Here is a 114,836-nt window from a genome sequence, read left to right as displayed (position 1 = left end):
CTCCGCGCTGCGCACCGGTGTCCCGATCGTGCCGCTCTCCGTCGTCGGCGCCGAGGAGATCTACCCGCTGGTCGGCAACATCCCGGCCCTCGCCAAGGTCCTCGGCGTCCCCTACCTGCCGATCACGCCCTTCTTCCCGCTCCTCGGCCCGCTGGGTCTCATCCCGCTCCCGTCGAAGTGGCTCATCGAGTTCGGCGAGCCGATCCGCACCGATGCGTACGACGCGACAGAGGCCGACGACCCCATGCTGGTCTTCAACGTCACCGACCAGGTGCGCGAGACGATCCAGCAGACCCTCTACCGCCTCCTGGGCGAGCGCGCCTCCGTCTTCGGCTGACCCACCCCCGCCGAGACGTCAGTTTCTGACCGCGAGAAGTCAGTTCCTGATCGCGAGAGGTCAGAATCTGGCGTCGAATGGACCATTCGGTCCCAGAAATCGACCTCTCGGCGTCAGAAACTGACGCTTCGGCGAGGGGGTCAGGGCTTGAGGAGGCCGGTGGCGCCGGCGAGCACGTCGCCGACCAAGCCGGTGACGCCGGTGACCAGGCCGGTGACGGGGCCCGTCACGGTGCCGGTGTCGGGCTCAGGCGCGGGATCCTCGGAGGGAGCCTCGTCGGAGGGCGTCGGGGTCGGCAGGATGCTCCCGATCTCGTCCGGGGCCTCGGAGGGCTTCTCCGTGCCGCCCTTCTCGCCCTTGGGATCGGTCACCGAGCCGGGGCCGATCTTGTCGGGGTCGATGGAGGGCAGGTCGAGGGCGTTGTCGTCCTGGGTGAGCGGCGGCAGCGCCTCGGCCTCGACGACGGTGTCGGCGGGAAGCAGCCCGTCGATGTCGGAGGTGAGGCTGGAGACCAGCGTCGCCGGGAGCTCGGTGATGCCGCCCCCACAGGTGGGGCAGAGCTGCGCAGCGGCCTGGTCGATCAGCACGAGCGTCTGGGCGGCGTCCGAGACCGCGGGCTCCGCCCGCTCCGGGACCTTCGGGCCGAGTGCGGCGAGCTCCTCGACGCCATCGGCCGCGAACGTACGCAGCTGGGCGAGCGACTCGTTGTCCTGGGACTGCTCGAAGTCGCTGATCAGCAGGTCGGAGCCACGGGCAGCCTGACGCGAGAAGGTCTCGAGCGTGGAGGTCACCTGCTCGGGGTCGCTCATCGGCGCGTCGGCGACCAGCGACTCGGCCTCGCGGAGGCGAGTGCCGGCGTCCTCGAGGATCCGGATGCCCCGGGCCTGGGTGCTGACGGTGAAGCCGGCGGAGACGTTCTCGACGGCACGCTTGACCGGGTAGAGCGAGTCTCCGGGAAGGGCGGTCTGGGACGCGGCCGCGGCGCCCGCGGTGCCCCCGACGATCGCCATCGCGGCGACGGCGACGGCCAGCTTGCGCTGACGGCGTGGCCGCACCGGGCTGACGGTGAGCTTGCGCTCCAGGGTCTTCTCGGTCTGCGGCGCCGGGACGAGCTCGGTGTCGGCGGCCTCCATGAGGCGCTCTCGAAGCGACACGGAGAAGTCGCGACGAGGCACGGCGGAGTCGCTGAGAGTGGAGAGCGACGAAGCGAAGACTGCCAGATCGCGAAGCTCGTCGGCAGACTGCGAGGTACGCCGATCCGTCGCGGCACAGGCCGCGACCATTCGGTCGAACTCGTCGGCACGCTTTCGCGCCGGGAATGCCGGGCTCATCGGAGGGTTCCTACTCGGTATCGGCAGTGAGGGATTCGTCGAAACAGCTGCGCGCAAGGTGCAGCCATGTCGGACAACGAGTCGCCCCGGCCGCGGGTTACGGCAACCGGTCGAGCATTCAGGGTGGTGCGGAACACAGTCATCAGCGGATCCCGTCAGGCATCTGCTTGGCGAGGTTGCGGATCCCGCGCAGCTGGAGCTGTTTCACGGCTCCGTCGCTGCGACCGAGGATAGCGGCTGTCTCGGCGATCGACAGCCCTTGGAGGAAACGCATGATGATGCAGTCGCGTTGTTCGTCGGGGAGCTTGGTGAGCGCACCGAGCAGCATCTCGTTGGTGACGCCCGCCATCACGATCTTCTCGGGACCGTCGGCCGAGGAGTCGTGCAGACCCATGTCCTCGGTGGTCATCTCCAGGCGCGTACGCCCCGCCTTGAAGTGGTCGGTGGCCAGGTTGCGGGCGATGGTCATCAGCCAGGCACCGAAGTCCTTGCCCTGCCACCGGAAGCCGGTCATCGAGCGCAGCGCTCGGAAGAACGTCTCCGAGGTGAGGTCCTCGGCCACCTGGGTGGAACGGGTCCGGTAGAAGAGGAATCGGTAGACCGCACCGTGGTAGTGGTCGTAGAGGAGGCCGAAGGCGTCCTTGTCGCCCTTGCGGGCGAGCTCGACCAGCGCGATCAGCCGGGTGCGGTCGGCTTCGCTCTCCTCGGAGGATGCGGCGAGCTCGGTGTCGTCCTCGGGCTCGTTGTCGGAGCGGGGCTTGATCTCCTGGGTGCCGCCCGAGCCGCGAGGCTCGGGGTCGGCGAACGGGCCGGTGGTGCCGGCGACGCCCGCGTACGCGGGTTCGTAGCCCTCGTTCATCACGAGCTCGACCGCAGCGCGCAGCGCATCCAAGCGACGACGGACGTCATTGGTGCGGCGCGACATGTGGGTCCCTCCCGAAGACTCCCCCTGAGCGAGAGCAACCTTACGGGTTAGGGCATCCCGATGTCAGGTCCCGAGCCGAACTTCTGTCGGCGTGTGGTGGCAATTTCGTTAACGAGCGGGTGGATGGGAGATCGCGACGGCGCCACGACCTGCGCGAACTCCTACCGTCGTCTCCCGCGGAGCGCGATCGCCGCGGCGATCGCCCCCGTGGCCGCGCCGCCCAGCGCGGCTGTCATCACGCCTGCCCGCGCGGCCTTGCGTCCGGTGCGGTAGTCACGGATCGGCCAGCCCTTCGCACGCGCGTGGGCGCGCAGGCGCGCATCCGGGTTGATCGCACACGGATGCCCGACCAGCGACAGCATGGGCAGGTCGTTGTAGGAGTCGGAGTACGCCGCGCAGCGCGAGAGATCCAGACTCTCCCGGGCGGCGATCGCCTTGACGGCCTCCGCCTTGGCAGGGCCGTGGAGCATCTCGCCGACCAGTGCCCCGGTGTAGACGCCGTCCTCGGTGGCGGCCACCGTGCCGAGGGCGCCGGTCAGCCCGAGCCGGCGGGCGATGACCCGAGCCGCCTCGACGGGCGCCGCGGTCACCAGCCACACGCGCTGCCCCTGGTCGATATGGGTCTGAGCGAGAGCCCGGGTGCCGGGCCAGATCCGGTGGGCCATGCCCTCGTCGAAGATCTCCTCCATCAAGCTCTCGACCTCGTCGGCACGATGACCGCGGATGAACGACAGCGCCGACGAGCGCGCCGACTCCATGTGGGCGGGGTCCTCGACGCCGGCCACGCGGAAGTAGGCCTGCTTGTACGCCGCCGAGGCGATGTCCCGCGTACGGAAGAACTTGCGCCGATGCATGCCGCGGGCCAGATGGAAGATCGTCGCGCCCTGCATGATCGTGTTGTCGACGTCGAAGAACGCCGCCGCCGTGGGGTCTCCACCCGCCGGATAGAGCCAGGCCTCGATCTCCGCGGCCGCGGCCGAGGCCTCGCCGGCGAGCGCCGAGCGGCGTTTGAGGTCTTTTCGCCGCAGCTCGGCGCGGCGGCGGTCGCTGGCGCTGCTCATTTCGCCAACAGTAATGGTCATGGCACCTCCATGGGGCTCAGGTGCCAAGATGGTCGGATGGAACCGCGTGTGACCTTCTACTCCCGTCAGGGCTGCCACCTGTGCGACGAGGCTCGGCTCGTCGTCGAGAAGGTGGTCGGGAACGACTACACCGAGGTCGACATCGACACGGACGAGGAGCTGCGCGAGCGCTTCACGAACGAGGTCCCCGTGACGTACGTCGACGGGAAGCAGCACGACTTCTGGCGGGTCTCCGAGGAGCGGCTGAGGTCAGCGCTGACGCGCTCACCAGAATAACTGTCGATCGGCCCAATACCCTGAACAACCCCCCTCTGCCAACTCCGCAATGACGTGTGCTAGCCAACGGTCTGCGAGTTTGTTCTCGCAGTCACAAACTCCGTATGGTGGCTGAGCCGCAGGGCGATCCCGGGCTAAAAAGCCCCCGTCTGTGGCGCCGGCATTGAAAGAGCAGAGCGTGACGGCACGGAGCACGAATACGGGCGAGGGCAGTGGTGCTCACGACCCCCACCGGGACATCCCCGAGGCGACTGTCGCCCGGCTCCCGGTCTACCTCCGGGCCCTGACCTCGCTCGCCGAGCGCAACATCGCCTCCTGCTCCTCCGAAGAGCTCGCGACGGCGGCCGGCGTGAACTCCGCCAAGCTGCGCAAGGACCTCTCCTACCTGGGCTCCTACGGCACTCGTGGGGTCGGCTACGACGTCGACTACCTGAGCTACCAGATCGCGCGCGAGATCGGCGTGACCCACGACTGGCCGGTCATCATCGTCGGCATCGGAAACCTCGGCCAGGCGCTGGCCAACTTCTCGGGATTCAGCAGCCGCGGCTTCCGCACCGTCGCGCTCCTGGACGCGGCCCCGCAGATGCAGGGGCAGGCCGTCGCCGGGCTCGAGGTCCGTCCGTTCGCCGACCTGGCCGAGATCGTCGCGGCCGAGCAGGTCTCGATCGGGGTCATCTCGGTGCCGGCGACCGCGGCCCAGGACGTCGCCGACGCGATGGTCGGGGCCGGGATCAGCAGCATCCTCAACTTCGCGCCCGCCGTGCTGAGCGTGCCGCCCGGTGTCGACGTACGCAAGGTCGACCTCTCCATCGAGCTGCAGATCCTCGCGTATCACGAGTCGCGCAAGGCTGCGGAGTCTGCTGAAGCGGCCGCCACGGTGGACAATGGTTCCGAGGAAGGGATCACGGCATGAGTGAGCGTCAGCGAGCGAATCATGGGTGCAACATGCCGACGGCTCCGTATCCTTGCTTCTCCTCTACGGAGGTGTCGGCATGAGTGTTCTTGTAGTCGGAATCTCCCATAACTCTGCGCCCGTCTCGATGCTCGAGGCGGCCTCGGTGGACACCGAAGGGCTGCAGAAGCTCCTCACTGACGTGGCTGGTTGTGAACATGTCAGCGAGGCAGCGGTCATCGCGACCTGCAACCGTCTCGAGATCTACACCGAGGTCGAGCGGTTCCACGGCTCCGTCGAGGAACTCTCCCGGCGGATCATCGAGGGCGCGGGTCAGACGCTCGAGACGATGCTGCCCCACCTCTACGTCCACTACGACGACGGCGCGGTGTCTCACCTGTTCAAGGTGGCCGCCGGGCTCGACTCGATGGCTGTGGGTGAGGGGCAGATCCTCGGGCAGGCGCGCGCCGCCCTGCAGCTCGGCCAGGAAATGGGCACTGTCGGGCCGGCGCTCAACAGCCTGTTCCAGCAGGCCCTGCGGGTCGGCAAGCGCTCGCGTGCGGAGACCGACATCGATCGGGCCGCACCGTCCTTGGTGACCGCGTCGCTGAGCCGTGCCGCACGAGCCGTGGGTGACGTACGCGGCAAGCGGGTCGCCGTCGTCGGAGCCGGTGCGATGGCAGGGCTGGCGACCGCGACGGTGTCGCGGATGGAGGCGGCCGACGTCGTCGTGGTCAACCGCACGACGGCCAACGCCGAGCGGCTCGCCAACGAGTACGCCGCCCGCTCGGCGTCGCTCGACGCGCTGACCGCGGAGGTCGCCGCCGCCGACATCGTGATCACCTGCGCGGGCGCCAACGGGCTGCTCGTGCCGGCCGACATGGTCGGCGACCGCAGCGCCCACCCGGTCGCGCTGATCGACCTGGCGCTGCCCCACGACATCGACCCGGGCGCGGCTTCGCTCCCGGGCGTGACCCTGATCGACCTGGCCGCCCTCGCCGACGAGCTGCATGCCTCGCCCGCCGGCAAGGAGGTGCTCGCGGTCCGCGACATCGTCACCCAGGAGGTCGCCGCCTTCCTGAGTGCTCGGCGCCAGTCCGCGGTGACCCCGACGGTCGTCGCCCTGCGAAGCATGGCCACCGGTGTCGTCGACGCCGAGATGGAACGCCTCGACAACAAGCTGCCCGACCTCGACGAGGCGACTCGTGCCGAGGTCCTCCGGACCGTACGCCGCGTGGCCGACAAGCTCCTCCACGAGCCGACCGTCCGGGTCAAGGAGCTCGCCAACGAGTCCGGCGTGGTGTCCTACGCCGCGGCCCTCGCCGAGCTCTTCGCGCTCGACCCCGAGGCCGTCTCCGCGGTGACCCGGGCCGACGTCCCAGGAGACCACTCATGAGAACCCTTCGTCTCGGCACTCGCCGTTCCCAGCTCGCTGTCACCCAGTCGACCCTCGTCGCGGAGCTGCTCCGGGCCCAGGGCCACATCGTCGAGCTGGTCGAGATCGTCTCCGACGGTGACCGCACTCAGGCAACGAACACCCCGCTGACCAGCGCGAACTCGACCGGCGTCTTCGTCAGCGCGCTGCGTGACGCGCTCCACGCCAAGGAGATCGACCTCGCGGTCCACTCGCTCAAGGATCTGCCGACCTACCCCGAGGAGGGCATCGAGCTGGTCGCGGTCCTGCCGCGCGAGGACCCGCGCGACGTGATCGTCGCCCGCGACGGTCTGACGCTCGGTGAGCTCCCGCCCGGATCGCGGGTCGGCACCGGGTCGCCGCGACGGGTCGCCCAGATCAAGGCCCTCGGCCTCGGCCTGGAGCTGGCCGGCATCCGCGGCAACGTGGACACCCGCATCGGCAAGGTCCGGTCGGGCGAGTTCGACGCGGTCGTCCTCGCGCGTGCCGGCCTGGCCCGCATCGACCGGCTCGACGAGGTCACCGAGGTCCTGGACCCGATCCAGGTGCTGCCGGCTCCCGGTCAGGGGGCCCTCGCGGTCGAGTGCCGTGACGGCGACGCCGATGCCGACGTACGCAAGATTCTGACCTCCCTCGACGATTCGCCCACCCGAGCGGCCGTCGAGGCAGAACGCGCGGTGCTCGCCACCCTCGAAGGTGGCTGCGCAGCGCCCATCGGGACCCTCGCCGACGTGGTGGAGGGTGAGGAAGGACCAGAGCTGTGGGTGCGGGCAGTCGCGCTCTCACTCGACGGCTCGCTCTCGGTTCGGCTCTCCGCATCCGGGTCGGTCGACGACGCTGCAGGCGTCGGGCGCCGGCTCGCCGAGGAGATGCTCGCCGAGGGTGCAGCAGACCTGACCGACGATCCCGCGGACCCAGGCCAGGCTGTCATGGACACGGGCGGTTCCCCCCAGACCGCTCCCGAGCAGGACAAGGTGCACAACGCATGACCCGAGCAAAGACCACCGAGCAGAAGGCTGAGCAGAGCTCGGCCACCCCACTGGGCTGGGTGTCCTTCGTCGGCAGCGGTCCCGGTGACCCTGAGCTGCTGACGGTACGGGCGATCGACCTGTTGAAGCAGGCCGATGTCGTCGTGACCGAGGCCCCCGAGCACGCATCACTGGTGCGCGGCGTACTCGGCATCCCCGAGCCGGTCGAGCCGGCCGAGGGTGAGGAGACTGCCGAACCGGTCGGACCCGAGTTCATCGACGGCGGGTTCGGCGTGGACGGCCAGCCGCTGGCCAACGCCGCCCGGGCCAAGGCCGTCGTCAAGCAGGCCAAGCTGGGCAAGCGCGTCGTGCGCCTGATGACCGGAGACCCGTTCCTCTACGCCTCGGGCCCCGAGGAGGCGCAGTCCTGCGCCAAGGCGGGCATCGGCTTCGAGATCGTCCCCGGCGTCTCGTCCGTGTCGGCCGTTCCCGCTTACGCCGGCATCCCGCTGACGACCAAGGACCACCAAGAGGTCGCGGTGGTCACCTGCAACGAGAAGATCGACTGGAGCCAGTACGCCGACAACCGCACCCTGGTTCTCCTCTCCGGTGTCGGCATGATCGGCGACATCGCCAAGGAGCTCGTCGCGGCGGGCCGCTCGGCCAAGACCCCGGTCGCGATCACCCGCGTCGGCACCACGACCGAGCAGTCGACGGTAGAGTCGACGCTGGAGAACATCGCCGTCGACGCTCGTGCCGCACGGATGGCGCCGCCGGCGATCGTGGTGATCGGCAAGGTGGTCAGCTTGCGTGAGACGCTCTCGTGGTTCGAGACGAAGCCGCTGTTCGGCTGGCGCGTGCTGGTGCCCCGCACCAAGGAGCAGGCGCCTGCGCTGTCGCTGAAGTTGAAGGGCTTCGGCGCAGTGCCCGAGGAGGTGCCGACGATCTCCGTCGAGCCGCCGCGCAACCCGCAGCAGATGGACAAGGCCGTACGCGGCCTGGTCGAGGGCCGCTACAACTGGATCGCCTTCACCTCCATCAACGCGGTGCGTGCCGTACGCGAGAAGTTCGACGAGTACGGCCTGGACTGCCGCGCCTTCTCCGGTCTGAAGATCGCCGCCGTCGGTGAGAAGACCGGCCAGGCGCTCGAGGCCTGGGGCCTGCGCCCCGACCTGGTGCCGAACACCGACAACCAGTCGGCTGCTGGCCTCCTGGAGGTATGGCCGGAGTACGACGAGGATCTCGACCCGATCAACCGGGTCTTCCTCCCGCGCGCCGACATCGCCACCGAGAACCTCATCGCCGGCCTGGTCGACCTCGGCTGGGAGTGCGACGACGTGACCGCCTACCGCACCGTCCGGGCGGCCCCGCCGCCCGCGCCGACCCGCGACGCGATCAAGACGGGCAAGTTCGACGCGGTGGTCTTCACCTCCTCGTCCACGGTCCGCAACCTGGTCGGCATCGCGGGCAAGCCGCACACCTCCACGGTGATCGCGGCGATCGGCCCGGCCACCGCCAAGACCGCCGAGGAGCACGGCCTGCGGGTCGACGTGATGTCGCCCGAGCCGTCGATCGAGGCGCTCACCGAGGCGCTCGCCGACTTCGGCGCTGCGCGCCGCGCCGCGCTGGTCGAGCAGGGCCTGCCGGTCACCAAGCCGTCCGACCGGCGTCCCGCCTCGCGCCGTCGTTCGCGCACGAGCTGAAAATGTTTGCCGAGTCGGCTCATCTTGACCGCAGCCTGCGAGCGAAGCGAGCAGCAAGGTCAAGATGAGCCGACTCGGCGTTAATCTGGAGATCTGATGAACATCGAGAAGCCAGTCATCCGTCCCCGCCGGCTGCGCCGTACGCCGATCATGCGCCGGATGGTCGCGGAGACGGCCGTACGCCCCGCCAACCTGATCCTGCCCGCGTTCGTGCGCGAGGGGATCCACGAGCCGGTCCCGGTCTCGACCATGCCCGGCGTGGTCCAGCACAGCCGGGAGTCGCTGCGGAAAGCTGCGGCCGAGGCTGCGTCCGCCGGCATCGGCGGCATCATGCTCTTCGGCGTCCCGGAGACGAAGGACGCCATGGGCTCGGGCGCGCTCGACCCCGACGGCATCCTCAACGTGGCCATCGCCGACGTCGTCTCCGAGGTCGGCGACGCGCTCACGGTGATGAGCGACCTGTGCCTGGACGAGTTCACCGACCACGGTCACTGCGGTGTCCTCGCCAAGGACGGCTCGGTCGACAACGACGCCACCCTGGAGATCTACGCCCAGATGGCGATCGCCCACGCCGAGGCAGGCGTCCACATGGTCGGCCCGTCCGGGATGATGGACGGCCAGGTCGCGGTGACCCGCGACGCGCTCGACAGCGCCGGCTACACCGACGTCTCGATCCTCGCCTACTCCGCGAAGTACGCCTCGGCCTTCTACGGCCCCTTCCGGGAGGCCGTCGACTCCTCACTCAAGGGCGATCGGCGGACCTACCAGCAGGATCCGGCCAATGCGCTCGAGGGCGTCCGCGAGGCGCTCCTTGACGTGTCCGAAGGCGCCGATATCGTGATGGTCAAGCCCGGACTCCCGTATCTCGACGTGCTTCAGCGGGTGCGTGAGTCTGTCGATGTTCCGGTGGCGGCGTACAACATCTCGGGGGAGTACGCGATGGTGGAAGCTGCCGCTGCGAACGGCTGGATCGACCGCGAACCGGCGATCCTGGAGACACTCACCGCCTTCAAGAGGGCGGGTGCGGACGTCATCCTGACCTACTGGGCCACCGAGGCAGCGGGCTGGTTGCGAGGCTGACTTTCTCGTCCGATCAGCCCGAGCAGCTCTGTGACGTGGACCACCTCCTGAGAGTAGACTCGAGATCGTGACCAATCGAGAGTTGGGCAGCCCGAAGCGCACCGGACGGCCGCGCAACAGCGGACGAGATTCGGCGAATCCCCGGGAGGAGATCCTCAAAGAGGCATCCCGGCTCTTCACCGCCCAAGGGGTCGCAGCGACGACGATCAGCCAGATCGCCGAGAGCGTCGGGCTGCGGCAGTCCTCGATGTACTACTACTACAAGTCCAAGGAGGAGATCCTCTCCGCCTTGATGGAGAAGAACCGCGAGTCGCTGACGCTCGCGGAGAAGCTTCTCGAGGAGGACGGCCCGGTTGCTCCGCGGCTCTACGCCTTCCTCTACACCGATGTCCGCCAGCTCTGCACCGCCCCGCTCGACTTCTACGAGTTGGAGATCGCCGCCCTGGCGCAGCCCCAGGTCTTCGAGGGATTCGAGGAGGACGGCGACAAGCTGCGCGCCGCGGCCGCCCGGTTTCTCGAGCTGGGGGTCGGCAGCGGTGAGCTGCGCCGGATCGACCCCGAGGCCACCGCGCTGATGCTGCTCTCGCTCAACGAAGGCGCCCAGCACCGGCTGTGGCACGGCCGCCGTGAAGACGAGAGGGCCAAGGCCAGCAGCCACACCCTCGCCGAGTCGGTCGCCGACTACCACCTCCACTCCCTGCTGACGGACGTCTCTGCTCTCGCTTCGGTCCGCGAAGCCGGCCGCGACTTCGTCACCGAGTACGAGGACGACGAACCAGCCGCCTGATCGGCCCGGTCGCGCAGCTCTGCATGCGGTGGGTCCTCGGTCGGCTCGCGGAGCTGCGAGAGCTGTAACACGTCGTTCGTAGTACTACTCGCCCTATTAGAACGACCGGATAGTGCTACGAACAGCGTGTTACACGTCGGATGAGCGCTCCCAGACATGCGTAGGGCCCCGCCAGCCGGCGGGGCCCTACGTGGTTCCGGGGTCAGTTCGGCTTGATGCCGACGAGGCCGCCGAGGATCTGGGTGATCACCGTGAGCAGGCCGCCGACGACGCCGCCGACGGCGCCGAGGGCCTCGGGGACGGTCTTTCCGGCGAGCTGGCTGACGCAGGTCTGGATCGGGCCACCGAGCTTCCCGAGAAGACCCGGGTATTTCTTGGCGAAGGCGTCGGTGCAGATCTTGAGCAGCTCGTCGGTGGAGGCGGCCAGGTTCTCGACCGGCTTGGTCACCGGCTCCAGCGGCTTCGCGGGATCCACGGTGCCGCCACCGTCGCCGTCGCCGCCACCAGTGCCGCCACCGATGCCACCGCCCGGAGTCTCTCCGGCCGGCGCCTCTTCGGAGGGGCTGGAGGGAGCCTGCGAGGAGCCGCCGCGGGGCCCGGCCTGCTGCTGGCCGCCGGCCCGGAACTCGCGGCCCTTCTGCTTCGTCGGCTTGGGAGCCTCCATCCGCGGGATCGCGTAGTCGACCGGGACCGTGCTGTTCGGGATCGAGGTGAAGTCGCCGGAACGGTAGGCCTCGGCGACACCGAGCACCGTCGTGACGTACGACTGGCTGTGGTTGTAGCGGAAGACCGCTGCCCGCGCGCCCTGGTCGGTGGAGAGGTCGTCGTTGCCGGAGCAGAGGTAGACGGCAGAGGCGAGGGCGGAGTCGTTGATGTCCTGGGGGTTGCGCTTGCCGTCACCGTCGGCGTCCACACCGACCATCGCCCAGGTGGACGGGATGAACTGCATCGGGCCGACCGCGCGGTCGTAGCTGGTGTCGCCGTCGTACTGCCCACCGTCGGTGTCGGTGATCTGGGAGACGTTGCCCTTGCCGTTGAGCGGCACCCCGAAGATGCCGGGGGTGGAGACGCCCTCGGCGCTGAGGCGGTTGTCGTTGGCACGCCCGTGGTTGGACTCGACCCGCCCGATCGCGGCGATCAGCGGCCAGTCGATCTTGCAGGCCGGGTCGGCGGCGTTGATCACCGTGGCGGCTCGCTGATAGGCAGCGAGCGCGGCGGAGGGGATCCCGGCGGTGCTGGCCGTCCCGGGCAGCGACTTGTCGCCCTTGTTGGTCGAGGCGGACACGCTGGCCGGCGCCTCGATCGCCTCGGACGGAACCGAGGTGCCGTCAGGCAGGCTGAAGGCGTCGTCGTAGCTGGCTGGGCCAGAAGCTGTGGCACTCGACTGCGTCAGACCGGTGACGTTGACCGTCCAGGCCGCGCTGAGCAGCGCGAGCGGAACGAGCGCGGTCGCCTTCTGAAGGCGGCTGTAGCGCGTAGCGGACATCGAATCTCCCTTTCAATCCCCGGACCGTGAGCTCCGGGTCTTGCTCCCCATTCGCAACGTTCTCAACGAACCGTCTCACGTCAAAGTTACGCACGTCACGTTTTACTGGCACATTGCGTTCCAGTTAACGAGACGCTGATGAGACCCGAGATGTTGCAGTTCATGACGCTGAACCACGGCGTCCGTTTCCAGCTACGCCGCCACGTCAGCCAGGGTAAGCGAAAATCCACAGCCGTGGAACGATCGACCCACTGTGAGCATCGAGGATCTTCCTGGCGCTCGGCTGTCGACTCGCGGGCGCGTTGGGGCTGCGACGCCTGCCGGCTGAGGCCGAAATGGGGTTTCGGGCCGACCTCAGCGAGAATGCGGGAGTGCCTGACGACATCTCACCCCTGTCCGCAGCGGCATCCGAAGCGCTCTTCGCCCGCGCGAAGGCCGTGACGCCGGGCGGTGTGAACTCGCCCGTCCGCGCCTTCAACGCGGTCGGCGGGACGCCGCGGTTCATCCGGGAGGCGAAGGGAGCGTGGCTGACCGACGTCGATGGGAACGACTATGTCGACCTGATCTGCTCCTGGGGCCCGATGCTGCTGGGCCACGCCCATCCGGAGGTCCAGGCGGCGGTGCTGGAGGCGGTCACGCGGGGCACGTCCTACGGGACGCCGACGACCCCTGAGGTCGAGCTCGCCGAGGAGATCGTGAGCAGGGCACCGGTCGAGAAGGTGCGGTTCGTCAGCAGCGGCACCGAGGCGACGATGAGCGCGATCCGCCTGGCGCGAGGATTCACCGGGCGCGACGTGATCCTGAAGTTCGCCGGCAACTACCACGGTCACGTCGACTCGCTGCTGGCCAGCGCCGGCTCCGGGCTGGTCACCCACGCGATCCCCGGCACCCCGGGCGTACCCGAGAGCAGCACCGAGCTCACCGTCGTGCTGCCCTACAACGACCGTGCCGCGGTCACGGCGGCCTTTGCGGAGTACCAGGGCCGGGTGGCCTGCCTGATCACCGAGGCCTCGCCCGGCAACATGGGCGTCGTCCCGCCGGAGCCCGGCTTCAACCAGTTCCTGAGCGAGACCTGCACGAGCAACGGCGCCCTGTTCATCTCCGACGAGGTGATGACCGGGTTCCGGGCGAGCAACCAGGGCCAGTGGGGCCTGGACGGCAAGCACGAGGGCTGGACGCCCGACCTGGTCACCTTCGGCAAGGTGATGGGCGGTGGCTTCCCGGCAGCGGCGTTCGGCGGCCGCGCCGACGTGATGGCCTCGCTCAGCCCCGACGGGCCGGTCTACCAGGCCGGGACGCTCTCGGGGAACCCGGTCGCGACCACTGCCGGCCTGACCACGCTGCGGCTGGCGACCGACGAGGTCTACGCCCACATCACCGAGGCCGCCGACGTCGTGAAGGCGGCGATCGAGGAGAGCTTCACCAAGGCCGGTCTCCCGCACGTCATCCAGTCCACCGGCACGATGTTCTCGGTCTTCTTCACCGACAGGCCGGTGCGCAACTTCGACGAGGCCAAGACCACCGACGAGACGGCGTACAAGGCCTTCTTCCACGCGATGCTCGACCAGGGCGTCTACCTGCCGCCGAGCGCGTACGAGGCCTGGTTCCTCTCATCTGCGCACGACGAGCGAGCCGTGGCTCAGATCGTCGAGGCGCTTCCGTACGCTGCTGACGTCGCTGCAAAGGCGCAATCGATCACCGGAGGGGAATGAGCATGGAGACCACCGTCCACCTGTTGCGCCACGGCGAGGTGCACAACCCGGAGGGGATCCTCTACGGGCGTCGACCGGGATACAACCTCTCCGAGCTCGGCCTGCAGATGGCTGAGCGGGTCGCCGACCGGATCGCCGGTCAGGACATCACCCACGTCATCTCCAGCCCGCTGGAGCGAGCGCAGCAGACCGCTGGCCCGCTGGCGAAGGCGCTCGGCGTCGACATCTCCCTCGACGAGCGGGTGCTCGAGTCGGAGAACCTCTTCGTCGGCAAGAGCTTCAAGGACGGCCTGGGGCCGCTGAAGGATCCGAAGGTCTGGCCGAAGCTGATCAACCCGTTCAAGCCGTCGTGGGGCGAGCCCTACCTGGAGATCGTGGCCAGGATGATGGCCGCGATCCATGACGCGCGAGACCTGGCCCGGGGCCACGAGGCGGTCATCGTCTCCCACCAGCTGCCGATCTGGACCACCCGTCTGCACGTCGAGGGCCGCAGCTTCCTGCACGACCCGCGCCACCGCCAGTGCGCGCTGTGCTCGCTGACCTCGCTGCACTTCGTCGACGACGAGTTCGTCGCGATCTCCTACAGCGAGCCGGCCGGCGACATGCTGCCGGCGAAGGACAAGTACGCGCCGTTCTCGGCCGGCGACGCGGAAGATGCGGAAGATTAACGAGGCTCTCAGGTTTGTCAGGAACCATCCTGCATGTGCGTAAGAAGTTGGGTGGCCTCCTCCTCACGGTGGTGATGGTGGGGCTGCTGGCCGCGTGCGGGCAGACCGGGACCAACGAGGCCGGCTACATCTCCGGTGACGGCCGCACCCAGGAGATCCCGGTCGCCGATCGTGGCGAGCCTGTCGAGCTCGTCGGTGAGACCCTCGACGGCAAGCCGTTCGACCTCGCCGACACCCGTGGCAAGGTCACGGTGCTCAACGTGTGGTGGACCGGCTGCGGGCCGTGCCGCAAGGAGATGCCGATGCTCCAGGCCGCCTACGAGGAGCTGGGTGACGAGGTCGCCTTCGTCGGGATCAACACCCGTGACGCATCGGCGGCCCAGGGCCAGGCGTTCGAGCGGCACTATGGCGTCGAGTACCCGTCGGTCTACTCGCCCGACGGTGCCGCCGTCCTCGCACTGAAGGGCTCGCTGGCGCCTCGCGCCATCCCGGCGACCGCGATCCTCGACACCGAGGGGCGCGTGGCGGCGCTGATCCGCGGCGAGATCCCCTCCGCGCGCACGCTCGACGAGCTGATCTCCTCTGCGGGGAAGTCCGCATGACCGACTGGTTTGCGAGCACTGCCGGGAGCGGGTCGCTGCTGCTGGCGGTGCCGATCGCGCTGCTGGCCGGCTTCCTCTCGTTCGTCTCGCCGTGCACGCTGCCGATGCTCCCGGGATACCTCTCCTACGCCACCGGCCTGTCCGGCGCCGACCTCGCCTCGGGTGATGTACGCCGCGGCCGGATGCTCGCCGGAGCCCTGCTCTTCGTCGCCGGGTTCTCGGTGGTCTTCGTCCTGCTCGGCATCACGGTGGGCGGGATCGCCTTCAAGCTGCTCGCGTTCCAGGAGACCGGCACCAAGATCCTCGGCGTGCTCTCGATCATCATGGGGATCGCGTTCATGGGTTTCATCCCGCTGCTCCAGCGCGATCTGAAGTTCCACAAGGTGCCTGCCGTCGGCCTGGCTGCCGCGCCGCTCCTCGGATTCCTGTTCGGGCTCGCCTGGACCCCGTGCACCGGGCCGACGCTCGGCGTCATCGCCGGGCTCGCCTGGGATCAGGGCACCGCCGCACGCGGTGGCCTGCTGCTCGCGGTCTACGCCCTCGGGCTCGGCATCCCGTTCGTGCTCGTCGCGGTGATGTGGCGCAAGGCCACGGTCGCGCTGGGCTGGTTCCGCCGGCACACTCGTGCGGTCACGATCATCGGTGGCGTCGTGATGATCCTGATCGGGATCGCCATGCTCACCGGCTGGTGGGACAACGGCATGCAGTGGCTGCAGGTCCAGGTCGTGCAACGCTGGGAGGGCATCGCGCTGTGAGCACTCAGGCAACCGACAAAGGCCGCTCCGACCAGGAGAGTCAGCACGTACGCCGCCCGGGCGAGCTCAACGCCCGCGAGCTGGCGCGCTGGGGCTGGCGTCAGCTGACCTCGATGCGTACGGCACTGATCCTGCTTCTGCTGCTCGCGCTCGCGGCCGTCCCCGGCTCGCTGATCCCGCAGGACGGGGTCGACTCGCTCAAGGCCGACCAGTGGCGCGAGGCGCACACGACGCTCACCCCGATCTACGAGAAGCTCGGCCTCTTCAACGTCTACTCCGCGCCGTGGTTCGCGGCCATCTACCTGCTGCTGATGGTCTCGCTGGTGGGCTGCATCATCCCGCGGTGCCTGGTCTACGCGCGGGCCATGCGGGCTCAGCCGCCGGCGACGCCGGCCAGGCTGACGCGGCTGCCCGACTCCGCGACGTACGTCACCGACGAGGAGCCCGCGGAGGTGCTCGCCGCGGCGCGGAAGCAGCTGCGCGGCTACCGCATCCGGAAGGACGATGACGGCGATTCCGTCTCGGCGGAGAAGGGCTACCTTCGCGAGGCCGGCAACCTGGTCTTCCACATGTCGCTGATCATCGTGCTGGTCGCGTTCGCGACCGGGAGCCTGTTCGGCTACAAGGGCGGCGTGATCGTGCTGGTGGGGGAGGAGTACGGCTTCGCCAACGAGATGTCGCAGTACGACGACTTCAAGCCCGGCTCGCTCTTCGCCCCCGAGGACCTCGACGACTTCTCCTTCAAGATCGACGACTTCAAGGCCGAGTGGCTGGGCACAGGGCCGGGTGCCGGGACGGCTCGCGGGTTCGAGTCGAACATCCGCTACACCGCGGGGACCGACGACGAGAAGAAGTACGACCTCAAAGTCAACCACCCGCTGACCGTCGGTGGGACCGACGTGTTCCTGCTCGCCCACGGCTATGCACCGGTGATCACGGTGCGCGACGGCGAGGGCAACGTCGCCTACTCCGGTCCGACGGTCTTCCTCCCGCAGAGCCAGAACCTGCTCTCCTTCGGCGTCGTGAAGGCGCCGTACGCCTCGCCAGAGGAGATCGGCTTCCAGGGCCTGTTCTACCCGTTCATGGGCACGGTCGACGGTGAACCGGTCAACCTGATGGGCGACATCGGCGACGGGTCGAACGCGATGCTCTCGCTGCAGGGCTTCCGCGGCGACCTCAACCTCGACGCCGGGCCCCAGTCGGTCTACGCGCTCGACACCTCCAAGGCCCACATGATGTCCCCCGACGAGAGCGGGAAGGCGTTCAACCTGCGCCTCGGAGAGACGGCCGAGCTGCCCGACGGGCTGGGCTCGGTCTCGTTCGACGACGTCCAGCAGTGGAACCGGGTGCAGATCTCGAAGTCGCCCGGCAAGGAGTGGGCGCTCCTCGGCGTATCGCTCGCTCTGGTGGGGCTGCTCGGGTCCCTCTTCATCCGTTCGCGACGGGTCTGGGTTCGCGCTCGCCGTGTCGACGGGCGCACACTGGTCGAGGTCGCCGCCCTCGACCGCTCTGGCGGTGGAGACACGGCGTCGGTCGTCACCGACCTGGTCGAGAACCTACGAGGCGCGCGAACACAGGAGGAGAAGGATGTCTGACCACACCTGGGGAGTTCTCAGCAACCAGGCCATCACGGCCGCTGGGGTCGTCTACTTCTTGGCGCTGCTCTGCGCGCTGGTCGAATGGTCGTCCTGGCTCTCGCGCGCCAAGGCCACCGCCGCGACGAAGGAGCTCGTCGGTGCGGGAGCCCCGGCAGACGAGGCGGTCGCGACCGATCCCGCTGATGACGTACGCGAGTATCGGGCCGCTCTCTTCGGCCGGCTGAGCCTGATGCTGACCGCGATCGCGGTGGTTTGTCACCTGGTGGCGCTGGTCGCCCGTGGCATGGCCGCAGATCCCAACCGCGTGCCGTGGGGCAACATGTACGAGTTCACGATCTCGGGCTCGTTCGTGGTGGCCGCTGCGTACGTCGTCCTCTACCGTCGGCTGAAGCTGGCCTGGATGGCGCCGTGGGTGCTCGGGTTCACGGTCGTGGTGCTGATGCTGGCCGTGGTCGGGCTCTACGAGCCGGTCGCGCCGCTGACCGAGGCGCTCAACTCCTACTGGCTCGTCATCCACGTCATCGCCGCGATCATCGCCACCGGCGGGTTCACGCTGGGCGGCATCGCCTCGGCTGCGTACCTGCTCAAGTCGCGCTTCCCCGACGCCACGCTGCTGGCGCGGGTGCCCGAGTTGGAGGCGCTCGACCGGGTCTCCTACCGGATCCACGCGTTCGCGTTCCCGGTGTGGACCTTCGGGGTGCTGATCTCGGGTCCGATCTGGGCGCACGACGCCTGGGGCTCCTACTGGAACTGGGACCCGAAGGAGGTCTGGGCGTTCATCACCTGGGTCGTCTACGCCGGCTACCTGCACGCCCGCGCGACCGCCGGGTGGAAGGGCAAGAAGGCGGCGATCGTGGCGCTGATCGGGCTGGCCACGCTCTGGTTCAACTTCATCGGCATCAACTACTTCTCCTCGACGTCGCAGCATTCGTACGCGGCCCCGGCCGCCCCGGCGGTCGTCGAGCTCATCTCCCAGGGAGCCTCGCAATGAAAGAGTTCTTGATCTACACCGGCCTGCGGCTGCTCTCGCTGGTCGCCACCTTCGGCATCGTGGCGGGCGTCTGGTCGCTGGTCGCGGGCGAGGTCGACATCTTCCTCGCGGTGATCGTGGCGTTCGTGATCAGCGGCGTGCTCTCCTTCTTCGTGCTCGACCCGCAGCGCCGGGCCTTCGCCGAGAAGGTCGAGGCCCGGGCCGCGAAGGCGGTCGAGGCCGCGCGCGCCAAGGAGGACGCCGAGATCGACACCGAGGCCGACGGCGGGACCGACAAGGCCCCCAACGGCGAAGGCGATAGCCACAAGGTCTCCTGACCTGTTAGACAACGGTCATGTCGATCGTTCACAAGGCCACGCTCACCCCGTCGAAGTCCGAGATCTTCGGTGCCTGGCTCGCCGTTCAGCCCTGGTGCGAGGGTGAGCTGACCCGCACGATCGGCTCCTACCGGTTCGACGACCCGGCCGGGCGGGTCGGGATCGAGTGCGTGCTCCTCGAGGTCGGCGACGCCGTCGTCCATCTCCCGGTCTCCTACCGTGAGGCTCCCCTCGAAGGCGCTGATGCCTTCCTGATGGCGACCACCGACCACTCCGCGCTGGGGACGCGCTACGTCTACGACGCCTGCGCCGACCCGGTCGCCGTCCGGACGCTGCTGGCGGCCGCGCTCACCGGCGCGACCCAGGAGCCGATGGACGTCTACGACCAGGGTCGGCTGGTGGAGCGGCGCGACGCCGTCGTCACCGCGGTGGGCAGTGGCTCGTGGTCGCCCGACGCCGTGCCGCACCTCGACGGTGTCACCATCCGCTCCCATGAGGCGGCCCCCCACGTCGAGGCGGGCGGATTCTCGGTCGTCGTGAAGCGTGTCGTCGACGGCTCCGACGCCGAGGGTGAGGAGTCGCTCGAGGTCGTCTGGCCGGGCGGGTCAGGCACCCTGCTGGCGGTCAGCCACCTCTGACTTCGCTTCGCGGGTACGACGGGACGTACCTGTCCGTTACTCGTCGGTAGACCGACTGAAACGTCCCGTCGCGTCGGCGAGCGGGCTGTCTGTGGATTGCCTGTGCGGGCGTAGATGATCAACGGAGCCTCCCGTAAGTCACGAGTCGGAAACATCGGCGTCCTGCACTTGACGCATTCGGACTCGAAGGGGCAGCCTGTCCCGATGTGAGCGTTCACATCTGTGATGTGGCCCACCTGGAGATCGGCCCGTGCGCCGGTCCCCGGCACCCCCGACAGCGGCGCGTTTATGAACCGACGTGGCCGTAGATGAAATGGAGCAGGTAAGTGCGCAAGGTACTCACCACGATCACCGCGGCAGCGCTTGCGCTCGGCCTGGCGGCATGCGGCGGCGACGGCGGCGGCGAGGGCGGCGACAAGGGCACCGTCGGTGTGGCCATGCCGACCAAGTCCTCGGAGCGCTGGATCGCAGACGGCAACAACATCAAGAAGCAGCTCGAGGCCGAGGGCTACAAGGTCGACCTGCAGTACGCCGAGGACGACATCCCCACCCAGGTCTCCCAGGTCGAGAACATGGTCACCAAGGGCGTCGACGTCCTCGTGGTCGCCGCCATCGACGGCACCGCGCTCGGCGAGGTCCTCGAGACCGCTGAGTCGCAGGACATCCCGATCATCAGCTACGACCGCCTCATCCGCGACACCAAGGCCGTCGACTACTACTCGACCTTCGACAACTTCCAGGTCGGTGTGCAGCAGGCCACCTCGCTCGTCGACGGTCTGAAGGCCAAGGGCGCGGGCCCCTACAACGTCGAGCTCTTCGGCGGTTCGCCCGACGACAACAACGCCACCTTCTTCTGGGACGGCGCCATGTCGGTGCTCGAGCCGCTGATCAAGTCCGGCGAGATCGTCATCCCCTCCGGTCAGACGGACTTCAAGCAGGCCGCGATCCTGCGCTGGGACCCCGCCACCGCGCAGAAGCGCATGGAGGACATCCTCACCAAGACGTACGCCTCCAAGAAGGTCCAGGGCGTGCTCTCGCCCTACGACGGCCTCTCGCTCGGCATCATCGCCGCGCTCAAGGGCAACGGCTACGCGACCGCCGACCTCCCGGTCGTGACCGGTCAGGACGCCGAGGTGCAGTCGGTGAAGTCGATCAACGCAGGTGAGCAGTACTCCACGATCTTCAAGGACACCCGCGAGCTCGCCGAGGTGACCGTCGACATGATCGTCGCCGTCGGTGCGGGCGAGAAGCCCGAGGTCAACGACACCGAGACGTACGACAACGGCGAGAAGGTCGTTCCGTCCTACCTCCTCGACCCGGTCGTGGTCACCAAGGACGACGTCACCAAGGTGCTCGTCGACTCCGACTACTACACCGCCGACGAGATCAAGTAGCACCCGTACGCGGCGTGGGCCCGGGTCCCTCCGGACCGGGCCCACGCCGTCATCTGGCCAGATAGCAGGAACCACATGACCTCACCGATCCTGGAGATGCGCGGCATCACCAAGGAGTTCCCGGGCGTCAAGGCGCTCGCCGACGTCAACCTCGTCGTCAACCGCGGTGACATCCACGCGATCTGCGGTGAGAACGGCGCCGGCAAGAGCACCCTGATGAAGGTGCTCAGCGGGGTCTACCCCCACGGCACCTACAGCGGCGACATCGTCTTCGAGGGCGAGACCGCCAAGTTCGGCAACATCCGGCAGAGCGAAGCCGCCGGCATCGTGATCATCCACCAGGAGCTCGCCCTCATCCCCGAGCTCTCGATCGCGGAGAACATCTTCCTCGGCAACGAGACCGCCAAGCGCGGCATCATCGACTGGGGCCGCGCCAACCGCGAGGCGATCGACCTGCTCGCGCGGGTCGGCCTGCGGGAGAACCCGCTGACGCCGGTGAAGAACCTCGGCATCGGCAAGCAGCAGCTGGTCGAGATCGCCAAGGCGCTCTCGAAGAAGGTCAAGCTGCTCATCCTCGACGAGCCGACCGCCGCCCTGAACGACGACGACTCCCAGCACCTTCTCGCGCTCCTGGAGGGGCTGAAGGAGAAGGGGATCACCTCGATCATGATCAGCCACAAGCTGAACGAGATCGAGCAGATCGCCGACGAGATCACAATCATCCGCGACGGCCAGAGCATCGAGACCCTGTCCGTCGCCGACGGTGGCGTGGACGAGGACCGGATCATCCGTGGCATGGTCGGCCGCGACCTCGAGAACCGCTTCCCCGACCACACCCCCTCCATCGGGGAGGTCCTCTTCGAGGTTCGCGACTGGACCGTCATGCATCCGCAGGACAGTCACCGTGAGGTCATCCGCCAGGCCAACCTGTCCGTGCGGGCCGGCGAGATCGTCGGCATCGCCGGGATGATGGGTGCGGGACGTACGGAGCTGGCTCGGTCGATCTTCGGGCGCTCCTACGGCTCCCGGACGACCGGCTCGCTGCTCCTGGACGGTGAGGAGCTGACCCTCAACACGGTCACGGCCGCGATCGATGCCGGCATCGCGTACGTCTCGGAGGACCGCAAGGGCCTCGGGCTCAACCTCATCGACGACATCAAGACCTCGGTCACCGCGGCGGCGCTGAAGAAGCTGCGCTCCGGGCTCGTCGTCGACGAGCACAAGGAGGTCGTGGTCGCCGAGGGCTACCGCAAGAACCTCAACATCAAGGCGCCTTCGATCACCGCCGGTGTCGGCAAGCTCTCCGGCGGCAACCAGCAGAAGGTGGTGCTGTCCAAGTGGATGTACACCGACCCGAAGCTGCTGATCCTCGACGAGCCGACCCGGGGCATCGACGTCGGCGCCAAGTACGAGATCTACGGGATCATCCAGGAGCTCGCCAGCAGCGGTCGCGGCGTCCTGGTGATCTCCTCCGAGCTGCCCGAGCTGCTCGGTCTGTGTGATCGCATCTACACGCTCGCCGAGGGCGTGATCACCCATGAGTTCGACCGCTCAGAGGCCACCCAGGAGTCCCTGATGCGTTATATGACCGCGGACGCGAGGAAGTAGCACCCGATGAATGCCCTGCTCAACACGCTGCGCGGGAACGTCCGCCAGTACGGGATGATCATCGCTCTGGCGGCGATCGTCATCCTCTTCCAGATCACCACCGACGGCGTGCTTCTCAAGCCGCTCAACGTGTCGAACCTGGTCGTCCAGAACGCCCAGATCCTGATCCTGGCCATCGGCATGGTGATCGTGATCGTGGCGCGCCACATCGACCTGTCGGTCGGCTCCGTGGCTGCCTTCGTCGGCGCCGCGTCGGCGATCATGATGACGCAGTACGACTTCCCGTGGTGGCTGGCCGTCTTCCTCGGCCTGCTGATCGGCACCGCGATCGGTGCCTGGCACGGTTTCTGGGTGGCGTACGTCGGGATCCCGGCGTTCATCGTCACGCTGGCCTCGATGCTGCTCTTCCGCGGCCTGACCCTGGTCGTGCTCAAGGGCGCCACCGTCGGTGGTCTGCCCGAGGAGTTCAAGGCGATCGGCAACGGGTTCCTGCCCGAGATCGGGCCGGACACCGGGTTCCACAACCTGACGATGATCATCGCCGTCGCGGCGGTCGCGGTGCTCATCGTCCTCGAGGTGCGGCGCCGGTCCGCGCAGGCGGCGTACAACTTCGACGTCCTGCCCTTCCCGCTCTTCGTGGTGAAGCTGGCGCTGCTGACGATCGTGATCATGTACTTCGCCTACCTGCTCGCCGACGCGCGCGGTCTGCCGATCGTCGGCCTGATCCTCGGCGGCCTGATCGTCGTCTACACGTTCATCATGAACAAGACCGTCTTCGGTCGGCACGTCTACGCGATCGGCGGCAACGTCGACGCGGCCACGATGTCCGGCGTCAACACCAAGCGTGTCGACTTCCTGGTCATGATGAACATGGGTCTGCTCTCGGGCCTGGCGGGCCTGGTCACGACTGCCCGTCTGACCGCGGCCAACCCCAAGGCCGGCGTCAACTTCGAGCTCGACGCGATCGCAGCCGCCTTCATCGGTGGTGCGGCCGTCACCGGTGGTGTCGGCACCGTCATCGGCGCGATCATCGGTGGTCTCGTCATGGGTGTCCTCAACAACGGCATGTCGCTGCTCGGTGTCTCCATCGACTGGCAGCAGGCCATCAAGGGCCTCGTGCTGCTGCTCGCCGTCGCCTTCGACGTGTGGAACAAGCGCCGCACCGCCGGGTCCGGTGGCGCGGGTGCCGAGGCCGCCGAGCCGAGCGCTCCGCCGCCCGACAAGCTGGCCGAGGAGATCGAGGCCATGGAGGCCGAGCTGAGCGTCGACTCCAACGATCCGCCGAAGACCTGATCCTCCCGAACCCCCACCCCGCGACCCCTGCCTCCCCCCGGGCAGGGGTCGCTGGGTTTTCGGGGTGGGCGCGCGCGGTGCGCGGGGGCTGGCGGCGGGGTTGGTTCGTGTAACACGCTGTTCGTGGGTCTATCCGGTCGTTATAACGGGCGAGTAGACCCACGAACGACGTGTTACATCCCCGCGAGACCCGCAACAGACCCCCGGTGTTGAATAGCGGGGTGGCAACTTCCGCTCAGTGGCTCCAGGGAGCCCGACCTCGCACACTCCCCGCGGCGCTCGCGCCGGTCATCGCCGGGACAGGGGTGGCTGCGTACGCCGGTGGCTTGGTCTGGTGGAAGGCGCTGCTCGCGCTCGTGGTTTCGCTGGCGCTCCAGGTCGCGGTCAATTACGCCAACGACTACTCGGACGGGATCCGCGGCACCGACGACGACCGCGTGGGACCGCTGCGGCTGACGGGCTCCGGCCTCGCCACGCCGGCGGCGGTCAAGCGCGCTGCGTTCATCGCCTTCGGGATCGCCGCGGTCGCGGGTCTCGTGCTGGCGCTGACCTCCGCCTGGTGGCTGATCCTGGTGGGGCTGGTCTGCATGATCGCCGCCTGGTACTACACCGGCGGCTCCCACCCCTACGGCTACGCCGGCCTCGGCGAGGTCATGGTCTTCGTCTTCTTCGGTCTCGTCGCCGTCATCGGCACCACGTTCGTGCAGACGCTTTCCTGGGAGTGGGGTGCGCTGTGGGCCGGCGTGGGCATCGGCGCGATCACCTCCGCGCTCCTGGTCGCCAACAACCTCCGCGACATCCCCGGTGACACCGAGTCCGGGAAGGTCACCCTCGCCGTGCGTCTCGGTGACGCGCGGACCCGCTGGCTCTACGTTGCCCTGGTGGCCGTCGCTGCCGTCTCCGTCGTGCTCGTGGCGCTGACCACGTCCTGGTGGACGCTGCTCGGTCTCGGGTTCCTCGTGGTCGCCGCCCAGGGCGTTCGCACCGTCCTCGACCGCGCCAACCTCGGCCCGCGTCTGATCCCTGTCCTCCAGCAGACCGGGCTGGCCACGTTGGTGTGGGGGCTGCTCGTCGGCGTACCTCTGCTGTTTGTCTGAGCGCCGGCGAACGGTGTAACACGCTGTTCGTAGCACTATCCGGTCGTTCTTTTAGGGCGAGTAGTACTACGAACGACGTGTTACATCCCCGGCAGGCGCCGCTCATGCCGCCTCCGGGCGACGCACGCGGAATCGCTCGAGGTCGGAGATATCGGTGCCGAAGGCTCGGCATGTGGTCAGGTACTCGCGGGCCAGACGGTCCTTGAGGAGGCCGCGGTTGCGGCCGAAGAGGTCGACCCACCCGACTCGCGACATTCCGAGATGGAAGCCGTGAGCCCAGTCCTGCCGCGCCTTCTCCTCAGCCAGGACGTCATCGACCGAGCGGAGCGCCAGGCCACCGTCTGCTGCGGGGACGTACTTGCCCCGGCCATCGAACTCGAAGAGGTGACGGCCCACGCGCAGGTCGAACCTGGCGGTGCGTACGCCGTCCGTGATCTCGAACTGCGTCTCGATCCCGGTCAGTCCCAGCTCTTCGAGTACGTCACGGGTGAGTGACTCCCCGACTGACTCGGCGCCCGGGGCGGAGAGGTCGATGGCTTCGATCGCCAGCCGGCGATTGGGCCAATGTCTCATGCGATCGAGGACGTCCCAGAGCTCGTCGACCGAGACCCCCATCTGCCGGGCAGAGTCGACGGCCACGACACCATACGGTCGACCGTGCTCGCGAGCGATGTCGATCGCGGTCCGGGCGAGGCTGAGGACCTCGAATCCGTTCACCTGAACGACCTGAGCATCGAGGTAAGGCGCGAGATGGTGCTTCACGCCCCACTTGTTGTGAGTGCCGACGACGGGGCGGCGAGTGACGTGGGTCTGCGGCTTTCTGGGCAGGAGGATGCCCATGTCGAGCTCCAGCGCCGCAGTGTCGTGACTTCGGACGAACGGGACGGTGATCGCGGCGCACGCGGCCCGGTCGAGGAGCCGCTGCTTGTCGGTGGGCAGCCTGACGCTCTCGACGTAGGTGCGTTCGGCGTAGACCCCCCGACGTACGACGGTCCACGTGCCCTCCTCGACGTGCCGGTGGATCGCGTTGAGGTCGAGGCCGGCCGCGAGCGCTTGGTCGCGGGTGATGAGGCCGTGGTTGGCTGCCATGGTCGCCTGGATGCGCGGGTTCATGCCACCACCCTGCGACCCGCCGCGGACAACCGCAGGCGCCCATCGCCGCATTGTGGATAACCCCGCCGCGGGGCGACCCTGTGGATGGTGAGCGGCCCGACGCAGGGGCTGGCGGAGGTGTAACACGCTGTTCGTAGCACTATCCGGTCGTTCATTTAGGGCGAGTAGTACTACGAACGACGTGTTACACGAACCGCCTACACCAACTCAGCCACAGCTGGCTGCGCCCGCCGCGCCAGGTAGCGCTCGGCGGCGCGGGCGGAGGGGTGGACGCCGATCGCGGCGACGACGATGATCCCCGCGATGATGGCCCAGCCGAGGTGGCCGAGCTCCATCGCCAGGAAGGTGTACGCCGCCGGGGCCCAGACGGTGCCGAGGGTGTGGCCGACCTGGGCGGCACCCTGGTAGTCGCCACGGTGCTCCGGGTCGGAGAGGTCGGCGATCAGTCCCCATTCGCCGGCGGACTGGAAGAGCTCGGCGCCGGTGACGGTCACATGGCCGAGCCAGACCAACGCGATCGTGAGCAGGCCGACGGTGTCGTGGGTGATCGCGATGATGCCGCAGGAGGCGAGGAAGCAGAGCGCACCCCGGCGCTGCGCGCGAAGCGACGTCGCGACGTCGGTCACTCCGCGGGCGGCGATCACCTGCAGCCCGACCGCCATGACGGTGTTCGTGCCGAACAGCCAGGCCAGCAGCACCCGCGGGGCGTCGGTCTCTTGGACGAGCCACAGCGGGATGACGACGTTGAGCAGGACCTGGTGGGTGCCGAGGACGCCGTCGAAGAAGGTCGTGGCGAGGAACGCGCGGTTGCGCAGGGCGCCGAGGCGGTCGCGTACGTCCCTCTTCAGGTCGCCGGGGGAGGCAGCCGCAGCGAGGCGGGGGAGGCGCGAGATCCAGTAGGCGTTGACCAGGAGCACCACGGCAGTCAGGAGCGGGATGGCCTTGATCAGCGTGTTGGAGTCGGCGGCCAGGGCGAGGCCGCTGGCCAGGGCGCCCAGCGTGTAGCCGACGTTGCGGGCGGCGCGCATGTAGGCGAAGGAGCGCACCCGGGTCGCCGCGGGGAAGACCGAGATCCGATAGGCGTCGCGACCCGACCGCTGCCATGAGGAGGCGAGCGCGAGGAGGACCTCGACGGCTACGTACGCGGCGAAGTTGCCCACTAGGACCCAGGCGCCGAACAGCAGCGCCTGGAGGATGGCGCCGGCGATCCAGCTGAACCGGGTGCCCAGACGATCCGCGAGTCGGCCCAGGGGGACGGCGAACAAGAAGGTTGCGACGCCCGCGATCGTGAGACCGAGGCCGACCTGTGCGGCGGAGAGGCCGACGACCTGGGTGAAGAAGACCGCCGAGCCGGTGAGAAAGGTGCCTTCGGCGAAGGCCGACAGCACCGACTGGTACGACATCGCCCGGATGAGCGGGTCGTTTGAGAGGACCTTGTCCCTCAACCGGATGAAGCGAGAGGACAAGGCGACTCCGAACTATCTTGACATCGAGACAAGCGCAGTCTTGTCATTGCCTGGTCCGACGTCAAACAGTTATCTGTGCTGGTCGGTCCCACACCGGGCAGCCAGAGAAAAGGAGTCCATCGCACCGACGCTCGCGCGTCGGCGTAGGTTGCGGTCGAGGTCAGCGGGTGGAGCCCTCGATGGTGCCGATCACGCCGCCGAAGACGTCGGTGGTGACGCCCCAGATGCCGCTCGCGATAGCAGAGATCGTGTTGGTCAGCCCCTGCGGATCGGTGAACAGCCAGAACCCGACGAACAGAACGCCGATGACGATGAAGATCTTCTTCTTGTCCATGTGAGCTCGTCCTCCCGAGAAATCCGATTGAATGTATGTAAATTCGCGAACCCGGACGCAAGCGCGCGAACTTCGCGAGGATGCACCGGGATATAGGTTCCCCGAAGTTGGCATCCCCTCGCAAGGATACGGTCAAGGAGACCATCAGGCGGGACGACGTGGCGCCCATCGGTCCGGTGGGTGGCATGAACCGGGCCGAGCACCGTGCCACAGGTCCCGTATGTGCGCCATGAGGCCGTGTCGTCAGGTGGAACGAGGTGCGCAGTGGCGGTCTGAGGACTACGCTCGTCTCACATGGCGGTGGCGTTTGTCCAGAATGCCGATGCCCGGGAGTTCGCGTCAGTGCACAGGAGGGGCAAGGGCGCCTCCACCCACCGGTGCCGCATGGGGCTGCGCCGGACGGGACAACCGAATACTTCCGGACGTGTCCGGCAACCACACCTCACCTCGGGAAAGGGAGCAGAGCAATGGCACCGCACCAGCTGATTCAAAGTACGACGCAGGCCGCCGAGTACGGCACCGGCGGCCTGGCCGAGTGGATCACCGACAACATCATCACCCTGGTCGTGCTGATCCTGGGCGTCACTGTCCTGTGGGCTGCCCGCAGCGGCAACATCTCCAAGGCCGTCACGATCGTCGGCGGCCTCATCATCGGTCTCGGCGTCCTCGGCCTGGCCGTGGGCAACAACGCCACGGACCTTGGTCAGTGGATGGCTGGTCTCTTCAAGGGGTGAACCCGGTCCCGTTAGCTAACCCAGGGAGGGATCTCGGGGATGAGGCTGCCTGACGACGACGAGCTGTACGAGGTCGACCAGACCTATCTCGGTCCTCCTCGTCGCTACATCGGGGAGATGCGTTATCGAACCATCTTCCTCTTCCTGGTGATCGCACCAGTGACGCTTGTGCTGCTGCGCAAGCTCGGCATGCCGGTGACGCTGCTCAGCATGGGTCTGTGGCTGCTCGGCGCCTCCTACCTCTCGATGAAGGCCTCCGACTACATCAGCGCCGAGAGTTCTGCCGGTGCCTGGCTGATGACCTTCTGGCACGAGCTGACGACGCCGCGTGTGGAGACCGGCGCCCAGTACGCAGGTGGTGCAGCGGTCGCCTTCCGGCACGCGACCAGCCCGCGGGGCGGTTGGGCCAAAGCAATGCGCCGACCGGGTCGCCGTTTCGCGCAGCAACCCGGCACCGCCGCCTCACCGAGCCTGCTGCAGGCGACGGTCGTCGCCTCGAAGCAAAGCACCGCGTCGCGGCCGGTACGCGGCAAGGCAGCGCCGGTGCGACCGGTGATCGAGGCGAAGGTCGTCGAGGAGCCGCTCCCGGCCAAGCTCACGGTCCAGCCCGAGGTCCAGCCGGCGACGCGGCAGCAGGCCGGCGGCGGACGTCCGGCGAAGGGTGGCTGGTCGAGCAGGCCGACCACGTCGCCGCGCGAGCCCCGCGACGTACCGTGGAAGGGCGGAGCACCGTGGCAGGCCCGGCAGGAGACGACCGGAGAGAAGGCGCGAAGCGCGCGCCGAGGGCAGCCGGCCGCGGTTGCGGAGCAGGCAGAAGCCGCTGCGCCGACCAGGCCGACAGCTCCTCGTACGCCCCAGGCGCCTGCCACGGAATCCGCTACCCCCACTGCTCCACCGGCCCCACCCGTCACTCCGCCGGTCACGCCGCAGCCGGCCCCGCCGGTCCCGCAGCCGGCCCCGCCGGCCCCTCGATCTGCTCCGCATTCCGCCCCGCCTCCGAGTCCGGCGCAGGCTCCGGCGCAGGCTCCGGCGCCGTCTCCGGCGCCGAGGTCCCACGAGGAACCGGCCCAGAAGGCAGCCAGACTGCCGCTGTCTCATGCCGTCAGACCTGCCGTGGTGATCGCGCCGGAGCCGGGGTTCGACGAGTTCGACGATGAACCCTCGGGTCGCACCCGCCCGAGAGAAGATCAGGACGCGCAGGCGTCGCCAGATGGGCGCCGGCAGAGCATGGACGACTACCGCAAGCGCCTCGACGGCGACGCACCCGATGACGGAGGAACCGCATGAGGCGGCCGCGAACGGAGCGGGCCTACGGGCCTGGCTTCGAGAAGCCCAAGTCGGGACGCAAGAGCGTCTTCGGCCGGGGCGGCGACGACTCGAAGGGAGTCCGTGAGCCGAGAGGCGACAAGTGGGCGCTGGAGGAGGTGCGTGGTCACCTCACCTTCACCGGCGACCGCATCATCGCCTGGTATCTCGCCGAGCCACAGACTTGGTCGTTCCGTGCTCACGCCGACCTCGAGGCGCTGATCACCGACCAGGCCAGCCAGCTGGCAGACCTGGTCGGCAACACCGTCCACGGCCGGGTCACCACCCGCCCCTATCCCGTACGCCACTGGGCGCACGCCGCGTTCGCGAACGCTCCCGACCCGCAGCCCGGGTTCGAGGAGATGATGGCGCGCAACCAGGCCCACATGGCGGCCCACAGCCAGGCCGACAAGCTCGTCTACTACGGCGTCGACCTCGGCCGGCGCGACGCGACGGTGCGTACGCTGGCGAAGTTCTCCGCCGGGGCGGCCGAACGTGAGATGGCCGCGATCAGCGAGCGCCTCGACACGGTCAACCGGGTGATGTCGCGTCCGGGCTTCTCGGCGCGTCCGGCGGTCGGTCACGACATGGAGTGGATGATCGCCCGGTCGCTCTCGCTGGGCGCCAAGATCCCTGTGCCCGAGCCGGGCGAGGCCCAGCAGAACTTCCTCGACACCGACGACATGGCCGAGTGGTTCGAGTCGGTGGCGTGGTCGGCGGAGCCGTTGGCGCCGACCGTGCAGGTGACCAGCAGCATCGGCGGCCGCCAGGAGACCAGCCACGTGTGCGTGCTGACCGTCTCCCGGATCGGCGACATCGAGGTGCCGGAGACCCATGCGCCATGGATGGCGAAGACCGATGCGCTCGGCTTCCCGGTGGAGTGGTCCTTCCGGGTCGAGCCGCGCTCGCCGGAGGACGTCTCCCGCGAGATGGCGTCGCTGACCCGCCGCATCGACGGCCAGGTCAGCCACTGGTCCGACGACCACGGCAAGCGGCCTCCCAAGCAGCTCACCCGCCAGGCGGGCCGCGCCGCCGACGTCGAGGACGAGATGCGCTCGGAGTTCACCGGCCTGTCCACGCGGACCAGGGGCTGGTACCGGATCGCCGTCACCGGCCGCACCGAGGCCGAGGCGCTCGACAAGGCGCAGAAGGTCGTCGACCTCTACCGGCCGCAGATCAAGATCACTCGCCAGTTGGGGCAGTATCACCTGGCCCGCGAGTTCGTCCCGGGCGAGCCGCTCGCGTCGACCGCCCACGCCCGGAAGTTCCCGGTCCTCAAGGTCGCCGCCGGGCTCCCGGCGGTCACCGCAGAGGTCGGTGACAAGCGTGGCTTCTATCTCGGCGAGACCTCCGCGATGGCGTCGCGGGCCGTGCTGATGGACCCGTGGTACCTGACCGAGGTCATGGAGCAGGCGGGCCTGATCCCGCTCATCGGCACGCCCGGTTCGGGCAAGTCGACCCTGATGGGTGTCGTCATCTACATGTCGATCCTGTCCGGCATCCACGGGGTCGCGATGGACCCAGCGGGTCGACTGCAGCGGTTGATGACGTTGCCCGAGATCGGCGGCGGCGTGTTCAACGGCCAGCAGGTGCCCGCCCGCGCCCGCAGCGTGGACGTCCTCGGCGGTCGCCCGGGAAGCCTGTCCCCGTACGCCGTCGTTCCCGACCCCAACCCCGAGCTGATCCGGGCCGAGGCGATGTCGGACCACGAGTTCGCCGAGCGGCTCCACCGGGAGCGGTCGGCCGCCGTGCAGCAGCGCCGCGACCTGACGGTCTCCGTGCTCCGCTCCTGCCTCCCGGTCGGACTGGCCAACAACGAGGAGGTGCTCAAGCGCATCCGCGCCCGCGTCATGGAGGCGCAGGCCGACCGTGGCGCCGACACCTCGACGATCGTGAAGATGCTCTTCGAGGGCGACGGCGGTGACCACGAGATCGGCCGCGAGCTCGCCGCCGCTCGTGAGCGCGAGCTCGGCCGGCTCTTCTTCGGCAACGACTTCCTCCAGTCCGACGAGGAGCTGAAGGGCACGCCGTTCACCTTCTACAACCTCAAGGGCCTCAACACCCCGCCCGAGCACGTCTCGCGCGAGGAGTGGAGCGCGGAGGAGCAGATGGCGCGCCCGATCATGACCCTCGCGGCCTGGTCCGCGCTCCACCTGATCTACCGCAGCGATCCCAACGAGCGGAAGCTGTTCGCCCTCGACGAGGCCCACGAGGTCACCCAGGGTTCGGGAGGCACGGGTCGTGCCCTCGTGCACAAGCTCTCCAGCGACTCCCGCAAGAACAACTGTGCCGCGCTGGTCTCCACCCAGAACGCCTCCGCGATCCTGGGCTCCGACATCAACAACTTCGTCGGGGCGGCCTTCGTGGGACGTACGCAGGACGAGAGCGCCCAGCGAGACGCGCTCAAGCTCCTCGGCAAGCCCGAGGGTCTGGGTTACGAGTCGATCCTGGCGCGGCTCTCGCCGCGCACCCGGCGCGGCGACGAGCAGCTGGGCTACCGGGAGTTCATCTACCGCGACGGTCTCGGTGGCGACACCGGTCACGGCGGCATGGAGATCATCAAGGTCACGCTCAACCACCACCCGGGTCTGCAGGAGGCGCTCAACACCACCGCCGACCCCACGCGACGCGTCAGCCGGGCCATCGGCGGCGGTGCGTCCGATCTTTCCGGGGACGGGATGGGCTGATGCCTCCGCGCTCCGCTCGCCACAGGACAGCCCTGCGCCGCAGGGCGGCTGCTTTCGTCGTACTCGTGGTCGCTCTTCTGTCCGTCGCCGGACCGGCGGCAGCGGGGCCGAAGGGGATCGACATCCCGATCCCGTTCGACCCGACGGGTGGGCTCTCGGGTGTGAGCGATGCGTGCAACAACCTGGATGCGCCGATGCCGGCCTCGCCGTACGGGGACGGCAGCTTCATCGTGCGGATGACGGCGTTGGGGGCGGCTTCGAAGGTCGGCACAGAGCTGAACGACCCGGAGAAGGTCAACGACGAGCTGGATCCGTTCCGCAACAAGGACGAGGTCTCGCTGGAGTCGGCCTACGGCACGAGTCCGCAGTGGTGGACCTACGACAACGGGTGCACCGGCCAGTTCATCGCCGGGGCGGGCACCTCGCTGGGCAATATCCTGCTCGAGATCTCCGGGATCCTGCCGAACTGGTCCCACGCACTGTTGAACGCGGTGATCGGGGAGAACTCCTTCCTCAAGACCCTCGACGGGCCGATCGTGGCCGCGTCCAAGGCGGTCACCGACGGGGTGTGGGCACCGTGGGTGAGCGTCGTGCTGCTGCTGGTGGCGGCGACGGTGATGATCCGTGCGCGTGATGGCCGGTTCTCGAGGGCGGTGACCGCGGCGGGCTGGGCGCTGGGTGTGCTGGTGGTGACCTCGTGGCTGATCCAGTATCCGGTGGAGTCGACCGAGCTGGTCGACGACGGGGTGCGGTCGGCGACCGGGATGATCGCGACCGGGTTCAACGACGGCCGGACGGTGCCGGGGGTCAACGACGACAAGTTCGGTGAGACCGACGCCGTCGAGGCTGTCGACAGCCAGATGGATGACGTGGTCCGCTCGACGCAGTACCGCACCTGGCTGGCGGGTGCGTTCGGCGACCCGGACTCGGCCACGGCGAAGCGTTACGGGCCGCGAGTGTTCCGGTCGACGCACTTCTCCTGGCAGGAGTACGACGCCTACCGCAAGGACCCCAACGGCGACGGCAAGAAGGTCCTGGAGGCCAAGCAGGATGCCTTCAAGGAGCACGCCGAGGCCGTCAAGAAGTCCGACCCGGTGGCGTATGAGTACTTCAAGGGCGAGCACTGGTCCCAGCGGGCGACCACGGCCTTGGTGAATCTCTTCGTGGTCGTGGTGGTGTGCGGGTTCCTGCTGGTCGCGGGGCTGGCGATCCTGCTCTCGTTCGCGCTGATCCGGTTGATCGTGCCGTTCGCGCCGGCTGCCGGGGTGCTGTTCATGCTCGACCACACCCGTGACGCGGCGGTGGCGATGCTGAAACGGGTGGTGGGTCCGTTGGTGATGGGGCCGATCTACTTCCTGGTCGCGTTGCTGCTGCTGCGGTTCGACTCGGCGATCCTGACCACCGACATGTGGTTCGTGCTCAAGCTGGGGCTGATCGCCGTGCTGACCGTGCTGGCCTGGCGACTGACCCGCCCCGCTGCGTACGGGATCCCGATCCCGGGCATGGGCCGGCTGACATCGATGCTGTCCTCGTACGCCGGTGCCCGGACGGGCACCGAGGCAGGGGTCCGCGACGCGACCTCCGACCTGCAGCCGGCCGCGGGCGGGACCGGATCCGTCTCGAGCCCCGGTGGGGTCTACATGCCCGGCCAGGAGCTGACCGGGGGCCGACCGTCGATGGTCGCCGAGCAGGTCCCCGGACAGACGCAGGAGGCGAGGGCCGGAGCGTTGGGCGCCGCGGCGAGCGTCCCGGTTGCGTACGCCCTGGGGGCGTCGTCGGGCGACAAGGACGGTGAGCAGGTCGCCACCCAATGGATGGACTCGCGCTCCGCCGAGCGGGACGAGCCGGCCTCCCGGGACGAGGGGCCTTCCGGCCGCGCCGGGCAGGTCTACACCCAGGACCGCCCCGCGGCACCGAGCCCTGTCGACTACACCGCCGGCGCCTACGCCGACCGCGAACCGGAGCCGCCGCGACAGTCTCCTGTGGCGGAGGCCAACGTCGACTACGACTCGGACGGCAACCCGGTCTTCGTCATCTACTCGCCGAACGGGAACCGCTCGGTGCCCGTCGACAACAGCTCGAGCTGGCGGCCAACTGAAGGAGGAGCCCGGTAGTGCGGTCGACAACGACGCGCGGTGTGCTGTGGGAGGTCATCGCGCCGCTGCTCAGGTGGCCCATGAGGTCGCCGTTCCGGTTCTTCTCGGTGGTTGTCGGCATCGTCTTCGTCATCTGGGTCATCGCCCAGTGGAGCGACGCACCCGACGCGGAGCCGGCCGCGCAGCCGGAACGCGGAGCCTCGGCCTCGGCCTCGGCGGGAGCGAGCGGCTCCGCCGGTGCGTCCCCGGCTCCCGTCCCGGACCCGGGCGCCGCCGCGACCAAGTTCGTCACGGCGTGGGCGCGCCCCGACCTGACCAGCGAACAGTGGTGGGCGGGCATCAACGCTGCCAACCCTGACGAGTCGTTGGCCCAGGCGCTGGGCCCGACCGACCCCGCCACGGTGCCCGCCACGAAGGTCGTCGGTGCTCCGAAGGTGCTGGAGCAGACCGACTCCGAGGCACGTGTCGAGGTCACCACCGACGGCCCGAAGGTCATCGTCTACCTGACACTGATCAACAACGTCTGGTACGTCGCCAACATCCTCCCGGGAGGCTAGACCGTGCCTGCCATGCTGATCGCCAAAGCGCGCCTGATCTGGGGACTCGTGGCCGCCGCCGCCACGCTGGTCCTGGTGGTCACGGGTGCCTTGGTGATCTTGATCGGGGGCTTGGCGAGCACGGAGCAGAGCAATCAGGACCAGGCCGAGTCGGGCTGCGTCGGCGGGACCAACGCGATCGCCACCGGCGGCGGGACCGGCGTCGACGGTGAGACGCCGGAGGGCAGCGTCTCCGGCTTCACCAACGAGCAGATCCAGAACGCTCGTACGATCGTGGCGGTCGGCAAGCAGTCCGGCGTCCCCGCCTACGGATGGGTGATCGCACTCGCGACCGCGATGCAGGAGAGCACTCTGCGCAACATCAACTACGGCGACCGCGACTCGGTGGGTCTCTTCCAGCAGCGTCCGATCTCCGGCTGGGGCTCGGTCGCCGACATCATGAACCCGGTCAAGTCCGCCCAGGCGTTCTACGGCGTGGCCGCCCACACCGGCAACACCGGTCTCCTGGACATCGCCGGCTGGCGCAAGATGCAGGTCACCGCGGCCGCCCAGGCGGTGCAGCGATCCGCCTTCCCGCTCGCGTACGCCCAGCACGAGGACGAGGCACGCGCCCTCGTCGCTGCGCTCGCCGACGGGGTCTCGGCGGCGGACCTGACGGCCACCGCGACCGACGTGGCCTGCACGATCGGCATGGCCGGGATCAGCACCTCCGTCGTACGTCCCATCCAGGCCGGTCTCGCGCTCGACAACGACAACTACGGCAACGCCGGCTCCAACTGGGCCAACATGCACACCGGCAACGACTACTCCTCGCCGTGCGGCACACCCGTTCAGGCCGCCCACGGCGGCACGATCGTGCTCGAGTCCGGCGGTGGCTGGGGCTGGTCAGGGCGCTGGCTGGTGAAGGTGCAGACGGCGCCGGGCAACCTGACCACGTGGTACGGCCACATGCAGTCGCTCTCCGTGCAGGAAGGTCAGGCGGTGAAGGCCGGGCAGGTCATCGGGCAGGTCGGCAGCGAGGGCAACTCGACCGGCTGCCACCTCCACTTCGAGGTGCACCCGCACGGTGGCGGCTACCTGCAGGACCAGGTCGATCCGGCGGCGTGGCTCAAGAAGAACATCGGCAAGACCCTCGAGGCGAGCAAGCAGGTCGCAGGGCTTCCTGGCATCGGTCAGCGCGGCGCGGGGCAGCCGGGGCAGCCAGGTGCCTCCCCGGCGGCGGTCTCCGGCCCTCAGGTGCGCCTGGCACAGGCCAACATCAAGGTCTCGATGTCGCGCTCGAGATACCGATCGGACCTGGCGACGGTGTTGAGGCACGGGCCCGACTTCGTCTCGCTGAACGAGGCCCAGTCGCGCTCGGTCTCGGACATCTCGGTGCGAGGCTACGGCTCCTACCGCGCCTCGGCGGACGAGTACGGCAACCGCAGCCAGGCACTCAGCCCGGTGGTCATGTGGCGGACCGACCGTTGGGTCGCGGTCGACAAGGGCGTCGTACAGCTCACCAAGCCGGTCTCCGGGGCCAAGAACGACGACCGGTACGCCACCTGGGTGGTCCTGGCGAGCAGCGACGGCTCCGGCCGCATCTCCGTCATCTCGACCCACACGATGACCTCGCCCGCGAAGAGCCCCCAGGCGCGTAAGAACGAGGCGCAGCGCGGCTTCGCCAAGCTGGCCGGGTTGGCGCAGGGCCTGCAGAAGTACGGCCCGGTGCTGATCGCCGGCGACCTCAACTCCCCCTACCCGCGCAGCGGCGGCAACGGAGACCCATGGGGGCCGAAGCCGTTGATGACCAAGGCCGGGATGACCTCCTCCTTCGAGACCCTCGGCGCGCCCCCGCAGGGCTGGGCCACCCACGATGGCGGCGGCACCATCGACTGGCTCCTCGGGTCGAGCTCGACCGCCACCCCCACCCGCCACGCCACGTTCCGGCTGGAGTCCGACCACCACGGCCTGGTCGCCGACTACAAGATCCGCGGCCAGTAGCGGCGCCTGCGCCACGTGTAACACGTCGTTCGTAGTACTACTCGCCCGTTATAACGACCGGATAGACCCACGAACAGCGTGTTACAGCCCGCGGGCCCCACCGGCCGAGCGCGAACCCCCGCCCGGCAGGGGATAGCGTTTGCCTCATGAACGACGCGGTGGAACGGGCTCAGAGCACCGTCGCTGCGATGGCCGAATGGCTCCGCGGAGGCGGCCCGGAGCACTGGGTCGTGGAGACCTCGGGATCGACCGGCACACCCAAGCGGGTGATGCTGTCGCGGGAGGCCGTGAAGGCGTCCGCAGCGGCGTCGGCGCGACGCGTCGGGGCGAGCGGGCAATGGCTGCTGACGCTCCCGGACTCGTACGTCGCCGGGGCCAACGTGATCGCCAGGTCGCTGCTGGCTGGGCACGAGCCGGTGATCGCCGCGGCCTACGGGGCGTTCGCGGATGCCGCGGCGGCTATGAAGGAGGGGCCTCGGTTCGTCTCGATGGTCCCGACCCAGTTGCACCGGATCGTCGAGTCCGGCGGCGACGACCTCGCCGCGCTGGCAGGGTTCCACACGCTGCTGCTCGGCGGCGGTCCGATCGACCCGTCGCTGCGGGCCCGGGCCGAGGCGGCCGGGGTCGACGTCGTCGCCACCTACGGTTCTGCTGAGACCTGCGGTGGCTGCGTCTACGACGCGATGCCGCTGGACGGTGTCGGGATCGCGATCGGCAGCGACGGCCGGGTACGGATCAGCGGCCCGACACTCTTCGACGGCTATCAGGACGACCCCGAGCAGACCGAGAAATCCCTGGTGGACGGCTGGTTCCTCACCTCCGACGCCGGCACCCTGGACGAGGACGGCCGGCTTCGGATCCTCGGCCGGATCGACGACATGGTGATCACCGGTGGCGTGAAGGTACCGGCGGCGCTCGTCGCCAGAAGGCTCCGCGAACACCCGGCGGTCGAGGCCGCGGAGGCCCTCGGCACCCCCGACGAGGAGTGGGGCCAGCGACTGGTCGCCTTCGTCGTCGGTGACATCGACGCCGCCGCCGTCCGCGACTGGGTCGCCGCGGAGCACCCTCGTTCCTGGGCGCCACGACAGCTCGTCGCGCTCGACGAGATCCCGCTCCTCGGCAACGGAAAGCCCGACCGACAGGCACTCCTCGCGCTGGCCACGACCAACGACGCGGAGGCACGATGACCGACCAGGTGCACGTCTTCGCCCTCCCGATGACCACCCGCTTCCGGGGGATCACCGAGCGTGAGGGCCTCGTCTTCGCGGGCACAGGCGGGTGGGGCGAGTGGTCGCCGTTCCTCGACTACGACACCCCCGAGATCGAGCCCTGGCTGCGCTGCGCCGAGGAGGCGGCCGCGGGGGACTGGCCGGCGCCCGTGCGCGAGTCGGTCCCCGTGAACGCCACCGTCCCGGCCGTCGGGCCCGAGCGCGCCCACGAGATCGTGAGCCGCTCGGGGTGTGCGACCGCCAAGGTGAAGGTTGCCGACCCGGGTCAGAGCCTGGCCGACGACATCGCCCGCGTCGAGGCGGTCCGGGACGCGCTCGGGCCTACCGGTCGGGTGCGGATCGACGTCAACGGGCTCTGGACGGTCGACGAGGCGCTCGCGGCGATCAAGGTGCTGGACCGCGCCGCCGGCGGGTTGGAGTATGTCGAGCAGCCCTGCCTCACGGTCGAGGAGCTCGCCGAGGTACGCCGCAAGGTGAACGTCCCGATAGCGGCGGACGAGTCGATCCGGCGAGCGGCGGACCCCTATCGCGTACGCGACCTCGAGGCCGCCGACGTGGCTGTGCTGAAGGTGCAGCCCCTGGGCGGCGTACGTGCCTGTCTGCGGATCGCCGAGGACATCGAGCTGCCGTGTGTGGTCTCCTCGGCGCTGGAGACCTCGGTCGGGATGGCTGCCGGGATCGCCCTGGCGGCGGCGCTGCCGGAGCTTCCCTACGCATGTGGGTTGGGCACCGTCTCGATGTTCCACGAGGACCTCGTCGTCACCTCGCTCCTTCCGTCCGGTGGTGTTCTGCCCGTGCTCGGGGCCTCGCCCGCGCCGGAGCGTCTGGAGACGGATCCGGCCTTGCGCGCGACACCCGAGCGCGCGGCCTTCTGGAGCAAGCGGCTGGCGGACGTCCTCGCCTACCGGCAGAACCAGAACGGCGAAAGGAACATCCGTGGCTACGGCAACTGAGGTCGCCCGGGCGGTCGTCACCGCGCTCATCGAGGCACGGGTCACCGATGTCGTCATCGCGCCGGGCTCGCGCAACGCACCGCTCTCGTTCGCCGTCTTCGACGCCGCGAACGCGGGGCTCCTGCGCCTGCACACCAGGATCGATGAGCGGTCCGCCGGCTTCTTCGCGCTCGGCCTGACGAAGGTGGGCTCCCGTGCGGCGGTGATGTGCACCTCGGGCACCGCCGTCGCCAACCTGCACCCGGCGGTTCTCGAGGCTGCCCACGCGGGGGTCCCGCTGGCGGTCGTCACTGCAGACCGGCCGGCTCGCCTTCGCGAGACCGGAGCCAACCAGGTCACCGACCAGGTCGGGATCTTCGGCAGGCTGATCGACACCGTCGACCTGGCCGAGGTGCCGGCCGAGGATGTCGTCGAGGCCCTCGACTCCGCCCGTGGCCCCGTCCATTGGAACCTCCAGCTCGACGTCCCGCTCACCCCGCCCGACCGGTGGAGGCCGGAGAGGATCGAGGTCCGTCCGGAGCCGGTACGCCCGGAGCTGATGATCTACGAGTCGATCCCGACCGGCGCCGAGGCGCCGCGTACGGTCGTCGTCGCCGGTGACGACGCCGGCCCGCCCTCCCGCATCCTGGCCCAGGACGGCGGCTGGCCGCTGCTCGCCGAGCCCTCGTCCGGTGCCCGCACCGGCGAGAACGCCTTGCGCACCTACCGGCTGCTGCTGGAATCACCGCTCGCCGAGCGGATCGAGCGGGTCGTCGTCTACGGCCACCCGACCCTGTCGCGGCCGGTCGCCGACCTGCTCGCGCGGCGCGACGTCGAGATCATCGCCGCCCCGGTCGCGGGCGCCTGGCCCGGCCGCCCGTTCCGGGTCGATCGCACGATCCGGACCCGGCTCCACGTCGATGGCGAGCCCGACCCGGCCTGGCTGGAGGAATGGCAGGAAGCCGACCGCACCCTCGGTCGCCAGGTGGACCGGTTGCTGCACGAGCAGCAGGAGATGACTGCGTACGACGTCGCCGGCTGTGTCGCCCGGGCCCTGCCCGACGGCGGGCTGCTGATGCTCGGCCCCTCGAATCCCGTACGCGACCTGGACCTGATGATGCGACCCAACCGTGTCGGCGGGCGACGGAAGGTGCTGGCCAACCGCGGGCTGGCCGGTATCGACGGCATCGTCTCGACGGCGATCGGCGCCGCCGTCGGCCGGCGGTCCTCGACGCGTGCGCTCGCGCTGATGGGTGACGTCACCTTCCTGCACGACGCGGGCGGTCTCCTGCTCGGCCCTGAGGAGGTCCGCCCCGACCTCACCATCGTGGTCGCCAACGACGACGGCGGCTCGATCTTCGCCTCGCTCGAGCAGGGCGCCGACGACTACGCGGACAGCTTCGAGCGGCTCTTCGGCACCCCGCACGGGACCTCGCTGGAGTCGCTCTGCGCCGCCCACCGCATCCCGCACCTCAGGGTCGGCTCCGTGCCGGAGCTCGAAGCAGCCCTCGCCTCTCCCAACGGCGGCCTCGAAGTGGTTGAGGCCGCCGTCTCCCGCGACAGCCGACGCGAGCTCGACCTCGCCATCCGTGGCCTCGCGCGTTCCTGAGTCCGGGCCCGGGCGCGGCGTGGGACAGTGAGCGGGTGAGCGAACAAGGGCAGCCCCAATGGCCGACCGTGGTGCCGTACGTGGAGTCCTACTCGGGTGCGACGCGGGTGATGACTCTGGAGATGGCATCGACTGCGAAGGAGAAGTTCATCGCCGCGATGCCGCCGATCGTGGCGATCGACGGGCGTGACTACTGGGTCTACTGGGGCCAGGTCAGCTTCGAGATCCCCGCCGAGCGAACTTGCCACGTCAGCGTGCGCTGTGAGGGCGGACAGAGTGGTGGGCAGTACTCGCAGGATCTCGGATTCCGTGTCGCCTCAGCCCTGCTCCCACCCGGGGCGGAGCCGGTGCGGATGCAGTATGTGTGCCACTTCGCTTCCGGCGTCGGATCGCTGACCATGCCCTGATCAGCGTTCGTCGACCTGGAGCAGGTCGCCGGGCTGGCATTGGAGGACGTCGCAGATCGCCGTGAGCGTCGAGAAGCGGATCGCGCGCGCTCGGCCGTTCTTGAGGATCGACGCATTGGCCAGCGTGATCCCGATCCGGTCGGCGAGCTCGGTGAGCGTCATGCCGCGCTCCTCGAGGAGGGAGTCGAGGTGCACGGTGACGCGGTGGTCGTTGGTCATATGGTGAGTGCAACGTCATCCTGCAGGGCTGCTCCGCGGTACATCACGCGGCTGAAGGTGAGGGCACAGATCCCCAGGATCAGCGGCGTCCAGTCGGGTCCGCCGATGCTGGTCACTTCCATGGTCCAGGCCAGCTCGAGGACGGGTGCGGCCGCCGATGCCATGAAGATGCCGTTGCCGATGTCGGTGCCGACCGGAGCGATGAACGCCATGGCGATCAGAAACCACCCCAGCGTACGGGTGAGCTTGGCCGGAACCGCAGTGAAGATCCCGTCCCGGCGGGCTGCCCTGATGACTCGACGTGCGAGCAGGCAGGCGCCGATCAGAAGCATCATGCTGAGAATCGAGCCGACCGAGGCGGCCCACTGCATGGCCCAGCTCGGGTTCTGGGTGCAGAACATCGTCCCTGACGTCTGGAGGCTCGAGCCCGGCTTGGCGAGTGGCTCCGCGGGCGCGTCATCCTCACCGACACTCGCCATGAACGACTCGGCTTCGACGCATACGTGGTCTGAGAAGGAGAAGAGCTGAGCGCCGTCGGCCTTGCCGAACAGGTGCAGGCCGGTGACGACCGCGCTGAAGAGAGCGAACGTGACGATGAGTGCAAAAACGACATCGACCAAAGTGCTCAGTGGCGCCAACGGGTCACGGCCGGCCATGGCGGCTCCTTATCGTTCCTCGATGATATCGAGAGACGATAAGGCATCCGCCGGTCTCGTGCGTCAGGTTCTGTCTTTCCAGTAGGGGTTTCGGCCGATGAAGCCGAGGAGCTGCTCCTGCGGGGTGGCGTCCGCGGCGACCTCGAACCTGGGGCCGAACTGGCCGGAGCCGCGCATCGCGTCCTCCATGGCAGCCGCGCCGGCCAGCATGGCCGCGGCGCGCTCGGCACCGAGGTCGAAGTCGCGGCCGAGGGCGCGGGAGAGGTCCCAGGAGTGCATCCAGACGTCGGGGGTGTAGATCTCCGAGAGGGTCACGTCGAGCGGCTTGTCGCCCGTGTGAGGGTTGGACGCCATCAGGCCGGCGGGGTCGTCGAAGAGGGCCTGGATGTCGGCGGTGTGGGTCTTCCAGGCAGCGGCCGGGTCGGCCGCGACGTCGAGCGGTGCCAGATCCACACCGGCCGATCCCTGGAGGAAGCCGCGCGACCACTCGACAAGGTGCGAGACGACGTCCAGGGCGGTCCAGGCTGCGACCGGGCTGGGGCGGGCCCAGTCCTCGGCGGCCCGGACGGAGTCGACGATCTCGGCGAACCGGGCTGCGTCGTACGCGTGCTGCTCGCCCATGCTCAGCTCGGTCGAGCTCATGCCAGCTCCGCCAGGAGCTCGTCGAGCTGCTCGTACCCCTGGTTGACGCCGGTGTCCATGCCGCTGGCCATGATCGTGGCCTGGATCTCGAAGGACTCCACGACGCTGAGACCGGTCAGGCGGGTGCGGCCGCCAGGGAGAGGCTCGAGGGTGAGGAACTCCAGCGAGACCCCGTCGGGCGCACCGCGCCAGGTGAAGGTCTGCACGATGCGCTCGTTCTCGCGCACCTCGTGGAAGCTGCCGAAGAACTGGGTGAACTCGTCACCGTCACGCTCGGCCGAGTAGGCCCATGAGCCGCCGGTGCGGAAGTCCCACTCGGTGATGTTCATGCCGATGTCGCGCGGACCGACCCACTTGGCGTAGAGGTCCTTCTCGGCGTGCGCGCGGAAGACGAGCTCCGGGGGAGCGTCGAACTCGCGGACGATGGTGATCGTCGGGGTCTCCGTGGAGGCCTCGATCGTGGTCTCGTGCTTCGTGGTGGTCATGATGCGTCCTGTTCTCGTGATTGCTGTCGTGAGGTTTCTCGTGTGCTGTCCTGCATCTCGTCGAGCAGCGCGTCCAGTCGGCGGTAGCGCTCCTCGGCCTGTTGTTGGTATCGATCGATCCACTTCGTCATGAGGTCGAACACCTCCGCTTCGAGACGTACGGGGGCACGGCGCGACTCGCGGCTCACCAGGCCGGCGTCCTCGAGCACCTTGAGGTGCTTGGAGACTGCCTGGAGGCTGACGTCGTAGGGCGCCGCCAGCTCGCCGACCGTCGCGTCGGCCGACGAGAGCCGGGCGACGAGATCACGCCGCGTCGGGTCGGCCAGGGCCGCAAAGACTCGGGAGAGTCTGTCCTCGCTCATCTGGTACTCCTCAACCATTTGGTTGACAACGAGGCTAAGTGGCGACGTACGCTGATGTCAACCATTTGGTTGAGTAATCGGGTTACTCGAAAACATTCCCGGGGGGACATCGGTTGCGGCACCATGTTTTCCCAGTGCAGTGCAGATTCCTCCTCGGGAAAGGCCCCCGCCCATGAGTCCTTCGCGCCGCAGATCCATGAGAGTGACCGCCGTAGCCGCCGGTCTCCTCCTCGCTGTCTCCCTCTCTCCGACCCAGTCCGCTGTCGCGGCCGAGAAGAACGACCGCCAGCTCACCCAGAAGGCCAGGTCTCACGGCGTCACGCTGAAAGACGGGGCGTACGTCGGCTGGTCGACGCCTGGCTCGCACGCCAAGGGCGGCGTGCCTGGCGAGACCCCGATCACCGCCCAGGCGACCGTGAGCGGCATGGACGTCTCTGGCCACCAGGGCAACGTCGACTGGGCCTACTGGTGGGGCCAGGGCAAACGGTTCGCCTATATCAAGGCCACCGAGGGCAGCTACTACCGCAACAGCACCTACTTCCCGCAGCAGTACAACGGCTCGTACAACCAGGGCTTCATCCGCGGCGCCTACCACTTCGCCAACCCGTCCGACTCCGGCGGCGCCGCCCAGGCCGACTACTTCGTCAACAACGGTGGCGGTTGGTCGGCCGACGGCAAGACCCTGCCCGGGGTGCTCGACATCGAGTACAACCCATACAGCGGTGGCACCTGCTACGGCCTCTCGCAAGCCTCGATGCGCTCGTGGATCTCGGCCTTCCTGAGCCGCTACCGCGCCCGCACCGGGCGTGACGCGGTCATCTACACGACCACCGACTGGTGGACGACCTGCACCGGCAACACCTCGCAGTTCTCGGCTGCTCATCCGTTGTGGATCGCTCGCTATGCCTCTACGCCGGGGGCTCTGCCGGCGGGGTGGGGGTATTACACCTTCTGGCAATACACCTCGTCGCCGTTGGATCAGAACACTTTCAACGGGTCGCAGGAGCGGCTTCGGGCGCTTGCTCTGGGGTGAGCTGTTTCGCTCTCGGGGTCGAGGTTGGCCAGAGGCCTCCTCGGCCCCGTCCCTGGTGGTCGAACTTGTCGATACCTCCCCACCCCCGCTGGTCGAGCCGCTGCCCCCGTTGGTCGAGCCGCTGGCCCCCGTTGGTCGAGCCGCTGCCCCCGTTGGTCGAGCCGCCGGAGCCGCTAGGCGGAGGCGTGTCGAGACCAACACGGCTCCCTGCCGGAACGTCCCACCCGAAGGCTGGCCTGGGCCGCCGACCCTTCTTTGAGGGTCTTCTCGACGAACCCCGGAGTCAAGGACGGCCTGCGGCCGCCGGCTACGCCGGCCGCTACCGCGGTCCTTGACACCGGTGCCCGCCGAGAAAAAGATTTGGCTGGCTATCGGGGCGGCGGCCCGGGTGTGGCGCAGCGGAATCTTGCTTCGAACGGGTGCTGTCGTGGGGCGGGAGGGTGGCCCTTCGGGCCACTTACCATCCACAGGTTTGAGGCCGTTCGCTCACCGCGAAAAGAGCCTTTGAACTGGGAAAATATGTGTTCAGAAAAGTGGATCAGGAGTAGAATCAGACCCGTCACAACACGCCTCTGAGCACACTCGGAGAGGAGGGGCGGCGATGAGTCTCGAACCAGAGATCAACCACTGGGGTATCAACCCTGAGGACCCGATCGATGCAGAGCTCGCTGCCCTCGAGTCGTCTCTCGACAACCTTCTCACTAGGGATCCTGTCTATTGGCGCACCGATGAGAAGAAAGACCGGCTCAAGCGCCTGGAGATCATCCAGGCCAAGCAAGCCGCGTTGAAGCTCCGGATCCTCGCTGTGTCCGGCGACATCGCCGAGGAGACCGGCTCCAAAGACGCCTCGGGGTGGATGCTGACCGAACTACTGGTCGACAAGAAGATCGGACGCTCCGAGGTGAAACTCGCTGCCGCGGTGAGCAGATACGAGCTCGTAGCTGCCGGCCTCGCCGAGGGTGTCATCTCTCAGGACAAGGCGAGGGTGATCGTCAAGGCCCTCGAGGCGATCGAGGCCCACCCCGAAGCCAGTCGCGAGAACCTGGTCCTGGCGGAGAAGCTGCTGGTCGAGTACGCCACCGAGATGAGCGCCACCAAGCTCGAGATCATCGGGAAGCGGATCCTGGTCGAGGTCGACCCCGAACGCTTCGAGGCCGCCGAAGCCAAAGCACTCCAGCGCGAGGAAGAACGCGCCCAACGCCGCACCTTCTTCACCTCTCGTGCCAACGGGGACGGGACCGTGGAGATCCACGCCCGGGTCTCGACCGCTGTCGCGATGAGGCTCCGCACGATGCTGGACTCGTTGGCCCAGCCCCGGAAGCTGTCTGCGGAGAACCGTGGCCGCAAGACCCCCTATGACCGGCTCCTGGGGCAGGCGTTCGCCCGAGTGATCGAGACCTACGACGTCGACCAGCTCCCCCGCCATGGTGGCCACGCCACCACGGTGTTCATCACCATGAACATCGAAGACCTCCGCAGGGACCTCGGTACCGCCGCGTTGGGGTTCGACGGGGACCAGATCACCGCCGCCGAGGCCCGTCGGATGGCATGCAACGCCGACCTCATCCCCGTCGTGCTCGGCAGCGACTCCGAGATCCTCGACTTCGGCCGCAGCATCCGCCTGGCCCACCCGGTCCAACACCGGGCACTACGACTACGCGACAAGTGCTGCCAAGCCGAAGACTGCGACGCACCAGCAGCCTGGACCGAAGCGCATCATCTGAAACCCTGGTCCGAAGGCGGACTCACGAATCTGGCCAACATGGTCTTGTTGTGTCCCAGCGACCATCGCCGGATCCACGACCCCGACTACGCGCATGAGCGGCTCCCGGATGGACGGATCCGGTTCACCCGCCGCGCCTAACTGTCCCGGCGCGCGCCCTGGCTCGACCTTGTGAAACCTTCACAAGGTCGGACCCTCTGTCATAGCCAACGGCCAAGCGACCCCGCCGCGGCCACCGAGCGCCGGGGCGCCCTTGTGAATGCTTCACAAAGCGTCATCGTCTAGTGCAGTCCCTCGGGACTGGGCCTCACCGACAGATCCTGCCAACCACGACCCCCAAACCCGCACCCAATCCAATATCGCTGCGCCATACCCTGCCGCCGACCCGATAACCAGCCAAATATTCTCGACGGATCACGGAGTCAAGGATCGCCGAAGGCGACCGGCGAAGCCGGCGGCCGAAGGCCGTCCTTGACGCCGGGATTCGGCGTGAACACCATCCACAACGGGTCGGCGGCCCCAACAAAACGAAGAAGACCAACTCCGCGCCCGCAGCCCGACCATTCCGGCGACCAGGAAACCTTAGAGCCCCAACTGGTCCTTCCAAGACCCAAGAACCGGCGTCCACTCGAAGACCCGGCGCTCCTTGATCAACCCGGCCGCAAGGAACGGGTCCTCGTCCACGGCAGCCTCGACCGTCGCGATCACGCCCTCGAAGAGGAGCAGGCCGGAGCCGTCGGAGGTGGGGCCGGAGAGGACCAGGTCGGGGCGGCCGGCCAGGAAGTCCCGGTGGGCGCCGAGGTGCTCGGCGCGTACGTCGGGGAGGTCGTTGTAGGTGTACAGGACCGCGATGAGGGCCATCAGAGGTCAGCCCCGTCCGCGAGGCGTACGTAACCGCGCTCGGCCGGGATCAGGTTGGCCGCCTGGGTGTCGAAGACGCCGGAGCCGAACTCGGAGTAGACCCGGTCGTGGATCGCGACGGTGCGGGAGGCGCCGACCTCGCGGGCGAAGTCGATCAGCTCGGAGGAGCGGGCCCACGGCGCGGAGACGGGCAGGAAGAGTACGTCGACCGCCTCACCCGGACCGTCGAGTGCATCGCCGGGGTGGAAGAGCCTCGTGTCCCCGGCCTGGATCAGGTAGCCCGAGTTGTCGAAGTGGGGCAGGTCGGCGTGGATCACCGCGTGCTTCTCGTTGACAGCTGTGACCGGGAGCCCGGCGTCGAACGACTCGCCCGGCTTCACGACCGTGGTGCGCTCGTGGACAGCGGGCGCGCTCTTCAGGATCTGCGCCGCGACCGCGCCGATCGTGTAGACGGGAGCGTCGCTTCCCTCCAGGAGTGCCGGGTTGTAGTGGTCGGGGTGCTCGTGGGTGATCAGCACCGCCGTCGCGCCGTCCATGGCCTCGGGCTGGGAGAACACGCCCGGGTCGACGACGACCACTGCTCCGTCGTGCTCGATCCGGACACAGGCATGACCGAACTTCGTGATCCTCATGCCGCCGAATCTATCGCGCCGACGGAAGCTCAGGAGAGGGCGTCGCGGATGGGGACGAACTTGGCCTGGGTCTCGGCCAGCTCGGTCTCCGGGTCGGAGCTGGCCACGATGCCGCAGCCGGCGAAGAGGCGAGCGGTGCGGTCGTCGATCATCTCGGCCGAACGCAGCGCGATGCCCCACTCGCCGTCACCGGAGGCATCCATCCAGCCGACCGGTCCGGCGTAGCGGGCGCGTTCCATCGACTCGATCTCGGCGATGAGCGCGACGGCGTCCTCGCGCGGGGTGCCGCCGACCGCAGCCGAGGGGTGCAGCGCGGCAGCCAGATCGAGCGAGCTCACCCCGTCGCTGGCCACCCCGGTGATGTCGGTGGCGAGGTGCATCACGTTGGGGAGCTTGAGCACGAAGGGAGCCTCGGGCACGTTCATCGAGGAGCAGTGCGGTTCCAGGGCATCGGCGACCGACCTGGCGGCGTACTCGTGCTCCTCGAGGTTCTTCGACGACTCGGCCAGCGACGCGGCGAGGGCGTGGTCCAGGTTCTCCTCGCCGGTCGGCCAGATCGTGCCTGCGAGCACGCGGGAGGTGACCAGGCCGCGCTCGCGGCGTACGAGCAGCTCCGGGGTCGCACCGAACAGGTCGTCGACGTGGAACGTCCAGCAGGTCGGGTACGCAGCAGCCAGCCGCCGCAGCACGGCGCGGATGTCGATCGGCGCACTGGCCGCGGCCAGGAGGTCGCGGGCGAGGACGACCTTGTCGAGGTCGCCGTCCTGGAGCCGGGAGACGGCGTCCGCGACGATCCGCATCCAGTGCTCGCTGTCGACGTAGGCGTCGGCGAAGACGACGTCGCGCGGCGCTTCCGGCGGGGAGGTCGGCGTCAGCTGAGGAGGCGGCGCGGCGGCCGGCCCGACGGTGGTCACCCACGCGACGTCACCCCGCTTGCCGACGACGACCGAGGGCACCTTGAGAACGGAGAAGCCCGGCAGGTCCGCGAAGGCGAAGGAGCCGAACCCGACGAGCCCGGTGCCGGGCTCGCCCACGTCGTCCGACAGCGTGGAGACGGCGGTGAGCTCGTCGAACCACTTGGCGGCGTGCGCGAACCGCTCCGGTCCGGACGTACGGATCTCGGCGGCGGTTCCCCAGCCGACCAGGCCCTCGCCGTGGCGGACCCAGGACAGCACGCGCCGTCGCGCAGGCAGCAGCGCGAGCAGGTCGTCGAGCGTCTCCGAGCCTGCGTCGAGTGCCACGGTGGTGGCTACCAGGGACTGCTGCTCCGACTCACTCACGCCCCCAGAGTATCGGCGTGGTGTCGGCGGCGACGAGTCGAAGTGATGTATGTGGCAGGACGGCCCCGTTTGTCATCCGTCACCATGTGGGTTGTAGCGTGCGCTGGCGTGAGTACCAACAAAGAGCAGTCGTTCATCGCAGAGAACGGCATCACCCTCGGCATCATCGCCTTGGCCCTCTTCGTCGTGCTGGGCGTTGGCCTGCCACGGTGGGTTGGCGACTCCGAATCCCACTCCAGTGCGAAGATCACGCTCCCGGAGACGCTGTCCGGCGGCTACAAGCCCGCCGACGAGAAGTCCTCCTACGACCTCGACGTGATCAAGAAGCAGGGTGCGTCCGAGGAGCAGCTGGACCTGTTCATCAAGCAGAACGCCGCCAGCTCCAAGACCGAGGACCGCAACGTCTCCGACGCGCTCGGTTTCTCGATGGCCACCCGCACCTACATCACCGACGACATGAAGAAGTCCGTGATGATCCGCGCGTTCGCCGGTGACGGCAGCGCCTACTACGGTGGCGGCGAGGTCTCCAAGGTCGGCGACAACGTCTGCTACTCCAGCGCCGACCAGCAGACCGGTCAGACCCAGGCGACCTGCTCGCACGCCTCCAGCGACCTGACCGTCCAGGCGACCGCTGCCTCGAAGAAGGACGCGGCGAAGTACGCCGACGAGATCTTCGAGAAGCTGGCCTGAGTTCGGTCCTGACGGAGACCCGAGACAGAATCAGCCCGTGACCCGAGCAGATCTGGACAAGCAGCCCGGCGAGGTCCGTCGGATGTTCGACGCCGTGGCCAAGCGCTACGACCTCACCAACGACGTACTCTCGCTCGGCCAGGACCGTCGCTGGCGACGCGAGGTCATCAAGGCTGTCGACCCGAAGCCGGGCGAGCTCGTGCTCGACCTCGCCGCCGGCACCGGCACCTCGTCCCAGCCTTTCCTGGACGCGGGCGCCGAGGTGGTCCCGACCGACTTCTCGATCGGGATGCTCCAGGTCGGCAAGGAGGCGAAGCCGCACCTGCCGTTCACCGCCGGCGACGGCACCCGCCTGCCCTACCGCGACGGGACCTTCGACGCGGTGACGATCTCGTTCGGCCTGCGCAACATCGTCGACCCCGAGGCGGGTCTGCGCGAGCTGCGCCGGGTCACCCGGCCCGGCGGCCGGATCGTGGTCTGCGAGTTCTCGCACCCGACCTGGAAGCCGTTCCGGACGGTCTACGTCGAATATCTGATGAAGGCACTTCCGCCGGTCGCACGGGCGGTATCGTCCTCGCCGGACGCGTACGTCTATCTCGCTGAGTCGATCCGGGCCTGGCCCGACCAGGCAGGACTCGCCGACATGCTGTCCTCCGCGGGCTGGCAGTCGCCGACCTGGACGAATCTCTCAGCCGGGATCGTCGCTCTTCATCACGCAACCGCTTGATCTCTGCGAAGGTTCAACTATGACCACGACGTTGCCATGGGACGGCATCTTGATGCCTCGCGAGGCCTACGGGCCCGCAGCGGTCAAGGCCAGGGACTCGCTCACCGACGCAGCCGCGCAGGGGGACTGGCGCCGAGCGCTCTCGCAGGTGCGCAACGACTACACCGTCGGCGTGAACACCTGGAAGATCGGCGGCGAGTCGATGTTCACGCCGCTCCACCACGCCGCCTACCTCGGTGCGCCGCGGGAGACGGTCCAGGAGCTGCTCTCGCTGGGCGGTGTCCGCTCGTTGCCGACCGCCCACGGCGAGACGCCCTACCAGCTCGCCCAGCGCCGTGGTCATGACCACCTGCTCGACCTGCTCGACCCCTTCTTCCGTCCCGGCACCCCGCTCGGCGACAACCTCGAGGGCGTCAACCTGCACGTGAACACGACGCTCGCCGAGCTGACCGCGGAGTTCCGCGGCGAGCACCAGCTGCGTACGTTCGATGTCCGGCTCATCTCCGAGGAGGGCGGTCCCGAGGAAGCCTGGTTCACCGCTCCCGGGATGTACGGCGGCATCCGGATCGGCATGTTCTGGGGCCGCGCCCACCTGGAGTACAACTCCCGCCTCGGCGACTCCTATGCAGTGGTGGGCCCGGAAGGATCGGCGTACGTGTCCCGCTCCAAGCGCGCCCTCACCCTCCCCACCCGCTGACCGTACGCAGCATGCGAAGGTCGTGCCATGGATGACGCGCCTCCCGACCTGATCGCCGACCTGAACCCGCTCCCGGACGAGATCGGCGGGAGGCTGCGGGCGCAGTTGGAGTTCATCGCCGAGGCCGACAAGCTCAAGACGATCCTGCGGGCCTCGCCGCTGGCCGCGGCCGACCGGCGCGAGAACGACGCCGAGCACTCCTGGCACCTGGCGCTGATGGTGCTCCTGCTGGCGGAGTACGCCGACGAGCCGATCGACGTCGGGCACGCGATCAAGCTCGTGATCATCCACGACATGGTCGAGATCTACGCCGGCGACAGCCCGGTCTTCGACGCCGCCGCGGTCGTCGACCAGGTCGAGCGGGAGATCGCCGCCGCCGACCGGCTCTTCACGATGCTGCCGCCGGATCAGGCCGGTGAGATCCGAGCCCTCTGGGACGAGTTCGAGGCCGCCCAGACCCCCGAGGCACGCTTCTGCAAGGCGATGGACCGCCTCGAGCCGATGCTCCTCAACTGGCTCAACCGCGGCGGCACCTGGAGCATGCCCGGCGCCACCGAGTCCCGCGTCCGCGCCCGTGAGGCTGGCGTAGTAGCTGCCTCGACCACCCTGGGCGAGGCGACCGACGCCATCGTCCGTGCGGCTCTTGCCACCGGCTGGATCCGCCCCGACTGACATTCCGCGTGTGCTGCCAGGAGTGCGCTAGGGCGCACTCGTGGCAGCACACCGCGAGGCTGGGGTTAAAGGCCGGCCGCCAGCAACCGGAGTCTGACTCGCCGCAACCCCGCCATGGCGTGGTTCTGCAGGCGTTTGCCCCCGGATGCGCGAGCACATTTCCACCATGGCGAGAAAGTGCGCCGCGCCATTTCGGCAACCCACTTGCATTCCGCCACAGGAGTGGCAGGATGTGAGTTGGCCCACATTGTGATTCCATTCACAAAGTCTCAAGAAGGGGTGGGTCGCTCAGGGTAGGAGGCGAGATGGAGCTCTACGTGCCGGTGCTCGCGTTGGCGGGACTGGCGACGCTCTTCGCGGTCGGTTCGGTGATCATGAGCTCGGTCGTGGGACCGAGACGCGCCAACCAGGCCAAGGCGGATCCCTACGAGTGCGGGATCGAGGCCACGCCCCAGGCGTTGGGCGGTCGTTTCCCGGTGAAGTACTACATCACCGCGATGCTCTTCATCATCTTCGACATCGAGATCATCTTCCTCTACCCGTGGGCCGTCAGGTTCGACGCGATGGGATGGTTCGGCCTCGCGGAGATGGGCCTCTTCCTGCTGACGGTGTTCGTGGCGTACGCCTATGTGTGGCGCCGCGGCGGATTGGACTGGGACTGACGTGGGTATCGAAGAAAAACTCCCGAGCGGGGTTCTGCTGACCACCGTCGAGGGGATGGCCGGCTACTTCCGCAAGGCGAGCCTGTGGCCGGCGACGTTCGGGCTGGCCTGCTGCGCCATCGAGATGATGACGAGCGGCGGACCGAAGTACGACCTCGCCCGCTACGGCATGGAGGTCTTCCGGGCGAGCCCGCGGCAGGCCGACCTGATGATCGTGGCGGGCCGGGTGAGCCAGAAGATGGCGCCGGTGCTGCGCCAGATCTATGACCAGATGCCCGAGCCGAAGTGGGTGCTCGCCATGGGCGTCTGCGCCAGCAGCGGCGGGATGTTCAACAACTACGCGATCGTCCAGGGCGTCGACCACATCGTGCCCGTCGACATGTATCTCCCCGGCTGCCCGCCGCGGCCCGAGATGCTGATCGACGCGATCCTCAAGCTCCACGACAAGATCCAGGGCACCTCGCTGGGCGTCAATGCCGAGCGCGAGGAGGTCGCCGACGAGACCGCGGCGCTGCGCCAGCTGCCGCTGATCGACCAGACGGGACTTCTGCGGTGAACGACCAGAACATCGGCCAGAACAGCGGCATGTTCGGCGTGGAGGACACCGGCGACACCAGCGGCTATGGCGGCCTGACCCGCCAGCACGCGATGCCGAGCCGCACCAGCGACGTCGGGGTTCAGCCCTACGGCGGCTGGTTCAAGGAGATCGCCGACGCCCTCGCCTTCACCGAGGCGGAGGCGGTCATCCACCGCGGCGAGCTGACCTTCCACGTACGCCGCGAGCGGCTGCTCGAGGCCCTGCAGGTGCTCCGCGACGAGCTGCGCTTCGAGCTCTGCTCCGGCGTCTCCGGGGTGCACTACCCCGCGGACCAAGGCCAAGAGAATGTGGGCAGCGAGCTGCACGCGGTCTACCACCTGCTCTCGATGACCTACAACCGTCGGGTGCGGATCGAGACCTCGGCCCCCGACGCCGACCCGCACGTGCCGAGCGCGGTGGCGATCTACCCGACGCTCGACTGGCACGAGCGGGAGACCTACGACATGTTCGGGATCGTCTTCGACGGCCACCCCGGGCTGACCCGGATCCTGATGCCAGACGACTGGCCGGGCCACCCGCAGCGCAAGGACTACCCGCTCGGTGGGATCCCCGTGGAGTACAAGGGCGCCACGATCCCGCCGCCGGACACTCGCAGGAGCTACTCATGACCGCGACAGACGCTGAAGACGCGCGTACGTTCACCGTCACCGGCCAGGACTGGGACGACCTGACCGATGCCCTCAAGGACGTCAAGGACGAGCGGATCGTCGTCAACATGGGCCCGCAGCACCCCTCGACGCACGGGGTGCTTCGGCTGATCCTCGAGCTCGAGGGCGAGACGGTCACCGAGGCGCGTGCCGGGATCGGCTACCTGCACACGGGCATCGAGAAGAACATGGAGTACCGGTCCTGGACGCAGGGGACCACGTTCGTCACCCGGATGGACTACCTGTCCCCGATCTTCAACGAGACGGCGTACGTCCTCGGGGTCGAGAAGCTGCTCGGCATCGGTGCCGAGGTGCCGGAGAAGGCCGACGTCATCCGGGTCCTGCTGATGGAGCTCAACCGGATCTCCTCCCACCTGGTGGCGATCGCGACCGGTGGCATGGAGCTCGGCGCGCTGACCGTGATGACGATCGGGTTCCGCGAGCGTGAGCTGTGCCTGGACCTGTTCGAGTTCATCACCGGCCTGCGGATGAACCACGCCTACATCCGGCCCGGCGGCATCGCCCAGGACGTGCCCGACGACACCGTCGCTCGGGTGACCGAGTTCATCGAGCTGATGAAGAAGCGCCTGGAGGAGTACGCCGCGCTCTGCAACGCCAACCCGATCTTCAAGGGCCGCCTGGAGCAGGTCGGCTACCTCGACCTGGAGGGCTGTCTCGCGCTCGGCCTGACCGGACCGATCCTGCGGAGCACGGGCTACCCGTGGGACCTGCGCAAGGCCCAGCCCTACTGCGGCTATGAGGACTACGACTTCGAGGTCATCACCTGGGACACCTGCGACTCCTACGGCCGGTTCCGGATCCGGCTGGCCGAGATGTGGGAGTCGCTGCGGATCATGGAGCAGGCTCTGAAGAGGCTGAAGGATCTCGACGGTGCCCCGGTCATGGTGGCCGACAAGAAGATCGCCTGGCCCTCGCAGCTCTCCGTCGGCCCCGACGGCCAGGGCAACTCCCTCGACCACATCCGCCACATCATGGGCGAGTCGATGGAGGCCCTGATCCACCACTTCAAGCTGGTGACCGAGGGCTTCAGGGTGCCGGCCGGCCAGGCGTACGTCGCGATCGAGTCGCCGCGCGGAGAGCTCGGCGCCCACGTGGTCAGCGACGGTGGCACCAAGCCCTACCGGGTCCACTTCCGGGACCCGTCGTTCACCAACCTCCAGGCCACGAGCGTCATGTCCGAGGGCGGCATGGTCGCCGACGTGATCGTGGCGATCGCGTCCATCGACCCGGTGATGGGAGGCGTCGACCGATGACGCTTGCTGCTGAGACCTACGACGAGCTGCGCGAGATCGCGGCTCGCTATCCCCAGGCTCGCTCCGGGCTGCTGCCGATGCTCCATCTGGTGCAGTCGGTCGAGGGCCGGGTCACGCCCGAGGGGATCCACGCCTGCGCCGAGGTCCTGGGTCTCACCCCGGCCGAGGTGAGCGGGGTGGCGACGTTCTACACGATGTACAAGCGTCATCCCGTCGGCACCCACCACGTCGGCGTCTGCACCAACACGCTGTGCGCGGTCATGGGCGGCGACGAGATCTTCGCCTGCCTGCGCGAGAAGCTCGAGGTCGGCAACGACGAGACCACCGCTGATGCCCCTGGATTGCAGAGCATCACGCTCGAGCACATCGAGTGCAATGCGGCCTGCGACTACGCGCCGGTGGTGATGGTCAACTGGGAGTTCTTCGACAACCAGACCCCGGAGTCGGCCTCGCAGCTGGTCGATGACCTGCGCGAAGGCCGCGAGGTCGTGGCCTCGCGCGGCGCCCGGATCACGAGCTGGCGCGAGGCCGAGCGGGTCCTCGCGGGCTTCGAGGACGGGCTCGTCGACGAAGGGCCCGCGGCCGGGCCGGCGTCGGTTGTCGGGCTGGAGCTCGCCCGCGAGCGCGGCTGGGCCGCACCCGCCGACGTCCACGGCTCTGCCGACGTACCGGAGGAGCCGTCCGAGGCCGTCGAGGAGGCCGACACCCGTCGCGCCGAGTCGGAGACGATCGCCGAGGAGGCGTCTGATGACTGACACTCTGACTCCGGTGCTGACCGCCAACTGGGGCGACGAGCGGGCCTGGACGTTGCCCGCCTATGCCGAGCAGGGTGGCTACGACGCGCTCGACGTCGCGCTCGGGATGGCTCCTGAGGACGTCCAGACGATGGTCAAGGACTCCGGGCTCCGCGGTCGCGGTGGCGCTGGGTTCCCGACCGGGGTGAAGTGGGGCTTCCTGCCGCCGCCCGACCCGGAGAACCCCAAGCCGCGTTACCTGGTGGTCAACGCCGACGAGTCCGAGCCGGGCACGTGCAAGGACATCCCGCTGATGATGGCCTCGCCCCACACCCTGGTCGAGGGCGTGATCATCTCCTCCTACGCCATCCGGGCGGAGCGTGCATTCATCTACGTACGCGGCGAGGTGCTGCACGTGATCCGGCGGCTGCAAGCGGCGGTCCGCGAGGCCTACGCCGCCGGCCACCTGGGCACGAACATCCACGGCTCCGGCTACGACCTCGACCTGGTCGTGCACGCCGGCGCCGGGGCCTACATCTGTGGGGAGGAGACCGCGCTGCTCGACTCGCTCGAGGGACGCCGCGGTCAGCCGCGGCTGCGGCCGCCGTTCCCGGCCGTCGCCGGTCTCTACGCCAGCCCGACCGTGATCAACAACGCCGAGTCGATCGCCTCGGTGCCCGCGATCGTGAAGAACGGCGCCGACTGGTTCGCCGGCATGGGCACCGAGAAGTCGGCCGGCGTCGGCATCTTCTCGCTCTCAGGGCACGTCAAGAAGCCGGGCCAGTACGAAGCGCCGCTCGGCATCACGCTGCGCAAGCTGATCGAGCTGGCCGGCGGCGTACGCGAAGGGCATGAGCTGAAGTTCTGGACCCCGGGCGGCTCCTCGACCCCGCTGTTCACCCAGGAGCACCTGGACGTGACGCTGGACTTCGAAGGGGTGCAGGCGGCCGGCTCGATGCTCGGCACCCGCGCGCTGCAGATCTTCGACGACTCCGTCTGCGTGGTGCGCGCGGTGCTGCGGTGGACGGAGTTCTACAAGCACGAGTCCTGCGGCAAGTGCACCCCGTGCCGCGAGGGCACCTGGTGGCTGGTGCAGGTGCTGGAGCGGCTGGAGAAGGGCGACGGCAAGCCGGAGGACCTCGACCTGCTGCTCGACCAGTGCGACAACATCCTCGGCCGCTCGTTCTGCGCGCTGGGTGATGGCGCGACGAGCCCGATCACGAGCTCGATCCAATACTTCCGAGACGAATACTTGGCCCACCTCGAGCAGGGCGGCTGCCCGTTCGACCCGGCCACCTCGACTGCATGGGCGGAGTCGAAATGAGCGACGTAACTCTCAAGATCGACGGCGCTGATGTGACCGTACCCGAAGGCACGCTGGTGATCCGGGCCGCTGAGCAGGTCGGGATCGAGATCCCGCGGTTCTGCGATCACCCGCTGCTCGCACCCGTGGGCGCCTGCCGGCAGTGCCTGGTCGACATCCCCGACGCCGGCAACGGCCGCGGCTTCCCGAAGCCGCAGGCCTCGTGCACGATCCCGGTCGCCGAGGGCATGGTCGTGGAGACGCAGAACTCCACGGCGGTGAAGGCCCAGCACGGGATCATGGAGTTTCTCCTGGTCAACCACCCGTTGGACTGCCCGGTGTGCGACAAGGGCGGCGAGTGCCCGCTGCAGAACCAGGCGATGTCCCACGGCCAGGGTGAGACCCGGTTCGAGGGGACCAAGCGGACCTTCCCGAAGCCGATCAACCTCTCGCCCAACGTGCTGCTCGACCGCGAGCGGTGCATCGTCTGCCAGCGTTGCACCCGCTTCGCCGCCGAGATCCCGGGCGACCCTGGGATCGCGCTGATCCAGCGTGGCGCCCAGCAGCAGATCGGCATCGCCGAGGACAAGCCGTTCTCGTCCTACTTCTCCGGCAACGTCATCCAGATCTGCCCGGTCGGCGCGCTGACCTCGGACGACTACCGGTTCCGGGCCCGTCCCTTCGACCTGGTCTCGACGCCGAGCGTCGCCGAGCACGACGCCTGCGGCGCCGCGATCCGCATCGACCACCGCCGCGGCAAGGTCATGCGCCGTCTCGCCGGCAACGATCCGGAGGTCAACGAGGAGTGGATCTCGGACAAGGACCGCTTCGGCTTCCGCTACGCGGTCCGGGACCGGCTCACCTCGCCGATGATCCGCGAGGACGGCGAGCTCCGGCCGGCGTCCTGGCTGGAGGCCGTCGCCGTCGCCGCGGCCGGGTTGGCCGCCGCCGGCTCGGTGGGCGTCCTGCCCGGTGGCCGGCTGACGCTGGAGGACGCCAAGGCGTACGCCACCTTCGCCCGCGACACCCTCCGCACCCCGCACATCGACTTCCGTTCGCGTCCGCTGTCGGAGGAGGAGACGGAGTTCCTGCGCTCTCGCGTCGCCGGAACGAGCGTCACCTACGCCGACCTCGATGCCGCCGACCACGTGGTTCTGGTGGGCCTCGAGCCCGAGGACGAGGCCGGCACGCTCTTCCTGCGGCTGCGCAAGGCCAACAAGGCGGGTCTGCGGATCACCACCCTCAGCCCGTACGCCTCGGAGGGCTCGCGCAAGCTCGGGGCCGAGGTCGTCCTGACCGCTCCCGGTGCCGAAAAGGACGCGTTGTCGCAGGTCAACGGGGTCACCGATGCTTCGGTGATCCTGGTCGGTGAGCGGCTGGCGACCAGCCAAGGCGCCTACTCCGCCGCCGCCGATCTCGCCGACCGCACGGGTGCCAGGCTCGCCTGGGTCCCGCGTCGTGCGGGCGACCGAGGTGCCGTCGAAGCTGGCCTCCTGCCCGGTGAGGGCGGTCTCGATGCCGACGGCATCGTCCGCGCCGGCCTCGACGCCCTGCTCGTCGCCGGCGTCGACCCCGACGACACCGCCGACCCCGACGCCTTCCTGGCCGCCCTCGACCGGGCCGGCTTCGTGGTCAGCCTCGAGCAGCGGGTCACCGCCGTGACCGAGCGCGCCGACGTCGTACTCCCCGTCGCCACTGCCTCGGAGAAGGCCGGCACCTTCGTCACATGGGAAGGTCGCCGCCGCCCGTTCGAGAAGGTCTTCGACAAGCCCGCCGCGTACTCAGACGCCGAGGTCCTCGGCCACATCACGACCTCGCTGGTTGAGCCCGCGAGCGCAGCGAGCGGTGTCGAAACCAACACGGCTTCATCGAGCGCGGAAGGGGACCGTGTTGGTCTCGACACGCCTCCGCCGCCCTCGCTTCGCGAGGGGGCTCCCTCGCTCGGCGCGTCCGGACGAGCAAGCTCGCCGGACGACCTCACTCGGTCGCCTAGCGGCTCCGGCGGCTCGACCGACGAAGGCGGCTTCCACTTGGCGACCTGGCATCTCATGCTCGACAACGGGACGCTCCAGAGCGGAGACAAGGCGCTGGCCGCGACCGCACGACCGGCGTTCGTACGGATCCCGGCGGCGCTCCACGAGCAGCTCGGTGACGTCGTGACGATCACCGGTGACCGGGGGAGCTGGACGCTTCCGGCGCTCCCCGCGGAGCTGGCCGAGGGCACGATCTGGGTCCCGACCAACTCGTTCGGGCGCGGCGTATGGGCCGATCTGGCCTCGCCGGGGTCGACCGTGAGCGTGGAGGGGGCCAAGTGAACGGGCTGGAGCAGTTCGGTCAGGACCCCTGGTGGATCATCGCGATCAAGGTCCTGCTGGTCTTCGTGGTCTGCGTCGTGCTGACGCTGTTCAACATCTGGTGGGAGCGCAAGGTCGTGGCGCGGATGCAGCACCGCATCGGGCCCAACCGGCACGGACCGTTCGGTCTGCTGCAGTCCCTCGCCGACGGCGTGAAGCTGGCGCTCAAGGAGGACCTGACCCCGGAGAAGGCCGACAAGATCGTCTTCATCACCGCGCCGATCCTGGCCACGGTGCCGGCGTTCGTGACGTTCGCGGTGATCCCGTTCGGGCCCGAGGTCAACCTCTTCGGTGTCCAGACACCCCTGCAGCTGACAGACATGCCGGTGGCGGTGCTGTTCGTGATGGCGATCGCCAGCATCGGCATCTACGGGATCGTGCTCGGCGGCTGGGCCTCCGGCTCCACCTACTCGTTGCTCGGCGGACTTCGAAGCAGCGCCCAGATGATCTCCTACGAGGTCTCGATGGGCCTGGCGCTCGTCACCGTCTTCCTGATGGCCGGCAGCCTGTCCACGAGCCAGATCGTCGAGGCCCAGACGGACTGGTGGTTCGGCGCCCTGCTGCTGCCGTCCTTCGTGATCTACTGCGTCTCGATGGTCGGCGAGACCAACCGTGCGCCGTTCGACCTCCCCGAGGCCGAGGGCGAGCTGGTCGGTGGTTTCCACACCGAATACTCCAGCCTGAAGTTCGCACTCTTCTTCCTGGCCGAATACATCAACATGGCCACCGTCAGCGCGCTCGCCACGACGCTCTTCCTGGGCGGTTGGCGGGCACCGCTCGGTCTCGGCACCGTCTGGCCCGGCGCCAACGAGGGCTACTGGCCGGTGCTGTGGTTCTTCCTGAAGATGTTCTTCTTCATCTGGATCTTCATCTGGCTGCGCGGCACGCTGCCGCGGCTGCGCTACGACCAGTTCATGTCGCTCGGCTGGAAGGTCCTCCTTCCCGCGAGCCTCGCCTGGATCGTCGTCGTCGCGGTGATCAAGATGACCGCCATCCAGGGCGGCTTCAGCCCCAACTGGTTCCTCTTCGGCTTCGGCCTGGCCGTCACCGTGGTGGTCGTGCTCGGCTTCCTCAACCGGCTCCCGGAGAAGGAGGCCCAGGTCACCAAGCCGACCGGTGGCTACCCCACGCCCGCGCTGCCGCAGGGTGGGGCAGTGCGGGGTGCCGCCCAGCCGCTGGTGTTCGGACCGCCGGCAGTGCCGACAGGCACCAACGGCGTACGCATTCTTCCCTCTCGTGAGGAGGCCAAGTGAGCAGCGACGACCGCACGTTCAAGGAGCGGTTCTGGGACCCGGTCAGCGGGTTCGCGGTGACCTTCAAGACACAGTTCAAGAAGCCGGTCACCGAGCAGTACCCGCAGCAGAAAGAGCCGACCGAGGAGCGTTTCCACGGGCGGCACCAGCTCAACCGCCATGCCGACGGTCTCGAGAAGTGCGTCGGCTGCGAGCTGTGCGCGTGGGCCTGCCCCGCCGACGCCATCTACGTCGAGGGCGCGGAGAACACCGAGGAGGAGCGCTACTCGCCCGGCGAGCGCTATGGCCGCGTCTACCAGATCAACTACCTGCGCTGCATCCTGTGCGGGCTGTGCATCGAGGCCTGCCCGACCCGGGCGCTGACGATGACGAACGAGTACGAGCTCGCCGACACCACGCGCGAGAGCCTGATCTACGAGAAGCAGGATCTGCTCGCGCCGCTCGAGGACGGGATGGAGGCTCCTCCGCACCCGATGTTCCTGGGCAACGACGACACCTCCTACTACGCGCCGGAGCCCAAGGAGTCGAGTCGATGAGTTTTGTCCTCCTCGCCTCGATCATGGTGATCGCGGCGCTGGGCCTGCTCTTCGCGCGCAAGCCCGTGCACGCCGCGCTGTCGCTGGCGATCGTGATGATCGGGCTCGCGATGATGTACGCGATGCTGGAGGCGCCGTTCCTGTTCGCGGTGCAGATCGTGGTCTACACCGGCGCGATCCTGATGCTGTTCCTGTTCGTGATCATGCTGGTCGGGGTCGACACCTCCGACACGCTGAAGGAGACGATCGCGGGGCAGAAGGTCCTCGCGGGCCTCCTCGGCGTCGGTCTCGGGACGATCCTGATCGCGGGCGTCGGCCAGGCCAGCATCGCCACGATGCGCGGGCTGTCCGAGGCGAACGCGGGCGGCAACGTACAGCGCCTGGCCGACCTTCTCTTCTCCCGCTACGTGATCGCCTTCGAGGCGACCAGCGCGCTGCTGATCACCGCCGCGATCGGTGCGATGGTGCTGGCCCACCGCGAGCGGATCGACCCGAAGCAGACCCAGACCGACCTGGCCCAGAAGCGGGTCACAGACTACGCGAAGAGCGGCAAGCACCTCGGCCCGCTGCCCCCACCGGGCACGTTCGCACGACACAACAGCAACGACACCCCGGCCCTCCTGCCGGACGGGTCGCAGAGCACGAAGTCGGTCCCGGCCATCCTCGCCGGCGGTCGCGCGGACGAAGGAGAGGACGAATGACAGACAACACCACGGCGTACGTCATCCTGTCCGCCATCCTCTTCACGATCGGCACCATCGGCGTGCTGACCAGGCGTAACGCCATCGTCGTCTTCATGTGCGTCGAGCTGATGCTCAACGCGGCGAACCTGGCTCTGGTGGCGTTCAGCCGGATGCACGGCAACCTCGACGGGCAGGTGACCGCCTTCTTCGTGATGGTCGTCGCAGCCGCCGAGGTGGTCGTCGGGCTGGCGATCATCATGACCATCTTCCGCACCAGAAACACGGCTTCGGTCGACGAGCCAAGGATGCTCAAGTGGTAACCGCTGCACTCGCCAACCCCATCGAGGCTGACGGGGTCTTCTCGCTGATCTGGCTGGTCATCGCGCTGCCCTTGGCCGGTGCCGCCCTGATCCTGATCGGCCGTCCGCTGGCACCGGCTCTCTTCGACCGGGTCGGGCACTGGCTCGCGGTCGGGCTCGCCGGTGCGTCCTTCCTGCTCAGCCTGATCCTCTTCATCGCCACCCTCGGTCGCGACGAGGAGAGCCGCCAGGTCGTCCAGCACCTCTACACCTGGTTCGACACGGGGGATCTGAGCGTCGGGTTCGACCTGCTCTACGACCAGCTCTCGAGCCTGTTCCTGCTGCTCATCACCGGGGTCGGCACGCTGATCCACGTCTACTCCGTCGGCTACATGGCCCACGACGAGCGCCGCACCCGGTTCTTCGGCTACCTCAACCTGTTCCTCGCCGCGATGCTGATACTGGTGCTGGCGGAGAACTACGTCGGCCTCTTCCTCGGCTGGGAGGGCGTCGGCCTGGCGTCCTACCTGCTCATCGGCTTCTGGCAGCACAAGCCGTCCGCGGCTGCTGCCGCCAAGAAGGCGTTCGTGATGAACCGGGTCGGCGACATGGGACTCTCGCTGGCGATCGCGCTCTGCTTCGTCACCTTCGGGTCGACGTCGTTCTCCGCGATCGACATCAGCGACACCTCGACCACCACGCTGAACTGGCTCGGCATCCTGCTGCTCGTCGGCGCCTGCGGCAAGTCCGCCCAGGTGCCGCTGCAGGGCTGGCTGCTGGACGCGATGGAGGGCCCGACCCCGGTCTCCGCGCTGATCCACGCGGCCACGATGGTGACCGCCGGTGTCTACCTCATCGTCCGTAGCAGCGTGATCTTCGACGCCGCCGAGGCCGCCTCGACCGCCGTCGTGATCGTCGCCCTGGTCACCATCATCTGGGGCGCCGCGGTCAGCTGCGTGAAGGACGACATCAAGAAGGTCCTGGCCGGCTCGACGATGAGCCAGATCGGCTACATGATGCTGGCCGCCGGGCTGGGCGGACCGGGCTACGCGTTCGCGATCTTCCACCTGCTCACCCACGGCTTCTTCAAAGCCAACATGTTCCTCGGCGCCGGGTCGCTGATGCACGGCATGAACGACAACGTGAACCTCAAGCACTACGGTGCCCTGAGCCGGGCGCTCCCGGTCACCTTCCTGACCTTCTCGATGGGCTACCTGGCGATCATCGGGTTCCCTGGCTTCGCCGGCTTCTGGTCCAAGGACAAGATCCTCGAGGTCGCGTTCGCCGAGAGCTGGCTGGTCGGCATCATCGCCCTGCTGGCCGCCGGTGTGACCGCGTTCTACATGACCCGTCTGATGATGCTCGCCTTCTTCGGCCGCAAGCGCTGGCCCGAGGGCGTACATCCGCACGAGTCGCCACGGATCATGACCGGTCCGCTGGTGGTCCTGGCCGCGCTGTCGGTCCTCGGTGGCGTCTTCGCGCTGGGCGGTTGGATCGAGCACTGGCTCGAGCCTGTCGTCGCCATCGGGCACGGCGGCCACCACGGACCGCTTCCGGTCTGGGCGACCTCGGTCCTCGCGGTCCTCGTCGTCGCGATCGGGGTCGCGGCCGCCGGGTTCGTCTTCGGGCGCCGCCCGACCACGACCGAGCCGACCCCCTACCTGCACGTCCCGCACGTCGAGGACGTCGTGGTGCCGCCAGGGATGGCGATCACCCGCGGTGCCCTCGCGACCGACAAGTACGTGGTCGACGGCCTGATGAGCGGCGGCCCGGTCGCCCTCGCGGCGATCGCCGGTGAGCTCCGCAAGGCGCAGACCGGCTACGTACGTTCCTATGCCCTCTCCGTCCTCGGTGGCACGGTTCTCGTTGCCCTGGCCCTGATCGTGGTGAGCTGACTTGCTGACAACCCTCGTCCTCATCCCGTTCGTGGGCGCGCTGGTCACCGCGGTGATGCCCGCCCGGCCCAAGCTGTGGGCCTTCGGCTTCGCGATCGCCACCCTGATCGCCGGCATCGTCACGATGTTCACGGCGCCCGACACCGACCGCGCCTGGATGGAGCCGCTCGGCGTCCACTGGGCGCTCGAGATGGACGGCTTCGGCAAGCTGATGGTGCTGCTGACCGTCGTCCTGGTCCCGCTGGTGATGCTGGCGGCGGTCAAGGACCACGACAAGCGCTGGTACGCCTGGGCGCTGGCCCTGGAGGCCTTCGCCCTGCTCACCTTCCTGGCCGCCGACCTGTTCGTCTTCTACATCGCCTTCGAGGCGACGCTGATCCCGGCGTACTTCATGATCGGGCAGCACGGCGGCCCAGGGCGCGCCAAGGCCGCGCTCAAGTTCCTGATGTTCCAGCTCGGTGGTGGCCTGGTGCTGCTGGGTGCGCTGATCGGGTTCTACGTGGTCTCCGTGGAGGCCGGCCCGCCGTCCTACCTGATCAGCGACCTCGCCCAGCTCGACATCGGCACCACGGCCGAGCGCTGGATCTTCGTGGCGATGTTCATCGCGTTCGCGGTCAAGGCGCCGCTGTTCCCGGTGCACACCTGGTTGGCGGACACGACCGAGCACGCCACCCCGCCGACGTCGGTGCTCCTGGTGTGCATCCTCGACAAGATCGGCACCTTCGCCATGATCCGGCTCTGCCTGGGCCTGGTCCCGGAGGCGTCCGCCTGGGCGACCCCCGTCGTCGTGGTGCTGGCACTGATCTCGATCGTCTACGGCGCGGTCCTGGCGATCGGGCAGGACGACCTGCTCCGCCTGATCGGTCTCACCTCGCTGAGCCACTTCGGACTGATCACGCTCGGCATCTTCGCGGCCACCCGCGAGGGCCTGGTCGGATCGATCCTCTACATGGTCAACCACGGGGTCGCGACCGCGGCGATGTTCCTGATCGCCGGGTTCCTGATCACCCGCAAGGGCACTGCCTCGATCTCGTCGATGCGGGGGATGGAGAAGGCGACACCGGTGCTCGCCGGCACGTTCCTGATCGCCGGTCTGGCGACCGCCGGTCTGCCGGGCCTGAGTCAGTTCGTCTCCGAGATCCTGGTCCTGATCAGCGCCTTCGACTACAACTGGCTGGTCGGCGTCATCGCGGTCACCGCGATCGTGCTTGCCGCCATCTACGTGCTGTGGGCCTATCAGCGGATCTTCACCGGACCCGCTCAGCTCTCCAGGCAACCGGTACGTGACCTGGATCGGCGCGAGATCGGCGTACTCACGCCGCTGCTGGTCGCTCTTCTCTTCTTCGGCTTCGTGCCCGGCCCGCTGATCTCGGCGGCGTCGCCCGTGGTCGACCCGATCGTCAACGTGATCCAGGCAGGTGAGTGACGCGATGTTCGAGTCTCCCGGAATTTCGTACGCCACCCTCTGGCCCGTCCTGCTGGTGCTCGGCGTGGCCTGCGCCGGTGTCGTGGTGGAGGCCTTCGCGCCGCGCGCCGCACGGTTCAACGCCCAGGTCTTCCTGGCGCTGGCCGGGCTGGCCGCCGCCTTAGCCGGGACCGTGATCGTCGGCGCCGGACCGAGCCTGGGCGTCTCGACCGGCGAGGGTGCCCTCATCGTCGACGGTCCTGGCGTCTTCTCCCAGGGACTGGTGCTGCTGGTGTCGCTCGGCGGTGTCGCGCTCTTCGCCGAGCGCCGCCTCGACAACGGCGTGAGCGCCTTCGCGGGCCAGGCTGCGGCGCTGCCGGGCACACCCGCCGAGCGCACCGCCTCCCAGCGGGGACTGGAGCACACCGAGGTCTATCCGCTGATGATGTTCGCGGTCGGCGGGATGATGCTCTTCTGCGTCTCCGGCGACCTGCTGATGCTCTTCGTGGCTCTCGAGGTGCTCTCGCTCCCGCTCTACCTGCTCACCGGGCTGGCGCGCCGTCGGCGGCTGCTCTCGCAGGAGGCGGCGCTGAAGTACTTCCTGCTCGGCGCGTTCTCCTCCGGCATCTTCCTCTACGGCCTCGCGCTGGTCTACGGCTTCGCCGGGTCGATGTCGCTGGCTGAGATCGGTGAGGTGGCGGCCGAGGAAGGCTCCAGCCCGCTGCTTCTCCTCGGCATCGGTCTGATGGCCGTCGGCCTGCTCTTCAAGACCGGTGCGGTGCCGTTCCACTCCTGGACCCCTGACGTCTACCAGGGCGCCCCGACGCCGGTGACCGCATGGATGTCGGCTGCGACCAAGATCGCCGCGTTCGCCGCGATGCTGCGGCTCTTCTACGTTGCCTTCGGTGCCGAGGGCGACATCTGGCGCCCGGCGATCGGCGTCGTCGCAGTGCTCACGATGCTGCTCGGCGCCTCCTTCGCGGTCGTCCAGACCGATGTGAAGCGCATGCTCGGCTACTCCGCCGTGGCCCACACCGGCTTCCTGCTCACCGGCCTCCTCGGTGTGCAGACCGACGCCTTCGGCTCGACCCAGGCGGTGCTCTTCTACCTGACCGCCTACGGGTTCGCGACCCTCGGCTCCTTCGCGATCGTCTCGCTGGTGCGAGGGCCCAACGGCGAGGCCGGTGCGCTGGACCGCTGGGCCGGGCTGGGGCGTACCAACCCCTGGGTCGCGGCGACCTTCGCCGTCTTCCTGCTCTCGATGGCCGGGCTGCCCCTGACCGCCGGATTCATCGGCAAGTGGGGCGTCTTCGCCGCGGCGCTCGGCGCCGGCCAGTGGCCCGTCGTCGTGGTTGCGATCGGCTCGAGCATCATCGCGATCTTCTTCTACGTACGGATGATCATGCTGATGTTCTTCACCGATCCGAGCGAGGATGCGGCCGCGGTCGTGACCCCGTCGTACGCCACCACCATCGTGATCGCACTGAGCGCTGTCGCCACCGTCTTGTTGGGTGTAATTCCGGGCCCTGTGCTCAGCCTGTTGGTGGATGCGGGAGGATTCATCGGGTGAGCACCAGCGCACCCACCGATCGAGCCCCTGAACTCGCCCTCCCGATCACCGATCCCGAGCTCGAGCAGCGGCTGCGTGCTCGGTTGGTGGACGTCGAGGAACGACTGGCCGGCTACACGCGGAGCCGTTCCCCGTTCGTCACGGAGGCGGCCACCCACCTGATGCAGGCCGGCGGCAAGCGGTTCCGGCCGTTGCTGGTGCTGCTGGCCGCCGAGTGCGGTCCGGACACGCTCGCCGACGAGGTCATCACCGCCGCCTGCGTCGTCGAGCTCACCCACCTCGCCTCGCTCTACCACGACGACGTCATGGACGAAGCGCTCGTACGCCGCGGCGAGGACTCCGCGAATGCACGCTTCGACAACCACGTCGCGATCCTGACCGGCGACTTCCTCTTCGCTCGCTCCTCGGAGCTGACCGCCCAGCTCGGCCCGGAGGCCGTACGCATCCAGGCGGCGACCTTCGCCAAGCTCGTCGAGGGCCAGATCCTCGAGGGGGTCGAGCCGCCCGAGGGCGTCGACCCGGTCGACCACCACCTCGAGGTGCTGGCCGGCAAGACCGGTGTCCTGATCGCCACCTCGGCTCTCTACGGTGCGCTCTTCGCCGGTGCTGACAAGGAGATCCAGGAGGCCCTGCTGGCCTACGGCGACATCGTCGGCGTCGCCTTCCAGCTCTCCGACGACATCCTCGACATCGCCTCCGACTCCGAGAAGTCGGGCAAGACGCCGGGGACCGACCTCCGTGAGGGCGTACCCACGCTCCCGGTGCTGCTGGCCCGCCGTTCGACCGAACCCGACGACGCCCGGCTCCTGGAGCTGCTCGACAGCGATCTCACCGACGACGCGGCCCTGGCCGAGTGCGTCGCTCTGCTCCGCGCCCACCCGGCGCTGGCCGAGGCTCGCGCCTACGTCCAGGCCCGTGCCGAGGAGGCCAAGGCGGCCCTCGCGCCGGTCCCGGAGGGGCCTGTCCGTGCGGCCCTCGAGGCGTTCGCCGACGCGGTCGCCGTCCGCTCCGTCTAGGAACGATGCCTCATCCTCGGGGCAAACTTTCCGAAGCCGGGACGCCGACGGCGTACCGATGCTTGAATTCGCTGTCCGCAGTCTCGGGCACCGCACTTCGGGAGAAGGTCCCCGCATGTCTCGCAAGATCTCGCTGGCTGCTGCCGTCCTGGCACTCGCATCGGCCGGCCTCACCATCATCGGCACGTCCGCGCCGGCCGCCGCCGCATCCACCCCGTCGGTCCGCGCCACCACCGCCTGTGAGGGCGGCGCCGGGACCATCACCGTCGGCTCCTACCGGCGCGCGACGGGCGGCACCACCGGGATCACCCGCTTGGACGGCGTGAAGCGCCCCAACTGGATGGGCTACACCCAGGTCGGCCTGGTCGAGCCCGGCTTCCTGGCGACCGAGGGGGAGGAAGAGGCGCCGCCGATGCTCAAGGCCGTCAACGGCGTCGTACGCGACTCGACTTCGTCCAAGCTCACCTGGCCGCGCCCGGTCAACGGCTTCTACCTCTCCCGTGACGCGGCGGTCATCTGCATCGCCGGGGTACGTCAGACGTCCACGTTCGTCGAGGGTACGAGCATGGACACCACCCTCCGCGTCCGCCGCGACTCCGGCGTCGTCCGGGTCGAGGGCATGGCCAACCGCTTCGGCAAGCACAAGGTCATCGTCCGCCTCTGGTCGCCCGCCGGCTACCAGCAGAAGGTGAAGTTCGTGAACCCCGGCTACGACTCCGACATCGGCATGCTCAGCGCCCGCTTCACCGGTTTCAAGCGCACCAACAAGTTCACCAAGGCCGTCGTGATCGTCAAGCACGTCAAGACCGGCAGGACCACCAGGCTGGCCATCGGCCGCACGCTCTGACCAGATTCTGTGCGACCTACCGACCGCCTGCGGCGCACGAGTGCCGCGGGCGGTCGGCTGTCTCTGCAGGCTCGCCCCTCGGGCCAGGTAAAGGAGCCGTACGCCCGGTGGGTAGCGTGAGGCTGTGAACGAGCAGCGGCGTGGAGTGATGTTCGGCGCCGCGGCGTACATCATGTGGGGAGCGTTCCCGCTCTACTTCCCCCTCCTGGAGCCGGCCGGAGCCTGGGAGATCCTGGGCCACCGGATCCTGTGGTCGCTCGTCGTGGCCGGAGCGCTGGTGCTGATCGTGGGGCGCCGCGAGCAGCTGGCGGCGATCCTGCGCAACCGGCGCACGCTCGGGCTGCTGACGGCCGCTGCCGCGGTGATCTCGATCAACTGGGTGACGTACATCTGGGGGGTCAACAACGGGCGGATCGTGGAGACGAGCCTCGGCTACTTCACCAACCCGCTGGTCACGATGTTGATGGGCGTGATCATCCTGCGCGAACGGATGCGGAAGCTGCAGTGGGTGGCGCTCGGGATCGCCTTCGCCGCGGTCGTCGTGCTCACCATCGACTACGGACGGCTGCCGTGGGTCGCGCTGGTGCTGGCGTTCTCGTTCGGCACCTACGGGCTGCTGAAGAAGAGCGCGGGGGTCGGCCCGTTCGAGTCGCTGGCCGTCGAGACCGCCGTGACGGCGCCGTTCGCACTCGCTCTCATCGTCGCTCTCCAGGCCACCGGCAACGGGACGCTCTCCGGTCACGGGGCGCTCCACGTGTTCCTCCTGATCAGCCTCGGCGTCGCGACCGTGGTGCCGCTGGCCTGTTTCGGCGCGGCCGCGATCCGGGTGCCGATGGTCACGATCGGCCTGCTGCAGTACCTGGCGCCGATCCTGCAGTTCGCCGTCGGCGTCTTCATCGCCCACGAGGGGATGCCTCCCGGGCGCTGGGTCGGCTTCGCGATCGTCTGGGTCGCGCTGGTCATCTTCAGTGCCGAGGCCGTCCACCACCGTCGCAAGGTCCTGCGCGCGCAGGTCGCCCCGCTGAGCTCCACCGGCGCCTAGCGCGCCCCGCGCTCGCCGACACGTCACCCCCGCTCGCCGAGACGTCACCCCCGCCGGCCGAGATGGCACCCAGGTGCCATCTCGACCGACCTGAGTGACGTCTCGGCGAGCTGTGCCGTCCAGTGGGTGGAACGATCGCGCGTTTTCGCATGGACTCGACTAACTCCAGTATTGTCATCGACATTCGTAACCCGATCGACCTTGACTCGGCAGGGCAGAAGTGAGGAACCAATGAAGAAGATCAAGGTTGCAGTGGCGTTGGCCGCTGCGAGCATCCTGACCTTGACCGCCTGCGGTGGCTCTGGCGGCGGTGACGCGGAGTCGATCTCCATCGTCGGCTTCGCCGTCCCCGAGACGGCCAACAAGGCGATCGCCAAGGAGTTCAACAAGACTCCCGAGGGTGAAGGGGTCACCTTCGAGACGTCCTACGGTGCCTCGGGTGACCAGAGCCGCGCGGTCGAGTCGGGCCTGAAGGCCGACTACGTCCACCTCTCCGTCGGCACCGACGTGCAGCGTCTGGAGAAGGCCGGCCTGGTCGACGCCTCGTGGGACGACGGCGACAACAAGGGCATCGTGTCGAGCTCCGTCGTGGTGCTGGGCGTCCGTGAGGGCAACCCGAAGAACATCCAGGGCTGGGAAGATCTCGCCAAGCCCGGCGTCGGCGTGGTCACGGCCAACCCGGCCTCGTCCGGGGCTGCCCGTTGGAACGCGCTGGCCGCGTGGGGCTCCGTGGTGAAGAACGGCGGCACCGAGGAGGACGGCAAGGCCTACCTCGACAAGCTCTTCAAGAACGTCGTCACTCTGACCAACTCCGGCCGTGACGCCACCACGGCGTTCCTCGGCGGCACCGGCGACGTGCTGCTCGCCTACGAGAACGAGGCGATCCTGGCGGCACAGCAGGGCGAGGGCTTCGAATACATCATCCCGGACTCGACGGTGCTGATCGAGAACCCCGGCGCGATCACCAAGGACGCCTCCAAGCCGTCGCAGGACTGGCTCGACTTCGTCCTCGACCCCAAGGGCGGCCAGAAGCAGTTCGCGCTGACCGGCTTCCGCCCCATCAACACCGCCGAGCCCGGCGTCGTCGACTGGGACTCGATCGGCCTCGAGCCGAAGGACATCAAGGGTGCCAAGGACCCGGCCGACCCGTTCCCGGCGCCGAAGCAGCTGCTCACGCTGGAGAACGACTTCGGCGGCCGCGACTGGTCCGGCGTCAAGGAGAAGCTCTTCGGCACCGGTGAAGACGGCGAGGCGGTCGGCATCGTGACCGACTCGATCGCCAAGTCCGGCAAGGCTTCGCAGTAGCCGATCATGACCGCCACCATCCCTGAGGTCCGGTCGGCTGCTCCTCGGTCCAGCCGGCCGGCCTCCACTCTGACCCTGACGAGCGGCATCGGCCTCGGCGTCACGATGCTCTGGTTCAGCCTGCTCGTCCTCATCCCCTTGGTCGCGGTGATCATCACCGCCTCGACCGGCGGCTGGTCCGCCTTCGCGGACCAGCTCACCAACGAGCAGACCGCGGCGGCGATCCTGCTGACGATCCGGTCGGCCCTCGTGGTCACCCTCGTCAATGTCGTCATCGGCACCGTCATCGCCTGGGTTCTCGTGCGTGACCGGTTCTGGGGCAAGGGCCTGCTCGAGGTGATCATCGACATCCCGTTCGCGCTGCCGACGATCGTCGCCGGCCTCGTCCTGCTCTCCCTGTACGGCGCCGAGTCACCCCTCGGCCTGCACTGGGCCAACACGTCGACGTCGGTCTACCTGGCGCTCGCCTTCGTGACCCTGCCGTTCGTCGTACGCATGGTGCAGCCCGTCCTCGAGGAGCTGGACGCCGACGTGGAGGAGGCGGCAGCCTCCCTGGGGGCCTCCAGGTCGACCACGTTCCGGCGGATCATCCTGCCCTCGCTGGCGCCCGCGATCGCGGCAGGAGCAGCGCTCTCGTTCGCGCGCGGCATGGGGGAGTACGGCTCCCTGGTCCTGCTCTCGGGCAACCTGCCGTTCGAGTCCGAGGTCGCCTCGGTGCGGATCCTGTCCGCGATCGAGAACGACAACCCGGAGGGCGCGGCGGCGATCGCAGCGATGCTGCTGGTCGTCTCGCTGCTCGTCATCGTCGTCCTCGACCTGATCCAGAGGAGGATGGTCCGCCGTGGCTGAGACCCGTCGAGCGCCTCGTACGCCACTGACGTACGTCCTGCGGCTGATCGTCATCGGCTATCTGGGCCTGTTGGTCGCGTGGCCGGTCACCCTGGTCGCCTGGAATGCCTTCCACCTGCCCGATGTCGGCTTCACGACCGAGGCCTTCTCCGCCATCTTCAGCGACCCGCAGATGATGGCGGCGATCCGGCTGACCTGTGTCGCCGCCGTGGTGGCGACGCTGATCAACCTGGTCTTCGGCGTCTCGATCTCGCTGCTGCTGGTGCGTACCGAGTTTCCTGGCAAGCGCGTGCTGAGCGCGCTGATCGACCTTCCGCTGTCGGTGTCGCCGATCGTCGTCGGGCTGGCGCTCGTGCTGGTCTACGGCGGGCGCGACGGCTGGTTCGGGCCGACCCTGGAGTCTGCTGGGATCCAGGTCATCTTCTCGACGCCCGGGATCATCATGGCGACCGCGTTCGTGTCGCTGCCGCTGGTGATCCGCGAGGTCATCCCGGTGCTCGAGGAGATCGGCACCGAGCAGGAGCAAGCCGCCGCGTCGCTGGGGGCCAGCTCGTGGCAGACGTTCTGGCGGATCACGCTGCCGGGCATCAAGTGGGCCGTGGTCTACGGCGTCGTGCTCACTCTGGCACGGTCGCTGGGCGAGTTCGGTGCGGTCAAGGTCGTCTCCGGCAACGTCCTCGGCCAGACTCGCACCGCCACCCTCGCGGTCGAGGAGAAGTATCTGAACTTCGACCAGCAGGGCGCGTACGCGGTCGCCTTCCTCCTCGCCAGCGTCTCGGTCATCTGCATCCTCATCGTCTTCGTGCTGCGCGCCCGTGGTGCGCGCGTGCGCTGAACGACTCTGACACGAAAGGACATCCCATGAGCATCGAAGTAAGTGGTGTCAACAAGCGTTACGGCGACTTCGTCGCGCTGGAGGACATCAACCTGACCATCCCGACCGGGCAGCTGACGGCGTTGCTGGGGCCCTCCGGCGGGGGCAAGACCACGCTGCTGCGGGTCATCGCCGGGCTGGAGACCCCCGACACCGGGTCGGTGGTGATCGAGGGCAAGGACGCGACGTCCCTGCCCGTCCAGAAGCGCAACGTCGGCTTCGTCTTCCAGCACTACGCCGCGTTCAAGCACCTCTCGGTGGCGAAGAACGTCGCGTTCGGGCTGGAGATCCGCAAGCGTCCTCGCGCCGAGATCCAGAAGAAGGTCGACGAGCTGCTCGAGCTCGTGCACCTCTCGCAGTTCGGCAACCGGCTGCCCTCGCAGCTCTCCGGCGGCCAGCGGCAGCGGATGGCGCTGGCGCGTGCGCTGGCGATCGAGCCTTCTGTGCTCTTGCTCGATGAGCCGTTCGGTGCGTTGGACGCAAAGGTGCGCAAGGAGCTGCGAGACTGGCTGCGCCGGCTCCACGACGAGGTGCACGTGACCACCGTCTTCGTGACCCACGACCAGGAGGAGGCCCTCGAGGTCGCCGACGAGATCGTCGTCGTCAACCAGGGAGGGATCGAGCAGATCGGCACCCCCGAGCAGCTCTACGACGAGCCCGCCAACGACTTCGTGATGTCGTTCCTCGGTGACGTGACCACGCTGGGTGGATCCCTGATCCGGCCCCACGACGTCGAGGTCACCCCGTCACCGATCTCCGAGCACTCGGTCGAGGGCACGGTCTCGCGGGTCCTGCGGATCGGCTTCGAGGTCCGCCTCACGGTCCTCACCGACGACGGCGAGGTCGTGACCGCCGAGCTGACGCGTACGCATGCCCGGGCGCTGCAGCTCGAAGAGGGTGTCAACGTGTTCGTCACGCCGTCGCCTGGGGCTTACACGATGCGGGCGCCGTCGTCGGCGGCGTAGGGGGCGGCTGTTCGTCGAGGTATGCAGAGAAACCGTCACTTCCCGTGCGGAACTCCGCGTGGGAAGTGACGGTTCGGCTGCGTACCTAGACGAACATCCAGCCGCTCAGTGAGGCAGCCAGGCCTCGTCGCGCGCGGTGCGGGTGGTGACCTCGTCGGGCAGCTCGCGGGAGGCCAGCTCGGCGATGGAGACCTTCTCGAAGACCTCGCGCAGCGAGTCGCGCGCGGCGATCCAGACGTGCTGGAGGACGTCGGCGCGCTCGTTGTAGGTGACCCCCTCGGGGCGCAGGCCGTAGACCGAGACCAGCGGGCCGTCGACCGCGCGGATCACGTCGGCGACGGACACGTCCGACGCCTTGCGGGCCAGCCGCCAGCCGCCTGACTGGCCGCGCTGTGAGATGACTACGCCGGCCTTGCGGAGGTCGGCGAGGATCGCCTGCAGGAAGCCGTGAGGGATCTCCTGGGCGCGGCCGAGCTCCTCGGCGCTGACAGCTTTTCCGTCCTCGCGCGCGGCCATCTCGATGAGGGCGCGGAGAGCGTAGTCGGACTTGGCAGATACTCGCACGGCCACATTCTTGCAGATGAATGCAGAATTTCGCTCAATCTAGTGGTCAAGTCCACTTTCATTCACGAGCGCCTCGGCGCGCCGCTTGAGGGCGGCGGCGTGCCGCCGGAACCCCTCCGCGACCCGCTCGGGCCCAGCCAGCCCGACCAGCGGACCGGAGAACTCCTCGACCGTCTCGTAGTGCGTCGGCCCGCCGGCGCGCTGGGTCAGCCGCTGGTGGCGTACGCCCCGGACCAGGCCGAGCCGGGCAGGCCAGCCCTTGTAGACATAGCCGAGGTACGCGGCCGCGACCCCGTCGTCGCCGGCGACCGGCCCCTCGAGCGCCGAGATCCGCTCCGGTGAGCGCGTCCGGCCGCCGTTCGCCCAGGCGACATGCAGGACGATCGGGTTGCCCACCGCCGCCGGCTGCGCGGTCTCGGCCCGGACGACGAAGGGGTTCCAGGCGGCGTACGACTCGGTCTCGACCATCACCCGCCACACGACCTCGATCGGAGCGTCGATCTCGACCGAGGCCGTCGGGTGCTCGTAGACCACGAGCTCAGCGGTAGTTGATGAACTGGACCGCGAAGTCGTAGTCCTGCCCCTTGACCAGCGAGATCACGGTCTGCAGGTCGTCGCGCTTCTTGGAGGAGACGCGGAGCTCGTCACCCTGGATCTGCGCCTTGACGCCCTTCGGGCCCTCGTCGCGGATCAGCTTGGAGATCTTCTTCGCGTCCTCCGAGGAGATGCCCTCCTTGAGCGTGATCGAGATCTTCGACTGCTGCCCCGACTGGCGCGGCTCGCTCGCGTCGAGGATCTTCAGCGACTGCTGGCGCTTGATCAGCTTGTCCTGGAAGACCGAGAGCACCGCGCTGGCGCGGTCGTCGGCGGAGGCGGAGATCTCGATCGCCTGATCACCGCTCCACTCGATGGTTGCGTTGGTCCCCTTGAAGTCGAACCGCGTCGAGACCTCGCGCGCCGTCTGGCTCAGCGCGTTGTCAACCTCCTGACGGTCGATCTTGCTCACGATGTCGAACGACGAGTCAGCCATGACTCTCTCCTCTAGCTTCTGACCAGGTCTGTGGTGCCTTCACCCTAGAACCTCGTGCCGTTTTCGTACGCCGCCAGCCCCTGCGCTATCGTTTATTGCTGTCGCGATCCCCTTCGCAGGGGCACGCGTACAACCCAGGCAGATTGCCCGAGCGGCCAATGGGAGCGGACTGTAAATCCGTCGGCTTTTGCCTTCGAAGGTTCGAATCCTTCATCTGCCACACTGGGAGAACACCCCGGTGGCCAGCGGAAACGTTGGCCACCGGGGTGTTTCGCTTGTCCGGCCATGTCCAGCCACAGCTCGCTGTCAGCAGGTGTTCACGTCCCCGGCGCGCCCCGGGACGCTATACGCGGCCGGCCCATGCTTGGGGCAGGCGCGCCAGCCCTCGGCGAATCAAGCGAGCCGCTCCGTGAAGAATTGGACCGCGTCGGAGGCGACGCTCGTTCGTACGTCCGCTCGGTCAGGTGTCAGGGGCTCGATGAAGTGCTCGTGGCGGACCCCGGTGCCGACCTCGTGGCCGTGGATGTCCGGGACATGATCGAGCAGGGGACGAACATCCAGGTCGAATGGGTTCGTGGTGTCAGCGTCTCCCCAGCGAACCTCGATGGGTATGGAAACGTCCGTCAGGCTCGCCCGGGTCATGAGGGCGCCCAACCCGGGTGCGACCACGAAGGCGGCAGCGACGCGCGGGTCTCTCAGGTCGGAACACGCCCGGTCCAGAGCCGTCGGCCACCTATTCGGCGGTGTTGTCACTTTCAGTCGCTGGAGTGCATCCGGGAACTCGTCGATCGGTGGCAGGGGAATCTCTCCTGAGAGCAGCGCCTCGATCGTGGCGCGGTTGAGACGTGCGCCGGCCATCGCCGCGGCGGTATAGCCGCCCAGCGAGAAGCCGGCGACACCGACCCGACCGGACACCGGGATCGAGTCCAGGACGAAGGTGACGTCGCGAGGGCGCTCCCACCCGAAGAGGAACCCTTCAGGGTGGTAGCCGTCGACGTAGTTGTTCCCGTGGTGATCGAGGCTCAGCACGCCAAATCCTGCATCCACCAACGGCTTCGCGAGCCAGCCCATGTCGCGGCCCGACCCACCTGTCCCGTGCGAGACCACGACGAGGGGCGCCGACTGGTCCTGCGACGACGGCGTCCAGTCATACACGCGTACTGGTCGACCAGCTTCCCGGCCGAACAAGTCAGGGCGGCTCGGGTCAATGAGCACTCGTGCGGTCGGCACGGATCCGTCGACGGTCACCACACCGTGAACCTATCGACTCCGGTTGGGCAGCGATCTGCCAACCCGCATTCCGTCGTCACCGATACGCGGTGCTAAGACGCGGCCCGACCGATTCGGGATCGATCAGCGTCGCTACCTGGCGGCGCATCGACAGCCGGCCAGGTCTGGCCGAGGGTCTCGTTCAACGAGCAAGAAGCGGGGCGTAGAAAGCCTTGAAGCGCCGTGAGCCCTTCTGGCGCGAACGGATTCGCTGCTTAACAGTGAAGCTGCCCATCTTCGACACCGTCGTGGTCACGTTGCTCCCTGCACGGATGGTAGGACGCGTCTCGAGTGTGAGCCTCGAAGTGGCGATTGGCGTCAGCACAGGTGTACTGACGGTCACGGTGCGGCCGTATTCGGTGACCGCGCCACGATCGAGGCGGCGCACAAGCTCAACCGCGTCATGTGGGCGCTTCAGAGCGAGCTGCCCGGCGCATTTCCGTACACGCCGGATTGGCACGAAACACCGTGGGTCGCGTCGCTGAACGACTTGCACGCCTGCGCACGTGCTGCCGTCCTGCATCCGAAGCGTGCCGACCTCTCTACCGACTTTCCGGTCGACGGTCCAGCGCTCTGATCCAGTTCGACCCTGCCGAGCGTACGAGTCAGTGGCGTGCGGGCTCGTGAGAACTCATGTTCCATCAGCGTTGATTCGATTCCCAACCTGCGGTTGAGCCGCAGGAGCGGGGCAGATCCGGATGTCCACTCTCACCCTTCCGGGGGAGCAGGTGGGGTGTCTCGCGGGTGAGTCTGGGGCCGACGGGTCTACGGATGAGGAGCGGGCATGTCCAAGGAGTTCGGCGGCAAGATCGAGTTGGATGTTCGGGATTCGAGTCCGGACTGGGACGCGTTTCTCCCGGGCAAGGCCCCTGAGGGGTCGCCCAATGTGCTGGTGATCCTCTACGACGACACCGGGCAGGCGGCCTGGTCGCCGTACGGCGGGCGGATCAACATGCCCACGATGGACCGGCTCGCCGCTGGCGGGCTGACCTACAGCCAGTGGCACACCACTGCGCTGTGCTCGCCGACTCGGTCGACGTTCCTGACGGGCCGCAATCATCACCTCAACGGGTTCGCCTCGATCTCGGAGACCTCGACCGGCTTCCCGGGCTACAGCTCCCACATACCGCCGTCGAGCGCGACGATGGCCAACGTGCTGCGCGAGGCCGGGTGGAGCACGTTCTGGGTCGGCAAGAACCACAACATCCCGATCGATGAGTGGACTGCTGGCGCGTCCAAGAAGCGGTGGCCGCTCGGCCAGGGCTACGACCGCTTCTACGGGTTCATCGGCGGCGAGACCAACAACTGGTACCCGTCCCTGGCGGAGGACAACAAGTACGTCTCCCAGCCCTACCTGCCTGAGGACGGCTACCACCTGTCCAAGGACCTGGCCGATCAGGCCCTGCGCATGATCCGCGACTCCAAGCAGACCGAACCCGACAAGCCCTGGTACATGTGGTTCTGCCCGGGCGCCAACCACGCCCCGCACCACGCGCCCGAGGAGTACATCGCCAAGTACAAGGGCATGTTCGACGACGGCTACGAGGCCTACCGGGAGTGGGTGCTGCCGCGGATGATCGAGCGCGGCATCCTCCCCGAGGGCACCGAGCTCACGCCGCTGAACCCGATGACCGAAGGCACCTTCGCCGACGGTGACTACGTGCGACCGTGGGAGGAGCTCAACGCTGAGGAGCGTGCGCTCTTCTCCAGGATGGCGGAGGTGTACGCCGGGTTCTCGGAGTACACCGACGCGCAGGTCGGCCGGATCGTCGACTACCTCGAGGAGTCCGGGCAGCTCGACAACACGATCATCTTCTACTGCGCCGACAACGGCGCCTCCGGCGAGGGCAGCCCCAACGGCTCCACCAACGAGGGCAAGTTCATCAACGCCTACACCGACACGATCGAGGACAACCTGGCCGCGATGGATGTGCTCGGCTCTCCTGACACCTACAACCACTACCCGACCGGGTGGGCGGCAGCATTCTCGACGCCGTATCGGATGTTCAAGCGCTATACCTACCAGGGCGGCGTGTGCGACCCGTTGGTGGTGCACTGGCCGGCCGGCATCGAGGCCAAGGGCGAGGTGCGCGACCAGTACCACCACTGCACCGACATCGTGCCCACCATCTACGAGGCCTGCGGCGTGACCATGCCCGACGTCGTCGACGGGGTCGAGCAGACCCCGCTCTCCGGGGTCTCGATGCTCTACTCCTTCAACCAGGCACAAGTGCCGACCACCAAGAAGAAGCAGTACTACGAGATGTTCGGCCAGCGGGGCATCTGGTGCGACGGCTGGAAGGCCGTCACCGAGCATGGACCCATCAGCGGGATCGGCAACTACGAGCAGGATCGCTGGCAGCTCTTCCACACCGACGTCGACCGCGCCGAGGCCCACGACATCGCGGCTGAGCACCCCGAGAAGGTCGAAGAGCTCATCGCTCTGTGGTTCGAGGAAGCACGAGCCAACAACGTGCTGCCGCTCAACGACATGCAGGTCGGCGGCAAGGACCTCCAGGCGTTCCTCGCCATGGAGTTCAACGTCCCGGTGCCACCGAGCGGCCAGTACATCTACTACCCCGGCACCTCCGAGGTCCCAGAGCGGTCAGCCGCGAACGTGCACGGCGTCTCCTACAAGGTGTTCGCCGAGGTCGAGTTCACCTCAGAGACAAGCGGGGTGATCTTCGCCCACGGCTCCCGCTTCGGGGGGCACTCGCTCTTCGTCAAGGACGGACAGCTCGTCTACGCCTACAACTTCCTCGGCATCCCACCCGAGGTCCAGGTCGCCGGCCCGGCACCGACCTCGGGTCACCACATCGTCGGCGTGGACTTCGCCAAGGAGTCCATGGACGAGCACCACGTCTCACACGGGACGCTGAAGCTGTACGTCGACGACGAGGTGATCGGCCAGGACAACGACTTCCGCACCATGACCGGTCACTTCTCGCTCTGCGGAGAAGGACTCTGCATCGGTTACGACAGCGGCGACGCAGCGTCGAAGGAGTACGCCGGCAGCAGGTTCGACTTCACCGGCGGCGTGCTGACAAAGGTGGTGTTCGACGTGGCCGATGACGCCTACATCGACATCGAGCGACACCTGGCAGCTGCGATGGCTCGCGACTGAGAGGCACGCCCGTGACAGGCTCTGGGGCCGAGATTTTCCCCATGTGCGGCCCCAACTCGTATCGGCGCGATGTTTGCCCAGGTCAGCGGAGTACGTCCGACGTTCTGTAATTCTGTCGACTCTTGCCTTCGAAGGTTCGAATCCTTCATCTGCCACACCGGGGTGTTTCGTTTGTCCGGCTGCGTCCGGGGCTACCTCCCGATGGTTGGACGCGCTGCTCCTCATTCGGTGCCTACGGTCATGTCCGGAGAGCTTGGTCGTCCTGCGTATTGGGTTGGACCCCAATGGTCGGTTCGGGCCACAGTGAGGGGTATGGCTGCCACTCGTGCTGTCCCTCGTCTAGCAGAACGCAAGCGAAGCGGGCACCCATGGCTCGATGCCGTTGGTGCGTGGAGCAGCTCGGCAGGGCCTGCCCGATGAAGCCCACGCTGACGGTAGCGGCGGAGTGGTACCGGGTCCGGCCCGTCACCGGGTCCGTGACGATGATCGACGAGCCCCACGTCCACGAGCTGTTGCGCGCCAACATCTGGCATGTACGAGGAGCCGGCCGCGATCTGGTCGTGGACGCCGGGTTGGGTGTCGCGTCCTTGCGCAACTCACTGCCGGTCGTCTTCGGGAGAGATCCTGTTCTCGTGGTCACGCACGCACATCTGGACCACGTCGGCTCAGCTCATGAGTTCGAGGACCGTCGCATGCATCGCACATCGCTCGTCGACGAGAACACGGCGGCGAGTCTGAACGGACCTGAGCTGGCACGATTGCTTGGACTGGATCTTCCAGGAGCAGCGCTTCCGGACTGGCTCATCCGCGCCCTGCCCTTTGACGGCTTCGAACCGCATCGCTATGCGATCTCACCAGCGCCGGCCACTGTTGCCCTCGAAGATGGCGACACCATCGACCTCGGCGACATGACACTGCGTGTCCTGCACATGCCGGGACACACTCCGGGAAGCGTGTGCCTGTTCAACGAGGCCGACGGTTCGTTGTTCAGCGGTGATGTCATCTACGACGACGTTCTCCTGGATGAGCTTCCCGAGTCGGATATCGAGGACTACGTCAGCAGCATGCTCCGCCTCCGCGCTCTCCCCGTGGAGGTCGTCTACCCGGGCCACGGGGTTCCGTTCGACGGCGATCGAATGCGACAGATCATCGACGAGTACGTCGGTCGACGTGCCGCCCAGGTGGCAGAGTCTTGAGCAGCAGAGCGTAGCCATCCGGCGCGATAGGTTCCGGTCATGGATCTGAACGCCTACCAGCAGGCAGCGTTGCGAACCGCGGCGACGAAGGACAAGCCCAACGAGGTGTTCCACCTGCTGCTGGGGCTGGTCGGGGAGACGGGCGAGATCGCCGAGAAGGCGAAGAAGATCGTGCGCGACCACGATGGCGACTTCGACCAGTGGGACCTCGATGATCTCGCCAAAGAGCTCGGCGACACCCTTTGGTACGTAGCGGTCCTCGCTGACCACTTCGGGCTTCCGCTCGCGGACGTCGCCGAGCGCAACATCAAGAAGCTCGCTGACCGGCAGGCGCGTGGTGCAATCGGTGGCAGCGGGGACGACCGCTGACCGCAGCGTCGGGAACCTCGCAGCCACCACCCCGACTACGAAGGAGCACCATGACAGTCGACGCACCATCACCCGCGGAGAACGACGAGTTCTGGCGGGAGCGGCGGGTCTGCTTCCTGACGACCAGCCGTCCGGACGGCAGCCCGCACCTGGTCCCGGTGGGGGTCACGTTCGATCCGGAGGCCGGTGTCGCGCGGGTCATCAGCAGCGTCGGCAGCAAGAAGGTCCGCAACGTACGCGACGCCGGGTCCGGTGCGCAGGTCGCGGTCAGCCAGGTCGACGGGCGTCGGTGGTGCACCCTGGAGGGCACAGCTGTCGTCAAGGACGACGCGGAGTCCGTAGCCGAGGCTGAGCGGCGCTACGCCGAGCGCTACAAGCAGCCCCGGCCGAACCCGGAACGCGTGGTCATCGAGATCACCGTGACCCGGGTGCTGGGCAACGTACGTCCAACGGGGTGGTGAGCGTTCATAGCCGGAGCGGACCGTAGTTCAGTCGGCGTTGCCCTCGGTCGCCCCGACGCGGACCAGTCGCTTCCCGAGATTGTTCCCGTCGAAGATCCCCTGCAGCGCGGCCGGAGCCTCATCCAGGCCGCACACGACGTCTTCGGCCCAGGTCAACCGGCCGGCGCCGACCCACCCGGCCAACTCACCGAGCGCGGCCGGGAAGTCGGCGACGTGGTCGAGGAAGATGAAACCTTCCATCCTCGCCCGCTTGAACGCCAGCTGCATGTAGTTGGCCGGTCCGGTGCCATAGCCGGAGGCGGTGTATCCGGAGGAGACCGATCCGCACAACGCGATCCGGCCATGGGTCGCGAGGTGGTCCAGGGCCAACTCGAGCTGGGTTCCGCCGACGTTGTCGAAGACCGCAGTGAACCCGTCAGGAGCGAAGGCGGCGAACGCGTCGGCAAGGTCATGGTGGTAATCGACGCAGTCGAATCCGGCTACATCGCTCACCCAGTCGACCTTCGCGGCAGACCCTGCGGTGCCGAGGACCCGAGCGCCGCGCAGCTTGGCGATCTGCCCGGCGAGCGACCCGACGCTCCCGGCTGCGGCAGTGACCAGGACGGTGTCGTCCTCGCCCACGCCGAGCACTCGGTCGATCCCGACGTACGCCGTCAGCCCGCTCACTCCGAAGACCGTGAGCATCTGCCTGGGGTCGATGCCGGGGGGAACCGGGTTCACCCCGAAGAGCCCTTGGCCCTCGGCGACTGCGTACTCCTGCCAGCCGAGCGTCCCGTAGACCCACTGGCCGACCGGGAGGCTCGGGTCTCTGGTCGCCACGACTCGACCCACTCCGCTGCCGCGCATCACCTCACCGATCCCGACGGGATCGATGTACGTGACACCCTCGTTGAGCCACGTACGCTGCGTCGCGTCGATCCCGAGCCAGGCGACCTCGACCAGGGCCTGGCCCTCGGCCAGGGGCGCGATCTGCTGCTCCTCGAGTGCGAAGGTGCCGGGTTCGATCCGGTCCACCGGGCGATGCCGAAGGACCAGGCGGCGGTTGGTGGTCGGGGTCATGGCCTCTCCCTGTCGTCTGCACGGGTGGCGCGTTCGAATGTCGATACGAGCTCATCAGCGATCAGCGATCGGCGTCGCGGCTGCTCCGCCGGAGATCCTCAGTGCCTCCCCGTCGAGCGTGCGTCGCAGCATCCTCGCCATCAGCACTGGGTCGAACCCGCGCATCTCGCCGGCGGCCTGCCCCTGCTCGAAGATGGTGATCAGGTCGGTGAGCGACGCGGGTCAGGCCAGGTCGGCGGCGAGCTGTTTGCCGGCCTCGGTGAGCAGCGGTACGGCGCGCTCGATGAGCTCGTCACTCATCCGACCGGTGGGTCCGCTGATCGAGATCGCCAGGCGAGGGGCGTAGTCGGGGACGGCGACGGCGACGCAGCGTACGCCTGCTTCCTGCTCGCCCTCGTCGATGGCGTAGCGGTGCTCGCGGACCTGCTCGAGCTGGTCGAGGTAGTCGTCGCGCGAGGTGATCGTGGTCGAGGTGTAGGGGACCATCTCGGTGCGCCGGAGGATGTCGCGGACGTGGTCCGGCGCCATGTCGGCGAGGATGGCCTTGCCGACGGCGGTGCAGTGCGGAGACACCCGGCGACCGACCTCGGTGAACATCCGCATCGACTGGCGCGACTCGGTGTGGGCGACGTACACGATCTGGTCGCCGTCGAGCATCGCCAGGTTGGCCGACTCGCCGACCTCATCGACGAGTCGAGCGAGGTGGGGGCGGGCCCACGTGCTGAGCATGCGCGAGGAGCTCTCGCCGAGCCGGATCAGCTTGGGACCGAGGACGTACTGCCGGTTGGCCTCCTGGCGGAGGTAGCCCAGGTCGACGAGGGTGCGCACCAGCCGGTGGATGGTCGGCAGCGGCAGGCCGGAGGCGGCGGCGAGCTGGGAGAGTCCCATGGTGCCACCGGCGTCGGCCATCGTCTCCAGCAGCGCGAAGGCCCGCTCGATCGACTGCACGGCACCGGCGCGCGCCTTCGGCGCCTTCTCGTTCTCGCTCACCTGAACTCCCGATCTCATGGACATCTCATGGCACTGTCTTCCGGATGACGGAAGTCTAGCGTCGCGTAAAGGAAAACTGTCGGTTGCATCCCTTGTCAGGTGTGATTAATATCCGCAATGCGGAAAGATTGATCCATTCAAAGGAAAATCGGCGGCCCTGAGAGGGTGGAGCTCGTGAACATTCAGATCACCGGTGGCGAGGTCGCGCTCGCCCATGACCACATCGACTTCCTGACCCTCCCGCCTTGCGACCAGGTGGTGGGCTCGTGAGTCACCTGGAGGATCTGATCGGTCAGCTCGACCGCGCGCTCGCCGGGGCAGATGCTGCGCTGGCGGCGGACTATCCGGGGGAGCGCGGCGTACGTCAGCCGGTGCACACGGTCTACGTGCCGGGCGATCGCTACGACGAGAAGACCGTCGCCCAGTGGTCCGCTCAGGCCGGCCGGGCGTTGGCCGAGCACGCGGGTTCGGCCGCCGAAGCAGCCGAGGCGTTCGCCATTCGCCCCGCCCTGGCCGAGGAGATCTACGACCGGGTGACGACCAAGCTCGCCGCCGAGCCGATCGAAGACCTGCGGATCGACTTCGAGGACGGTTACGGGGACCGACCCGACGCCGATGAGGACGCCGCCGTGACGGTTGCCGCACGAGCGCTCGCCGCGTCGGTCCGGGACGGGTCTGTGCCGCCGTTCCACGGCATCCGGATCAAGTCCTTCGAGGCCCCGACGCGGCACCGCGGCGTGCGTACGCTGGATCTCTTCGTGGGGGAGCTCGCCCGCGCGGGTGCCCTCGGCGACGGCTTCGTCATCACGCTGCCCAAGGTGACCTCCGTCGAGCAGGTCGCCGCGATGGTCACCGCGCTGGACGTGCTCGAACCCGCTCACGGCATCATGCCCGGAAGCCTGCGGTTCGAGATCCAGGTCGAGACGCCGCAGGCGATCCTCGGCTCCGACGGCACCGCGCTGATCGCGCGGATGATCGCTGCCGGCGGCGGCCGGGTCACCGGCCTGCACTACGGGACCTACGACTACTCCGCCTCGCTCGGCGTCGCTGCCGCCTTCCAGAGCATGGAGCATCCGGTCGCCGACCACGCCAAGGACGTGATGCAGGTGGCTGCCGCCGGCACCGGCGTCTTCGTCTCGGACGGCTCGACCAACGTGCTCCCGGTCGGGGACCCCGATTCGGTGCGCGCGGCGTGGCGGCTCCACTCCCGACTGGTGAGCCGGTCCCTCGCCCGCGGGATCTATCAGGGCTGGGACCTGCACCCGGCTCAGCTCCCCGGCCGCTACATGGCGACCTATGCGTTCTTCCGGGACGGGCTCGAGGTCGCCTCGGCCCGCCTGCGGGCCTACGTCCATGGCGGAGACTCCAGCTATCTCGACGAGCCGGCCACCGCGGCCGCGCTGGCGGCGTTCGTGCTGCGCGGGGTGGAGTGCGGGGCTGTAGCGGCCGACGAGGTCGAGAAGCTGGCCGGGATCGACCGGGTCGAGCTGGCCGGGCTGGCGCGTCGGCGGATCGGCTGACGCTCCAGCCGGCATGGCGGCAGGCTGGGTAGCCTGCCGCTATGCGCGTCGAAGCCGAGTTCACCACCGAGCCCTTCCGTGGGGAGGGTGAGCCGCCCGAGCATGCGACGGCGGCGCTCGAGGCCGCCCGCGCTGCCGGTCTGGAGTGTGACTTCGGGCCGCTCGGCACGTCCGTACGCGGCGAGCGGGACGTCGTCCTGTCGACCTTGGCCGCGATCGTCGACGCGGGTCTGGACCACGGTGCCGACCAGATCACGTTCCAGGTCCGTCTCGAGGGGCGCAGCGCGCCGCGGCGTACCGGAAACGGGCTGGAGGCGCTGCTCGCCGACGTCGCCGAGGAGCTCGGCGGCGACCTGCGGACGCTGGGCCGGCCGGAGAAGCAGCGCGCCGTGCGCCTGTTGGAGGAGCGCGGCGCCTTCGAGTTCCGCAAGAGCGCCGAGATCGTCGCCTCGGCCCTCGGGGTGACTCGCTTCACCGTCTACAACTACCTGAACCGCGAGCGGGGCTAGTCCCGAAACCCCTCTGTTACCTGCGCTCTTACTGTTTAACCCAAGATTTTCAACAAACTGTTGACGGTGACGTACGACACATGTCACTGTGGTTGAGCGGAAGTACTTTTCCGCATCGTGAGAGAGCAAGGGACATGGACTTCGACACGTTCAACACTGCATCCCCGGACGAGCTGCGCCCCGTCCTGCAGGCCTGCTGCGCCGCGCCGACCTGGGTCGACGCCGTCATCGACGGCCGCCCCTACGCCGACACCGCGGCCGTTGTCCGAGCCGCCGACGAGGCGGGCCGGCGGTTCACCTCCGCCGACGTCGACCAGGCCCTGGCCGCCCACCCCAGGATCGGTGAGCGCGCCGAGGGTGAGCACGCCGAGGCCGCCTGGTCGCGGCGCGAGCAGGCCGCGGTCGGCGCCGACCAGGCGGCGGCACAGGCCCTCGCCGAGGGCAATCGGGCTTACGAGGAGCGTTTCGACCGGGTCTTCCTGATCTGCGCCTCGGGTCTCTCGGCCGACCGGATCCTCGCCTCGCTCAACGACCGGCTCGGGAACGATCCGGACACCGAGGCTGCCGTGGTCGCCGACGAGCTGCGCAAGATCGCGCTGCTGCGACTCGAGCGGGTCCTGGTCGAGGAGGCGACGGCATGAGAAGCGCCATCACCACCCACGTCCTCGACACCGCGCGCGGTGTTCCGGCCGCCGGCGTACCGGTCCGGCTCTCTCGGATCGACCCCCAAGATTCCGTCCTCGCCGAGGCCATCACCGACGACGACGGCCGGGTGGCCGACCTGGGACCCGATCAGGTCCCGGCCGGCACCTATCAGCTCCGGTTCGACACCGCCGCGTACTACGCGGCGACCGGTCAGGAGTGCTTCTTCCCGGAGGTCACCGTGACCTTTGCGATCAGTGAACAGCGACACCACCACGTGCCACTTCTGCTGAGCCCGTTCGCCTACTCCACCTACCGAGGGAGCTGACATGCCCATCCATCTTGGATCGAATCAGTACGGCAAGGCCGAGAACCGGGTCGTACGCATCTATCGCGACACGCCTCGACACCAGATCCGCGACCTCAACGTCTCCACCTCGCTGCGGGGCCGGTTCGAGGACGCGCACACGACCGGTGACCAGCGCGACGTGCTGCCCACGGACACCCAGAAGAACACCGTCTTCGCCTACGCCAAGAAGATCGGCGTCGCCTCGATCGAGGAGTTCGCGCTCGCCCTCGCCGACCGCTACCTCGAGGCCTGCCCGGCCGCCGACGGCGCCCGGGTCGAGGTCGACGAGTACGCCTGGGACCGGATCCAGGTCGACGGCGCTGGACACGACCACTCGTTCGTGCGGTCCGGGGGCGGCGTACGGACGACCGTGGTGAACGTGGACGGCCGCGGCAGCGACCGGGTCGCCCATGTGGTCTCGGGCATCAAGGACCTGGTCGTGCTCAAGTCGACCGGCTCGGAGTTCCACGGCTTCCTCAAGGACGAGTTCACCACTTTGCAGGAGACCACCGACCGGATCCTGGCGACCTCGCTGGTCGCCCGCTGGCGCTACACCGGCACCGAGGTCGACTGGGACAAGTCGTACGAATCCATCCGGACCCTGCTGCTGCAGCGGTTCGCGGAGATCCACAGCCTCGCCCTGCAGCAGACCCTGAACGGGATGGGCACCTCGGTGCTCGAGCAGCACGGCGACGTCGCCGAGATCAAGTTCTCCGCGCCCAACAAGCACCACTTCCTCTCCGACCTCTCGCCCTTCGGTCTGGAGAACCCCGGCGAGGTCTTCTTCGCCGCGGACCGGCCCTACGGGCTGATCGAAGCCTCGGTCGTACGCGACGAGGCCCCCGACGCCGGCAACGCCTGGCACGCCATCCCCGGATTCTGCTGAGGCCGGCCCATGCTTGGTCGTAGGAGACGGACAACCGCTTCTGCCCCGACCAGACCGGAGGACGAACGGCATCCGCCTGGTCAGCTCCTCGCCTACGGCACGCAGCACATCCTGACGATGTACGGCGGCGTGATCGCGCCGCCGCTCATCGTCGGGGGTGCCGCGGGCCTGTCGGGCACAGACCTGGCGCTGCTGGTGACCGCCGGACTCTTCGTCTCGGGCTTCGCGACGCTGCTGCAGACGCTCGGCCTGGGGCCCTTCGGCAGCCGGCTGCCGATCGTGCAGGGCATCTCGTTCGCGAGCGTGTCGACGATGGTCACGATCGCCAGCGAGGACGGGCTGCGGCCGGTCTTCGGCGCGATCATCGTCGCGGGTCTGATCGGGCTGGTCCTGTCCTCGTTCTTCGCCCAGCTGGTTCGGCTGTTCCCGGCCGTGGTCACCGGCACGATCATCACCGTCATCGGTCTCTCGCTGATGCCGGTGGCGTTCCGGTGGGCGATGGGCAACGACGCGGACTCGCCGGGCTACGGGTCGATGACCAACATCGCTTACGCAGGCCTGACGCTGCTCATCATCCTGGTGATCAGCCGGGTGTTCCAGGGCGCGATCTCGCGTCTCTCGATCCTCATCGGGATCGTCGTCGGGACGCTTGTCGCGACCATTGCCGGCCGGGCCGACTTCTCCTCGGTGGGCGAGTCGGACATCGTCGCGCTCCCGCCTCTGCTCCACTTCGGGACCCCGACCTTCGAGGTCGGCGCGATCGTCTCGATGACGATCGTGGTGCTGGTGATCATGACCGAGACGACGGCGGACATCCTGGCGATCGGCGAGATCGTGGAGACCGACGTGGACGCCAAACGCGTCGCACGTGGTCTGCGCGCCGACATGGCAGCCACGACGGTCGCGCCCTTGTTCGGTACGTTCCCGTGCAGCGCGTTCGCGCAGAATGTCGGCCTGGTCGCTCTGACCGGCGTCCGGAGCCGGTACGTGGTGGCGACCGGTGGTCTCGTGCTGCTGCTCCTCGGGCTGCTGCCGGTCGTCGGGTCAGTCGTGGCGGCGATCCCCTATCCCGTGCTGGGCGGTGCCGGCATCGTGCTGTTCGGCTCGGTCGCGGCATCTGGGATCCGCACGCTGTCGCGGGTCGACTACGAGGACAACCTCAACATGGTGATCGTCTCCGTCGCGATCGCCGTCGGCATCCTGCCGATCGCGGCCCCGACCTTCTGGGACGCCTTCCCGGAGTGGCTCGGGGTGATCATGCACTCCGGCATCAGCGCCACCGCCCTGGTCGCCGTCGTGCTCAACCTGCTGTTCAACGAGGTCACCATCGGCAACCGCCCGGGTGCGTCGGTCTTCGCCGCCTCCGAGGACCGCCGCGACAGCCTCGGTGACCGCCTCGACGACGACATCGAGCGGTCGTGAGGCCGAGTCGGCCCGTCCTCACCTGAAACCCCGCCGAGTCGGCTTGTCACAACGAGCCGACTCGGCGGGTATTCCGGTCAGGCTTCCAGATCGAGTTCCACCACCCAGCCGTTGAACGTCAGCTCGGGAAACGCATGCTCCTCGGTGCCGTCCGATGTGGGCACATCGAGAAATCGCTGAGACCCGGGCACGGGATAGTGGACGTGGTCGTCCGGGTTCCTCTGTGCGAACTCGCCCCATGCACGCTTGATCGCGACGACCGTGCCGGTGAGCTGAGAAACCTCGTCGAGGTCGTCGGCATGGCGTTCTACCGAGTGGGTGATCGCCGAGCTGATCTCAGCTCCGAGAGCGGCTCTCTGCCAGTCGACGTCGGGAGCTCGCACGGTCCAGCAGACGTGATCTCCCACGGCAAATGGCTCCCCGCAACACTCGATCTGCCACTCCGTCACCCAGACCAGTGCCATCACGTCGACAAGGATCACAGAATACGGTGTCCGTCGCGAGCGGCGGACTGCGTCGCTCAGCCCACGAGGTGCGGATCGGGAGTGTCGATGAGCTCGCCCTCGATCCACACGCTGCGTACGTCCGCGGGGGTGCCGAGGGCGAACATCTTCGCCAGGGCGTCGGCGGGGTCGGCGGCGTGGGTGAGGCCGACAGCGAGGGGTGTGCTGGCGGCTGGCTTGATCCACTGGGCGTCGAAGCGGCGGCCTACGGAGAGGTCACCTACATCGGCGGACAGGCCCAGCGCGGCCGCGCCGGCTCGGGTGGCCAGGTGAAGGAGATGGGTCGGCGTCAGCGGGTGGCCGGCCTCGCCGAGCTGCTGCTGGGCGACGTACGCCGCCAGGCCCTCCTTGAGCAAGGAGAACCCGGTGCCGGCGCCGACGTCGGAGCCCATCGCGACGTGCACCCCGTGGGCGCGGTGGCGGGCCAGCGGGAAGAGGCCGCTGCCGAGGGCGGCGTTGCTGGAGGCGCAGTGCGCGACCGAGGCGCCGCGTGCGGCGAGCAGGGTGAGCTCGGCGTCGGTGGGGTGCACGTTGTGCGCCAGCACGGTGCCCGCGCCGACCAGGCCGTGGCGGTCGTAGGAGGTCACGTAGTCGCAGCCGCAGAGCTCCTCGACGACCTCGATCTCGCGGGTGTTCTCGTTGACGTGGGAGGTGAACATGGCACCTGGCACCGCGCCGAGCACGTCGGCGCAAGCCGCGAGCAGGTCGTCCGTGCACGACAGCGAGAACCTGGGGGTCACGGCGTAGCGGGCCCGCCCGACGCCGTGCCACCGCGCCGCCAGCGCCAGAGACTCCTGGCGGCCACGCTCGGGGTCGGTGAGCAGGTCGTCACGGATGAGCCGGTCGCTGACCACGAGGCCGCTGGTGATCCGTAGGCCGACGCGGGCGGCCTCGGCGAAGACGGTGTCGACCGCAGGGGCGAAGTGGCTGCCGAAGACCAGGGCCGTGGTGGTGCCGGCACCGACCAGGCCGCGTACGAAATCGGTGGCCACGCCGGCGGCGTAGGCCGTGTCGGCGAGGCGTGCCTCCTCCGGCAGGGCGCACTGGTCGAGCCAGTCGAGAAGGGGCAGGCCCAGACCGCCGATGACGCGCACCTGCGGGAAGTGCACGTGGGTGTCGACGAAACCGGGCAGCACGAAGCCGCCGGAGAGGTCGACGACGTCCTCTTGGGAGTGCTGACGGTGCAGGTCGGCGTAGCGGCCGCGGGCGCGGATCACGCCGTCGCGTACGAGTAGCGCGCCGTCCTGTTCCGTGCGGAGCCGACCTCCGGTGAAGGGGTCGTCAGGGGTGTCGAGGAAGGTTCCTCGGTAGAGCGTCATGGGTTCACCTTGGTGTGTTGTTCAGAAGCGGTCGGGTCACCCGAGAAGAGCTGCAGCAGCCGAGCAGCGACGCTTACTGCGATCGTAGCCGGGGCCTTGCCGCCGAGATCTGGGAGACCGATGGGTGTGGTGATGCGGGCGATCGCCTCGGGAGTGTGGCCCTCGTCGGCGAGCTTCTTTCGGAATCGGGTCCACTTGGCGCTCGAGCCGATCAGGCCGATGGACGCCAGGTGCTCTGCGCCCTGCGTGAATGTGCGCAGCGAAGCGTCGCAAAGCGCAGCGTCCTCGGCGTGGTCGTGGGTCATGATCAGTACGTGGGTGCCCTCGGGCAGCTCGCCGATGACGAGCTCGGGCAGCACCGGGACCTGGTGGACGTGGACGCCGGCGACGGCGTCGTCCAGCCCTCGGAGCTGTTCCGGCTCGAGCTGGGCGGCGCGGGAGTCGACCAGGTGCAGCTCGAGATCGTGGCGGGCGAGGATGCGCGCCAGCTCGAGCCCGACGTGGCCCATCCCGAAGACGGCCACGGACGGGACGACGGGCAGCGGCTCGAGCAGCAGCTCGACCTCGCCACCGCAGCACTGGACGCCGTGCTGGTAGGGCGCCTTGTCGGAGAGCGACACCTTCAGGGTCTCCGGCACCGCGCGGTCCTCGGCCAGCATCGCCCGAGCGCGCTCGATCGCGACCGCCTCGAGGTTGCCGCCACCGACGGTGGCCCAGGTGCGGTCGGCCGAGACGACCATCTTCGCCCCGGCCTCGCGCGGCGAATGGCCACGCACGGACGTCAGGGTCACGAGTACGCCGGGGACTCGCTGCTCGCGCAGCCGCTGGACGGCCTTCAGCCACTCCATGTCATCCCTTCCTTCCTGCCATCGCCGGCTCGGGGTCGGGCGCGGTCTCGGGGGCCTGCGGCGTACGAGCCCGATCGATGGCCCAGTAGACGGCCTCCGGGGTGGCGGGACAGCCGAGGTCGACGCTGGTGCCGGCCGGGCCGAAGGCGGCGGCCGCCTCGCGCAGCGCTTCGCGCACGGAGAAGGCGAGCATCAGCGGGGGCTCGCCGACTGCCTTGGAGCCGTACACGGCGCCCTCCTCGTGGGCCTTCTCGAGCAGCTTCACGCGGAAGTCGTCGGGCATCTCGGAGAAGCTCGGCAGCTTGTACGTGCTCGCCGCCTGCGTCGCCAGCCGGCCCCGGTTGGGTCCGTCGGAGGTGTCCCAGCGCAGGTCCTCCAGGGTCAGCCAGCCGGCGCCTTGCACGAAGCCGCCCTCGATCTGACCGATGTCGATCAGCGGGCTCAGGCTGTCGCCGACGTCATGGACGATGTCGACGCGCCGCAGCGTGTAGGCGCCGGTGAAGCCGTCGACCTCGACCTCGGACGCCGCGACTCCGTTGGCGAAGTACTTGAACGGCTCGCCCTGCATGACGTTGGGGTCCCAGTGCAGTCCCTCGGTGCGGTAGAAGCCGGCCGCCCACAGCTGCACCCGCTGGTGGTACGCGACGTTGACCAGCTCGTTCCAGCCGATCTCGCCGGAAGCGGGGGAGAGGCCGCGAACGATGCCGTCGTCGAAACGTACGTCGTTCGGGCTGATCCCCAGACGGCCGCCGGCGACCTGGGCGAGCCGCTCGCGGATCTGCTCGCAGGCGTTCTTGATCGCGGCCCCGTTGAGGTCGGCGCCGGAGCTGGCCGCGGTCGCCGAGGTGTTGGGCACCTTGTCGGTGCGGGTGGGGGCGAGGCGTACCCGGGACAGGGGCAGGCCGAGCGCGGTGGCGGCCACCTGGAGCATCTTGGTGTGCAGGCCCTGGCCCATCTCGGTGCCGCCGTGGTTGATCAGCACCGAACCGTCCTTGTAGACGTGCACGAGGGCGCCGGCCTGGTTGAAGGCGGTGAGGTTGAACGAGATACCGAACTTCACCGGCGTCATCGCCAGACCGCGCTTGGTGTGCGGATGCCGACTGTTGAACTCCGTGATCTCTGCGCGGCGGCGGGCGACCTCGCCCGACTCGGCGACCTGGTCCCAGCAGGCGGCGAGCCGGTCGGCCTGCCGCACCGGCTGACCGTACGGCGTGGTCTGGTCCTGCTGGTAGAAGTTGCGGCGGCGCAGCTCGAGCGGGTCGATGCCGAGCAGCGGGGCGCACCGGCCGAGCAGGTCCTCCATGACGAGCATGCCCTGCGGTCCGCCGAAGCCGCGGAAGGCGGTCTGCGAGGTCTTGTTGGTGCGGGCGACCCGGCCGTCGACGCGGATGTCCGGCACCCAGTAGGCGTTGTCGATGTGGCACAGCGCGCGGGCGAGCACCGGCTCGGAGAGGTCGAGGCTCCAGCCGCCGTCGGCGGTGAGGGTGGCTTCGAGAGCGAGGAGGTGGCCCTCGTCGTCGAACCCGGCGCGCCAGGTGCTGTGGAAGCCGTGACGCTTCCCGGACATCGTCATGTCCTGGGTGCGGTTCAGGCGCAACCGCACCGGGCGTCCGGTCAAGGTGGCACCCAGTGCGGCGATGGCCGCATAGCCGTGCGGTTGCATCTCCTTGCCGCCGAACGCGCCGCCCATCCGCAGGCACTGGACCGTGACCTCGTGGCTCGGTACGCCGAGCACGTGGGCGACGATCTCCTGGGTCTCGGAGGGGTGCTGGGTGCTGCTGTGGACCAGCACCTGGCCACCCTCGTCGACCAGGGCCAGCGAGACGTGGGTCTCCAGGTAGAAGTGCTCCTGGCCGGCGAACTCGAACTCGCCCTCGAAGACGTGGGCGGCGTTCGCCAGGGCCGCCGTGGCGTCGCCGCGAGCGAGGTTGCGCGGAGTGCCCTGGAAGCTCTCCGCCGCGATCGCCTCCTGCACGGTGACCAGCGAGGCCAGCGGGTCGTAGTCGACCTCGACGGCCGCCGCGCCCAGCCGGGCGGCCTCGAGCGTCTCGCCGAGGACCCAGCAGACCGCATGGCCGTGGAACATCACCTCGGTCGGGAAGAGCGGCTCGTCGTGCTTGACGCCCGCGTCGTTGACGCCGGGTACGTCGTCGGCTGTGAGCACCCGGACGACCCCCGGGACCGCGTACGCCGGTTCGGTCCGCAGCGCGGTGATCAGGGCATGCGTGTGCGGGGCCTGGACCGGCCAGGCGTGCAGTGTGCCGGCGATCCGGCCGACCAGGTCGTCGGTGTAGAGCGCTTCGCCGGTGACGTGCAGCGCGGCGCTCTCGTGCGGCATCGGAATCCCGACGATGGGGTTGTCGGGGCGTTGTGACAGGGCGCTCATGCCGGGGCCTCCGTGGATGCTGACCGAGGTACCTCGGTGTGGATGCAGTTCCTTCGTGGAGTTCCGCGAAGGAGGTGACCGTTCACCGAGTTACCTCGGTGAGCATTCCGCGGGTCGCTCATGCCGGCACCTCCTGCCGGCGCGTCTCCGGGCGGGTGTGGAACAGGCGCAGCAGGGACTGGCCCAGCATCGCCGAGCGGTAGGACGCGCTGGCGCGGTGGTCGTCCATCGGTGTGCCTTCGCCCGCGAGGACGGCCGCGGCGCGGCGTACGGTCTCCTCGGTCCAGGGTTGCCCGACCAGCGCGTCCTCGGTGGCGACGGCACGGATCGGGGTGGCCGCGACGCCGCCGAGGCCGATCCGGGCGCGGACGACGTCGCCGTCGGCGATCTCGAGCGCGTAGCCGACGGCAACGCTGGAGATGTCGTCGAAGCGGCGCTTGGCGATCTTGTGGAAGCCGACGAGCGGGGCCAGCGGCAGCGGGAGCCGTACGCTGCGGATGAGCTCGTCGGCGGCCCGGACCGTCTCGCGGTAGCCGGTGAAGTAGTCGGCCAGCGGGACGACCCGCTCGCCTCGCGGCGAGGCCAGGACGACGTCGGCGTCGAGCGCGAGCAGCGCCGGCGGGGCGTCGCCGATGGGAGAGGCGGTGCCGATGTTGCCGCCGATCGTCGCGCCGTTGCGGATCAGGCGCGAGGCGAACTGCGGGAAGAGCTCCGCCAGGAGCGGGACCTGCCCGTCGAGGCGACGCTCGATCTCGGTCAGGGTGAGCGCGGCGCCGATCTCGATCACGTCGTCGCCGACCGTGAGCGACCGGAGCTCGGGCAGCCGGTCCACCGCCACGACCAGTGGCGCGCGGCGGCCGCGGATGTTGACCTCCACGCCCCAGTCGGTCGAGCCGGCGACCACCTGCGCTTCCGGCCGCTCGGTGAGCAGCGCGAGGGTCTCGTCGAGGGACTCGGGACGTACGAACTCGGCGCCGTCGACGGCGATCCGAGTCGGGCGCGGCTCGGGCGGCGGCGCCTGGCGTCGGGTCGCGAGGGCGTCGTCCTCGGAAGGTGCCCCCAGGGCGTACGCAGCGTCGCGGATCGGGCGATAGCCCGTGCAGCGGCACAGATTGCCGCTCAAGGCGTGCAGGTCGACCCCGTTCGGCCCGTGCTCGTGATCGCACGACCCTGCCTCGGCATCTGCGGCCCGTCCCGGGCGGTAGAACTCGGCGGCCAGGCTGCAGACGAACCCAGGGGTGCAGTAGCCGCACTGCGACCCGCCGCGTACGGCGAGTTCCTGCTGGACCGGGTGGAGGTCGCTGCTGCTGCCGAGGCCCTCGCTGGTGACCAGCTCCTGGCCGTCGAGCGCGGCGACCGGGACCAGGCAGGCGTTGACGGCGGTCCACTCGGTCGCGGTGTCGGTGCCGGGCCGGGCGACCAGCACCGAGCAGGCGCCGCACTCGCCCTCGGCGCAGCCCTCCTTGGCGCCGGTGAGGCCGCGGCCGCGCAGCCAGTCGAGGGTGGTGGTGTGGGAGGCGACCCCGGTCAGGGGCACCTGGTCCCCGTTGACCGTGACACAGGGGGCGCTGGTTGTGGTCATGGCTGGCTCCGGATGGGGTTGCGGGTGCGGGCGCTGTGGATCGGGTTGGCGTCCCGAAGGAAGTCGTCGAAGCGGTGACCGGCGATCTTGGCGATCTCGATCAGCGCGGCGGCGTGCTCCTGCCGCTCGCAGTTGCCGAGCCGCGCCCGGCCCTCGGCGAGAATCCGGTCGAGCGAGTCGGAGTCGCGTACGGAGATGACCAGCGGGAAGCCGAACCGCTCGTGGTAGGCGTCGGTGAGCGAGGCCAGCGCCTCCTGGTCCGGCTCGGCAAGGTGGGTCAGGCCGCGCGAGGACTGGTCTCGGAGCGACTCCTCGCCGACTTCCCCGTCCGAGACCAGGCGCGAGCCCAGCTCGGGGTAGGCCTCGATCAGCTGGCGCTGCTCCTCGGCGGAGCCGCTGAAGAGGGCGTCCTGGAAGGCGCGGCGCAGCGCGTGGGTGTCGTTGAACGGCCGCTGCTCCCAGGCTCGCTCGACCATCCAGCGCGGGCCCTGGAAGAGACCCTCGAAGGTCTCCACGAACTCGGTGCGTCCCATCTGGTTGACCTGGTCGAGCCGGACGCCCTCGCCGGGCTGGCCGGCGACGGCCGGTCCGTAGTCGGGGCCGACGTGGTGGAACAGGATGTTGAGCACGATCGCGGTGAGGCTGCCGAGGGTGATGCCGCTGCCGAAGATGATCTCGGCCCATCCCGGGACGGCCTGGGAGACCTCGGGCTGCGCGGTGACGTACATGGCCAGGCCGACGCTGGTCGCCACGATCACCACGTTGCGGTGGTCGTGGAAGTCGACCTTGCTGAGCGTCTGGAAGCCGACGACCGCGACGGTCGCGAACATCGCCAGGGCGGCACCGCCGAGGACCGGGTGCGGGATGCCCGCGACGATCGCGCCGACCTTGGGAAGCAGCCCGATCACCACCATGAACACGCCCGCTGCGGCGACGACCCAGCGGCTCTTGACCCGAGTCAGCCGGACGAGGCCGACGTTCTCGGCGAAGCAGGTGTAGGGGAAGGAGTTGAAGACGCCGCCGATGGTGGTGGCGAGACCGTCGGCGCGCAGCGCGCGGGCGATGTCGTTGCGGCCGATCCGCTTCTCGACGATCTCCCCGGTGGCGAAGACGTCACCGGTGGTCTCGACCGCGGTGATCAGCATGACCACGATCATCGACACGATCGCGGCGGCGGAGAACTGGGGCCAGCCGAAGTGGAACGGAGTCGTGACGCCCATCCAGTCGGAGCTGGCGACGGCATCGAAGTGGGCGTCGCCGAGGGCCCAGGCGACCAGGGTGCCGACGACCAGGCCGACGAGCACGGCGACGGTGGCCATGAAGCCCTTGAACACCCGTTGGATGACCACGATCAGGGCGAGGGTGCCCAGGGCGTACGCCAGGTTGCGGCCGCTGGTCGGGTCCGACATCGGGCCGGCGCCACCGGTGGCGTCCGCGGCTGCGACCGGCAGCAGGGCGATACCGATGATCGTGATCACCGAGCCGGTTACCACCGGTGGGAAGAACCGGATCAGCCGGCTGAAGTAGGGGGCGATGAAGAAGGTCGCCAGGCCGGCGACGATCACCGCGCCGTAGATGACGAGCAGCCCGTCGGTGCCGCCGCCCGCCGCCATCCCGATCGCGATCATCGGCGAGACGGCGGTGAAGGTGACGCCCTGCAGCAGCGGCAGGCGTACGCCGACCTTCCAGAAGCCGACCGACTGGATGATCGAGGCGATGCCGCAGGTGAACAGGTCGGCGTTGATCAGGTGGATCAGCTCCTGCTGACTCAACCCGATCGAGTTGGCGAGCAGGATCGGGACGATCACCGCTCCGGCATAGAACGCGAGCACGTGCTGGAGGCCGTAGACGGCGAGCTTGCCGGCCGGGAGCACCTCGTCGACGGGGTGGGTGGGGCGGCCACCGTCCTTCTTCTCGGGCCGTATCGACCTCAGGACTGCTCTCGCGTTCATCCTCACACCTTTCTCGGGGGCGCCCTGATGGGCAGGTGAGCTGTGACTTACCCCACAGCCTGCTCGCTCGGGCTCTCGCGCGGCACCCGCCGATCATCCGAAGATGGAGCCGTCGCGGATCCGGGCTCTGTGTGATCCTCCAGGATGGCCCGCGGGGCGTTTCGAGCACGTTTCTCTGGCGTGAAACATCGGGCCGGATCGCGTGTAACACGCTGTTCGTAGCACTATCCGGTCGTTCATTTAGGGCGAGTAGTACTACGAACGACGTGTTACCCGAGTTGCGGGCCAGCGGCCTCGGGTCGGTGGCTCACAGCGAGCGGAGTGCGAGGAAGACGTCGACGCGGTCTTCCATCGTGGTCAGGTCGCGGCCGGTGAGCTCCTCGACCCGGGAGATCCGGTAGCGCACGCTGTTGACGTGGAGGTGGAGGGACTCTGCGGTACGCGTCCAGGACCCGGCGTACGTCAGGAAGCGGTCGAGCGTCAGTACGAGGTCGCTGCCGGTGCGCTGGTCGTGCTCGAGGACGGGGCCGAGGACACGCTGGGCGTAGGTGCGGCGGATGTCGTCGGGGACGGTGGCGAGCAGGAGCACGTGGGAGGTGACCTCCTCCGAGCTGGACAGCGCGACCGCGCCGCCGCCGGAGCGGGCGACCCGGTGTGCGAACCGGGCCTCCTCGAGCGCTCCGGCCAGCGCGTCGATACCGCTCTCTCCGCTCAGTCCGACCGAGAGCGAACCGCGGACCAGTGTGGGTGCCAACCGGGTGAGCGAGCGGCGCAGCTGGTCGGTGAGGTCCGGGCGCGCCGGAAGGAAGGCGACCGCGCAACCGTCGCGCGCGTTCGCGACCGCGGACGGGCCGAGGCCGAGGGCCACGTCCTCGAGCACAGCGGCCACCGCATCGGGTGGTCCGCTCGGCCCGAGCTCGGCCACGGCGAGCACGACCGGCCGCTCGGGATCGAGCCCGCACTGGCGTAGCCCGGTCGCTACCTCGGCAGGTGAGGCACCTGCCTCCAGATGGGCCAGGGTCGCTGCCGCCAGCGGCCGCCGGACGCGAAGTCCCTCGTCGCGCCGCGAGCGGTCCAGCGCGGTGATGGCGCCGAACTCGTGGACCATGTCGAGGTCCTCCCGCGGCCAGGTGGTGTGGTCGCCCTCGACGGCGACGGTCCAGCCGGTGAGGCGGTCGGCCAGGCCCGATCCGATGGGGAACAGCGAGTAGCTGCGGTCGCCCACCTCGGCCACCGCGGGCAGCAGGTCGGCGGTCAGGAAGCGGCGGGTCAGGGCGTCGACCGTCTCCGGATCGAGCTCGCCGGGACCGGGGACGACATGTCGGCCGCTGGCGGTGAGCACCCGACAGGCATGGCCGATCTCGGAGGCCACCCGGGCGGCCAGCTCGTCGAGGCTGCGGCCGGAGGCGATGGCGGAGAGGAGCTGGCGCTGGCGGGCCAGGCTGGCCGACATCCGGGCGCTCTCGCCGGCCGCGCCGGCGGCTGCGACGTACTCGGTCACGGAGGCGAACGCGACGTCGCCGGGTACCTCGACCAAGGGGAGCTGGTGGCGACGGCAGGCGTCGACGAGATCGTCGGGCACCGCGCCGAGCAGGGCTGCGCCGGCCAGCAGGCAGGTCGCCCCGCCCTCTGCGATCGAGGACACGAAGGTCTCGCTGTCCTCGGGTCCGCGACGCCAGACCAGGCCGGTCAGCACGAGCTCGCCACCGTTCAGATAGCGGCCCGGTTCGAGGAGATCGATCGTGATCGTACGTCCCACCGGACGCTCCAGCGAGCCCTCGGGTGCATGCAGGAGCCGCAGACCCAGGCTGGGGGTCTCCAACAGCTCTGCCAGTTGCACGGTGCCTCCATCTCGGCCGCGTATTGGAGGAACGTACAACGCCCGCGCGCCTACGCGGGAGGCCCGTTGTCGTTTCTTCATCCGTTTGCGGCCGAGTCCTGGTCGGGGTTGACGTGACTCCGTTCACATCCTTATATTTCGAATGTCAGAAATCAAATTCCGCAATACGGAAAGGAATGGTGAGGATGTCCCACCAGCTCCGCTACGAGGTGAACTGCTCGGTCCTGTTCACCGAGCTCCCGCTGCTCGAGCGCCCCGCTGCGGTGAAGGCCGCCGGCTTCGACGCGGTGGAGTTCTGGTGGCCGTTCGCCGAGGCGGTGCCGTCCGACAAGGACGTGGACGCCTTCGTCGCCGCCGTACAGGACGCCGGGGTGCACCTGGTCGGCCTCAACTTCTTCGCCGGCGACATGCCCGCCGGCGACCGCGGTCTGGTCTCGTGGCCGGCCCGTTCGGCGGAGTTCCGCGACAACATCGACGTCACGATCGGCATCGGTGAGCGGCTCGGCTGCACGGCGTTCAACGCGCTCTACGGCAACCGCGTCGACGACGCCTCGCCGCAGGCGCAGGACGAGCTCGGCGCCGAGAACCTCGCGCTGGCCGCTCGCGCTGCCGCCCGGATCGGCGGCACCGTGCTGGTCGAGCCGGTCAGCGGCGCCGATCGCTACCCGCTGCTCACCGCGGCCGATGCGATCGCGGCGATCGACCGAGCCGGCGAGGCCAACATCGGCCTGCTCGCCGACCTCTACCACCTCGCCGTCAACGGCGACGACGTCGACGCGGTGATCGCTGCGTACGCCGCTCGCATCGCCCACGTCCAGATCGCCGACGCCCCGGGCCGCAACGAGCCCGGCACCGGCGAGCTCCCGCTCCAGCGGCAGCTCGCCGCGCTCGAGGCGGCCGGGTACGCCGGCTGGGTCGGGCTGGAGTACAAGCCCGCCAAGGGCTCGACCGAGAGCTTCGACTGGCTGCCGCACGAGCGCCGCCCCAGCTGCCGAGTCGGCTCGTCCTGACCGAAATCAGCGTCGAGTCGGCTCGTCATGACGAGCCGACTCGACGCGGATCTTGGTCAGTTTGCGCCGACTCGACGGGCAAGGAGCACCGCAGCGCCGCGTACGCAAACCGCTAACCACTCCACGGAGGAGAGAACATCATGACCAACATCGCTTTCATCGGCCTCGGCATCATGGGCAGCCCGATGGCCGCCCACCTCGTCGAGGCTGGACACAGCGTCGCCGGCTTCGACCACAGCCCCGAGCGCACCCAGGCCCTGGCGGCTGCGGGCGGCCGCGCGGCCGCCTCGACCGCCGACGCCTGCCGCGACGCCGACGTCGTCTGCGTCATGGTCCCGGACTCGCCCCATGTCGAGGAGGTCCTCACCGCCGAGGGCGGGGTCTTCGAGACCGCCCCGGCCGGCGCGCTGATCATCGACTTCTCCAGCATCCGGCCCGACGTGAGCGCCGGGCTCGCCGAGCAGGCCACGGCCCGTGGCTTCCGCATCCTCGACGCCCCGGTCTCCGGTGGCGAGGCCGGTGCGAAGAACGCGGCCCTCTCGATCATGGTCGGCGGCGCGGCCGACGACTTCGCCGCCGCGAAGCCGCTCTTCGACGTCGTGGGCAAGACCATCGTCCACGTCGGCCCGAGCGGCGCCGGCCAGACGGTCAAGGCAGCCAACCAGCTCATCGTCGCCGCCAACATCCAGGCGCTCTCGGAGGCGGTCGTCTTCCTCGAGGCGTACGGCGTGGACACGAAGGCCGCCCTCGAGGTGCTCGGTGGCGGACTCGCCGGCTCGAGCGTGCTCGACCAGAAGAAGGAGAACATGCTCACCCGCTCCTTCCCGCCCGGTTTCCGGATCGACCTGCACCACAAGGACATGGGGATCGTCACCGCAGCCGCCCGCGAGGCCGGCGTCGTGGTCCCGCTCGGCTCACTGGTCGCCCAGCTGATGGCGAGCGCCCGGGCCAACGGCGACGGCGGCCTGGACCACTCTGCCCTGCTGCGTGGCGTCGAGCGCTTCAGCGGCTCTGTCGAGAAGGGGGAGAGCTGACATGGCACGCATGCGCGCGGTCGACGCCGCAGTCCTGATCCTGGAGAAGGAGGGCGCGACCCAGCTGTTCGGCCTCCCCGGTGCCGCGATCAACCCGTTCTACAGCGCGATGCGCAAGCACGGCGGGCTTCAGCACGTGCTCGCCCGCCACGTCGAGGCGGCCTCGCACATGGCCGAGGGCTACACCCGGGCGAAGGCCGGCAACATCGGCGTCTGCATCGGCACCTCCGGCCCGGCCGGCACCGACATGATCACCGGGCTCTACTCGGCCTCCGCCGACTCGATCCCGATCCTCTGCATCACGGGCCAGGCACCGGTCGCGAAGCTCCACAAGGAGGACTTCCAGGCGGTCGACATCGCCTCCATCGCCGGATCGCTCGCCAAGATGGCGGTCACCGTGATGGAGCCCGCCCAGGTCCCGGGCACCTTCCAGAAGGCCTTCCGGCTGATGCGCGAGGGGCGTCCCGGCCCGGTCCTGATCGACCTGCCGCTCGACGTCCAGCAGGCCGAGATCGACTTCGACATCGAGACGTACGAGCCCTTGCCGATCGCCAGGCCGGCAGCCAGCCGCGCCCAGGCGGAGAAGGCGCTGGCGATGATGCTGGAGGCCGAGCGCCCGCTGATCGTCGCCGGTGGTGGCGTGGTCAACGCCGACGCCGCCGCCCTGCTGGTCGAGCTCGCCGAGGTCACCGGGGTGCCCGTCGTCCCCACGCTGATGGGCTGGGGCACGATCCCGGACGACCACCGGCTCAACGCGGGCATGGTCGGCCTGCAGACCTCCCACCGCTACGGCAACGCGACCATGCTGGCCAGCGACTTCGTCCTCGGCATCGGCAACCGGTGGGCCAACCGCCACACCGGCTCGGTCGAGACCTACACCCGCGGACGTACGTTCGTGCACATCGACATCGAGCCGACCCAGATCGGCCGGGTCTTCGCGCCGGACTACTCGATCGTCTCCGACGCCCGTGCGGCGCTGGAGGCGCTAGTCGAGGTCGCCCGCGAGTGGGCGGCGGACGGTCGCGTCGTCGACCAGGAGTCCTGGGCCGAGGCGTGCGCCGAGCGCAAGCGGACACTGCACCGCAAGACCCACTTCGACAACGTCCCGATCAAGCCGCAGCGGGTCTACGAGGAGATGAACCGGGCGTTCGGGCCCGGCACGCGCTACGTCACCACGATCGGTCTGTCGCAGATCCAGGCGGCACAGCTGCTGCACGTCTACAAGCCACGGCACTGGATCAATGCCGGCCAGGCCGGCCCGTTGGGCTGGACGCTCCCAGCTGCTCTGGGAGTCGCGACCGCGGTCCCGGACGAGCAGGTCGTCGCGCTCTCCGGCGACTACGACTTCCAGTTCCTGATCGAGGAGCTGGCGGTCGGCGCCCAGTTCAACATCCCCTACATCCACGTGGTCGTGAACAACTCCTACCTCGGCCTGATCCGTCAGGCCCAGCGCGGGTTCGAGATGGACTACTGCGTCCAGCTCGCCTTCGACAACGTCAACAGCCCGGAGGTCGAGGGCTACGGCGTCGACCACCTCAAGGTGGCCGAGGGCCTGGGGTGCAAGGCGATCCGGGTGACCGATCCGTCCGACCTGGGCGCCGCCTTCGAGAAGGCGAAGGCGCTGATGGCCGAATACCGGGTGCCGGTGCTCGTCGAGGTGATCCTCGAGCGGGTAACCAACGTCTCGATGGGCCTCGAGATCGACGGCGTCGTCGAGTTCGAGGAGCTGGCCGAGCGTGGCGAGCACGCCCCGACCGCGCTCGTCCCGCTGGACTGATCCCAGATGGTCCGCGTGCTCGTCGCCTCCGACAAGTTCAAGGGATCGCTCACCGCTGCCGAGGTCGCGGCGGCGGTGAGCGCCGGGATGCGCAGGGGTCGTCCCGACGTAGTCGTCGACGCGATCCCGGTTGCCGACGGCGGTGACGGCACCCTGGCGGCGGCCGCGTCCGCCGGGTTCGCGCTCGTGCCGGTCCGCGTGACCGGTCCGACGGGAGAGCCCGTCGAGACCTCGTACGCCCGGCGCGACGACATCGCGGTCGTCGAGCTCGCCGACGCCTCCGGGCTGGCACGGCTGCCGGATGGACCGGATCCGCTGCGCGCTTCCAGCCTCGGGGCCGGTCAGGCGATGGCAGCCGCGATCGATGCGGGCTGTCGGCGGATCGTGCTCGGGATCGGCGGCAGCGCCAGCACCGATGGCGGAGCGGGCCTGCTCTGCGGGCTGGGCGCCAGGCTGTTCACCGTCGCCGGGGACCCGGTGGGTCCAGGCGGAGCCGGGCTCGAGGAGGTCACCCGGATCGAGGTCGACCAGCTGCGGCGGCGCCTCGAAGGGGTATCGGTCACCGTCGCCTGCGACGTCGACAACCCGCTCACCGGTCCCACCGGTGCGGCCGCTGTCTACGGTCCGCAGAAGGGCGCCGATCCGGACCAGGTACGACGGCTGGACGCCGCGCTCGGCCGCTGGGCATCTCTGGTGGCGTCGTTCACCGGGACCGATCTCCGTGGCCGCCCCGGCGCCGGCGCGGCCGGTGGTGTCGGCTTCGCCGCACTCGCCCTGCTGGGCGCGGAGCTGCGATCGGGCATCGAGCTCGTGCTCGAGCTGGTCGACTTCGCTGCCGGGCTGGACGGCGTGGCCCTCGTCGTCACCGGGGAGGGCGCCCTCGACGAGCAGACCCTCAACGGCAAGGCGCCGGCCGGCGTCGCCGCCGCGGCTGCGCGCGCCGGCGTCTCGGTCGTCGCGGTCTGTGGGGTCAACGAGCTCGATCCCGACCGCTTGCGGGCGGCCGGGATCGGCGCCGCGTACGCCTTGACCGACATCGAACCCGACCGGCAGCGCTGCCTGCGCGACGGCGCGGCCCTGCTCGAGCAGATCGCGGAGCAGATCGCTGCCGACCATCTGATCAAGGAGGACGCGTGCGCGGACGGCGGAATGCTCACCGAGGTAACTCGGTGAGCGGCCACTTCCTTCGTGGAGTTCCGCGAGGGAACTGCAATCGGGCCGAGGTAACTCGGTGAGCATCCGAGGAGGCGGCGTGAGCGGACGGCGGAATGTTCACCGAGGTAACTCGGTCGGCATCCAAGGAGGACACATGAGACTGCTGAGTGTGGGCCCGCCGGGCCAGGAGCGCCCCGCGGCGCTCGACGACCAGGACGTACTGCGTGATCTATCGGCAGCCGTGCCGAGGATCGACGGCGACCTGCTCGGCGACCCCGTGCGGCTCAGGTTGATCCACGACCTGGTCGCCTCGGGCCGCCTTCCCGCCGTCGCCGAAGGCACCCGGATCGGGCCGCCGGTGGCGAGACCCGGCAAGGTCGTCGGCGTCGGGCTCAACTACGAGGATCATGCCGAGGAGGCCGGCGTCGCGATCCCGGACGAGCCGGTCGTCTTCCTCAAACCCTCGACCTCGATCGTCGGACCGTACGACGCGATCGAGCTGCCGCCCGGATCGACGACGACCGACTACGAGGTCGAGCTGGGTGTGGTCCTCGGTCGCCGGCTCTCCCGGTGCGCCGACCCGCAGCAGGCGCTGGCCGCGGTCGGCGGCTACCTCACCGCCGACGACGTCAGCGAGCGGGCGCGGATCGCGGCCGGGCCGACCTGGGCGAAGGGGAAGTGTGCCGACACGTTCACCCCGATCGGGCCCTGGCTGGTCACGGCGGACGCCGTCGACGACCCCCAGGCCCTCGGCCTGGAGCTGTGGGTCGACGGCGAGCGGCGCCAGGCCGGTTCGACGGCTCGGATGGCGCAGAGCGTCGGCGAGATCCTCGCGTTCCTCAGTACGCTGATGACACTCGAGTCCGGTGACCTGGTGCTGACCGGGACCCCGGGCGGTGTCGCCGCGTTGCGGCCCGAGCCGCGGCCCTTCCTGCGCGAAGGGCACGTGGTGGAGGCCGAGGTGACCGGCCTCGGCCGCCAGCGCACCCGGGTGGTGGCAGTCGAGGAGCGGGCGGTCGAAGAGGCGAGCGGTCGAAGAGGCGGGCAGTCGAAGAGGGGTGAGGGTGTGAGTCGACAAATCGATCTGGTGATCCGGGCGTCGCGGATGGTGACCCCGGACGGAGAGACGACAGGCTCGGTCGGGGTCCGTGACGGCGAGATCGTCGCGGTCGACACGACCGGGGCCGGTCTGACCGCGGCGCGCGTGGTCGAGCTCGCTGACGACGAGGTGCTGATGCCCGGCGTCGTCGACGCCCATGTGCACGTCAACGACCCCGGGCGGACCGAGTGGGAGGGGTTCGCCTCGGCGACCCGGGCCGCTGCCGCCGGCGGGGTCACCACGATCGTGGACATGCCCCTCAACAGCATCCCGCCGACCTGCGACCTCCCGGCGCTCGACCTCAAGCGACGGGTCGCTCTTGGAGGGGCAGCCGCGAGCCAGGCCTTCGTGGACATCGGCTTCTGGGGCGGTGCCATCCCCGGCAACGTCCCGGAGCTGCGTACGCTGCACGAGGCCGGGGTCTCCGGCTTCAAGTGCTTCCTGCTGCACTCGGGTGTCGACGAGTTCCCGCCGCTCGACGCCGACCAGCTCGAGCTCGCGATGCGTGAGATCGCGTCCTTCGACGGGCTGCTGATCGTGCACGCCGAGGATGCCCACGCGATCGAGCACGCGCCGGTGGCGGTAGGTGGGGCGTACGCAGGATTCCTGCACAGCCGTCCACGAGACGCCGAGAACCTGGCGGTCGCCGGTGTGGTCGAGGTCGCCAGGAAGACCGGGTGCCGGGTCCACATCCTGCACGTCTCGAGCGCGGACGTGCTCGCGACCATCGATGCCGCCCGCCGCGACGGCATCCCGATCACGGCCGAGACCTGTCCGCACTACCTGACCTTCGCCGCGGAGGAGATCCCCGACGGCGCGACGCAGTTCAAGTGCTGCCCGCCGATCCGGGAGGCGGCCAACCGCGAGCTGCTGTGGGTCGGCCTGCGGGAAGGCGTCATCGACATGGTCGTCACCGACCACTCGCCCTCGACGCCTGACCTCAAGGCACTCGACACCGGCGACTTCGGGGTCGCCTGGGGCGGTATCTCGTCGCTCCAGCTGGGGTTGTCGGCAGTCTGGACCGAGGCAAGGAGCCGCGGCTTCACCCTCACCGACGTCGCCCGCTGGATGTCCGAGGCACCCGCGCGTCATGCCGGGCTGAGCCGCAAAGGACGGATCGCGGTGGGCAACGACGCCGACTTCTGCGTCCTCGCCCCCGACGACACGTACGTGGTCGACGCCGCGAAGCTCCATCACAAGAACGCCGTCACGCCCTACCACGGCCGCACCCTCGCAGGAGTTGTCCGCGAGACCTGGCTGCGTGGCGAGAAGATCGACATCGAGGCCGCCCCCCAGGGCCGGCTGCTGACCCGAGAAGGAGCCCGACCATGAGCGCAGCACACAACCCTCCTGGCCGCTACTACGCCCCGACCGGCGGCCACCCGTCCCAGCGCGAGCTGACCACCGACCGGGCCGTCTTCACCGAGGCGTACGCAGTGCTCCCGCGTGGCACCATGCGCGACATCGTCACCAGCAAGCTGCCGTTCTGGGAGGGCACCCGGCTGTGGGTGATCGCCCGCCCGCTGTCGGGGTTCGCCGAGACCTTCTCGCAGTACATCGTCGAGGTCTCGCCCGGCGGCGGCAGCGACAAGCCCGAGCTCGACCCGGGCGCGGAGGGCGTCCTGTTCGTGGTCGAGGGCGCGCTGACGCTCTCGATCGAGGGCGAGAAGCACGGTCTCACCCCCGGCGGCTACGCCTTCCTCCCGCCCGGCTCCACCTGGACGCTGCACAACACCAGCGACCAGGTCGCCCGCTTCCACTGGATCCGCAAGGCCTACCAGCGGGTCGACGGCATCGACGTACCGGAGGCATTCGTCACGAACGAGGTCGACGTGCCCGGTGGCGAGATGCCGGGCACCGACGGCGCCTGGAAGACCCAGCGTTTCGTCGACCCCGATGATGTACGCCACGACATGCACGTCAACATCGTCAGCTTCGAGCCGGGCGGCGCGATCCCGTTCCCGGAGACACACGTGATGGAGCACGGGCTCTACGTCCTCGAGGGCAAGGCCGTCTACCTGCTCAACAAGGACTGGGTCGAGGTGCAGGAGGGCGACTTCATGTGGCTGCGGGCCTTCTGTCCGCAGGCCTGCTACGCCGGTGGCCCCGACCGGTTCCGCTACCTGCTCTACAAGGACGTCAACCGGCACGCCCAGCTGAGCCGGCAGTTCACCTGATGCCGGTCGCGGTCGTCACCGGAGCAGGCTCCGGGCTGGGGAGAGTGATCGCGCAGGCGCTGGACGGCGCCGGCTTCCAGGTCGCCCTGCTCGGCCGCACCCGGTCGTCGTTGGAGGAGACCGCGTCGGTGATGGCGCGGTCCCTCGTGCTGCCCACGGACGTCGCTTCTGCCGCTGAGGTGGAAGCGGCGTTCGCCGCCGTCGTCGGGATGTGGGGCCGCGTGGACCTGCTGGTCAACAACGCCGGCACCTTCGGCCCGAGCGGCGACGTCGACGAGATCCCGCCCGAGGAGTTCGCCGCGACGCTGGCCGTCAACGTCACCGGCTCCTTCCTCTGCGCCCGCGAGGCCTTCGCCCAGATGAAGCGGCAGGACCCGCGCGGCGGACGGATCATCAACAACGGCTCGATCTCCGCGCACGTACCGCGACCGGGCAGCGCGGCCTACACCACCTCCAAGCACGCGATCACCGGCCTCACCCGCGCGCTCGCCCTCGACTGCCGAGCTCACGACATCGCCGTCGGCCAGATCGACATCGGCAACGCGGCCACCGAGATGACCGCCGGCATCGCCGTCGGCGCCCGTCAGGCCGACGGCACCGTACGCCCCGAGCCGACCTTCGACCCGCAGCACGTCGCCGACGCGATCGTCGCCATGGCCCAGCTGCCGCTCGGCGTCAGCGTCCCCACGATGACCATCCTCGCGACCGGGATGCCGTACGCCGGTCGCGGCTGACGGGCTCTGGGTTTCAGAGGCCGAACCCGTTTTCGTGGCTTCCTATTCGTGGCGAGCTCCGCGAAATGGTGAGCCGAACACGACCGCGGCCGCGATCACGAAGATCGCGACGGCCACCCACAGGGCTGGACGAAGCCCCAGCAGCTGGGCCACGAGACCACCAGCCAGGGCGCCGACCACAGCGCAGGTGCGGTTCGCGGATCGAATGGTCGCATTCATCCGCCCCTGGAGCGCATCCGGTGTCACGGCTTGCCGATAGCCCAGGGAGTTGGCGTTCGCGACTCCCATGCCGAACCCCGCCACCACCTGGGCGCCGGCGAGAATGACGATGCCGACTGCGGTCGGCGGCGCCAGCGCAGAGGCTCCCCATGCCAGAGGTGCGGCAGTGAAGCCGAGCAGCGTCGCCCCACCAGCTCCCAGACGGAACCCGGCTTTGACGGCGAGCAGGGCTCCGATCAGACCGCCGACGCCGGTGAACGCCAGGACGACGCCGAAGGCGACCGCTCCGAGCCCCATCTCGCGCAGTGCGAACGGCGCGAACGCCGTCAGTGCCATCGCGTTGGCGATGAACCAGATGTGGGTGGAGGTCGCATGCGGGGCGATCGTGCGATGGCGGTAGATGTAGCGCACGCCGACCCTGATGTCCTCCAGCACCTGGCTCGGAGTGCTCGGCCGACGGGGAAGCGGCGGCTCCTCGACGCGTAAACGAGCGTTCATGATCGCACCGAGTGCACAGGTGAGCACGTCAGCGAGGACCGCGAAAGGCGCCCCGATCAAGGCGACCATCCCGCCACCCAGGGCCGGCCCCGACGTCATCGCGACGGTGTCGCCTTGATCGATTCGCGCGTTCGCCGAGAGCAGCGCGCTCTTCGGCACGAGGCGGGGGAGGAAGGACTGCCGCGCTGCGATCTCGAGAACGGAGAGGGCGCCGACCACGAAGAGCACGGCAGCTACTGCGACCAACGAGAGGGCATCGGCCAACCAGAGCACCGGGATGGCCAGCAGGGCGACCGCCTGCGCCGCGTTCGACCAGATCAACAGCGGTTTGCGTCGGACCCTGTCGACAAGCACTCCGGCGAACAGCCCCAGAAAGGCGTACGGCAGGACCCTGGCCGCGTTCACGACTCCGACCTCCGCTGGAGTGGCGACCAGAACTTGACGACGAGCACCTGGACCGCGACGGTCGAGACGGCCGTGCCGAAGGAACCTGTCGTCGAGGCGGTCCAGTAGCGGACGAAGGCGGGGATCTTCATCGCCTCGTCGCTCATGCGGGGCGATTCTATGGTGCGCCACCTGCTGCAGAGGCCAACGAGGTCCGGAGCACAGATGACGAAAATGATGACCTGAGAGAAATCCGAATCGGTCCGGTGACCGAAGACCGGATGACAGCGCTCTGCGCTGATCGCCCACTTCGACCCCGAGGAGCCCGATGAGCAGCGCCGACCACGAACGCCGCCGGATCGCCGTAGTGGGCAGCGGTGTGGCCGGACTGGCCGCTTCGTACGTCGCTTCCGGCGACAGCACCGTGACACTCTTCGAGGCCGATGACCGGCTGGGCGGCCATGCCGACACCCACCGTGTCACCGCGCCGGACGGCACGGAGCTGGCGATCGACACCGGGTTCATCGTGCACAACCGGCGTACGTATCCGACCCTGCTCCGGCTCTTCGCCGAGCTCGATGTGCCGACCCAGGTCTCGGAGATGTCGATGTCGGTGCGTTCGACGGCCGCCGACGTGGAGTACGCGGGGGCGCGCGGGCTGCGCGGGGTGCTGCCCGACCGCCGCGCGTTCCGCCCGGCGCACCTGCGGATGCTCACCGAGATCCCGCGGTTCCACCGGGCCGCCCGGGCGCTGCTCACGAGTGACGAGCCCGACGAGCGCACCCTCGAGACGTTCCTGGACGAGCACGGGTTCACCGCGCACTTCCGTCGCCACTTCATGGCCCCGCTGGTCGCCGCGGTGTGGTCCTGCGACCCGGAGACGGCGCTGAGCTACCCGGCCCGCTACCTCTTCGAGTTCCTCAGCCACCACGGGATGCTGCAGGTCTTCGGCTCACCCCGCTGGCGCACGGTCACCGGCGGGTCGGCGACGTACGTCGAGCGGGTCTCCGCCGCGATCCGCGACCGCGGCGGTCGGGTGCTGACCTCGACAAAGGTCGTGAACGTCGTCGACGCCGGCACCGGTGTCGAGATCACCGACGGCAACGGGCACACCGAGGTCTTCGACGCCGTCGTGCTGGCGACCCATCCCGGGCAGTCCTTGGCCATGCTCGGTGACCCCACGGCCGCCCAGCGGGAGATCCTGGGCGCGTTCCCGTACTCCGCCAACCAGGCCCAGCTGCACACCGACACCAGCCTGCTGCCGAGCAACGAGCGCACCCGGGCGTCGTGGAACTACCTGGAGCGCCCGGGCCGCGGCCAGGTCACGCTCACCTACGACCTCACCCGGTTGATGCGGCTGCCGGCTCCCGGCGGCGTACGTCACCTCGTCACTCTCGGCGGGGCCGACCTGATCGACCCCGACAAGGTCATCGCCACCATGGAGTACGAGCACCCGCTCTACACCCCGGAGTCGGTGGTCGCCCAGCAGCGCGCCGACGAGCTGGACTCCGACAGGCTGGTCTTCGCCGGCGCCTGGCGCGGGTGGGGGTTCCACGAGGACGGCGCCCGCTCCGGAGCCAAGGCGGCACAGCGGCTCGGGCTGGACTGGACGAGTCCTGAGGAGCGAACCGGCGGCTCCGCGACCGGGCTCTATCGGACCACGATCAGCCACACCCGTCGGGAGCCGCTGCGGAACCGGTTCGTGCACCGCTCGTACTGGCGGGTGGTCGATCTGGACCAGCTTCCCGACCATGGCATCCTCGGCCGCTTCGAGGCTCGCGACCATCTGGGTGACCCCGCGCTCTCGATCCGGGAGAACCTCGCCGCGTTCCTGAGGCTCCACGACCTCGACCTGGGCGACGCACGCGTGCTGATGGCGACCCAGCCGAGGGCGTTCGGCTTCTGCTTCAACCCGATCACCGTCTACTGGTGCACGGCCGCCTCCGGGGAGCCGCTGGCGACCGTCGTCGAGGTCCACAACACCTACGGCGACCGGCACGCCTACGTCGTCCATCCTGACGAACGGCACCGCGCACGGGTCGCGAAGGCGATGTACGTATCCCCGTTCCACGGGGTCGACGGCCACTACGACCTGACCGTGCCTCCACCCGACGGCCGGCTCCAGGTCGCCGTCCGGCTGAACACCGATGACGGGACCGTCTTCGACGCCGCCGTGCGTGGCCTCCGGGTCGAACCGCGGTTCGGGGACACGCTCCGTTCCGCCCCGGCCGCGCTTCTCGGCGCGGTCTGGATCCGCGTCCACGGCGCAGCGCTGTGGCTACGACGTCTGCCGGTCCAGAGACGACCACGGCACCACCAGGAAGGAGTCCGATGACCACCATCGAAGCCCCCACCGCCCAGGCCGCGGTGGGTGACCGTTGGCCGATGCTTCAGGAGTCACCCACCGGACCGGTGACCCGGCTCACCGCCGCTGCCGCGGCGACCTTGTTCCGGACCGCCACGAAGCGGCTCGGGATCAGCGTGAGCGAGGACGGCAGCCCGGCCGACATCGTGCTGCACCGACCCGTGGAGCTCTACGCGCGGCTCAGCCGCCACGGACTGATCGGGCTCGGCGAGGCGTACATGACCGGCGCCTGGGACGCGCCGGAGCTGGGAGAGACCCTGACGGTGCTGTGCCGGGACCTCGACGGTCTCCTCCCCGGATGGGCGCAGCGGCTGCGCGGCGTCTACGAGCGGCGCCGTGGGGAGAAGGACCTGAACACCCCCGAGAACGCCCGTGAGCACATCGGCCACCACTACGACCTGTCCAACGACTTCTTCGCGCTCTTCCTGGACCCGACGATGAGCTACTCGGCGGGCCTGTTCTCCTCCCTGCCCTCGACCGAGGACCTGGCGCTCGCCCAGCACCGCAAGATCGACCGGATCCTCGACGAGGCGGGCGTCGGGGCAGGCACCCGGCTGCTCGAGATCGGCACCGGCTGGGGCGAGCTCGCCCTGCGGGCCGCCGCCAGGGGAGCCCAGGTCACCTCGGTGACCCTCTCCGTCGAGCAGGCCGAGCTGGCGCGGCGCCGGATCGGCGCGGCCGGTCTGGGGCATCGGGTCGACATCGAGCTGTGCGACTACCGGGCGGTGGAAGGGACGTACGACGCCGTGGTCTCCGTCGAGATGATCGAGGCCGTCGGCGAGCGGTTCTGGCCGGTCTACTTCGCGAAGATCGACGAGGTCCTGGCCCCGGGCGGCATCGCCGTGATCCAGGGGATCACCATGCCGCACGAGCGGATGCTGGCGACCAGGAACACCGAGACCTGGATCACCAAGTACATCTTCCCGGGCGGCCTGCTCCCCTCGACCGAGGCGATCACCGATGCCGTCGACACGCACACCCGGCTCCGGGTGCGCAGCCGGCTCTCGTTCGGCGCCCACTACGCGGAGACCCTGCGGCGCTGGGACATCGCGCTGCGTGCGCAGGTCGACGAGGTCCGGGCGCTCGGGTTCGACGAGACGTTCCTGCGGATGTGGCACTTCTACCTGGAGTACACCCGGGCCGGGTTCGCCGCCGACTACATCGACGTCCAGCAGGTCACGTTCACGCGGGACGAGCCGCTTGATCAGCTCCGATGACCGACCGGCTCGCTGGCCGCATTCGGGTGGGTTTGGTTGACGTGTGTCCGTTGGCCTCGTGTCGAGTTCCAGCACGGGTGGGGCCAATACCGGGCTTGGGCTGGGAGATTAGAACCAGGGTGTCTGGGCGGGTGCCATTTACCTGTCTTGCGGGCTTCCAGCAGCGGTCTGGTTTCGGGTTGGGATATCTGTCCCTGATTGGGTTTGGTCTTGCATTATATGATAGGCTCGGCACAAGCGTAAACGTGGAGGCCGACCACCTCGAAAGAGGCGTGCCCTTCCATCCGGGACACAACGGGTGCGGGTAATCCAGGGGAACCAGGGGCGTGAACGCTGAGCTGTGAGGGTAAGTAATAGCCCGTGTTGACGGGCCTCCGGGACCAGCGAACCAAGCCGGGATTCTGCATAGGCAGAAGTCCCATTGAGTTCGTACGTCGGGAGGTGACCGTTTCGATGACCACGCTGCAGCAGCCACAGCACCCTGTGCTGGGGGCCGTGGTCGCGATCACCGGCCATCTGGACCGGGTCGCGGATGCGAATCCGTCGTTCATGGCCACCGGACAGAAGGTCGCCGCTCTGGGCGAGATCGCCCGGGCGAAAGCCCAGTTGGCCGAGCTCGAGCTGCGGGTGATGGCTGCTGCTGATGACGTCGCCGCCGACAGCGCGGCCCGCGACATAGCTGCGTGGCTGCACCACCACACCCACCAGCGTCCCGAGGTCCTGCGCGCCGACCTGCGGCTCGCGCAGGCGTTGGACCGGACCTATCACCGAGTCGCGGCCGCGATGCGGGCTGGTGCCTGCAACCTCGCCCAGGCCGAGGTGATCGTCGCGGCTCTCGACGACCTCCCCGCCGATCTCGAACCAGTGATCCGGGCGAAAGCTGAAGAGACCATGGTCGGCTATGCGACCGAGTTCGACCCGACCCGACTCCGCCGCCTCGGACGCAGGATCCTCGACGTCATCGCCCCCGAGATCGCCGAAGCCGAAGAGGCCAAACGACTCGCGGCTGAAGAGGTTCACGCTCGGAAGAAGACCCGGCTGACCATGCGGCGCCTCGGGGACGGCACCACCCGGATCACTGCGGTGGTGATTCGCCCTGGGTTTCGTTCCTATCGGTTTCCCTGTCCGGCGGTCACCGGCTGGGCTGAATC

General features: G+C 68.8%; 107 protein-coding genes and 1 tRNA gene (1 of these 108 running past the window's edge). 78 read left to right on the top strand and 30 right to left on the bottom strand.

Going from position 1 to position 114,836, the window contains the following annotated elements; translation table 11 throughout:
* Positions 1-337 carry the final stretch of a lysophospholipid acyltransferase family protein gene (locus IEY84_RS23715; protein WP_183543152.1) on the top strand. Its footprint begins 620 nt before the window's first position, so 337 of the gene's 957 nt are visible here — the last part of the coding sequence; its start codon lies off the left edge, out of view; it ends in the stop codon at positions 335-337.
* 140 nt (positions 338-477) lie between these two features.
* Here IEY84_RS23715 and IEY84_RS23710 read toward each other — a convergent pair whose 3' ends face one another.
* The 3 genes from IEY84_RS23710 to IEY84_RS23700 form a co-directional block, all read right to left on the bottom strand.
* Complete coding sequence (locus tag IEY84_RS23710) at positions 478-1,668, bottom strand: DUF5667 domain-containing protein (RefSeq protein WP_183543154.1); 1,191 nt, start codon at positions 1,666-1,668, stop codon at positions 478-480.
* Positions 1,669-1,810: 142 nt separating this feature from the next.
* Positions 1,811-2,593, bottom strand: coding sequence for a sigma-70 family RNA polymerase sigma factor (locus IEY84_RS23705; RefSeq protein ID WP_183543156.1), 783 nt, complete (start codon positions 2,591-2,593; stop codon positions 1,811-1,813).
* Positions 2,594-2,754: 161 nt separating this feature from the next.
* Complete coding sequence (locus IEY84_RS23700; protein WP_183543157.1) at positions 2,755-3,654, bottom strand: HAD family hydrolase; 900 nt, start codon at positions 3,652-3,654, stop codon at positions 2,755-2,757.
* A 57-nt stretch (positions 3,655-3,711) separates the two neighbouring features.
* On the opposite strand from IEY84_RS23700, the gene IEY84_RS23695 reads away from it, so the two are divergent.
* From IEY84_RS23695 to IEY84_RS23665, 7 genes are all read left to right on the top strand, one after another.
* A complete protein-coding gene (locus tag IEY84_RS23695) occupies positions 3,712-3,951 on the top strand; it encodes a glutaredoxin family protein (RefSeq protein ID WP_183543159.1) in 240 nt (79 codons plus the stop codon).
* A gap of 178 nt (positions 3,952-4,129) precedes the next feature.
* On the top strand, positions 4,130-4,864 hold the full coding sequence (locus IEY84_RS23690; RefSeq protein ID WP_183543161.1) for a redox-sensing transcriptional repressor Rex: 735 nt from the start codon (positions 4,130-4,132) through the stop codon (positions 4,862-4,864).
* A 79-nt stretch (positions 4,865-4,943) separates the two neighbouring features.
* Positions 4,944-6,239, top strand: a complete 1,296-nt coding sequence (locus IEY84_RS23685) for a glutamyl-tRNA reductase (RefSeq protein ID WP_183543163.1) — start codon at positions 4,944-4,946, stop codon at positions 6,237-6,239.
* On the top strand, positions 6,236-7,246 hold the full coding sequence (gene hemC / locus IEY84_RS23680; protein ID WP_183543165.1) for a hydroxymethylbilane synthase: 1,011 nt from the start codon (positions 6,236-6,238) through the stop codon (positions 7,244-7,246). The genes IEY84_RS23685 and hemC overlap by 4 nt, the downstream gene beginning before the upstream one ends.
* Positions 7,243-8,928, top strand: coding sequence for a bifunctional uroporphyrinogen-III C-methyltransferase/uroporphyrinogen-III synthase (locus IEY84_RS23675; protein ID WP_183543167.1), 1,686 nt, complete (start codon positions 7,243-7,245; stop codon positions 8,926-8,928). The genes hemC and IEY84_RS23675 overlap by 4 nt, the downstream gene beginning before the upstream one ends.
* A gap of 96 nt (positions 8,929-9,024) precedes the next feature.
* Positions 9,025-10,008 carry a porphobilinogen synthase gene (gene hemB / locus IEY84_RS23670; RefSeq protein ID WP_183543169.1) on the top strand — a complete coding sequence of 328 codons (984 nt, stop codon included), beginning with the start codon at positions 9,025-9,027 and terminating at the stop codon, positions 10,006-10,008.
* 67 nt (positions 10,009-10,075) lie between these two features.
* Complete coding sequence (locus IEY84_RS23665; protein WP_183543171.1) at positions 10,076-10,795, top strand: TetR/AcrR family transcriptional regulator; 720 nt, start codon at positions 10,076-10,078, stop codon at positions 10,793-10,795.
* 202 nt (positions 10,796-10,997) lie between these two features.
* Here IEY84_RS23665 and IEY84_RS23660 read toward each other — a convergent pair whose 3' ends face one another.
* Positions 10,998-12,281 (bottom strand): lytic transglycosylase domain-containing protein, encoded by a 1,284-nt coding sequence (locus IEY84_RS23660; RefSeq protein WP_183543173.1) that lies wholly within the window; start codon positions 12,279-12,281, stop codon positions 10,998-11,000.
* Between the two features lie 371 nt (positions 12,282-12,652).
* Here IEY84_RS23660 and hemL point away from each other — a divergent pair, with 371 nt between their 5' ends.
* From hemL to IEY84_RS23600, 12 genes are all read left to right on the top strand, one after another.
* A complete protein-coding gene (gene hemL / locus IEY84_RS23655) occupies positions 12,653-13,993 on the top strand; it encodes a glutamate-1-semialdehyde 2,1-aminomutase (RefSeq protein WP_183543174.1) in 1,341 nt (446 codons plus the stop codon).
* The gene (locus IEY84_RS23650; RefSeq protein WP_183543175.1) at positions 13,990-14,661 is read left to right on the top strand and encodes a histidine phosphatase family protein; all 672 of its coding nucleotides are present in this window, start codon (positions 13,990-13,992) and stop codon (positions 14,659-14,661) included. The genes hemL and IEY84_RS23650 overlap by 4 nt, the downstream gene beginning before the upstream one ends.
* 35 nt (positions 14,662-14,696) lie before the next feature.
* Complete coding sequence (locus IEY84_RS23645; RefSeq protein ID WP_183543176.1) at positions 14,697-15,263, top strand: TlpA family protein disulfide reductase; 567 nt, start codon at positions 14,697-14,699, stop codon at positions 15,261-15,263.
* Complete coding sequence (locus IEY84_RS23640; protein ID WP_183543177.1) at positions 15,260-16,018, top strand: cytochrome c biogenesis CcdA family protein; 759 nt, start codon at positions 15,260-15,262, stop codon at positions 16,016-16,018. The genes IEY84_RS23645 and IEY84_RS23640 overlap by 4 nt, the downstream gene beginning before the upstream one ends.
* Positions 16,015-17,613 (top strand): cytochrome c biogenesis protein ResB, encoded by a 1,599-nt coding sequence (gene resB / locus IEY84_RS23635; RefSeq protein ID WP_229788951.1) that lies wholly within the window; start codon positions 16,015-16,017, stop codon positions 17,611-17,613. The genes IEY84_RS23640 and resB overlap by 4 nt, the downstream gene beginning before the upstream one ends.
* Entirely contained in the window at positions 17,606-18,607 is a 1,002-nt protein-coding gene (ccsB, locus tag IEY84_RS23630) for a c-type cytochrome biogenesis protein CcsB (RefSeq protein ID WP_183543178.1), read from the top strand. The genes resB and ccsB overlap by 8 nt, the downstream gene beginning before the upstream one ends.
* A complete protein-coding gene (locus tag IEY84_RS23625; RefSeq protein ID WP_183543179.1) occupies positions 18,604-18,924 on the top strand; it encodes a DUF4229 domain-containing protein in 321 nt (106 codons plus the stop codon). Before ccsB ends, IEY84_RS23625 begins: the two co-directional genes overlap by 4 nt.
* Positions 18,925-18,941: 17 nt before the next feature.
* A complete protein-coding gene (locus IEY84_RS23620) occupies positions 18,942-19,562 on the top strand; it encodes a maltokinase N-terminal cap-like domain-containing protein (RefSeq protein WP_183543181.1) in 621 nt (206 codons plus the stop codon).
* Positions 19,563-19,888: 326 nt separating this feature from the next.
* On the top strand, positions 19,889-20,956 hold the full coding sequence (gene chvE, locus IEY84_RS23615) for a multiple monosaccharide ABC transporter substrate-binding protein (protein WP_183543183.1): 1,068 nt from the start codon (positions 19,889-19,891) through the stop codon (positions 20,954-20,956).
* Positions 20,957-21,031: 75 nt separating this feature from the next.
* A complete protein-coding gene (mmsA, locus tag IEY84_RS23610) occupies positions 21,032-22,564 on the top strand; it encodes a multiple monosaccharide ABC transporter ATP-binding protein (RefSeq protein WP_183543185.1) in 1,533 nt (510 codons plus the stop codon).
* Positions 22,565-22,570: 6 nt separating this feature from the next.
* Positions 22,571-23,857 (top strand): multiple monosaccharide ABC transporter permease, encoded by a 1,287-nt coding sequence (gene mmsB / locus IEY84_RS23605; RefSeq protein ID WP_183543187.1) that lies wholly within the window; start codon positions 22,571-22,573, stop codon positions 23,855-23,857.
* A gap of 221 nt (positions 23,858-24,078) precedes the next feature.
* Complete coding sequence (locus tag IEY84_RS23600; RefSeq protein WP_183543188.1) at positions 24,079-24,954, top strand: 1,4-dihydroxy-2-naphthoate polyprenyltransferase; 876 nt, start codon at positions 24,079-24,081, stop codon at positions 24,952-24,954.
* A 102-nt stretch (positions 24,955-25,056) separates the two neighbouring features.
* Here the strand turns inward: IEY84_RS23600 and IEY84_RS23595 are convergent, their stop codons facing one another.
* The 3 genes from IEY84_RS23595 to IEY84_RS23585 form a co-directional block, all read right to left on the bottom strand.
* A complete protein-coding gene (locus IEY84_RS23595; RefSeq protein WP_183543189.1) occupies positions 25,057-26,067 on the bottom strand; it encodes a type IV toxin-antitoxin system AbiEi family antitoxin domain-containing protein in 1,011 nt (336 codons plus the stop codon).
* Positions 26,068-26,264: 197 nt separating this feature from the next.
* The gene (locus IEY84_RS23590; RefSeq protein WP_183543190.1) at positions 26,265-27,533 is read right to left on the bottom strand and encodes an MFS transporter; all 1,269 of its coding nucleotides are present in this window, start codon (positions 27,531-27,533) and stop codon (positions 26,265-26,267) included.
* Between the two features lie 160 nt (positions 27,534-27,693).
* Positions 27,694-27,867, bottom strand: a complete 174-nt coding sequence (locus tag IEY84_RS23585) for a hypothetical protein (protein WP_183543191.1) — start codon at positions 27,865-27,867, stop codon at positions 27,694-27,696.
* 467 nt (positions 27,868-28,334) lie between these two features.
* On the opposite strand from IEY84_RS23585, the gene IEY84_RS23580 reads away from it, so the two are divergent.
* The 10 genes from IEY84_RS23580 (at position 28,335) to IEY84_RS23535 (ending at position 41,406) form a co-directional block, all read left to right on the top strand.
* Complete coding sequence (locus IEY84_RS23580; RefSeq protein WP_091043078.1) at positions 28,335-28,601, top strand: hypothetical protein; 267 nt, start codon at positions 28,335-28,337, stop codon at positions 28,599-28,601.
* A gap of 39 nt (positions 28,602-28,640) precedes the next feature.
* Positions 28,641-29,888 carry a hypothetical protein gene (locus tag IEY84_RS23575; protein ID WP_183543192.1) on the top strand — a complete coding sequence of 416 codons (1,248 nt, stop codon included), beginning with the start codon at positions 28,641-28,643 and terminating at the stop codon, positions 29,886-29,888.
* The gene (locus tag IEY84_RS23570) at positions 29,885-32,593 is read left to right on the top strand and encodes an ATP-binding protein (protein ID WP_183543193.1); all 2,709 of its coding nucleotides are present in this window, start codon (positions 29,885-29,887) and stop codon (positions 32,591-32,593) included. The genes IEY84_RS23575 and IEY84_RS23570 overlap by 4 nt, the downstream gene beginning before the upstream one ends.
* A complete protein-coding gene (locus IEY84_RS23565; protein ID WP_183543195.1) occupies positions 32,593-34,707 on the top strand; it encodes a hypothetical protein in 2,115 nt (704 codons plus the stop codon). Before IEY84_RS23570 ends, IEY84_RS23565 begins: the two co-directional genes overlap by 1 nt.
* On the top strand, positions 34,707-35,246 hold the full coding sequence (locus IEY84_RS23560) for a hypothetical protein (protein ID WP_183543197.1): 540 nt from the start codon (positions 34,707-34,709) through the stop codon (positions 35,244-35,246). Before IEY84_RS23565 ends, IEY84_RS23560 begins: the two co-directional genes overlap by 1 nt.
* Before the next feature lie 12 nt (positions 35,247-35,258).
* Positions 35,259-37,229 (top strand): peptidoglycan DD-metalloendopeptidase family protein, encoded by a 1,971-nt coding sequence (locus IEY84_RS23555; RefSeq protein WP_229788953.1) that lies wholly within the window; start codon positions 35,259-35,261, stop codon positions 37,227-37,229.
* A 146-nt stretch (positions 37,230-37,375) separates the two neighbouring features.
* On the top strand, positions 37,376-38,416 hold the full coding sequence (locus tag IEY84_RS23550; protein WP_183543201.1) for an AMP-binding protein: 1,041 nt from the start codon (positions 37,376-37,378) through the stop codon (positions 38,414-38,416).
* Complete coding sequence (locus tag IEY84_RS23545) at positions 38,413-39,411, top strand: o-succinylbenzoate synthase (RefSeq protein ID WP_183543203.1); 999 nt, start codon at positions 38,413-38,415, stop codon at positions 39,409-39,411. Before IEY84_RS23550 ends, IEY84_RS23545 begins: the two co-directional genes overlap by 4 nt.
* A complete protein-coding gene (gene menD, locus IEY84_RS23540; RefSeq protein WP_183543205.1) occupies positions 39,395-40,999 on the top strand; it encodes a 2-succinyl-5-enolpyruvyl-6-hydroxy-3-cyclohexene-1-carboxylic-acid synthase in 1,605 nt (534 codons plus the stop codon). The genes IEY84_RS23545 and menD overlap by 17 nt, the downstream gene beginning before the upstream one ends.
* A 35-nt stretch (positions 41,000-41,034) precedes the next feature.
* Positions 41,035-41,406 (top strand): hypothetical protein, encoded by a 372-nt coding sequence (locus IEY84_RS23535; protein ID WP_183543207.1) that lies wholly within the window; start codon positions 41,035-41,037, stop codon positions 41,404-41,406.
* Here the strand turns inward: IEY84_RS23535 and IEY84_RS23530 are convergent, their stop codons facing one another.
* From IEY84_RS23530 to IEY84_RS23510, 5 genes are all read right to left on the bottom strand, one after another.
* The gene (locus tag IEY84_RS23530) at positions 41,407-41,625 is read right to left on the bottom strand and encodes a helix-turn-helix domain-containing protein (protein ID WP_183543209.1); all 219 of its coding nucleotides are present in this window, start codon (positions 41,623-41,625) and stop codon (positions 41,407-41,409) included.
* Complete coding sequence (locus tag IEY84_RS23525) at positions 41,622-42,281, bottom strand: DUF2975 domain-containing protein (protein ID WP_183543211.1); 660 nt, start codon at positions 42,279-42,281, stop codon at positions 41,622-41,624. The genes IEY84_RS23530 and IEY84_RS23525 overlap by 4 nt, the downstream gene beginning before the upstream one ends.
* A gap of 63 nt (positions 42,282-42,344) precedes the next feature.
* A complete protein-coding gene (locus tag IEY84_RS23520; RefSeq protein ID WP_229788950.1) occupies positions 42,345-42,923 on the bottom strand; it encodes a TIGR03086 family metal-binding protein in 579 nt (192 codons plus the stop codon).
* Positions 42,920-43,408 carry an SRPBCC family protein gene (locus tag IEY84_RS23515; RefSeq protein ID WP_183543213.1) on the bottom strand — a complete coding sequence of 163 codons (489 nt, stop codon included), beginning with the start codon at positions 43,406-43,408 and terminating at the stop codon, positions 42,920-42,922. Before IEY84_RS23515 ends, IEY84_RS23520 begins: the two co-directional genes overlap by 4 nt.
* Positions 43,405-43,770: a metalloregulator ArsR/SmtB family transcription factor gene (locus IEY84_RS23510; protein ID WP_183543215.1), complete on the bottom strand. Its 366-nt coding sequence runs from the start codon at positions 43,768-43,770 to the stop codon at positions 43,405-43,407. Before IEY84_RS23510 ends, IEY84_RS23515 begins: the two co-directional genes overlap by 4 nt.
* Before the next feature lie 202 nt (positions 43,771-43,972).
* On the opposite strand from IEY84_RS23510, the gene IEY84_RS23505 reads away from it, so the two are divergent.
* Positions 43,973-44,803 carry a GH25 family lysozyme gene (locus IEY84_RS23505; RefSeq protein WP_183543217.1) on the top strand — a complete coding sequence of 277 codons (831 nt, stop codon included), beginning with the start codon at positions 43,973-43,975 and terminating at the stop codon, positions 44,801-44,803.
* 601 nt (positions 44,804-45,404) lie between these two features.
* On the top strand, positions 45,405-46,667 hold the full coding sequence (locus tag IEY84_RS23500) for an HNH endonuclease signature motif containing protein (RefSeq protein ID WP_183543219.1): 1,263 nt from the start codon (positions 45,405-45,407) through the stop codon (positions 46,665-46,667).
* Between the two features lie 441 nt (positions 46,668-47,108).
* Here the strand turns inward: IEY84_RS23500 and IEY84_RS23495 are convergent, their stop codons facing one another.
* From IEY84_RS23495 to IEY84_RS23485, 3 genes are read right to left on the bottom strand one after another with little or no spacing between them, the layout of a single operon-like run.
* The gene (locus IEY84_RS23495) at positions 47,109-47,387 is read right to left on the bottom strand and encodes a YciI family protein (protein WP_183543221.1); all 279 of its coding nucleotides are present in this window, start codon (positions 47,385-47,387) and stop codon (positions 47,109-47,111) included.
* On the bottom strand, positions 47,387-48,019 hold the full coding sequence (locus IEY84_RS23490) for an MBL fold metallo-hydrolase (RefSeq protein ID WP_183543223.1): 633 nt from the start codon (positions 48,017-48,019) through the stop codon (positions 47,387-47,389). The genes IEY84_RS23495 and IEY84_RS23490 overlap by 1 nt, the downstream gene beginning before the upstream one ends.
* A 29-nt stretch (positions 48,020-48,048) precedes the next feature.
* Positions 48,049-49,299 (bottom strand): isochorismate synthase, encoded by a 1,251-nt coding sequence (locus tag IEY84_RS23485; RefSeq protein ID WP_183543225.1) that lies wholly within the window; start codon positions 49,297-49,299, stop codon positions 48,049-48,051.
* Between the two features lie 108 nt (positions 49,300-49,407).
* Between IEY84_RS23485 and IEY84_RS23480 the strand changes: the two genes are divergently transcribed.
* From IEY84_RS23480 to IEY84_RS23360, 25 genes are all read left to right on the top strand, one after another.
* Positions 49,408-49,989: a hypothetical protein gene (locus IEY84_RS23480; protein ID WP_183543227.1), complete on the top strand. Its 582-nt coding sequence runs from the start codon at positions 49,408-49,410 to the stop codon at positions 49,987-49,989.
* Between the two features lie 37 nt (positions 49,990-50,026).
* Complete coding sequence (locus IEY84_RS23475) at positions 50,027-50,716, top strand: demethylmenaquinone methyltransferase (RefSeq protein WP_183543229.1); 690 nt, start codon at positions 50,027-50,029, stop codon at positions 50,714-50,716.
* A gap of 19 nt (positions 50,717-50,735) precedes the next feature.
* Positions 50,736-51,413, top strand: coding sequence for an ankyrin repeat domain-containing protein (locus IEY84_RS23470; RefSeq protein WP_183543231.1), 678 nt, complete (start codon positions 50,736-50,738; stop codon positions 51,411-51,413).
* A gap of 27 nt (positions 51,414-51,440) precedes the next feature.
* The gene (locus IEY84_RS23465; protein ID WP_183543233.1) at positions 51,441-52,085 is read left to right on the top strand and encodes an HD domain-containing protein; all 645 of its coding nucleotides are present in this window, start codon (positions 51,441-51,443) and stop codon (positions 52,083-52,085) included.
* Between the two features lie 305 nt (positions 52,086-52,390).
* A complete protein-coding gene (locus IEY84_RS23460; RefSeq protein ID WP_179660860.1) occupies positions 52,391-52,747 on the top strand; it encodes an NADH-quinone oxidoreductase subunit A in 357 nt (118 codons plus the stop codon).
* A 1-nt stretch (position 52,748) separates the two neighbouring features.
* Positions 52,749-53,303, top strand: a complete 555-nt coding sequence (locus IEY84_RS23455; protein WP_183543235.1) for a NuoB/complex I 20 kDa subunit family protein — start codon at positions 52,749-52,751, stop codon at positions 53,301-53,303.
* On the top strand, positions 53,300-53,953 hold the full coding sequence (locus IEY84_RS23450; protein WP_183543237.1) for an NADH-quinone oxidoreductase subunit C: 654 nt from the start codon (positions 53,300-53,302) through the stop codon (positions 53,951-53,953). Before IEY84_RS23455 ends, IEY84_RS23450 begins: the two co-directional genes overlap by 4 nt.
* The gene (locus IEY84_RS23445; protein ID WP_183543239.1) at positions 53,950-55,266 is read left to right on the top strand and encodes an NADH-quinone oxidoreductase subunit D; all 1,317 of its coding nucleotides are present in this window, start codon (positions 53,950-53,952) and stop codon (positions 55,264-55,266) included. The genes IEY84_RS23450 and IEY84_RS23445 overlap by 4 nt, the downstream gene beginning before the upstream one ends.
* Positions 55,263-56,021: an NADH-quinone oxidoreductase subunit NuoE gene (nuoE, locus tag IEY84_RS23440; RefSeq protein WP_183543240.1), complete on the top strand. Its 759-nt coding sequence runs from the start codon at positions 55,263-55,265 to the stop codon at positions 56,019-56,021. The genes IEY84_RS23445 and nuoE overlap by 4 nt, the downstream gene beginning before the upstream one ends.
* The gene (gene nuoF, locus IEY84_RS23435) at positions 56,014-57,324 is read left to right on the top strand and encodes an NADH-quinone oxidoreductase subunit NuoF (RefSeq protein ID WP_183543242.1); all 1,311 of its coding nucleotides are present in this window, start codon (positions 56,014-56,016) and stop codon (positions 57,322-57,324) included. The genes nuoE and nuoF overlap by 8 nt, the downstream gene beginning before the upstream one ends.
* The gene (locus IEY84_RS23430; RefSeq protein ID WP_183543244.1) at positions 57,306-59,618 is read left to right on the top strand and encodes an NADH-quinone oxidoreductase subunit G; all 2,313 of its coding nucleotides are present in this window, start codon (positions 57,306-57,308) and stop codon (positions 59,616-59,618) included. The genes nuoF and IEY84_RS23430 overlap by 19 nt, the downstream gene beginning before the upstream one ends.
* A complete protein-coding gene (gene nuoH / locus IEY84_RS23425; RefSeq protein ID WP_183543246.1) occupies positions 59,615-60,910 on the top strand; it encodes an NADH-quinone oxidoreductase subunit NuoH in 1,296 nt (431 codons plus the stop codon). The genes IEY84_RS23430 and nuoH overlap by 4 nt, the downstream gene beginning before the upstream one ends.
* A complete protein-coding gene (gene nuoI, locus IEY84_RS23420) occupies positions 60,907-61,446 on the top strand; it encodes an NADH-quinone oxidoreductase subunit NuoI (protein ID WP_183543248.1) in 540 nt (179 codons plus the stop codon). The genes nuoH and nuoI overlap by 4 nt, the downstream gene beginning before the upstream one ends.
* Entirely contained in the window at positions 61,443-62,147 is a 705-nt protein-coding gene (locus tag IEY84_RS23415) for an NADH-quinone oxidoreductase subunit J (protein WP_183543250.1), read from the top strand. Before nuoI ends, IEY84_RS23415 begins: the two co-directional genes overlap by 4 nt.
* On the top strand, positions 62,144-62,449 hold the full coding sequence (nuoK, locus tag IEY84_RS23410; RefSeq protein ID WP_008356449.1) for an NADH-quinone oxidoreductase subunit NuoK: 306 nt from the start codon (positions 62,144-62,146) through the stop codon (positions 62,447-62,449). The genes IEY84_RS23415 and nuoK overlap by 4 nt, the downstream gene beginning before the upstream one ends.
* Positions 62,443-64,323: an NADH-quinone oxidoreductase subunit L gene (gene nuoL, locus IEY84_RS23405; RefSeq protein WP_183543252.1), complete on the top strand. Its 1,881-nt coding sequence runs from the start codon at positions 62,443-62,445 to the stop codon at positions 64,321-64,323. Before nuoK ends, nuoL begins: the two co-directional genes overlap by 7 nt.
* 1 nt (position 64,324) lies before the next feature.
* On the top strand, positions 64,325-65,749 hold the full coding sequence (locus IEY84_RS23400) for a complex I subunit 4 family protein (RefSeq protein ID WP_183543254.1): 1,425 nt from the start codon (positions 64,325-64,327) through the stop codon (positions 65,747-65,749).
* 4 nt (positions 65,750-65,753) lie between these two features.
* On the top strand, positions 65,754-67,298 hold the full coding sequence (gene nuoN / locus IEY84_RS23395) for an NADH-quinone oxidoreductase subunit NuoN (protein ID WP_183543256.1): 1,545 nt from the start codon (positions 65,754-65,756) through the stop codon (positions 67,296-67,298).
* On the top strand, positions 67,295-68,314 hold the full coding sequence (locus IEY84_RS23390; RefSeq protein WP_229788948.1) for a polyprenyl synthetase family protein: 1,020 nt from the start codon (positions 67,295-67,297) through the stop codon (positions 68,312-68,314). Before nuoN ends, IEY84_RS23390 begins: the two co-directional genes overlap by 4 nt.
* Positions 68,315-68,429: 115 nt before the next feature.
* A complete protein-coding gene (locus IEY84_RS23385) occupies positions 68,430-69,161 on the top strand; it encodes a hypothetical protein (RefSeq protein WP_183543258.1) in 732 nt (243 codons plus the stop codon).
* Positions 69,162-69,285: 124 nt separating this feature from the next.
* A complete protein-coding gene (gene rarD / locus IEY84_RS23380) occupies positions 69,286-70,203 on the top strand; it encodes an EamA family transporter RarD (RefSeq protein ID WP_183543260.1) in 918 nt (305 codons plus the stop codon).
* Positions 70,204-70,434: 231 nt separating this feature from the next.
* A complete protein-coding gene (locus IEY84_RS23375; protein ID WP_183543262.1) occupies positions 70,435-71,508 on the top strand; it encodes a sulfate ABC transporter substrate-binding protein in 1,074 nt (357 codons plus the stop codon).
* Between the two features lie 6 nt (positions 71,509-71,514).
* Positions 71,515-72,357, top strand: coding sequence for a sulfate ABC transporter permease subunit CysT (gene cysT / locus IEY84_RS23370; protein ID WP_183543264.1), 843 nt, complete (start codon positions 71,515-71,517; stop codon positions 72,355-72,357).
* Positions 72,350-73,192, top strand: coding sequence for a sulfate ABC transporter permease (locus tag IEY84_RS23365; RefSeq protein WP_183543266.1), 843 nt, complete (start codon positions 72,350-72,352; stop codon positions 73,190-73,192). The genes cysT and IEY84_RS23365 overlap by 8 nt, the downstream gene beginning before the upstream one ends.
* A 26-nt stretch (positions 73,193-73,218) precedes the next feature.
* Positions 73,219-74,196, top strand: a complete 978-nt coding sequence (locus IEY84_RS23360) for a sulfate/molybdate ABC transporter ATP-binding protein (RefSeq protein WP_183543268.1) — start codon at positions 73,219-73,221, stop codon at positions 74,194-74,196.
* 105 nt (positions 74,197-74,301) lie between these two features.
* On the opposite strand, the gene IEY84_RS23355 is transcribed toward IEY84_RS23360, so the two are convergent.
* The 3 genes from IEY84_RS23355 to IEY84_RS23345 are packed head-to-tail and all read right to left on the bottom strand — an operon-like array spanning position 74,302 to position 75,790.
* A complete protein-coding gene (locus IEY84_RS23355) occupies positions 74,302-74,760 on the bottom strand; it encodes an RrF2 family transcriptional regulator (protein ID WP_091044275.1) in 459 nt (152 codons plus the stop codon).
* A 39-nt stretch (positions 74,761-74,799) separates the two neighbouring features.
* Positions 74,800-75,294: an SRPBCC domain-containing protein gene (locus IEY84_RS23350; RefSeq protein WP_183543270.1), complete on the bottom strand. Its 495-nt coding sequence runs from the start codon at positions 75,292-75,294 to the stop codon at positions 74,800-74,802.
* A 4-nt stretch (positions 75,295-75,298) separates the two neighbouring features.
* The gene (locus tag IEY84_RS23345; protein ID WP_183543272.1) at positions 75,299-75,790 is read right to left on the bottom strand and encodes a YajQ family cyclic di-GMP-binding protein; all 492 of its coding nucleotides are present in this window, start codon (positions 75,788-75,790) and stop codon (positions 75,299-75,301) included.
* A gap of 137 nt (positions 75,791-75,927) precedes the next feature.
* Here IEY84_RS23345 and IEY84_RS23340 point away from each other — a divergent pair.
* Positions 75,928-76,010, top strand: a tRNA-Tyr gene (locus IEY84_RS23340).
* A gap of 173 nt (positions 76,011-76,183) precedes the next feature.
* Here the strand turns inward: IEY84_RS23340 and IEY84_RS23335 are convergent.
* Complete coding sequence (locus tag IEY84_RS23335; RefSeq protein ID WP_183543274.1) at positions 76,184-76,819, bottom strand: alpha/beta hydrolase family protein; 636 nt, start codon at positions 76,817-76,819, stop codon at positions 76,184-76,186.
* A gap of 1,024 nt (positions 76,820-77,843) precedes the next feature.
* On the opposite strand from IEY84_RS23335, the gene IEY84_RS23330 reads away from it, so the two are divergent.
* From IEY84_RS23330 to IEY84_RS23315, 4 genes are all read left to right on the top strand, one after another.
* Positions 77,844-80,183, top strand: a complete 2,340-nt coding sequence (locus IEY84_RS23330; RefSeq protein ID WP_183543276.1) for an arylsulfatase — start codon at positions 77,844-77,846, stop codon at positions 80,181-80,183.
* A gap of 416 nt (positions 80,184-80,599) precedes the next feature.
* Positions 80,600-81,379, top strand: a complete 780-nt coding sequence (locus IEY84_RS23325) for an MBL fold metallo-hydrolase (protein ID WP_221208559.1) — start codon at positions 80,600-80,602, stop codon at positions 81,377-81,379.
* 39 nt (positions 81,380-81,418) lie between these two features.
* Positions 81,419-81,748 carry a nucleoside triphosphate pyrophosphohydrolase family protein gene (locus tag IEY84_RS23320; RefSeq protein WP_183543279.1) on the top strand — a complete coding sequence of 110 codons (330 nt, stop codon included), beginning with the start codon at positions 81,419-81,421 and terminating at the stop codon, positions 81,746-81,748.
* Between the two features lie 50 nt (positions 81,749-81,798).
* Positions 81,799-82,209 carry a pyridoxamine 5'-phosphate oxidase family protein gene (locus IEY84_RS23315; RefSeq protein ID WP_183543282.1) on the top strand — a complete coding sequence of 137 codons (411 nt, stop codon included), beginning with the start codon at positions 81,799-81,801 and terminating at the stop codon, positions 82,207-82,209.
* 27 nt (positions 82,210-82,236) lie between these two features.
* Here the strand turns inward: IEY84_RS23315 and IEY84_RS23310 are convergent, their stop codons facing one another.
* Both IEY84_RS23310 and IEY84_RS23305 read right to left on the bottom strand, forming a co-directional pair.
* Complete coding sequence (locus IEY84_RS23310) at positions 82,237-83,268, bottom strand: NADP-dependent oxidoreductase (protein WP_183543284.1); 1,032 nt, start codon at positions 83,266-83,268, stop codon at positions 82,237-82,239.
* Between the two features lie 222 nt (positions 83,269-83,490).
* Positions 83,491-84,258, bottom strand: coding sequence for an IclR family transcriptional regulator (locus tag IEY84_RS23305; protein ID WP_308424463.1), 768 nt, complete (start codon positions 84,256-84,258; stop codon positions 83,491-83,493).
* Between the two features lie 266 nt (positions 84,259-84,524).
* Here IEY84_RS23305 and IEY84_RS23300 point away from each other — a divergent pair, with 266 nt between their 5' ends.
* From IEY84_RS23300 to IEY84_RS23275, 6 genes are all read left to right on the top strand, one after another.
* Positions 84,525-85,778 carry a DUF6986 family protein gene (locus IEY84_RS23300; RefSeq protein WP_183543288.1) on the top strand — a complete coding sequence of 418 codons (1,254 nt, stop codon included), beginning with the start codon at positions 84,525-84,527 and terminating at the stop codon, positions 85,776-85,778.
* A 41-nt stretch (positions 85,779-85,819) separates the two neighbouring features.
* Positions 85,820-86,287, top strand: a complete 468-nt coding sequence (locus tag IEY84_RS23295) for a helix-turn-helix domain-containing protein (protein ID WP_183543290.1) — start codon at positions 85,820-85,822, stop codon at positions 86,285-86,287.
* 134 nt (positions 86,288-86,421) lie between these two features.
* Positions 86,422-86,928, top strand: coding sequence for a 2-oxo-4-hydroxy-4-carboxy-5-ureidoimidazoline decarboxylase (gene uraD, locus IEY84_RS23290; RefSeq protein ID WP_183543292.1), 507 nt, complete (start codon positions 86,422-86,424; stop codon positions 86,926-86,928).
* Positions 86,925-87,257 (top strand): hydroxyisourate hydrolase, encoded by a 333-nt coding sequence (gene uraH / locus IEY84_RS23285; protein ID WP_183543294.1) that lies wholly within the window; start codon positions 86,925-86,927, stop codon positions 87,255-87,257. The genes uraD (IEY84_RS23290) and uraH overlap by 4 nt, the downstream gene beginning before the upstream one ends.
* 1 nt (position 87,258) lies before the next feature.
* Positions 87,259-88,164 carry a factor-independent urate hydroxylase gene (gene pucL, locus IEY84_RS23280; RefSeq protein ID WP_183543296.1) on the top strand — a complete coding sequence of 302 codons (906 nt, stop codon included), beginning with the start codon at positions 87,259-87,261 and terminating at the stop codon, positions 88,162-88,164.
* A 9-nt stretch (positions 88,165-88,173) separates the two neighbouring features.
* Positions 88,174-89,586, top strand: coding sequence for a nucleobase:cation symporter-2 family protein (locus IEY84_RS23275; protein WP_183543298.1), 1,413 nt, complete (start codon positions 88,174-88,176; stop codon positions 89,584-89,586).
* Between the two features lie 77 nt (positions 89,587-89,663).
* Here IEY84_RS23275 and IEY84_RS23270 read toward each other — a convergent pair whose 3' ends face one another.
* From IEY84_RS23270 to IEY84_RS23240, 7 genes are all read right to left on the bottom strand, one after another.
* Positions 89,664-90,050 (bottom strand): DUF6578 domain-containing protein, encoded by a 387-nt coding sequence (locus IEY84_RS23270; protein ID WP_308424467.1) that lies wholly within the window; start codon positions 90,048-90,050, stop codon positions 89,664-89,666.
* A gap of 56 nt (positions 90,051-90,106) precedes the next feature.
* A complete protein-coding gene (locus IEY84_RS23265) occupies positions 90,107-91,408 on the bottom strand; it encodes a guanine deaminase (protein ID WP_183543302.1) in 1,302 nt (433 codons plus the stop codon).
* Positions 91,405-92,256: a xanthine dehydrogenase accessory protein XdhC gene (xdhC, locus tag IEY84_RS23260; RefSeq protein ID WP_183543304.1), complete on the bottom strand. Its 852-nt coding sequence runs from the start codon at positions 92,254-92,256 to the stop codon at positions 91,405-91,407. The genes IEY84_RS23265 and xdhC overlap by 4 nt, the downstream gene beginning before the upstream one ends.
* A gap of 1 nt (position 92,257) precedes the next feature.
* Positions 92,258-94,642: a xanthine dehydrogenase molybdopterin binding subunit gene (gene xdhB, locus IEY84_RS23255; protein ID WP_183543306.1), complete on the bottom strand. Its 2,385-nt coding sequence runs from the start codon at positions 94,640-94,642 to the stop codon at positions 92,258-92,260.
* Positions 94,643-94,760: 118 nt separating this feature from the next.
* The gene (locus IEY84_RS23250; protein ID WP_183543308.1) at positions 94,761-96,224 is read right to left on the bottom strand and encodes a xanthine dehydrogenase small subunit; all 1,464 of its coding nucleotides are present in this window, start codon (positions 96,222-96,224) and stop codon (positions 94,761-94,763) included.
* A complete protein-coding gene (uraD, locus tag IEY84_RS23245) occupies positions 96,221-98,176 on the bottom strand; it encodes a 2-oxo-4-hydroxy-4-carboxy-5-ureidoimidazoline decarboxylase (protein WP_183543310.1) in 1,956 nt (651 codons plus the stop codon). Before uraD (IEY84_RS23245) ends, IEY84_RS23250 begins: the two co-directional genes overlap by 4 nt.
* Before the next feature lie 307 nt (positions 98,177-98,483).
* Complete coding sequence (locus IEY84_RS23240; RefSeq protein WP_183543312.1) at positions 98,484-100,016, bottom strand: PucR family transcriptional regulator; 1,533 nt, start codon at positions 100,014-100,016, stop codon at positions 98,484-98,486.
* A gap of 185 nt (positions 100,017-100,201) precedes the next feature.
* On the opposite strand from IEY84_RS23240, the gene IEY84_RS23235 reads away from it, so the two are divergent.
* From IEY84_RS23235 to IEY84_RS23200, 7 genes are all read left to right on the top strand, one after another.
* Positions 100,202-101,026 (top strand): hydroxypyruvate isomerase family protein, encoded by an 825-nt coding sequence (locus IEY84_RS23235; protein WP_183543314.1) that lies wholly within the window; start codon positions 100,202-100,204, stop codon positions 101,024-101,026.
* Positions 101,027-101,166: 140 nt separating this feature from the next.
* The gene (locus IEY84_RS23230) at positions 101,167-102,060 is read left to right on the top strand and encodes a 2-hydroxy-3-oxopropionate reductase (RefSeq protein ID WP_183543316.1); all 894 of its coding nucleotides are present in this window, start codon (positions 101,167-101,169) and stop codon (positions 102,058-102,060) included.
* Position 102,061: 1 nt separating this feature from the next.
* Complete coding sequence (gcl, locus tag IEY84_RS23225; protein WP_183543318.1) at positions 102,062-103,837, top strand: glyoxylate carboligase; 1,776 nt, start codon at positions 102,062-102,064, stop codon at positions 103,835-103,837.
* Positions 103,838-103,843: 6 nt separating this feature from the next.
* On the top strand, positions 103,844-105,010 hold the full coding sequence (locus IEY84_RS23220; protein WP_183543320.1) for a glycerate kinase: 1,167 nt from the start codon (positions 103,844-103,846) through the stop codon (positions 105,008-105,010).
* Between the two features lie 136 nt (positions 105,011-105,146).
* Positions 105,147-107,423, top strand: a complete 2,277-nt coding sequence (gene allB / locus IEY84_RS26840; RefSeq protein WP_229788947.1) for an allantoinase AllB — start codon at positions 105,147-105,149, stop codon at positions 107,421-107,423.
* The gene (locus tag IEY84_RS23205; RefSeq protein WP_183543322.1) at positions 107,420-108,268 is read left to right on the top strand and encodes a bifunctional allantoicase/(S)-ureidoglycine aminohydrolase; all 849 of its coding nucleotides are present in this window, start codon (positions 107,420-107,422) and stop codon (positions 108,266-108,268) included. Before allB ends, IEY84_RS23205 begins: the two co-directional genes overlap by 4 nt.
* Positions 108,268-109,002, top strand: coding sequence for an SDR family oxidoreductase (locus IEY84_RS23200; RefSeq protein WP_183543324.1), 735 nt, complete (start codon positions 108,268-108,270; stop codon positions 109,000-109,002). The genes IEY84_RS23205 and IEY84_RS23200 overlap by 1 nt, the downstream gene beginning before the upstream one ends.
* Before the next feature lie 42 nt (positions 109,003-109,044).
* Here the strand turns inward: IEY84_RS23200 and IEY84_RS23195 are convergent, their stop codons facing one another.
* Together IEY84_RS23195 and IEY84_RS23190 are read right to left on the bottom strand one after the other, a co-directional pair.
* Positions 109,045-110,124: an MFS transporter gene (locus tag IEY84_RS23195; protein ID WP_183543326.1), complete on the bottom strand. Its 1,080-nt coding sequence runs from the start codon at positions 110,122-110,124 to the stop codon at positions 109,045-109,047.
* On the bottom strand, positions 110,121-110,270 hold the full coding sequence (locus tag IEY84_RS23190; RefSeq protein WP_183543328.1) for a hypothetical protein: 150 nt from the start codon (positions 110,268-110,270) through the stop codon (positions 110,121-110,123). The genes IEY84_RS23195 and IEY84_RS23190 overlap by 4 nt, the downstream gene beginning before the upstream one ends.
* A 161-nt stretch (positions 110,271-110,431) precedes the next feature.
* Here IEY84_RS23190 and IEY84_RS23185 point away from each other — a divergent pair, with 161 nt between their 5' ends.
* The 3 genes from IEY84_RS23185 to IEY84_RS23175 all read left to right on the top strand — a co-directional run.
* Complete coding sequence (locus IEY84_RS23185; protein ID WP_183543330.1) at positions 110,432-112,438, top strand: FAD-dependent oxidoreductase; 2,007 nt, start codon at positions 110,432-110,434, stop codon at positions 112,436-112,438.
* The gene (locus tag IEY84_RS23180; protein ID WP_183543332.1) at positions 112,435-113,685 is read left to right on the top strand and encodes a class I SAM-dependent methyltransferase; all 1,251 of its coding nucleotides are present in this window, start codon (positions 112,435-112,437) and stop codon (positions 113,683-113,685) included. The genes IEY84_RS23185 and IEY84_RS23180 overlap by 4 nt, the downstream gene beginning before the upstream one ends.
* A gap of 453 nt (positions 113,686-114,138) precedes the next feature.
* Positions 114,139-114,836, top strand: a 698-nt coding sequence (locus tag IEY84_RS23175) for a DUF222 domain-containing protein (protein ID WP_189129318.1), incomplete at its 3' end; no start/stop codon positions are given.

Source organism: Nocardioides albus, assembly GCF_014648255.1.
GTDB classification, from domain to species: Bacteria; Actinomycetota; Actinomycetes; order Propionibacteriales; family Nocardioidaceae; genus Nocardioides; species Nocardioides albus.
This window is presented reverse-complemented; position numbering and strand designations above follow the sequence as displayed.

Coding starts and splice junctions, on each gene's coding strand:
- IEY84_RS23710 (WP_183543154.1), bottom strand. CDS start 1,668: ATGAGCCCGGCATTCCCGGCGCGAAAGCGTGCCGACGAGTTCGACCGA.
- IEY84_RS23705 (WP_183543156.1), bottom strand. CDS start 2,593: ATGTCGCGCCGCACCAATGACGTCCGTCGTCGCTTGGATGCGCTGCGC.
- IEY84_RS23700 (WP_183543157.1), bottom strand. CDS start 3,654: ATGAGCAGCGCCAGCGACCGCCGCCGCGCCGAGCTGCGGCGAAAAGAC.
- IEY84_RS23695 (WP_183543159.1), top strand. CDS start 3,712: ATGGAACCGCGTGTGACCTTCTACTCCCGTCAGGGCTGCCACCTGTGC.
- IEY84_RS23685 (WP_183543163.1), top strand. CDS start 4,944: ATGAGTGTTCTTGTAGTCGGAATCTCCCATAACTCTGCGCCCGTCTCG.
- hemC (WP_183543165.1), top strand. CDS start 6,236: ATGAGAACCCTTCGTCTCGGCACTCGCCGTTCCCAGCTCGCTGTCACC.
- IEY84_RS23675 (WP_183543167.1), top strand. CDS start 7,243: ATGACCCGAGCAAAGACCACCGAGCAGAAGGCTGAGCAGAGCTCGGCC.
- hemB (WP_183543169.1), top strand. CDS start 9,025: ATGAACATCGAGAAGCCAGTCATCCGTCCCCGCCGGCTGCGCCGTACG.
- IEY84_RS23660 (WP_183543173.1), bottom strand. CDS start 12,281: ATGTCCGCTACGCGCTACAGCCGCCTTCAGAAGGCGACCGCGCTCGTT.
- IEY84_RS23650 (WP_183543175.1), top strand. CDS start 13,990: ATGAGCATGGAGACCACCGTCCACCTGTTGCGCCACGGCGAGGTGCAC.
- IEY84_RS23640 (WP_183543177.1), top strand. CDS start 15,260: ATGACCGACTGGTTTGCGAGCACTGCCGGGAGCGGGTCGCTGCTGCTG.
- ccsB (WP_183543178.1), top strand. CDS start 17,606: ATGTCTGACCACACCTGGGGAGTTCTCAGCAACCAGGCCATCACGGCC.
- IEY84_RS23625 (WP_183543179.1), top strand. CDS start 18,604: ATGAAAGAGTTCTTGATCTACACCGGCCTGCGGCTGCTCTCGCTGGTC.
- IEY84_RS23620 (WP_183543181.1), top strand. CDS start 18,942: ATGTCGATCGTTCACAAGGCCACGCTCACCCCGTCGAAGTCCGAGATC.
- mmsA (WP_183543185.1), top strand. CDS start 21,032: ATGACCTCACCGATCCTGGAGATGCGCGGCATCACCAAGGAGTTCCCG.
- mmsB (WP_183543187.1), top strand. CDS start 22,571: ATGAATGCCCTGCTCAACACGCTGCGCGGGAACGTCCGCCAGTACGGG.
- IEY84_RS23595 (WP_183543189.1), bottom strand. CDS start 26,067: ATGAACCCGCGCATCCAGGCGACCATGGCAGCCAACCACGGCCTCATC.
- IEY84_RS23585 (WP_183543191.1), bottom strand. CDS start 27,867: ATGGACAAGAAGAAGATCTTCATCGTCATCGGCGTTCTGTTCGTCGGG.
- IEY84_RS23580 (WP_091043078.1), top strand. CDS start 28,335: ATGGCACCGCACCAGCTGATTCAAAGTACGACGCAGGCCGCCGAGTAC.
- IEY84_RS23575 (WP_183543192.1), top strand. CDS start 28,641: ATGAGGCTGCCTGACGACGACGAGCTGTACGAGGTCGACCAGACCTAT.
- IEY84_RS23570 (WP_183543193.1), top strand. CDS start 29,885: ATGAGGCGGCCGCGAACGGAGCGGGCCTACGGGCCTGGCTTCGAGAAG.
- IEY84_RS23565 (WP_183543195.1), top strand. CDS start 32,593: ATGCCTCCGCGCTCCGCTCGCCACAGGACAGCCCTGCGCCGCAGGGCG.
- IEY84_RS23555 (WP_229788953.1), top strand. CDS start 35,259: ATGCTGATCGCCAAAGCGCGCCTGATCTGGGGACTCGTGGCCGCCGCC.
- IEY84_RS23550 (WP_183543201.1), top strand. CDS start 37,376: ATGAACGACGCGGTGGAACGGGCTCAGAGCACCGTCGCTGCGATGGCC.
- IEY84_RS23545 (WP_183543203.1), top strand. CDS start 38,413: ATGACCGACCAGGTGCACGTCTTCGCCCTCCCGATGACCACCCGCTTC.
- IEY84_RS23530 (WP_183543209.1), bottom strand. CDS start 41,625: ATGACCAACGACCACCGCGTCACCGTGCACCTCGACTCCCTCCTCGAG.
- IEY84_RS23525 (WP_183543211.1), bottom strand. CDS start 42,281: ATGGCCGGCCGTGACCCGTTGGCGCCACTGAGCACTTTGGTCGATGTC.
- IEY84_RS23520 (WP_229788950.1), bottom strand. CDS start 42,923: ATGAGCTCGACCGAGCTGAGCATGGGCGAGCAGCACGCGTACGACGCA.
- IEY84_RS23515 (WP_183543213.1), bottom strand. CDS start 43,408: ATGACCACCACGAAGCACGAGACCACGATCGAGGCCTCCACGGAGACC.
- IEY84_RS23510 (WP_183543215.1), bottom strand. CDS start 43,770: ATGAGCGAGGACAGACTCTCCCGAGTCTTTGCGGCCCTGGCCGACCCG.
- IEY84_RS23500 (WP_183543219.1), top strand. CDS start 45,405: ATGAGTCTCGAACCAGAGATCAACCACTGGGGTATCAACCCTGAGGAC.
- IEY84_RS23495 (WP_183543221.1), bottom strand. CDS start 47,387: ATGGCCCTCATCGCGGTCCTGTACACCTACAACGACCTCCCCGACGTA.
- IEY84_RS23490 (WP_183543223.1), bottom strand. CDS start 48,019: ATGAGGATCACGAAGTTCGGTCATGCCTGTGTCCGGATCGAGCACGAC.
- IEY84_RS23470 (WP_183543231.1), top strand. CDS start 50,736: ATGACCACGACGTTGCCATGGGACGGCATCTTGATGCCTCGCGAGGCC.
- IEY84_RS23465 (WP_183543233.1), top strand. CDS start 51,441: ATGGATGACGCGCCTCCCGACCTGATCGCCGACCTGAACCCGCTCCCG.
- IEY84_RS23460 (WP_179660860.1), top strand. CDS start 52,391: ATGGAGCTCTACGTGCCGGTGCTCGCGTTGGCGGGACTGGCGACGCTC.
- IEY84_RS23445 (WP_183543239.1), top strand. CDS start 53,950: ATGACCGCGACAGACGCTGAAGACGCGCGTACGTTCACCGTCACCGGC.
- nuoE (WP_183543240.1), top strand. CDS start 55,263: ATGACGCTTGCTGCTGAGACCTACGACGAGCTGCGCGAGATCGCGGCT.
- nuoF (WP_183543242.1), top strand. CDS start 56,014: ATGACTGACACTCTGACTCCGGTGCTGACCGCCAACTGGGGCGACGAG.
- IEY84_RS23430 (WP_183543244.1), top strand. CDS start 57,306: ATGGGCGGAGTCGAAATGAGCGACGTAACTCTCAAGATCGACGGCGCT.
- IEY84_RS23415 (WP_183543250.1), top strand. CDS start 61,443: ATGAGTTTTGTCCTCCTCGCCTCGATCATGGTGATCGCGGCGCTGGGC.
- nuoK (WP_008356449.1), top strand. CDS start 62,144: ATGACAGACAACACCACGGCGTACGTCATCCTGTCCGCCATCCTCTTC.
- nuoN (WP_183543256.1), top strand. CDS start 65,754: ATGTTCGAGTCTCCCGGAATTTCGTACGCCACCCTCTGGCCCGTCCTG.
- IEY84_RS23385 (WP_183543258.1), top strand. CDS start 68,430: ATGTCTCGCAAGATCTCGCTGGCTGCTGCCGTCCTGGCACTCGCATCG.
- IEY84_RS23375 (WP_183543262.1), top strand. CDS start 70,435: ATGAAGAAGATCAAGGTTGCAGTGGCGTTGGCCGCTGCGAGCATCCTG.
- cysT (WP_183543264.1), top strand. CDS start 71,515: ATGACCGCCACCATCCCTGAGGTCCGGTCGGCTGCTCCTCGGTCCAGC.
- IEY84_RS23360 (WP_183543268.1), top strand. CDS start 73,219: ATGAGCATCGAAGTAAGTGGTGTCAACAAGCGTTACGGCGACTTCGTC.
- IEY84_RS23345 (WP_183543272.1), bottom strand. CDS start 75,790: ATGGCTGACTCGTCGTTCGACATCGTGAGCAAGATCGACCGTCAGGAG.
- IEY84_RS23330 (WP_183543276.1), top strand. CDS start 77,844: ATGTCCAAGGAGTTCGGCGGCAAGATCGAGTTGGATGTTCGGGATTCG.
- IEY84_RS23325 (WP_221208559.1), top strand. CDS start 80,600: ATGAAGCCCACGCTGACGGTAGCGGCGGAGTGGTACCGGGTCCGGCCC.
- IEY84_RS23320 (WP_183543279.1), top strand. CDS start 81,419: ATGGATCTGAACGCCTACCAGCAGGCAGCGTTGCGAACCGCGGCGACG.
- IEY84_RS23315 (WP_183543282.1), top strand. CDS start 81,799: ATGACAGTCGACGCACCATCACCCGCGGAGAACGACGAGTTCTGGCGG.
- IEY84_RS23310 (WP_183543284.1), bottom strand. CDS start 83,268: ATGACCCCGACCACCAACCGCCGCCTGGTCCTTCGGCATCGCCCGGTG.
- IEY84_RS23295 (WP_183543290.1), top strand. CDS start 85,820: ATGCGCGTCGAAGCCGAGTTCACCACCGAGCCCTTCCGTGGGGAGGGT.
- uraD (WP_183543292.1), top strand. CDS start 86,422: ATGGACTTCGACACGTTCAACACTGCATCCCCGGACGAGCTGCGCCCC.
- uraH (WP_183543294.1), top strand. CDS start 86,925: ATGAGAAGCGCCATCACCACCCACGTCCTCGACACCGCGCGCGGTGTT.
- pucL (WP_183543296.1), top strand. CDS start 87,259: ATGCCCATCCATCTTGGATCGAATCAGTACGGCAAGGCCGAGAACCGG.
- IEY84_RS23275 (WP_183543298.1), top strand. CDS start 88,174: ATGCTTGGTCGTAGGAGACGGACAACCGCTTCTGCCCCGACCAGACCG.
- IEY84_RS23270 (WP_308424467.1), bottom strand. CDS start 90,050: ATGGCACTGGTCTGGGTGACGGAGTGGCAGATCGAGTGTTGCGGGGAG.
- IEY84_RS23265 (WP_183543302.1), bottom strand. CDS start 91,408: ATGACGCTCTACCGAGGAACCTTCCTCGACACCCCTGACGACCCCTTC.
- xdhC (WP_183543304.1), bottom strand. CDS start 92,256: ATGGAGTGGCTGAAGGCCGTCCAGCGGCTGCGCGAGCAGCGAGTCCCC.
- xdhB (WP_183543306.1), bottom strand. CDS start 94,642: ATGAGCGCCCTGTCACAACGCCCCGACAACCCCATCGTCGGGATTCCG.
- IEY84_RS23250 (WP_183543308.1), bottom strand. CDS start 96,224: ATGACCACAACCAGCGCCCCCTGTGTCACGGTCAACGGGGACCAGGTG.
- uraD (WP_183543310.1), bottom strand. CDS start 98,176: ATGAACGCGAGAGCAGTCCTGAGGTCGATACGGCCCGAGAAGAAGGAC.
- IEY84_RS23235 (WP_183543314.1), top strand. CDS start 100,202: ATGTCCCACCAGCTCCGCTACGAGGTGAACTGCTCGGTCCTGTTCACC.
- IEY84_RS23230 (WP_183543316.1), top strand. CDS start 101,167: ATGACCAACATCGCTTTCATCGGCCTCGGCATCATGGGCAGCCCGATG.
- gcl (WP_183543318.1), top strand. CDS start 102,062: ATGGCACGCATGCGCGCGGTCGACGCCGCAGTCCTGATCCTGGAGAAG.
- IEY84_RS23220 (WP_183543320.1), top strand. CDS start 103,844: ATGGTCCGCGTGCTCGTCGCCTCCGACAAGTTCAAGGGATCGCTCACC.
- allB (WP_229788947.1), top strand. CDS start 105,147: ATGAGACTGCTGAGTGTGGGCCCGCCGGGCCAGGAGCGCCCCGCGGCG.
- IEY84_RS23205 (WP_183543322.1), top strand. CDS start 107,420: ATGAGCGCAGCACACAACCCTCCTGGCCGCTACTACGCCCCGACCGGC.
- IEY84_RS23200 (WP_183543324.1), top strand. CDS start 108,268: ATGCCGGTCGCGGTCGTCACCGGAGCAGGCTCCGGGCTGGGGAGAGTG.
- IEY84_RS23190 (WP_183543328.1), bottom strand. CDS start 110,270: ATGAGCGACGAGGCGATGAAGATCCCCGCCTTCGTCCGCTACTGGACC.
- IEY84_RS23185 (WP_183543330.1), top strand. CDS start 110,432: ATGAGCAGCGCCGACCACGAACGCCGCCGGATCGCCGTAGTGGGCAGC.
- IEY84_RS23180 (WP_183543332.1), top strand. CDS start 112,435: ATGACCACCATCGAAGCCCCCACCGCCCAGGCCGCGGTGGGTGACCGT.